The 112505-nt window shown below is 64.3% G+C and carries 104 protein-coding genes and 4 pseudogenes (2 of these 108 cut by a window edge); 70 read left to right on the top strand and 38 right to left on the bottom strand.

Going from position 1 to position 112505, the window contains the following annotated elements:
- The 4 genes from ACVIN2_RS11270 to ACVIN2_RS11255 all read left to right on the top strand — a co-directional run.
- Positions 1-848, top strand: the 3' portion of a protein-coding gene (locus ACVIN2_RS11270) for an aromatic ring-hydroxylating dioxygenase subunit alpha (RefSeq protein WP_456765675.1). 202 nt of this gene lie to the left of the window's left edge; only the last 848 of its 1050 coding nucleotides appear in the window; its start codon lies off the left edge, out of view; the stop codon is at positions 846-848.
- A gap of 6 nt (positions 849-854) precedes the next feature.
- Positions 855-1607 (top strand): GntR family transcriptional regulator, encoded by a 753-nt coding sequence (locus ACVIN2_RS11265; protein WP_007595257.1) that lies wholly within the window; start codon positions 855-857, stop codon positions 1605-1607.
- A 10-nt stretch (positions 1608-1617) separates the two neighbouring features.
- Positions 1618-2598: a PDR/VanB family oxidoreductase gene (locus tag ACVIN2_RS11260; protein WP_456765674.1), complete on the top strand. Its 981-nt coding sequence runs from the start codon at positions 1618-1620 to the stop codon at positions 2596-2598.
- 261 nt (positions 2599-2859) lie between these two features.
- On the top strand, positions 2860-3912 hold the full coding sequence (locus ACVIN2_RS11255) for a SphA family protein (protein ID WP_456765673.1): 1053 nt from the start codon (positions 2860-2862) through the stop codon (positions 3910-3912).
- Positions 3913-4003: 91 nt separating this feature from the next.
- Here ACVIN2_RS11255 and ACVIN2_RS11250 read toward each other — a convergent pair whose 3' ends face one another.
- Positions 4004-5965, bottom strand: coding sequence for a putative bifunctional diguanylate cyclase/phosphodiesterase (locus ACVIN2_RS11250; RefSeq protein WP_456765672.1), 1962 nt, complete (start codon positions 5963-5965; stop codon positions 4004-4006).
- 312 nt (positions 5966-6277) lie between these two features.
- The gene (locus ACVIN2_RS11245; RefSeq protein WP_456765671.1) at positions 6278-6643 is read right to left on the bottom strand and encodes a nuclear transport factor 2 family protein; all 366 of its coding nucleotides are present in this window, start codon (positions 6641-6643) and stop codon (positions 6278-6280) included.
- Positions 6644-6744: 101 nt separating this feature from the next.
- On the opposite strand from ACVIN2_RS11245, the gene ACVIN2_RS11240 reads away from it, so the two are divergent.
- The 3 genes from ACVIN2_RS11240 to hemC are packed head-to-tail and all read left to right on the top strand — an operon-like array spanning position 6745 to position 10020.
- Positions 6745-7335, top strand: coding sequence for a TetR/AcrR family transcriptional regulator (locus ACVIN2_RS11240; RefSeq protein ID WP_456765670.1), 591 nt, complete (start codon positions 6745-6747; stop codon positions 7333-7335).
- A 53-nt stretch (positions 7336-7388) separates the two neighbouring features.
- Complete coding sequence (locus ACVIN2_RS11235; RefSeq protein WP_456765669.1) at positions 7389-9014, top strand: GMC family oxidoreductase; 1626 nt, start codon at positions 7389-7391, stop codon at positions 9012-9014.
- A 25-nt stretch (positions 9015-9039) separates the two neighbouring features.
- Positions 9040-10020 carry a hydroxymethylbilane synthase gene (gene hemC, locus ACVIN2_RS11230; RefSeq protein WP_456765668.1) on the top strand — a complete coding sequence of 327 codons (981 nt, stop codon included), beginning with the start codon at positions 9040-9042 and terminating at the stop codon, positions 10018-10020.
- A gap of 217 nt (positions 10021-10237) precedes the next feature.
- Here the strand turns inward: hemC and hemE are convergent, their stop codons facing one another.
- On the bottom strand, positions 10238-11272 hold the full coding sequence (hemE, locus tag ACVIN2_RS11225) for a uroporphyrinogen decarboxylase (protein ID WP_456765667.1): 1035 nt from the start codon (positions 11270-11272) through the stop codon (positions 10238-10240).
- Between the two features lie 110 nt (positions 11273-11382).
- Here hemE and ACVIN2_RS11220 point away from each other — a divergent pair, with 110 nt between their 5' ends.
- Positions 11383-11598 (top strand): hypothetical protein, encoded by a 216-nt coding sequence (locus ACVIN2_RS11220; protein ID WP_007595236.1) that lies wholly within the window; start codon positions 11383-11385, stop codon positions 11596-11598.
- 171 nt (positions 11599-11769) lie between these two features.
- Entirely contained in the window at positions 11770-13674 is a 1905-nt protein-coding gene (locus ACVIN2_RS11215) for a sensor domain-containing diguanylate cyclase (RefSeq protein ID WP_456765666.1), read from the top strand.
- Positions 13675-13680: 6 nt separating this feature from the next.
- Here ACVIN2_RS11215 and ACVIN2_RS11210 read toward each other — a convergent pair whose 3' ends face one another.
- Entirely contained in the window at positions 13681-13899 is a 219-nt protein-coding gene (locus ACVIN2_RS11210) for a SlyX family protein (RefSeq protein WP_007606917.1), read from the bottom strand.
- A complete protein-coding gene (trhO, locus tag ACVIN2_RS11205; protein WP_456765665.1) occupies positions 13889-14656 on the bottom strand; it encodes an oxygen-dependent tRNA uridine(34) hydroxylase TrhO in 768 nt (255 codons plus the stop codon). The genes ACVIN2_RS11210 and trhO overlap by 11 nt, the downstream gene beginning before the upstream one ends.
- 184 nt (positions 14657-14840) lie before the next feature.
- Between trhO and ggt the strand changes: the two genes are divergently transcribed.
- From ggt to ACVIN2_RS11180, 5 genes are all read left to right on the top strand, one after another.
- Positions 14841-16427 (top strand): gamma-glutamyltransferase, encoded by a 1587-nt coding sequence (gene ggt, locus ACVIN2_RS11200; RefSeq protein ID WP_456765664.1) that lies wholly within the window; start codon positions 14841-14843, stop codon positions 16425-16427.
- 167 nt (positions 16428-16594) lie between these two features.
- A complete protein-coding gene (locus ACVIN2_RS11195) occupies positions 16595-17209 on the top strand; it encodes a (2Fe-2S)-binding protein (RefSeq protein ID WP_456765663.1) in 615 nt (204 codons plus the stop codon).
- Between the two features lie 4 nt (positions 17210-17213).
- Entirely contained in the window at positions 17214-18230 is a 1017-nt protein-coding gene (locus ACVIN2_RS11190; RefSeq protein WP_456765662.1) for an FAD binding domain-containing protein, read from the top strand.
- Positions 18231-18232: 2 nt separating this feature from the next.
- Positions 18233-20524: a xanthine dehydrogenase family protein molybdopterin-binding subunit gene (locus ACVIN2_RS11185; RefSeq protein WP_456765661.1), complete on the top strand. Its 2292-nt coding sequence runs from the start codon at positions 18233-18235 to the stop codon at positions 20522-20524.
- A 60-nt stretch (positions 20525-20584) separates the two neighbouring features.
- Positions 20585-21049, top strand: coding sequence for an FKBP-type peptidyl-prolyl cis-trans isomerase (locus ACVIN2_RS11180; protein ID WP_007606926.1), 465 nt, complete (start codon positions 20585-20587; stop codon positions 21047-21049).
- A gap of 68 nt (positions 21050-21117) precedes the next feature.
- Here the strand turns inward: ACVIN2_RS11180 and ACVIN2_RS11175 are convergent, their stop codons facing one another.
- Positions 21118-21336, bottom strand: a complete 219-nt coding sequence (locus ACVIN2_RS11175; protein ID WP_007606928.1) for a CsbD family protein — start codon at positions 21334-21336, stop codon at positions 21118-21120.
- A 127-nt stretch (positions 21337-21463) separates the two neighbouring features.
- Here ACVIN2_RS11175 and ACVIN2_RS11170 point away from each other — a divergent pair, with 127 nt between their 5' ends.
- The 3 genes from ACVIN2_RS11170 (at position 21464) to ACVIN2_RS11160 (ending at position 23067) form a co-directional block, all read left to right on the top strand.
- Positions 21464-21976, top strand: a complete 513-nt coding sequence (locus ACVIN2_RS11170; protein WP_456765660.1) for a cupin domain-containing protein — start codon at positions 21464-21466, stop codon at positions 21974-21976.
- Between the two features lie 131 nt (positions 21977-22107).
- Positions 22108-22536 carry a VOC family protein gene (locus tag ACVIN2_RS11165; RefSeq protein ID WP_456765659.1) on the top strand — a complete coding sequence of 143 codons (429 nt, stop codon included), beginning with the start codon at positions 22108-22110 and terminating at the stop codon, positions 22534-22536.
- 42 nt (positions 22537-22578) lie between these two features.
- Complete coding sequence (locus tag ACVIN2_RS11160) at positions 22579-23067, top strand: VOC family protein (protein WP_456765658.1); 489 nt, start codon at positions 22579-22581, stop codon at positions 23065-23067.
- Between the two features lie 156 nt (positions 23068-23223).
- On the opposite strand, the gene ACVIN2_RS11155 is transcribed toward ACVIN2_RS11160, so the two are convergent.
- Both ACVIN2_RS11155 and ACVIN2_RS11150 read right to left on the bottom strand, forming a co-directional pair.
- Positions 23224-24360 carry a hypothetical protein gene (locus ACVIN2_RS11155; protein WP_456765657.1) on the bottom strand — a complete coding sequence of 379 codons (1137 nt, stop codon included), beginning with the start codon at positions 24358-24360 and terminating at the stop codon, positions 23224-23226.
- A gap of 2 nt (positions 24361-24362) precedes the next feature.
- On the bottom strand, positions 24363-25064 hold the full coding sequence (locus ACVIN2_RS11150) for a FecR family protein (protein ID WP_456765656.1): 702 nt from the start codon (positions 25062-25064) through the stop codon (positions 24363-24365).
- 51 nt (positions 25065-25115) lie between these two features.
- On the opposite strand from ACVIN2_RS11150, the gene ACVIN2_RS11145 reads away from it, so the two are divergent.
- Positions 25116-26546: a phospholipid carrier-dependent glycosyltransferase gene (locus ACVIN2_RS11145; protein WP_456765655.1), complete on the top strand. Its 1431-nt coding sequence runs from the start codon at positions 25116-25118 to the stop codon at positions 26544-26546.
- A gap of 57 nt (positions 26547-26603) precedes the next feature.
- On the opposite strand, the gene ACVIN2_RS11140 is transcribed toward ACVIN2_RS11145, so the two are convergent.
- Positions 26604-27245, bottom strand: coding sequence for an OmpA family protein (locus ACVIN2_RS11140; RefSeq protein WP_456765654.1), 642 nt, complete (start codon positions 27243-27245; stop codon positions 26604-26606).
- 508 nt (positions 27246-27753) lie between these two features.
- Here ACVIN2_RS11140 and ACVIN2_RS11135 point away from each other — a divergent pair.
- From ACVIN2_RS11135 to ACVIN2_RS11125, 3 genes are all read left to right on the top strand, one after another.
- A complete protein-coding gene (locus ACVIN2_RS11135) occupies positions 27754-27999 on the top strand; it encodes a hypothetical protein (protein WP_456769694.1) in 246 nt (81 codons plus the stop codon).
- A gap of 120 nt (positions 28000-28119) precedes the next feature.
- The gene (locus ACVIN2_RS11130) at positions 28120-28374 is read left to right on the top strand and encodes a hypothetical protein (protein ID WP_456765653.1); all 255 of its coding nucleotides are present in this window, start codon (positions 28120-28122) and stop codon (positions 28372-28374) included.
- A gap of 115 nt (positions 28375-28489) precedes the next feature.
- The gene (locus ACVIN2_RS11125) at positions 28490-29653 is read left to right on the top strand and encodes a winged helix-turn-helix domain-containing protein (protein WP_456765652.1); all 1164 of its coding nucleotides are present in this window, start codon (positions 28490-28492) and stop codon (positions 29651-29653) included.
- Positions 29654-29729: 76 nt separating this feature from the next.
- Here the strand turns inward: ACVIN2_RS11125 and ACVIN2_RS11120 are convergent, their stop codons facing one another.
- On the bottom strand, positions 29730-30158 hold the full coding sequence (locus tag ACVIN2_RS11120) for a ribosomal maturation YjgA family protein (RefSeq protein ID WP_456769693.1): 429 nt from the start codon (positions 30156-30158) through the stop codon (positions 29730-29732).
- A gap of 79 nt (positions 30159-30237) precedes the next feature.
- On the opposite strand from ACVIN2_RS11120, the gene ACVIN2_RS11115 reads away from it, so the two are divergent.
- The 10 genes from ACVIN2_RS11115 to ACVIN2_RS11070 all read left to right on the top strand — a co-directional run bounded on the left by ACVIN2_RS11115 (position 30238) and on the right by ACVIN2_RS11070 (position 44356).
- A complete protein-coding gene (locus tag ACVIN2_RS11115; protein ID WP_456765651.1) occupies positions 30238-31569 on the top strand; it encodes an MFS transporter in 1332 nt (443 codons plus the stop codon).
- A gap of 220 nt (positions 31570-31789) precedes the next feature.
- Positions 31790-32896 (top strand): efflux RND transporter periplasmic adaptor subunit, encoded by a 1107-nt coding sequence (locus ACVIN2_RS11110; protein WP_456765650.1) that lies wholly within the window; start codon positions 31790-31792, stop codon positions 32894-32896.
- Positions 32897-33076: 180 nt separating this feature from the next.
- Positions 33077-36214 carry an efflux RND transporter permease subunit gene (locus ACVIN2_RS11105; RefSeq protein WP_456765649.1) on the top strand — a complete coding sequence of 1046 codons (3138 nt, stop codon included), beginning with the start codon at positions 33077-33079 and terminating at the stop codon, positions 36212-36214.
- Between the two features lie 35 nt (positions 36215-36249).
- Positions 36250-36849 carry a TetR/AcrR family transcriptional regulator gene (locus ACVIN2_RS11100; protein WP_106945200.1) on the top strand — a complete coding sequence of 200 codons (600 nt, stop codon included), beginning with the start codon at positions 36250-36252 and terminating at the stop codon, positions 36847-36849.
- A 175-nt stretch (positions 36850-37024) separates the two neighbouring features.
- Positions 37025-37648 (top strand): flavin reductase family protein, encoded by a 624-nt coding sequence (locus tag ACVIN2_RS11095; RefSeq protein WP_027516354.1) that lies wholly within the window; start codon positions 37025-37027, stop codon positions 37646-37648.
- Between the two features lie 189 nt (positions 37649-37837).
- Positions 37838-40105 carry an acyl-CoA dehydrogenase gene (locus ACVIN2_RS11090; RefSeq protein ID WP_456765648.1) on the top strand — a complete coding sequence of 756 codons (2268 nt, stop codon included), beginning with the start codon at positions 37838-37840 and terminating at the stop codon, positions 40103-40105.
- Positions 40105-41388: an acetyl-CoA C-acetyltransferase gene (locus ACVIN2_RS11085; RefSeq protein WP_456765647.1), complete on the top strand. Its 1284-nt coding sequence runs from the start codon at positions 40105-40107 to the stop codon at positions 41386-41388. The genes ACVIN2_RS11090 and ACVIN2_RS11085 overlap by 1 nt, the downstream gene beginning before the upstream one ends.
- Position 41389: 1 nt before the next feature.
- Positions 41390-43486 (top strand): 3-hydroxyacyl-CoA dehydrogenase NAD-binding domain-containing protein, encoded by a 2097-nt coding sequence (locus ACVIN2_RS11080; protein WP_456765646.1) that lies wholly within the window; start codon positions 41390-41392, stop codon positions 43484-43486.
- A gap of 51 nt (positions 43487-43537) precedes the next feature.
- The gene (locus tag ACVIN2_RS11075; RefSeq protein ID WP_456765645.1) at positions 43538-43948 is read left to right on the top strand and encodes an acyl-CoA thioesterase; all 411 of its coding nucleotides are present in this window, start codon (positions 43538-43540) and stop codon (positions 43946-43948) included.
- Positions 43949-44164: 216 nt separating this feature from the next.
- A complete protein-coding gene (locus ACVIN2_RS11070) occupies positions 44165-44356 on the top strand; it encodes a hypothetical protein (RefSeq protein ID WP_007595173.1) in 192 nt (63 codons plus the stop codon).
- Between the two features lie 228 nt (positions 44357-44584).
- Here the strand turns inward: ACVIN2_RS11070 and ACVIN2_RS11065 are convergent, their stop codons facing one another.
- Positions 44585-45061: a nuclear transport factor 2 family protein gene (locus ACVIN2_RS11065; protein ID WP_456765644.1), complete on the bottom strand. Its 477-nt coding sequence runs from the start codon at positions 45059-45061 to the stop codon at positions 44585-44587.
- A gap of 154 nt (positions 45062-45215) precedes the next feature.
- Between ACVIN2_RS11065 and ACVIN2_RS11060 the strand changes: the two genes are divergently transcribed.
- Positions 45216-45902: an HAD family hydrolase gene (locus ACVIN2_RS11060; protein WP_456765643.1), complete on the top strand. Its 687-nt coding sequence runs from the start codon at positions 45216-45218 to the stop codon at positions 45900-45902.
- A 91-nt stretch (positions 45903-45993) separates the two neighbouring features.
- On the top strand, positions 45994-46830 hold the full coding sequence (locus tag ACVIN2_RS11055; protein ID WP_456765642.1) for a DeoR/GlpR family DNA-binding transcription regulator: 837 nt from the start codon (positions 45994-45996) through the stop codon (positions 46828-46830).
- 10 nt (positions 46831-46840) lie between these two features.
- Here ACVIN2_RS11055 and ACVIN2_RS11050 read toward each other — a convergent pair whose 3' ends face one another.
- Both ACVIN2_RS11050 and ACVIN2_RS11045 read right to left on the bottom strand, forming a co-directional pair.
- Entirely contained in the window at positions 46841-47263 is a 423-nt protein-coding gene (locus ACVIN2_RS11050) for a PIN domain-containing protein (protein WP_456765641.1), read from the bottom strand.
- Positions 47263-47514, bottom strand: a complete 252-nt coding sequence (locus ACVIN2_RS11045) for a type II toxin-antitoxin system prevent-host-death family antitoxin (protein ID WP_456765640.1) — start codon at positions 47512-47514, stop codon at positions 47263-47265. The genes ACVIN2_RS11050 and ACVIN2_RS11045 overlap by 1 nt, the downstream gene beginning before the upstream one ends.
- 249 nt (positions 47515-47763) lie before the next feature.
- On the opposite strand from ACVIN2_RS11045, the gene glpD reads away from it, so the two are divergent.
- From glpD to ACVIN2_RS11010, 7 genes and pseudogenes are all read left to right on the top strand, one after another.
- A complete protein-coding gene (glpD, locus tag ACVIN2_RS11040; protein ID WP_456765639.1) occupies positions 47764-49314 on the top strand; it encodes a glycerol-3-phosphate dehydrogenase in 1551 nt (516 codons plus the stop codon).
- Positions 49311-50450 (top strand): ABC transporter ATP-binding protein, encoded by a 1140-nt coding sequence (locus tag ACVIN2_RS11035; protein ID WP_456765638.1) that lies wholly within the window; start codon positions 49311-49313, stop codon positions 50448-50450. Before glpD ends, ACVIN2_RS11035 begins: the two co-directional genes overlap by 4 nt.
- Positions 50451-50462: 12 nt before the next feature.
- A pseudogene (locus ACVIN2_RS11030) lies at positions 50463-51549 on the top strand (ABC transporter ATP-binding protein).
- The gene (locus ACVIN2_RS11025; protein ID WP_007595151.1) at positions 51549-52451 is read left to right on the top strand and encodes a carbohydrate ABC transporter permease; all 903 of its coding nucleotides are present in this window, start codon (positions 51549-51551) and stop codon (positions 52449-52451) included. Before ACVIN2_RS11030 ends, ACVIN2_RS11025 begins: the two are co-directional and overlap by 1 nt.
- Entirely contained in the window at positions 52451-53257 is an 807-nt protein-coding gene (locus ACVIN2_RS11020) for a carbohydrate ABC transporter permease (RefSeq protein ID WP_018454979.1), read from the top strand. Before ACVIN2_RS11025 ends, ACVIN2_RS11020 begins: the two co-directional genes overlap by 1 nt.
- Positions 53258-53267: 10 nt before the next feature.
- Complete coding sequence (locus ACVIN2_RS11015) at positions 53268-53597, top strand: DUF2160 domain-containing protein (protein WP_211398805.1); 330 nt, start codon at positions 53268-53270, stop codon at positions 53595-53597.
- A 127-nt stretch (positions 53598-53724) separates the two neighbouring features.
- Positions 53725-55467 (top strand): ABC transporter substrate-binding protein, encoded by a 1743-nt coding sequence (locus ACVIN2_RS11010; protein WP_035962951.1) that lies wholly within the window; start codon positions 53725-53727, stop codon positions 55465-55467.
- A gap of 186 nt (positions 55468-55653) precedes the next feature.
- Here the strand turns inward: ACVIN2_RS11010 and ACVIN2_RS11005 are convergent, their stop codons facing one another.
- The 3 genes from ACVIN2_RS11005 to ACVIN2_RS10995 all read right to left on the bottom strand — a co-directional run bounded on the left by ACVIN2_RS11005 (position 55654) and on the right by ACVIN2_RS10995 (position 58851).
- Complete coding sequence (locus tag ACVIN2_RS11005) at positions 55654-56754, bottom strand: alkene reductase (RefSeq protein WP_456765637.1); 1101 nt, start codon at positions 56752-56754, stop codon at positions 55654-55656.
- Between the two features lie 184 nt (positions 56755-56938).
- Positions 56939-57442, bottom strand: a complete 504-nt coding sequence (locus ACVIN2_RS11000) for a DUF1993 domain-containing protein (RefSeq protein ID WP_456765636.1) — start codon at positions 57440-57442, stop codon at positions 56939-56941.
- Between the two features lie 107 nt (positions 57443-57549).
- Positions 57550-58851, bottom strand: a complete 1302-nt coding sequence (locus ACVIN2_RS10995; protein WP_456765635.1) for a lytic murein transglycosylase — start codon at positions 58849-58851, stop codon at positions 57550-57552.
- A gap of 299 nt (positions 58852-59150) precedes the next feature.
- Between ACVIN2_RS10995 and htpX the strand changes: the two genes are divergently transcribed.
- A complete protein-coding gene (gene htpX / locus ACVIN2_RS10990; RefSeq protein ID WP_456765634.1) occupies positions 59151-60083 on the top strand; it encodes a zinc metalloprotease HtpX in 933 nt (310 codons plus the stop codon).
- A gap of 134 nt (positions 60084-60217) precedes the next feature.
- Complete coding sequence (locus ACVIN2_RS10985) at positions 60218-60859, top strand: tetratricopeptide repeat protein (protein WP_456765633.1); 642 nt, start codon at positions 60218-60220, stop codon at positions 60857-60859.
- Positions 60860-61053: 194 nt separating this feature from the next.
- Here the strand turns inward: ACVIN2_RS10985 and ACVIN2_RS10980 are convergent, their stop codons facing one another.
- Positions 61054-61398: a hypothetical protein gene (locus ACVIN2_RS10980; RefSeq protein WP_456765632.1), complete on the bottom strand. Its 345-nt coding sequence runs from the start codon at positions 61396-61398 to the stop codon at positions 61054-61056.
- A gap of 163 nt (positions 61399-61561) precedes the next feature.
- A complete protein-coding gene (locus ACVIN2_RS10975; RefSeq protein WP_456765631.1) occupies positions 61562-62368 on the bottom strand; it encodes a hypothetical protein in 807 nt (268 codons plus the stop codon).
- Positions 62369-62597: 229 nt separating this feature from the next.
- Here ACVIN2_RS10975 and ACVIN2_RS10970 point away from each other — a divergent pair, with 229 nt between their 5' ends.
- Positions 62598-62942, top strand: coding sequence for an antibiotic biosynthesis monooxygenase (locus ACVIN2_RS10970; RefSeq protein ID WP_456765630.1), 345 nt, complete (start codon positions 62598-62600; stop codon positions 62940-62942).
- Positions 62943-63098: 156 nt separating this feature from the next.
- On the opposite strand, the gene ACVIN2_RS10965 is transcribed toward ACVIN2_RS10970, so the two are convergent.
- Positions 63099-64544 carry a helix-turn-helix domain-containing protein gene (locus ACVIN2_RS10965; RefSeq protein WP_456765629.1) on the bottom strand — a complete coding sequence of 482 codons (1446 nt, stop codon included), beginning with the start codon at positions 64542-64544 and terminating at the stop codon, positions 63099-63101.
- 229 nt (positions 64545-64773) lie between these two features.
- Here ACVIN2_RS10965 and ACVIN2_RS10960 point away from each other — a divergent pair, with 229 nt between their 5' ends.
- The 3 genes from ACVIN2_RS10960 (at position 64774) to ACVIN2_RS10950 (ending at position 67396) form a co-directional block, all read left to right on the top strand.
- Positions 64774-66405 (top strand): isocitrate lyase, encoded by a 1632-nt coding sequence (locus ACVIN2_RS10960; RefSeq protein ID WP_456765628.1) that lies wholly within the window; start codon positions 64774-64776, stop codon positions 66403-66405.
- A 30-nt stretch (positions 66406-66435) separates the two neighbouring features.
- On the top strand, positions 66436-66642 hold the full coding sequence (locus tag ACVIN2_RS10955; RefSeq protein ID WP_007595122.1) for a DUF4170 domain-containing protein: 207 nt from the start codon (positions 66436-66438) through the stop codon (positions 66640-66642).
- Between the two features lie 199 nt (positions 66643-66841).
- Entirely contained in the window at positions 66842-67396 is a 555-nt protein-coding gene (locus ACVIN2_RS10950; protein WP_456765627.1) for a hypothetical protein, read from the top strand.
- A 125-nt stretch (positions 67397-67521) separates the two neighbouring features.
- Here the strand turns inward: ACVIN2_RS10950 and ACVIN2_RS10945 are convergent, their stop codons facing one another.
- Positions 67522-68403 carry a metallophosphoesterase family protein gene (locus tag ACVIN2_RS10945; protein WP_456765626.1) on the bottom strand — a complete coding sequence of 294 codons (882 nt, stop codon included), beginning with the start codon at positions 68401-68403 and terminating at the stop codon, positions 67522-67524.
- Between the two features lie 80 nt (positions 68404-68483).
- Between ACVIN2_RS10945 and ACVIN2_RS10940 the strand changes: the two genes are divergently transcribed.
- The 5 genes from ACVIN2_RS10940 (at position 68484) to ACVIN2_RS10920 (ending at position 72493) form a co-directional block, all read left to right on the top strand.
- Complete coding sequence (locus tag ACVIN2_RS10940) at positions 68484-68975, top strand: NUDIX domain-containing protein (RefSeq protein WP_456765625.1); 492 nt, start codon at positions 68484-68486, stop codon at positions 68973-68975.
- A 62-nt stretch (positions 68976-69037) separates the two neighbouring features.
- Positions 69038-69985: a glycosyltransferase family 2 protein gene (locus ACVIN2_RS10935; protein WP_456765624.1), complete on the top strand. Its 948-nt coding sequence runs from the start codon at positions 69038-69040 to the stop codon at positions 69983-69985.
- 67 nt (positions 69986-70052) lie between these two features.
- Positions 70053-70568 (top strand): GNAT family N-acetyltransferase, encoded by a 516-nt coding sequence (locus ACVIN2_RS10930; RefSeq protein WP_456765623.1) that lies wholly within the window; start codon positions 70053-70055, stop codon positions 70566-70568.
- 37 nt (positions 70569-70605) lie between these two features.
- Positions 70606-71307, top strand: a complete 702-nt coding sequence (locus tag ACVIN2_RS10925) for a methyltransferase domain-containing protein (RefSeq protein ID WP_456765622.1) — start codon at positions 70606-70608, stop codon at positions 71305-71307.
- A 31-nt stretch (positions 71308-71338) separates the two neighbouring features.
- The gene (locus ACVIN2_RS10920; protein ID WP_456765621.1) at positions 71339-72493 is read left to right on the top strand and encodes a hypothetical protein; all 1155 of its coding nucleotides are present in this window, start codon (positions 71339-71341) and stop codon (positions 72491-72493) included.
- A 24-nt stretch (positions 72494-72517) separates the two neighbouring features.
- Here ACVIN2_RS10920 and ACVIN2_RS10915 read toward each other — a convergent pair whose 3' ends face one another.
- The 8 genes from ACVIN2_RS10915 to ACVIN2_RS10880 form a co-directional block, all read right to left on the bottom strand.
- Complete coding sequence (locus ACVIN2_RS10915; protein WP_456765620.1) at positions 72518-74875, bottom strand: TonB-dependent receptor; 2358 nt, start codon at positions 74873-74875, stop codon at positions 72518-72520.
- Positions 74876-75017: 142 nt separating this feature from the next.
- Complete coding sequence (locus ACVIN2_RS10910; RefSeq protein ID WP_456765619.1) at positions 75018-75422, bottom strand: DUF2946 family protein; 405 nt, start codon at positions 75420-75422, stop codon at positions 75018-75020.
- A 224-nt stretch (positions 75423-75646) separates the two neighbouring features.
- Positions 75647-76660, bottom strand: a complete 1014-nt coding sequence (locus ACVIN2_RS10905; protein ID WP_456765618.1) for an alpha/beta fold hydrolase — start codon at positions 76658-76660, stop codon at positions 75647-75649.
- A gap of 281 nt (positions 76661-76941) precedes the next feature.
- Positions 76942-79005, bottom strand: coding sequence for a hypothetical protein (locus ACVIN2_RS10900; protein ID WP_456765617.1), 2064 nt, complete (start codon positions 79003-79005; stop codon positions 76942-76944).
- The gene (locus ACVIN2_RS10895; RefSeq protein ID WP_456765616.1) at positions 79002-79151 is read right to left on the bottom strand and encodes a hypothetical protein; all 150 of its coding nucleotides are present in this window, start codon (positions 79149-79151) and stop codon (positions 79002-79004) included. The genes ACVIN2_RS10900 and ACVIN2_RS10895 overlap by 4 nt, the downstream gene beginning before the upstream one ends.
- The gene (locus ACVIN2_RS10890; protein WP_456765615.1) at positions 79148-81961 is read right to left on the bottom strand and encodes a DUF4159 domain-containing protein; all 2814 of its coding nucleotides are present in this window, start codon (positions 81959-81961) and stop codon (positions 79148-79150) included. Before ACVIN2_RS10890 ends, ACVIN2_RS10895 begins: the two co-directional genes overlap by 4 nt.
- Positions 81958-82902: a DUF58 domain-containing protein gene (locus ACVIN2_RS10885; RefSeq protein ID WP_456765614.1), complete on the bottom strand. Its 945-nt coding sequence runs from the start codon at positions 82900-82902 to the stop codon at positions 81958-81960. The genes ACVIN2_RS10890 and ACVIN2_RS10885 overlap by 4 nt, the downstream gene beginning before the upstream one ends.
- Positions 82902-83900 carry an AAA family ATPase gene (locus ACVIN2_RS10880; RefSeq protein ID WP_456765613.1) on the bottom strand — a complete coding sequence of 333 codons (999 nt, stop codon included), beginning with the start codon at positions 83898-83900 and terminating at the stop codon, positions 82902-82904. The genes ACVIN2_RS10885 and ACVIN2_RS10880 overlap by 1 nt, the downstream gene beginning before the upstream one ends.
- Before the next feature lie 280 nt (positions 83901-84180).
- Here ACVIN2_RS10880 and ACVIN2_RS10875 point away from each other — a divergent pair, with 280 nt between their 5' ends.
- The 7 genes and pseudogenes from ACVIN2_RS10875 to ACVIN2_RS10845 all read left to right on the top strand — a co-directional run.
- Positions 84181-84792, top strand: coding sequence for a DUF1285 domain-containing protein (locus tag ACVIN2_RS10875; protein WP_063993497.1), 612 nt, complete (start codon positions 84181-84183; stop codon positions 84790-84792).
- The gene (locus ACVIN2_RS10870) at positions 84789-85460 is read left to right on the top strand and encodes a CoA pyrophosphatase (protein WP_027568565.1); all 672 of its coding nucleotides are present in this window, start codon (positions 84789-84791) and stop codon (positions 85458-85460) included. The genes ACVIN2_RS10875 and ACVIN2_RS10870 overlap by 4 nt, the downstream gene beginning before the upstream one ends.
- Positions 85457-85720: a DUF6111 family protein gene (locus ACVIN2_RS10865; protein WP_018454951.1), complete on the top strand. Its 264-nt coding sequence runs from the start codon at positions 85457-85459 to the stop codon at positions 85718-85720. The genes ACVIN2_RS10870 and ACVIN2_RS10865 overlap by 4 nt, the downstream gene beginning before the upstream one ends.
- Before the next feature lie 8 nt (positions 85721-85728).
- The gene (locus ACVIN2_RS10860) at positions 85729-86985 is read left to right on the top strand and encodes a CCA tRNA nucleotidyltransferase (RefSeq protein ID WP_456765612.1); all 1257 of its coding nucleotides are present in this window, start codon (positions 85729-85731) and stop codon (positions 86983-86985) included.
- Positions 86982-87752 carry a sulfite exporter TauE/SafE family protein gene (locus ACVIN2_RS10855; protein ID WP_456765611.1) on the top strand — a complete coding sequence of 257 codons (771 nt, stop codon included), beginning with the start codon at positions 86982-86984 and terminating at the stop codon, positions 87750-87752. Before ACVIN2_RS10860 ends, ACVIN2_RS10855 begins: the two co-directional genes overlap by 4 nt.
- 383 nt (positions 87753-88135) lie before the next feature.
- Complete coding sequence (locus ACVIN2_RS10850) at positions 88136-89047, top strand: hypothetical protein (protein WP_456765610.1); 912 nt, start codon at positions 88136-88138, stop codon at positions 89045-89047.
- A gap of 35 nt (positions 89048-89082) precedes the next feature.
- Positions 89083-89252: pseudogene (locus tag ACVIN2_RS10845) on the top strand (sulfite exporter TauE/SafE family protein); the annotation flags it as partial.
- A gap of 47 nt (positions 89253-89299) precedes the next feature.
- Here ACVIN2_RS10845 and ACVIN2_RS10840 read toward each other — a convergent pair.
- On the bottom strand, positions 89300-89635 hold the full coding sequence (locus ACVIN2_RS10840; protein WP_456769692.1) for a nuclear transport factor 2 family protein: 336 nt from the start codon (positions 89633-89635) through the stop codon (positions 89300-89302).
- 129 nt (positions 89636-89764) lie between these two features.
- On the opposite strand from ACVIN2_RS10840, the gene ACVIN2_RS10835 reads away from it, so the two are divergent.
- The 3 genes from ACVIN2_RS10835 to ACVIN2_RS10825 all read left to right on the top strand — a co-directional run bounded on the left by ACVIN2_RS10835 (position 89765) and on the right by ACVIN2_RS10825 (position 95807).
- On the top strand, positions 89765-93319 hold the full coding sequence (locus ACVIN2_RS10835) for a LuxR C-terminal-related transcriptional regulator (protein WP_456765609.1): 3555 nt from the start codon (positions 89765-89767) through the stop codon (positions 93317-93319).
- Positions 93320-93527: 208 nt separating this feature from the next.
- The gene (locus ACVIN2_RS10830; RefSeq protein WP_456765608.1) at positions 93528-94685 is read left to right on the top strand and encodes an L-dopachrome tautomerase-related protein; all 1158 of its coding nucleotides are present in this window, start codon (positions 93528-93530) and stop codon (positions 94683-94685) included.
- Positions 94686-94724: 39 nt separating this feature from the next.
- Positions 94725-95807, top strand: coding sequence for a two pore domain potassium channel family protein (locus ACVIN2_RS10825; RefSeq protein ID WP_456765607.1), 1083 nt, complete (start codon positions 94725-94727; stop codon positions 95805-95807).
- A 163-nt stretch (positions 95808-95970) separates the two neighbouring features.
- Here the strand turns inward: ACVIN2_RS10825 and ACVIN2_RS10820 are convergent, their stop codons facing one another.
- Positions 95971-96186, bottom strand: coding sequence for a hypothetical protein (locus ACVIN2_RS10820; RefSeq protein ID WP_007595064.1), 216 nt, complete (start codon positions 96184-96186; stop codon positions 95971-95973).
- 391 nt (positions 96187-96577) lie between these two features.
- Here ACVIN2_RS10820 and ACVIN2_RS10815 point away from each other — a divergent pair, with 391 nt between their 5' ends.
- Positions 96578-97651, top strand: a complete 1074-nt coding sequence (locus ACVIN2_RS10815; protein ID WP_456765606.1) for a TauD/TfdA family dioxygenase — start codon at positions 96578-96580, stop codon at positions 97649-97651.
- A 183-nt stretch (positions 97652-97834) separates the two neighbouring features.
- Here the strand turns inward: ACVIN2_RS10815 and ACVIN2_RS10810 are convergent, their stop codons facing one another.
- Positions 97835-98746, bottom strand: a complete 912-nt coding sequence (locus tag ACVIN2_RS10810; RefSeq protein WP_456765605.1) for a DUF1127 domain-containing protein — start codon at positions 98744-98746, stop codon at positions 97835-97837.
- A 277-nt stretch (positions 98747-99023) separates the two neighbouring features.
- Between ACVIN2_RS10810 and ACVIN2_RS10805 the strand changes: the two genes are divergently transcribed.
- The gene (locus ACVIN2_RS10805; protein WP_456765604.1) at positions 99024-100112 is read left to right on the top strand and encodes a winged helix-turn-helix domain-containing protein; all 1089 of its coding nucleotides are present in this window, start codon (positions 99024-99026) and stop codon (positions 100110-100112) included.
- 272 nt (positions 100113-100384) lie between these two features.
- On the opposite strand, the gene ACVIN2_RS10800 is transcribed toward ACVIN2_RS10805, so the two are convergent.
- The 6 genes from ACVIN2_RS10800 to ACVIN2_RS10775 all read right to left on the bottom strand — a co-directional run bounded on the left by ACVIN2_RS10800 (position 100385) and on the right by ACVIN2_RS10775 (position 104208).
- Positions 100385-100591: a YodC family protein gene (locus tag ACVIN2_RS10800; RefSeq protein WP_018454945.1), complete on the bottom strand. Its 207-nt coding sequence runs from the start codon at positions 100589-100591 to the stop codon at positions 100385-100387.
- 374 nt (positions 100592-100965) lie between these two features.
- Positions 100966-101712, bottom strand: a complete 747-nt coding sequence (locus ACVIN2_RS10795; RefSeq protein ID WP_456765603.1) for an HAD family hydrolase — start codon at positions 101710-101712, stop codon at positions 100966-100968.
- Positions 101709-102596, bottom strand: a complete 888-nt coding sequence (hemF, locus tag ACVIN2_RS10790) for an oxygen-dependent coproporphyrinogen oxidase (RefSeq protein WP_456765602.1) — start codon at positions 102594-102596, stop codon at positions 101709-101711. The genes ACVIN2_RS10795 and hemF overlap by 4 nt, the downstream gene beginning before the upstream one ends.
- A 119-nt stretch (positions 102597-102715) precedes the next feature.
- On the bottom strand, positions 102716-103081 hold the full coding sequence (locus ACVIN2_RS10785; protein ID WP_219684514.1) for a 6-pyruvoyl trahydropterin synthase family protein: 366 nt from the start codon (positions 103079-103081) through the stop codon (positions 102716-102718).
- A 17-nt stretch (positions 103082-103098) separates the two neighbouring features.
- Positions 103099-103731 (bottom strand): 7-carboxy-7-deazaguanine synthase, encoded by a 633-nt coding sequence (gene queE, locus ACVIN2_RS10780; protein ID WP_456765601.1) that lies wholly within the window; start codon positions 103729-103731, stop codon positions 103099-103101.
- Between the two features lie 18 nt (positions 103732-103749).
- Entirely contained in the window at positions 103750-104208 is a 459-nt protein-coding gene (locus ACVIN2_RS10775) for a tRNA (cytidine(34)-2'-O)-methyltransferase (protein WP_007595044.1), read from the bottom strand.
- 288 nt (positions 104209-104496) lie between these two features.
- Here ACVIN2_RS10775 and petA point away from each other — a divergent pair, with 288 nt between their 5' ends.
- From petA to ACVIN2_RS10740, 7 genes and pseudogenes are all read left to right on the top strand, one after another.
- Complete coding sequence (gene petA / locus ACVIN2_RS10770) at positions 104497-105027, top strand: ubiquinol-cytochrome c reductase iron-sulfur subunit (protein WP_026232845.1); 531 nt, start codon at positions 104497-104499, stop codon at positions 105025-105027.
- Positions 105028-105089: 62 nt separating this feature from the next.
- Complete coding sequence (gene fbcH / locus ACVIN2_RS10765; RefSeq protein WP_456765600.1) at positions 105090-107162, top strand: cytochrome b/c1; 2073 nt, start codon at positions 105090-105092, stop codon at positions 107160-107162.
- 225 nt (positions 107163-107387) lie between these two features.
- A pseudogene (locus ACVIN2_RS10760) lies at positions 107388-107976 on the top strand (dienelactone hydrolase family protein).
- Positions 107977-108071: 95 nt separating this feature from the next.
- Positions 108072-108320: pseudogene (locus ACVIN2_RS10755) on the top strand (DMP19 family protein); the annotation flags it as partial.
- Between the two features lie 22 nt (positions 108321-108342).
- Entirely contained in the window at positions 108343-109245 is a 903-nt protein-coding gene (locus tag ACVIN2_RS10750) for a DMP19 family protein (protein ID WP_456765599.1), read from the top strand.
- A 246-nt stretch (positions 109246-109491) separates the two neighbouring features.
- Positions 109492-111657: an anthranilate synthase component I gene (locus tag ACVIN2_RS10745; protein ID WP_456765598.1), complete on the top strand. Its 2166-nt coding sequence runs from the start codon at positions 109492-109494 to the stop codon at positions 111655-111657.
- A gap of 8 nt (positions 111658-111665) precedes the next feature.
- The gene (locus ACVIN2_RS10740; RefSeq protein ID WP_007595035.1) at positions 111666-112205 is read left to right on the top strand and encodes an adenine phosphoribosyltransferase; all 540 of its coding nucleotides are present in this window, start codon (positions 111666-111668) and stop codon (positions 112203-112205) included.
- A 39-nt stretch (positions 112206-112244) separates the two neighbouring features.
- Here the strand turns inward: ACVIN2_RS10740 and ACVIN2_RS10735 are convergent, their stop codons facing one another.
- Positions 112245-112505, bottom strand: the end of a protein-coding gene (locus ACVIN2_RS10735) for a hypothetical protein (RefSeq protein WP_456765597.1). 408 nt of this gene lie beyond the right edge of the window; only the last 261 of its 669 coding nucleotides appear in the window; its start codon lies beyond the right edge, outside the window; the stop codon is at positions 112245-112247.

Here is a 112505-nt window from a genome sequence, read left to right as displayed (position 1 = left end):
TCTGCGGCTATCACGGCCTGAAGTACAATGCGCAAGGGCGCTGCACCTTCATGCCGTCGCAGGAGACCATCAACCCGTCGGCCTGCGTGCGCGCCTATCCCGTGGTCGAGCGTCACCGCTACATCTGGCTCTGGATGGGCGATCCCGCGCTGGCCGATCCCGCGCTGGTGCCCGACCTGCACTGGAATCACGACCCGGCCTGGGCCGGCGACGGCAAGACCATTCACGTCAATTGCGACTACCGCCTCGTGCTCGACAATCTCATGGACCTCACCCACGAGACGTTCGTGCACGGCTCGTCCATCGGCAACGAGGCGGTCGCGGAGGCGCCGTTCGACGTCACCCATGGCGAGAAGACTGTCACGGTGACGCGCTGGATGCGCGGCATCGAGGCGCCGCCGTTCTGGGCGAAACAACTCGGCAAGTCCGGCCTCGTCGACCGCTGGCAGATCATCCGTTTCGAAGCGCCGTGCACCATTGCCATCGACGTCGGCGTGGCGCCGACCGGCACCGGCGCGCCCGAAGGCGACCGCTCGCAAGGCGTCAACGGCTTCGTGCTCAACACCATCACGCCGGAAACCGAGACGACCTGCCACTATTTCTGGGCCTTCGTGCGTAATTATCAGCTTGGCGAGCAGCGCATCACCTCCGAGATCCGCGAGGGCGTCTCCGGCATCTTCCACGAGGACGAGCTGATCCTCGAGGCGCAGCAGCGCGCGATGGACGAGAACCCGGATCGCATCTTCTACAATCTCAACATCGACGCCGGCGCGATGTGGACGCGCAAGCTGATCGACAAGATGGTGGCAAAGGAAAACCCGCCGCAGCACCTCCAGGCCGCGGAGTAAGCCGACATGGCCGAGCGTGAGGTCGACCGCTCCGTCTCGCAGACGGTGAAGGCGCAGCTCGCGCTGCGCGACCAGCTCCTGTCGGGCTCGTTGCGTCCGGGCGAGCGCATCTCCGAGCTCCAGGCGGTGGAGACGACCGGCGCCTCGCGCACCCCGGTGCGCATGGCGCTGGTGCGGCTGGAGGAGGAGGGCCTCTTGGAGGCGATTCCCTCCGGCGGCTTCATGGTGAAGGCGTTCTCCGAGCGCGACATCTCTGATTCCATCGAGCTGCGCGGCACGCTGGAAGGGCTCGCCGCGCGCTTTGCCGCCGAGCGCGGCGTGTCCGCGCGCGAGCTCGAGCCGCTGAAGGAGTGCCTGGCCGCGATCGACGAATTGCTGCGCCAGGTCCCGATCTCGGTCGATGCGTTCTCGTCCTATGTCACGCTGAACGCGCGCTTTCACGCCCTGCTCACCGAATTGTCGCGAAGCCCGCCGCTGATCCGACAGATCGACCGCGCCTCGTCGCTGCCGTTTGCATCCCCAAGCGGTTTCGTGATGGCGCAGTCCGCGCTGCCCGAAGCGCAGCAGATCCTGATCATCGGGCAGGAGCACCACCGTGTCGTGATCGACGCCATCGAGAACCGCGAAGGCGCGCGCGCCGAGGCGGTCATGCGCGAGCATGCGCGGCTCGCGGTGCGCAATTTGCGGCTTGCGCTGCGCAACCGGACCCATCTCGACCTTCTGCCGGCGCTTGCGCTGATCAAGTCCGCAACCGATTGAGGGGAGTGTCATGCGCTTCATCGAAACCTGGAGTCCGGCGACGCTCGTCTCGACGCGCGATCTCGCGCCGGGCATCCGCGAATTCCTGATCCGGCCGGACCAGTTCGATGGCGCCGCCTATCCGGTCGGCAGCCACATCAATATCAGCGTCACCATCGACGGGCAGCCGGAGACGCGGTCCTATTCGCTGGTCGGGGAAGCCTCGTCGCAGGGTTTAAGGATCGCGGTGCGCCGCGCCGAGGATTCGCGTGGCGGCTCGCGCTATATGTGGTCGTTGCAACCGGGCGCGCGGCTCGACATCACGACGCCCGCCTCGCTGCTCGCGGTCGATTGGGCACGCCAAAACTACTGGTTGATCGCCGGCGGCATCGGCATCACCCCGATCCTCGGTGCCGCGCAGGCGCTGGCGCGGCGCGGCGCCGATATCACGCTGCATTACGCGGTGCGCTCGCGCACGGAGGCCGCCTATCTCGACGATCTCGCCGCAATGCTCGGTGATCGCCTGGTCGTTCACGCCAGCGACGAGGGCAAGCGGCTCGATCTCGACGCCCTGTTCGCCTCGGTGCCCAAGGATGCGCTGGCGCTATTCTGCGGCCCGATGCGGATGCTGGATGCCGCGCGCCACGCCTGGATCGGCGCCGGCCATCCGCTTCCCGATCTGCGCTACGAGACTTTCGGTTCCAGCGGCACGCTGCCGACCGAGACATTTCGCGTGCGCCTGAAAGGCTCCGATGTCGAGCTGGAGATCCCACGCGAGCGCTCGATGCTTGATGTCCTCAACGCCAGCGGCCACGACGTCATGTACGATTGCAAGCGCGGCGAATGCGGCCTCTGCGCCATCGACGTGGTCGCCGTCGATGGCGAGATCGACCATCGCGACGTCTTCTTCAGCGATCATCAGAAGCAAAGCAACCAGAAGATCTGCGCCTGCGTCTCCCGCGCGCGGGGCACCATCACGGTTGACACACTGCTGCGAGCGGATGCGGTCTGAGGGGGGTAGGGCGTCTCCTCATACGCTTACCCCACGAAGGCAGGCCTTGTCGGCTCTGTCTTCGGGGGCCGGCACTCTTGGTCGAGCCGAGACTGCGTCGTCGCCGTAATACTAATATCCGCCGCTGTTACCATTCTGTCACGGATTTGGACGCTGCTTGTGCCCTAGTATTGGATGCCCGTCGTAACTTAAGGCTCCGCGGTTCGCGGGGCGCTTTGCAGTAGCCCGCCACTGGTTGCAAATGCCGCCCAGAGGTTTGCAATGAGATCAAACAAGCCGGGAAGCTGCGTCATCAACTATGCGACAGCGGTGGCTGCTCTCGTGCTTTGCGCTGATGTTTCGCATGCCGACCAGGGCGGTAGCTCATTCTGGTTTCCGGGTCAGTTTGCGAGTCTCGCCGCCATGCAGCAGACACCGGGCTGGGCGCTCAGCGTGATCGATTACCATTCCAGCGTCGCCGCCGCTGGGAGTGCTGCTGCAGCCAAAGAGATCCTGGCCGGCAAAATTCCCGCGAACGTCAATGTTAATTTGAATCTGAGTCTGAGCGGGCGGGCCGATCTGGTCGCCCTTACGCCATCGTATACATTCGCGACGGCGGTGCTTGGCGGTCAGTTGGTCGTAGGCATATCGGGCCAGTACGGCAGAGCTGCCACCAGTATCGCCGGAACGCTGACTGCGATAGCCGGACCGATTGTGGTGACGCGCACCGGAATGCTGGAAGGATCGCTTACCTCCTACGGCGACCTCGCACCGTTCGCGGAACTGCTATGGAACCATGGCGTCGACAATTACATGGCTTACGTCACGGGCAATGCTCCCGTCGGCGACTATGATCCGGCGCGGATTCCCAATATCGGGCTCGGGCACGGTGCGATCGACATTGGGGGCGGCTATACCTATTTCGACCCGGCGGCAGGAAACGAAATCTCGGGCGTCGCCGGCCTGACCTACAATTTCAGGAATCCCGACACCCAGTACCGGAACGGCATCGATTTCCACTTCGACTGGGGCGCATCGCACTACCTCACCAAGCAGCTTTTCGTCGGCATTGTCGGATACGCCTACCAGCAAATCACCGACGATTCCGGCCAGAACCCGATCCTCGGTGGTTTCAGGTCACGCGTTTTCGGTGTCGGTCCGCAAATCGGGTACAGCTTCCCGGTCGCAGACATGCAGGGCTTCCTTGGTCTGAGGGGATACGGCGAATTCGGTGCAGCCAACCGTCCGTCAGGATGGAATACTTGGCTGACGTTCACCATTTCCCCGTCCGCGCCTGCCGCCATAGCACCCACGAAGCATCTGGTTGTGAAATAAACCTCGTGCCAACCGGACGTCGGCTGCTATCGGCAGGTGTCAAATGGGTCAATCGCATCACTTTGGCCGTATGCCGGCCGTTTCTGCTCGCCTACGCCGCGTATGTCGCCCGCAACTTCTTCGGATCGAGCAGCGCCAGGACGCCATCCGCCGACACCGGCCGGCTGATGAGATAACCCTGCACTTCGTCGCAACCGATCTGGCGCAGATATTCGAGCTGGTCGGCGGTCTCGACGCCTTCCGCGACCACGCCGATGCGCAGGTCGCGCGCGAGCCCAATCACGGATTTCACGATCGCGGCGCAGTCCGGCTGCACCAGCATGTCGCGGATAAAGGACTGGTCGATCTTGATGCGGCTGAACGGCAGCTTGCGCAGGTAAGTCAGCGAGGAGAAGCCGGTGCCGAAATCGTCGAGCGCCACGGTGACACCGAGCTCCAGCAGCGCGTTGAGGACCGACGCGGCGGAGGCGTATTTCGACAGCAGCATCGATTCCGTGATCTCGATCTCGAGCCGGTGCGGGGCGATCTTCGCGTCCGCAAGTGCCTGCACGATGATCTGGAGCAGGCCGTTGTTGTGAAACTGCGCGGCCGAGAAATTCACGGCGACCCTGATCTCTTCGGGCCACTCGGCAACCGTCGCGCAGGCGCGGCGGACGACCCACTCGCCGATCTCGTGGATCAGCCCCGTTTCCTCGGCGATCGGAATGAACTCGCTCGGCGGCACCAGCCCGCGCTGGGGATGCTGCCAGCGCAGCAGCGCCTCGAACCCGGTGATGCGGTTGCCGCCGAGGTCGAGAAAGGGCTGAAAGACCAGGAACAGCTCGTCCCTGGCGATGGCGCCTTCCAGATCCGATTGCAGCGCCTTGCGGTCGCGTGACGAGCGGTCGTCGGCCTCCTCGAAGAAACACACCGTGCCGGGTCCGGCCTTCTTGGCGCGGTAGAGCGCGGTGTCGGCGTTCTTCATGATGTCGAGTTGCGTGCTGCCGTCACGCGGCGCCAGCACGATGCCGACGCTGGTCGCGCCGACGATCTGGCGGCCCTCGATCTGGAACGGTTCATCGAAGGCCGCGACGAAGCGCTCGGCGATCCCGAGCGCATCCTCCGGCCGCGCCAGATTGGCCATCACCAGCGCGAATTCGTCGCCGCCGATGCGTGCGACATGCTCGGCCGCGCGGGTGCAGCGTTGCAGGCGGCTTGCGATCTGGACCAGAAACTCGTCGCCGGCGGGATGGCCGAACTTGTCGTTGACCTCCTTGAAACGATCGAGATCGAGCAGAAGGACCGCGAATTCCTCGCCGGACAGAGCGAGCCGTTTCAAGGCTGCATCGAGCATTTCGTTGAACGCGACGCGATTGGGCAGATGGGTCAGCGGGTTCTGCCGCACCGTACGCTCGGCCTCGATCTGCCGCATCACGCGCCGTGCGAACGAGATCGAATTGACGAACACGCTGCGTAGCAGCACCGATCCGTAGACCACCACCAGGAAGGCGATCAGCAGAAACGCCGGATCGCCATTCCTGCCGAGGCAGATCGCGATGCCAGCGAAGATCGGGGCCGTGAATGCGATCGCCGCGATCGGGATCGTGGCGAAGGCCAGCGCGCCCCCCGCCAGCATCCCCGAACAAAGGCAGGTGATGACGAGCTGCCCGCCCGTTGAGGCATTGGCGAAGAATGCGACCGGAACGGTGCCCCAGGCGGCGCCGAGGATGAAAGCATTGCGCACCAGCCGATGCATGGCCCGGCGCGAGACGAATTGCGGTTTGGTGATGCGGCGCGCGGCATGGGATTGCAGGCCGAACGCGATCGCGGCGCCCGCCACGATGGCGGCCCAGATCAAGGCCAGCTTCAAGTCCGGCGAATGCCACAGCGCGACGACGAGCACGCCGGCGTTGCAGGCATTGGCCAGCATGATGCCGACCGAATAGCCGAGCACCAGCGACATCTGTTCGGCGCGGATATGGCCGGCGACGGCTTCGTCGGTTACGGGACCGCCAAAGGCCGACAGATCGCCGGCGAACAGCCGCGCGAAATAGCTGGTCGTTTGAGTCCGCATTCCAGAGCCTAGCAGCATGGGCCGCTTGTCCGGCCCGGTCCGGAGAATTCGCTGCAAACCTTTGACGAACTATGAATTATCTGAGCTTGCGACGATTGCTGTGACCACTTCTGCGCGTTCGTGATATTGTATCGATAACAAATCGATACAAATGCGAGGCGCGGTCGTCATCGTCGTCGCGGCAGGAGCATGCTCACTACCAACTCCGCTGTCATGCCCCGCGAAGGCGCCGCAGCCTATCAAGGAATCACTGCCGTCTCTGGAATACTGGATCGCCCGCCTTCGCGGGCGATGACAGCTGTGCTTTAGGCATCACCGCCCCATCTGCTTCGGATCGTAGTAGAACCGCTCCTCGATCAACTGATCGCCCCGCCAGGTCTGCCATGCGATCTCGTCCAACGTTCGGATGATGCCCTCGGCATTGGTGAAGCTGAATCTCCAGCGCGTGGCGACATGATCCCCTTCGATCAGGCTCGGCCCGATGCGCACCGCCTTGACCTCCCTAGAGGCTGCCAGCACGCCGCGCTCCTTGGCCGCGAGCTTGTCGCGTCCGACCAGAGGTTCGGCTTGGTTTTCATAGGTGGCGGCGTCCGGCGTGTAGTAGTCGAGGATCGCTCCGACGAAATCCCCGTCCTCTAATCGTTTGGCAAAAGCTTCGACGACATCACGGCTCGGCATGGGCGCACCTCACGAGTAAAACCGACTTATAGTCGGTAAATACCGACCGGCGGTCGAAAAGTCAACTGGCTGTCCTGGCCCGTTTCGACTACAGCAGAGCCATGGCGAAACAGGCGGAGCGGCGGGCTGCGACATCGGAGGCGATCCTGACGGCGGCGCGCCGCCTGTTCGGGACGCAAGGCTTTGCCGCGACGACGATGGACGAGATCGCCGAAGCCGCCCACGTTGCAAAGGGCGCGGTCTATCATCACTTCAAGACCAAGGAGGCGGTGTTCGAAGCGGTGTTCGACCAGGTCTCGCGCGACCTCGTCGCCGAGATCGACAGCACGGCCCGTGCCGAGAAGGACGTGCTTGCCGCGATGGTCGGAGGCACCCAGCATTATTTCGCCGCGACCGCCAAAGGCCCGACCAGTCAGATCATCCTGCGCGACGGCCCGGCCGTGCTCGGTTGGGAGCGCTGGCGCGAGATCGACACGAAACATTTCGGGGGCAAGCTGCCGCGTGCGATTGCGGCTGCGATGGAGGGCGGCCTGATCGCGCGGCAGCCGGTCGAGCCGCTGGCCCGGCTGCTGCTCGGCGCGGTCACGGAAGCGGCGGTCGCCTGCGCCGGACGCGCCGATATCGCAAGGGCGGGTGCGGAATATGCCCGTGCGTTCCGGTCGCTGGTCGAGGCGCTGCGCGTCGCTGCATGATCGTGCTAAGTGATGATTGGAAACGCCCACACCAACAAAAAGAACAGTAGCGCATGAACGCAACTTCCTCCCTGACGCCCTCCGACCCTGAGTTCGACTACATCATCGTCGGTGCCGGCTCTGCCGGCTGCGTGCTCGCCAACCGGTTGTCGGCCAACGGCAAGCACAGCGTGCTGCTGCTCGAGGCAGGCCCGAAGGATTCCAACATCTGGATCCACGTGCCGCTCGGCTACGGCAAGCTGTTCAAGGAAAAAACCGTCAACTGGATGTACCAGACCGAGCCGGAGCCCGAGCTGAAGGGCCGTCAGGTGTTCCAGCCGCGCGGCAAGACGCTGGGCGGATCGAGCTCGATCAATGGCCTGCTCTATGTCCGCGGCCAGCACGAGGATTACGACAGATGGCGTCAGCGCGGCAACGCCGGCTGGGGCTATGACGACGTGCTGCCCTATTTCAAGAAGGCCGAGAACCAGTCGCGCGGCGCCGATCAATATCACGGCAGCGGCGGCCCGCTGCCGGTGTCCAACATGGTGGTGACCGATCCGTTGTCGAAGGCCTTCATGGACGCCGCGGTCGAGAGCGGTCTGCCCTACAATCCCGATTTCAACGGCGCCACGCAGGAAGGCGTCGGCCTGTTCCAGACCACGACGCGCAACGGCCGCCGCGCCTCGACGGCGGTGGCCTATCTCGGCCCCGCCAAGGCCCGCGGCAATCTCAAGATCGAAACTGGCGCGCTCGGCCAGCGCGTGCTGTTCGAGGGCCGCCGCGCGGTCGGCGTTGAATACCGTCAGGGCGCCAATTTGCGCCGCGCCCGCGCGCGCAAGGAGATCGTGCTGTCGAGCGGCGCCTACAACTCGCCGCAGCTGCTCCAGCTCTCCGGCGTCGGACCCGCAGACCTCCTGCGCAAGCACGGCATCGATGTCGTGCTGGACGCGCCGGGCGTCGGGCACGATCTCCAGGATCACATGCAGGTCCGCATCGTGATGCGCTGCTCGCAGAAGATCACGCTCAACGACACCGTCAATCATCCGCTCCGCCGCACCATGGCCGGTGCGCGCTATGCGCTGTTCCGCAAAGGTTGGCTGACGATCGCGGCAGGCACGGCGGGCGCCTTCTTCAAGACCAGTCCGCGGCTGGCCTCGCCCGACATCCAGGTCCACTTCCTGCCGTTCTCGACCGACAAGATGGGCGAGAAACTTCATGGTTTCTCCGGCTTCACCGCGTCGGTATGCCAACTCCGTCCCGAAAGCCGCGGGTCCTTGCGCATCAAAAGCGCCGACCCGACGGTGCCGCCGGAGATCCGCATCAACTACATGTCGACCGAGACCGACCGCACCACCAACGTGGAAGGCCTGAAGATCCTGCGCAAGATATTGCATGCACCGGCGCTGAAGCCGTTCGTGGTCGACGAATACGATCCCGGAGCGAAGGTGTCCACGGATGCCGAGCTGCTGGATTATTGCCGTGAGCGGGGCAGCACCATCTACCATCCGACCTCGACCTGTCGTATGGGCAATGATGCGCTCGCGGTGGTCGATCAGCGGCTGAAGGTGAGGGGCCTCGAGGGCCTTCGTGTGGTCGACGGCTCGATCATGCCCGACCTGGTCTCGGGGAACACCAATGCGCCGATCATCATGATCGCCGAAAAGGCCTCCGACATGATATTGGAGGATGCGCGGTAAACTCGCGTCTCGAGAGGATTTGGGCTTGGCTACGCGATTCAAGATCGGCACACGCAAGAGCGCGATGGCGCTGGCACAGACGGAAGAGATCGCGCGCCGCCTGACCGCCGCCATGCCCGATCTCGACGTCGAGATCGTCAAATTCGACACCACGGGCGATCTCGACCAGACCAGCAAGCTGCTGCCCCATGGCGGCAAGGGCGGTGCTTTCGTGGCGCAGATCCGCGCCGCCGTGCTGTCGGGCGAGCTCCAGGCGGCGATGCATTCGCTGAAGGACATGCCCGGCAACGAAGACACGCCCGGTCTCGTGATCGGTGCCACGCTCTCGCGCGATCCTCCCAACGACGCGCTGGTGCTGCGTGAGGGCGTGACGCTGGAGGCATTGCGCCAATCTCGTGGCAAGGGTTTCAAGATCGGCACCAACGCCGTCCGCCGCGCCGCCTATGCGCGGCGATTGTTTCCCGACGTCGAGATCATCCATTTCCGCGGCGCGGCCGACACGCGCGTGCGAAAACTGGACAATGGCGAGAAGCAGCGCCTGCCGGATGGCGACGCGGTGGGGCCTGCGGACGCGCTGATCATGGCGCGGTCCGGCCTCGACCGCGTCGGCCTTTCCCATCGCATCGGCTACGAATTCTCCGCGGCGGAAATGCTGCCGGCAGCGGGGCAGGGCATCGTCGCGGTCGAATGCGCGGCACAGGACTGGCAGACGCGTCGCATCCTCGCATCGATCGACGATCCCGCTGCTCACGCCTGCGCCGATGCCGAGCGCGAAGTGCTGTGGGTGCTGAACGGCCATTGCAATTCGCCGGTGGCGGGCTTTTCGACCATTGCGGGCGATCAGATGTCGCTCACCGCGTCCGTGCTCGATCTCTCCGGCAACACCATCATCGAAGCCTTGCGTTCGGGTCCCGCCAATCGTCCCCGCGAACTCGGCCGTGCGGTAGGACTGGATCTGCTGGCCAGGGGCGCCGCCGAGATCATCGAGCGCAGCCGGCCGCGGTAAGCTTTCCCGCAGGTTCGCAATGACGAGGGGGACAGCGCTGCGATGATGGCATCATGCGCCTGTTTTGCCCGACGGGTCAAATGTTGGCGCGACCTGATGTGATGACGGCGCACCTGATTTCCGTCCGCCCTAAGTCATTGATCGGGCGTGGCCTCTCTACTGTGCATGGGGTTGTTTTCGCGCTTTTTGTTTTCCCGCTCCCCAGGCGCAAAATAAATCAGCCCCGCACCCGCTTCAGCATCTGCTCGACATGGGCGATCGGCGTCTCCGGCTGGATGCCGTGGCCGAGATTGAAGATGAACCGCCCTTGCGCGAAATTCGCCAGCGTGTTGTCGACCGCGCGGTCGAGCGCGGCGCCGCCTGTGATCAGCACCAGCGGATCGAGATTGCCCTGAACCGCAACCTTGCTCTGCACGCGCTCGCGGATGAAGTCCGGCTCCGCGGTCCAGTCGATGCTGACGGCGTTGACGCCGGTCGCCTCGACGAACCCGGGCAGTTGCGCACCGGCACCGCGCGGAAAGCCGATGATCTTCGCATCCGGCACCTTGGCGCGCACGCCTTCGACGATGCGCCGCGTCGGCTCGATCGACCAGCGCGCGAATTCGGCGGGTGGCAGCACGCCGGCCCAGGTGTCGAAGATCTGCAAGACGTTGGCGCCGGCCGCAAGCTGCGCCAGCAGATATTCGATCGAGTTCTCGACCAGCACGTCGATGATCTCAGCGAACGCCTCCGGATGCCGGTAGGCCATCATCCGCGCCGGCGCCTGGTCGGGCGTACCCTGGCCGGCGACCATGTAGGTCGCCACCGTCCACGGCGCGCCGCAGAAGCCGATCAGTGCGATCTTGGGATCGAGCGCCCCGCGCACGATCTTGAGGGCCTCGAACACCGGTGCGAGCTTGCCGAAATCGGCGTGCTTCGCCAGTGTCGCGACCTTGGCGGGATCATCCAGCGGTTCGAGCCGCGGACCCTCGCCGACCTCGAAGCGCACGGAACGTCCGAGCGCATAGGGGATCACCAGGATGTCGGAGAAGATGATCGCCGCATCGAAGCCGAACCTCCGGATCGGTTGCAGCGTCACCTCGGCGGCAAGCTCCGGGTTGAAGCAAAGGTCGAGGAAGCCGCCGGCCCTGGCGCGCACCTCGCGATATTCCGGCAAGTAACGGCCGGCCTGCCGCATCATCCAGACCGGCGGAATGACCTGCCGCTGGCCGGAGAGGACGTCGATGAAGGGTTTTGTGGCAGACTGGGGCACGAACGATCCTGAAGATGGTTAGGGCTCCTGATACACCGCCATGGCCCGAAGCGGAACAGGGGAACCAAGCGCAATTGGGCCGCGTTGACCAGCCAACGGAGGACGAGACCATGGCTGAGACATTCAACCCCGCGCCGCATGACAAGCACGCCGACGATCTGCACGAAGCGCTCGCCGCCGACCGCCACGCCAAGCTCGACGCCGGGCTGAAAGATACCTTCCCCGCGTCCGATCCCGTGAGCGCCGCCCAGCCGACGCCCTCGAAGGCCGATGCGGAGGCCGACAATCCGTCGCTCTGGGACAAGGTTAAGGCCATCTTCAGCTAAGGCGGGGAGCGCCGGATTCCGATAGGTTTGCTAATGCCTTGTTAGCGATGCGCCGATTCCGGCGTACGTACGACTACGGGAAACCGGCAACATCACTGCATATTTATCCCGGCGTTTCAGAGTTCAATAACAGAAGCAGCAGAAGTTCCGGAGATCGGAGATTTCTGCTGCATGAGCGCTGTGACCCAAAGAGCCGGATGGAGCCGCCTGCCGCTGCGAGCGGCTGCGTTCGTCGCGCTGACCTGCGTGGCCATCCTCGGCGTCAGCGGCTGGCGCGAATGGGCGGCGCGCGACGCGGTGCTCAAGGGTGCCGAGACCGAGATGGCGAATGTTGCTCGCTCGCTGACGCAGCATGCTGAGGACAGCCTCGATCTGCTGGATTCAGGCGTCGTCGGCGTCGTCAGCCGGCTGGAGATGGACGGCGCCGAGCCGGCCACGATCGCCAAGCTCAGAACCCTGCTGGAGGCGCGCAAGAAGGCGATGGAGCGTGTCCACAGCCTCGCCATCATCGACGAACACGGCAACTGGTTGACCTCGCCCGGCACGATCGGCTCGACCCTCAACGACGACGCGTTCTTCCGTTATCACCAGCTCTCGCCGAAACGGGAGCCCCATGTCGGCCGTCCCGTGAAGAGCCTGCTCGACGGCGAATGGGTCGTCACCCTGTCGCGCCGTTTCAACAAGCCCGACGGCAGCTTCGGCGGCGTTGTGCTCGCGACCATCAGCTCCAACTATCTCTCGCATTTCTACGAACAGTTCGAGATCGGCCGCAACAGCTCGGTGGCGTTGACGCACGGCGACGGCCTGATCATCGCGCGCAACCCGAGCAACGACAGGTTCGTCGGCCGCAGCGTTGCCGATACGCCGCTGTTTCGTGACGCCGGCCTGCAGCGGCCGGGCGGCGCCTATCATTTCAAGTCGCCACTCGACGGGGCCGAACGCGTCAGCTTCTTCAAGCGGTCTGGCCGCTATCCGCTGGTCCTGCTCGCCACCGTCGACAAGGCCGAACTGCTGGCGCCCTGGCGTGCTGCGGCGGTCTCTCGCATGCTCTACGTGCTCGCGCTGGTCATGCTGATCGCGATTATCGGTGCGGTGCTGGTGCGGCAGTTGCAACGGGGCCAGAGCATGGCGGCCGCGCTGGTCGAGAAGGAAGCACATTTCCGACTGCTTGCGGAAGGCTCCAGTGACATGGTCACCCGCATCGGGCTCGACGAGCGGCTGCGCTATGTCTCGCCGTCGTCGATTGGCGTCGTCGGCTGGCGCGCCAATCAGCTGATCGGGACCCTCGCGCTCGCCGGCGTTCACGCGGACGACCGGCCGCAGGTGCAGGCGCTCGTCGACGCCATGAAACGCGGCGAGAAGGAGGAGGTGCGCGTCACCTATCGCAACGCGCACCGGCAGAATGCCGAAGTCTGGCTCGAATCGACCATGCGGGTGACCCGCAAGGAGAATGGCCGCGTCGACGGCGTGGTCGCGATCTCGCGCGACATCACCGAGCAGAAGAAGCTCGAGACCCGGCTCGAAACGCTCGCGATCGAGGACAGCCTCACCGGGCTTGCCAATCGCCGCCGCTTCGATGAACGAGTGAAGGAGGAGTGGGCGCGTGCCTATCGCGAGCGCTCCAGCCTCTCTTTGCTGATGATCGATGTCGACCACTTCAAGTCTTACAACGACGAATACGGCCATCCCGCGGGCGATGCCTGCCTCCGGCAGGTGGCCCAGATCATCGCTGCTGAGGCGCAGCGTTCCGGCGATCTTGCGGCGCGCTACGGCGGCGAGGAGTTCGCCATGCTGCTGCCGAACACCGACGCTGCCGGCTGCGCGCTGATCGGCGACCGGATTCGACGGGCGATCCGCGATGCGGGCCTCGTCCACACCAGCAACCATGCGGCTGGCTGCGTCACCGCTTCGCTCGGCGGTGCTGCCTGCCGGCCGGCGCTGGAGCGCACGGCCGGCGTGGTCTCGCTGATCGAGGCCGCCGACCAAGCGCTCTATGCCGCCAAGGAGGCTGGGCGCAACCGGCTGATGATGTCGGGCGAGGTGAGCAACCTCCTGCTCAAGGCGTCCGGTCAGTAACCCCGCTCAATAATGCGGCGGACGCTCATTGGCGGCTCCCGGCGCATTCGCCTCGGCCTCCTGCAGCCGCTCGCCGAGCTCCGCGATCCTCCGCGTCAGCGCGTCGATCTGCTTCCACTGCGCGGTTATGGTCTGGTTCAGCGTCTCGATCGCGTCGTCCTGATAGGCGAGGCGCGTCTCCAGCGTGTCGATGCGCTCGCCGAGCGTCTTGATCTCATTTGTCACGTGCCGCGTCCTTATTTCGTTCGGGCGAGCCAAGTTGCTGCAAACCATGGCCAAGCGCGACGCGCTCGTCGAACACGAAGCATTCGCCGCGCCAGCGGCTCTCGGCCTCCGGCACCTCTTCCAGATATTTGAGAATGCCGCCCTTGAGGTGATAGACCTCGGCAAAGCCGCGCGCGAGCAGGTGCGCGCTCGCCTTCTCGCAGCGGATGCCGCCGGTGCAGAACATCGCGATTTTGCGGTGTTTGGCGGGATCGAGCTGCTCGGCCGCAAAATCTTTGAACTGGCCAAAGCTCCTGATGCCTGGGTCGAGCGCGCCGTCGAACGTCCCCATCGCCACCTCGAAGGCGTTCCTGGTGTCGAGCACCAGCGTGTCGGGCTCTTCGATGAGCGCGTTCCATTCGGCCGCATCGACATAGGTGCCGACCTGCCGCGTCGGATCGGCGGCTTCGTCACCAAGCGTGACGATCTCCTTCTTCAGCCGCACCTTGAGCCGGCCGAACGGCATTGTCTCGGCGGTCGAGAACTTCAGTTCGAGATTGTTCAACCTGCCGCTGAACATGTCGCCGTGCGCGAGCTCTTGGGCGAGGGCGTCGATCGCCTCGCCCGGGCCCGCGACCGTGCCGTTGATGCCCTCCTGCGCGAGCAGCACGCTGCCCTTCAGCGCAAGGCCGGCGCAGAACGCGCGCAGCGGCTCGCGCAACTCGCGGTAATCGGGCAGGGCGGCGAACTGGTAGAAGGCGGCGACCTTGTAAATCATGGCGCCCGTTTAGCAGGCGCAGCGCGCCCGGAAAACCCGCAGCGAGCAGCTCTATTCCCAGCGGATGGCAGCCATTTCCCTGGTATGCCAGCATTGCCCCCGCCGGCCGGAATGTGTCATGTAGGCCCGGTTTTCCGAGCCGGCGCGCCATCCGCGCCAGACGCCCAACGAGAGCAAGAATTCGATGAGAAACTTCCATTTCCCCGGCAGGTCCACGGTCCACGCCACCAACGCGATGGTGGCGACCTCGCATCCGCAGGCGTCGCTCGCCGCGATCGAGGTGCTGCGCGAGGGCGGCACGGCGGTGGACGCGGCCGTCGCGGGCTCGGCCATTCTCGGGGTGATCGAGCCGCAATCGACCGGCATCGGCGGCGACTGCTTTGCGCTGATCCAGCCGCGCGGTGAGGGTAAGATCATCGCCTATAACGGGTCCGGTCGCGCCCCGAAGGCGGCGAACGCCGACTGGTATCTCGAGCGCAAGATCAACTCCGTGCCGCTGACCTCGGCGCATGCAGTCTCGATCCCCGGCGTGATCGACGCCTTTGCGACCGTCTTGCGCGATCACGGCAAGTTCGGCTTCGACCGGCTGCTTCAGCCCGCGATCAAGGCGGCCGAGGAAGGCTACGTCGTCGCGCCCCGCATCGCTTTCGACTGGAAGAACCAGTTCGAGAAGCTGAAGGCCGGCACCAACACGGAGCGGTATCTGCTGCCGCACGGCAAGCCGCCGGTGGCCGGCGACGTCATCCGCCAGGCCGAGCTCGGCAAGACGCTGCGGGCGATCGCCAAGGACGGGCGCGACGCCTTCTACAAGGGCCCGATCGCGGAAGACATGGTGGAGACCCTGCGCGGAATCGGCGGCCTGCACACGCTCGACGATTTCGCCGCGCATACCACCGAAACGACGACGCCGATCGGCACCATGTACAAGGGCTACGACGTCTGGCAGTGCCCGCCGAACGGACCGGGCCTCACCATGCTGCTGATGTTGAACATCCTGTCGCGGTTCGACCTGACCAAATACGCGCCGCTCAGCGTCGAGCGTTTCCACCTCGAAGCCGAGGCCGCGCGCATCGCCTACATGCACCGCGAGCTGCATGTCGCCGATCCCGAGCATATGCAGGTCGAGGTCGCCAAGATCCTCGCCAAGGAATACTGCAACGAGCACATCGACAAGATCCGCATGGACGGCATGCTCGACCTGCCGAACGTCGCGCCGCCGATGAATCCCTCGACCATCTACATCACTGTCGTGGACAAGGACCGCAACGTCTGCTCGTTCATCAACTCGGTCGCGCATTCCTTCGGCTCGGCCATCGTCTCGAACAAGACCGGGGTTCTGCTCCAGAACCGCGCCGGCGGCTTCCGCATCCAGCCCGGCCATCCGAATTGCATCGCCGGCGGCAAGCGCCCGCTGCACACGATCATGCCGAGCCTGCTCACCAAGGGCGGCCGTTCCGTGATGCCGTTCGCGGTGATGGGCGGACAGTATCAGCCGGTTGGCCAGACCCATGTGGTGACCAACATTCTCGACTATGGCTGCGACGTGCAGGAGGCGATCGATATGCCTCGCGGCCTGCATTACGAGGGCCAGTACCAGCTCGAGGACAGCGTGCCGGCCGAGATCGTCGAAGGCCTGAAGAAACTCGGCCACAAGACCACCAGCGTCGTCGGTCCGCTCGGCGGCGCGCAGGCGATCTGGATTGACTGGGACAAGGGCACGCTCACCGGCGGTTCCGATCCGCGCAAGGACGGTTGCGCGCTCGGGTACTGACCGCCGCGCACAGGTTCCCGGCGCAAGATCAGGAAAAGTTGACGAAGGGGCGACGCGGCATTTGCTGCGTCGCCCTTTCTCGTTCGGAACGGAGCTCATTGCTTCAGGTTAAGGGCCGATGAGCGGTGCAGGCGTGCGCTGCTTGCCCGAAGCGGCGGAGGCCCTCCATGTCCGAAAAACCAGGTTCCGGACCATCCGGATTCGATCGGCGCGCCTTCATGGCGGGCGCTGCCGGCAGTGCGCTGGTCCCGATGACGGCGCGTGCGGCCGCGCAGGATGCGAGCGTGGCGGCCGCCCAGGATCCGGCGCTTCCGGTCGATGTCACGCTACGGGTCAATGGCAAGGACAAGCGCCTGCACATCGACTCGCGCACGACGGTGCTCGACGCGCTGCGGGAGCATCTCAAGCTCACCGGCAGCAAAAAGGGCTGCGACCACGGCCAATGTGGTGCCTGCACGGTGCTGATCGACGATCGACGCGTGGTCTCGTGCCTGACGCTCGCGCTCGCCGCCGAGGGGCAGGAGATCACGACGATAGAAGGCCTTGCCACCGACGATCATCTGCATCCGATGCAGCAGGCCTTCGTCGACAACGACGCGTTTCAATGCGGATATTGTACGCCGGGCCAGATCATGTCCGCCGTGGCCTGCGTCAAGGAGGGGCATGCGGGCAGCGAGGCCGACATCCGCGAATACATGAGCGGCAACATCTGCCGCTGCGCCGCCTATCCCAACATCGTCGCCGCCGTGAAGCAGGCCGCGCCCGAGATCATGAAAGGCTAGGCGCATGCGACCGTTTTCATATCAAAGGGCAACAGACCCCGACATGGCCGTGCAGGCGCTCAGTGCTGCCGCGGCTGCGAACAATCCGCTGACCAAGGCTACAGCGCAGCCGCTCGCGGGCGGCACCACGCTGATCGACCTGATGAAGCTCGACGTGATGCGGCCCGCCGCGATCGTCGATATCAATCCGCTTGCGCGCAGCTGGTCGGCGATCGAGCTCGGCAGTGACGGCTTGCGGCTCGGCGCGCTGGCGAAGATGTCCGACGTGGCCGCGCATGCCGAGATCCAGCGCAACTATCCGGTGATCGCGAATTCCCTGAAGCTCGCCGCCAGCGCCCAGCTGCGCAACATGGCGACGCTCGGCGGCAACGTGATGCAGCGAACGCGTTGCAGCTATTTCCGTGATGTCTCCTATGAGAATTGCAACAAACGCAATCCTGGCTCGGGCTGTGCCGCGATGGATGGCGTCAATCGCATGCATGCGGTGCTCGGCACGTCCGATCAGTGCATCGCGACCTATCCCGGCGATTTTGCGCAGGCCCTGATCGCGCTCGATGCGATGGTCGAGATCACCGGCAGGTCCGGCACGCGCAACCTGCCCTTCGCAGGCTTGCACAAGGCACCCGGCAAGACGCCGGACATCGAGACCACGCTTCGGCCCGGTGAGCTGATCTCTGCGTTCTCCATTCCCGGCCGCTGGCCGCGCTCGGTGTATCTCAAGGCGCGCGACCGTCAGTCCTACGAGTTCGCGCTGTCGTCGGCTGCGGTCGCGCTCGACGTGCAGGATGGCGCGATCAGGGACGCGCGTGTCGCGCTCGGCGGCGTCGCCACCGTGCCGTGGCGGGCGCGCGAGGCGGAGGCGCTGCTGAAGGGACAGACATTCGACGACGGTCTGGCGCAGCGTGTGGCCGATGCCGCGTTTGCCGACGCCAGGAGCCGCCGGCACAACGGCTTCAAGATCGCGCTCGGCAGGCGCGTGGTGGCGCGCGCGCTCCAGCAGGCCGTAACGATGGAGATCTGATCATGACCGCTGCAGCTCCCGAGCCGAAAGCAAACATGGGCCGTCCCGTGCCGCGCTATGACGCGGCCGCAAAGGTCACGGGCCGGGCGACTTATGCGTCCGACATGCCGCTCGACAATCCAGCCTACGCAGTCCTGGTCACGAGCGCCATCGCCAAGGGCCGCATCGACAGTTTCGATCTCGACGATGCCAGGCGGGTCCGCGGCGTGATCGACATCGTCACGCACGACAACGCTCCGAAGCTGAAGGAATCGAAACTGTTCAGCAATGGCGGCTATGCCGGCACAACGATCCAGCCGCTGAAATCGGCGGACATCGCCCATGACGGCCAGATCATCGCCGTCGTCATCGCCGAGAGTTACGAGGCGGCGCGCGAAGCCGCCAATCGCGTCAAGGTCAGCTACACGGCCGTAGCGCCGAGTGCGAGCTTCGAGTCGCCAGGGACCACCACGGCAGCGGCAAAGGGACAGAACGCACAGTTCAAGGAAGACCCGGAGGTCGGCGATTTCGCAAAGGCGTTCGACGCGGCCGAGGTCAAGCTCACCGCCTCCTATGAAACGCCGACCCAGCACCACAACCCGATGGAGCTGTTTACGACGAGCTGCGCCTGGATGGGCGACGAGCTCGTCATCTACGAGGGCAGCCAGTATGTGTACGGCCTGAAGAACGGCGTCGCCGAGCAGCTCGGCATCGACGCCGACAAGGTCCGCGTCGTCAATCCCTATGTCGGCGGCGGCTTTGGGTCGCGCGGCTCGATGACGCCCCGCACCGCCATCATCGCAGGCATTGCCAAACGCCTGAACCGGCCGATCAAGCTGGTGCCGACCCGTGACCAGGGGTTCACCATCGCCACCTACCGCGCCGAGACGCGCCATGAGATCAGGCTTGGTGCGGGTCGGGACGGCAAGCTGGTGGCCTTGAGGCACGACGGCGCGGAGGTTTCGTCGCGCCCGGATCCCTATTGCGTCGGCGGCACCAAGACCACGACGCGGCTCTATGCCTGCCCGAACGTCGCCAGTCTGGTGTCGATCGTGCGCGCCGACCGCAATACGCCCGGCTTCATGCGCTCCCCGCCGGAGGTTCCGTATCTCTTCGCGCTGGAGAGCGCGATGGACGAGCTCGCGGTGAAGCTGAACATGGACCCCGTCGAGCTCCGCCGCATCAACGACACCACCATGGAGCCGATCGGCGGCAAGCCCTATACGTCGCGGTCATTGATGGCGTGCTTCGACGAGGCCGCCAGGGCGTTCGGCTGGTCGCAGCGCTCGCCGCAGCCGAAATCGATGTCGGACGGCGACTGGCTGGTCGGCTATGGCTGTGCCGCCACCTGCTATCCGACGCAGATGGCGCCCTCTGCCGCGCGCGTTCGCCTCCAGCGCGACGGCCGTACCCGGGTCGAGATCGCCGGTCACGAGATCGGCACCGGTGCGTATACCGTCATCGCCCAGACCGCGGCCGAGCGGCTCGGCGTGCCCCTGGAGAAGGTCGCGGTCTTCCTGGGTGACAGCGATCTGCCGCCGGCGCCTGTTGCCGGCGGTTCGAACTCGACTGCCAGCACCTGCTCGGCGGTAATGATGGTGTGCGACCGGATTCGTCAAAGGCTGTTCAAGGCCGTAATGCCGAGCGACAGCCTCACCGATAAGGCCAAGGAGACTGTCGGCATCAGCCAGGCGCCGAGCACGCAGGCGGCGCAGAGCGATCGTCCTCTCGATCTTGAGAAGGCCTTCGACGCGCTCGGCGTCGGTATCGTCGAGGAATACGGCGAGTGGAAGCCCGAAGGCGCGCCGCTGGATTCCTTCACGGCGATGCACAGCGGGCACGCGCGGCTCGTCGGTGGCCATCAGATGAAGGACAAGATCGCCTACGCCTTCGGCGCCGAGTTCGTCGAAGTCCGCGTCAATCGCTTTACCCATGAAATTCGCTGCCCCCGGCTGGTGGGAGCGTTCGCGGCGGGCCGCATCATGAACCCGCGCACGGCGCGCAGCCAGCTCATGGGCGGCCTGATCTGGGGCATGTCCTCGGCGCTGCTGGAGGCCACCGAGATCGACGAGCGCAATGCACGCTACGTCAACGACAATCTTGCCGACTATCTCGTGCCCGTGAATGCCGACGTGCTCGGCGTCGAGGTGATCCTGCTTTCCGAGCAGGACGATCACATCAACCCGGCAGGCGTGAAGGGCCTCGGCGAGCTCGCCAATGTCGGCACCAATGCGGCGATCTGCAATGCGATCTATCACGCCACGGGCCGGCGCATCCGCAAGCTGCCCGTGCGGCTCGAAAATATCGAGGTGTGAGGGGTGGAAACGGCGTCGGCGTTGCGCTAGACACCTTGCGCCTCAAACGGAAGGTCTCTTATGCAGCGTTTACAGCGCGTGCTCCTCGCCATCATGTCGGCACTCGCGATCACCGTGATCGCCGGCGTGTCCGATTTCGTTTCCACCACGGCCTCGGCCCAGACCGCAGGGAAGACCATGACCACAGCTTCAGGTTTGCAGATCACCGACAGCGTCGCCGGCACCGGCGCTTCGCCCAAGCCCGGCCAGATCTGCGTGATGCACTACACCGGCTGGCTCTACGAGAACGGCCAGAAGGGCAAGAAATTCGATTCGTCGGTCGACCGCAACGAGCCGTTCGAATTCCCGATCGGCAAGGGCCGCGTCATCGCCGGCTGGGACGAGGGTGTTGCCTCCATGAAGGTCGGCGGCAAGCGTACGCTGATCATTCCACCGCAGCTCGGCTATGGCGCCCGCGGCGCAGGCGGCGTGATCCCGCCAAACGCGACGCTGATGTTCGACGTGGAATTGCTCGGGGTGAAGTAAGCCCGCAAACAAAAAGACCGGCCCCTCGGCCGGTCTTTTCGCTTTCAGTGCGACGGTGTTATCTCGTCTTATTCCGTCGCGCGCTTGGCCGCAGCGGCTGCGCGATCGACCGCATCCTTCGCGGCATCCTTGGCGTCGCCCATGGCCTGCTGGCCCTTGCCCTTCACTTCCTGGACTGCACCTTCACCCTTCAGGCGCTCGGACCCGGTGGCTTCACCGACGCCCTGCTTGGCCTTGCCCATTGCCTCGTTTGCGGTGCCCTTGATCTTGTCGGTCGTGCTACCCATGAAACTCTCCTTGCGTTTTGCTCGCTAGGACAACGTTCGACGGCTATGAGGGTTCCGATTTTGTTGTGGCTCGATGTCGCGGCTTTGGGTTAGTTTGCCGCGCACGGAACCAACAGAAAGCAATCCCATGACCGGCCATGACCATTCGCATTCCCACCATGACCACGATCACGACGATCGGTGGAAACATGACGGCGTGCGCGTCATTCCCGGCAACCAGCTCGATACCAACGTGCCGTCGACGGCGGGCATGGACCGCGCGGCCGCGATCAATTTCGCGCACGTCGGTGCGCAGAAATTGTGGGCGGGCACCGTCAGCATCAAGCCCGACGCCAAGACCGGTGCGCACCACCACGGCCATCTCGAAAGCGTCATCTACGTGGTGAAGGGCAAGGCGCGGATGCGCTGGGGCGAGAGCCTGCAATTCACCGCGGAAGCCGGCCCCGGCGACTTCATTTTCGTCCCGCCCTATGTGCCGCATCAGGAGATCAACGCCAGCGCGGACGAGGTGCTGGAATGCGTCCTGGTGCGCAGCGACGGCGAGGCGGTCGCGGTCAACCTCGACATCGAGCCGATCGAGAAGCCCGAGACCGTGCTGTGGGTCGATCCCATTCACCGCGATCCGAACGAGAAGAAGTGAGAAGCGCCTGAAAGCCAGCGGGTTCTGTGCGACAGAACCTCGCAGGCAAGGTCCAAAAAAAGATCCGGAAGCCGTGTCGGATCGCCGCCTGGCCGTCCGTCCTTGGGCAGAACCCCGCCCAAGGAGCTCCGATGCCCAGGATGATTTTCCTCAATCTGCCCGTGACCGACCTCAAGCGCGCCACTGCCTTTTACGAGGCGGTCGGTGCGACCAGGAACCCGCAATTCAGCGACGAAACAGCGAGCTGCATGGTCTTTTCCGAGACCATCTACGCGATGCTGACGACCCACGAGAAATTCCGTCAGTTCACGCCGAAGCCGATCTCGGATGCGAAGACCTCAAACCAGGCGCTGTTCTGCCTGTCCGCCGATAGCCGGACCGAGGTCGACGATATCGTCAGCAGGGCCGCGGCTGCAGGCGGGGCGGCCGATCCCAGCCCGAAGGACGAATACAGTTTCATGTACGGCCGCAGCTTCGAGGATCCGGACGGCCACATGTGGGGCGTGAACTGGATGGACATGGCAGCCTTCGCGGCGCAGTCCGACATGGCGAACGCCTGATCTGAGCCCACGATAGCAAGAAACCGAAGAGGAGCATTCACGATGTCCAAGCTCGTGCCCTGCATGTGGTTCAACGGCGATGCCGAGGAAGCCGCGAAGTTCTACGTCTCGCTCGTGCCGAATTCGGCGATCACGCACGTTCAGCGCAACGTTTCAGATGGCCCGTCCGGCAAGGAAGGCTCCGTGCTCGTCGTCGAGTTCTCAGTGGCGGGACAGCCTTTGGTCGCGCTCAACGGCGGCATGAAAATGGAATACACCCACGCGATCTCGCTGATGATCCATTGCGACGATCAGGCCCAGGTCGACAGCGTCTGGAATGCCTTTCTGGCCCATGGTGGCAAGGCAGAGCAGTGCGGCTGGCTCAGGGATCGCTGGGGCGTGGCCTGGCAGGTCGTGCCGAAGGTGATGTTCGAATTCCTCTCGAGCCCCGACAAGGCGGCTGCCGCACGCGCGATGCAGGCCATGATGAAGATGGTCAAGCTGGACGTGGAAACCGTGCGCCGCGCGTTCGAAGGCAAGTCGGCGGCGTGAAGGGCGTGCCCTTGCCACATACTCACTGTCATCGCCCGGCTTGACCGGGCGATCCAGTACGCCGAGACGGTCGTTGGTCAATCGATAGGCCGCGGCGTACTGGATGCCCCGGTCGAGCCGGGGCATGACAGCGGAATTTGAGGCGAAGGCCCGCCGCTAATAATTGATCCGCAGCCCCACGCCGCCATGGATGGTGTTGCCCACCGGCTGCGGGCCGAGCGTGCCGTTGGCGAACAGGTCGACGATCCAGCCCTTCTGCACGCGGAAGCCTAGCCGGCCGCCATATTCGAACCAGCCCTGGTTGCCCATGGTCGGCACCACCGTGCCGTCGCCGGTCACGCTAGCGACGATGCCGCTATGGCCAGCGAATGACTGCACCCAGCCGCCGTTGATGTTGGCCTCGATATTGCTGCCGTAGAGATGCGTCCACTGCGCGCCGATCTTGACCAGGCTGGTGCGGTCGGTGCCGGTCGCGATGCTGGCGTCGAACGGATTGAACGCCACTGCGCTGTCGGTGTAGCCCGAGACGCGCTGCCAGAGCTGCCAGACCTCGATCGAGGCGGCGACCTCGTCGCGGGGCGACACGCGACTTATCCAGCCGGCGCGACCGTAGACGGCGTAGTTCGCGGCGTTGGTCGAACTCGTGACGCTCACCGGGCCGAGGCTGGTGTTGTAGCTGCGGGTGTAGCGCGCCTTCTCCCACGGCGTCAGGATCGTGCCGACGTCGAAGAATGGACGCGACGAGCCCCAGTCGGTGAAGTCATAGCGTAGCGCGAATGCGCCGATCGGCGCGCTGGTGATGTTGTAGCCGCCTTCGCTGTATTGCGTGTAGGCGATGCCGGCGAGCAGCGACAGATTGTTGGTCAGCTCCTTGCGGCCGTGGATGCCGGCCGAGAACGAGCCGGCGGAGCCGAACGCGCTGACGCAGTTGCTGCAATTGACCTGCTCGTTGACGCCGAGCAGCACCGTGCCGAGCACCCGGTTGGTGATCATCTGGTTGAAGCGCTGATTGGCAAGGCCGCCGATCGAGCCGCCGCTGGAATCCGCGCCGGTTGGCGTCGGCGTCGGGCTCGGCGAGGAGGACGGAAAAGGGCTCGGCGACGATGACGGGTAGGGGCTGGGCGAGGGCGAGGGGCTGTAGGTCGACGTCGGCGAGGGGGAATAGCTCGGCGCCGGGGTTGGCGTCGGCTCTGCTGCCGCCGGACGGGCATCGAACGCGACAAACGCAAACGCAGCCACGGCGGTCAGCGCGCTCGCGAGCGTGAAGCGCATGACATTAGTGGATTTCGCCATCTTCAGCGTCCGCACAGCATGCCGTCGTCATGGACGGCGGGCGTGATGGTCGGCGATGCGTCCGCATATTGGTTGACCGCGCACAGTCCCGCGCTCGCGGCACAGGTCGCGGCAAAGGTCCAGGGCGGCGTATTGGTTTTACTGATAGAGACCTTGCCGCCGGTCGAGGTGATGATTGCGGTGTCGCCGGGCTGGGTGAGCTGCACGCATTGTTGGCTCGTCGTGCAGACACTGGCGGCGCCGTCCTGCAGCACGACGACCGAGCGGCCGCGCTGGGACAGGATATCGAGCGTGGTTCCGCGCACGCCGATGGTCGCGAGCGGGGTCGTGATCTTGTAGGCGGTCTTCTCGGAATGTCCGGTGACGAAACGGAATGCGCCGGTCGTCATGCGGATTGCGACGTCGCGATAGCTGTGCTCGTCGTTGAAGACGGTGCGGTCGAGTTTGAGCGTCGCGCTCGGACCGAGCGACAGATTGGTGCTGTCGGCCATCACGAAGCGCGCCGCGCTGCCGGCGCCGGTGCGCACGGTCTCGTCCCGCAGCATGCTGTCGCCGACGCTGATCGGCGTCGTTGTCGTGGCGACGCGAACGACTTCATTCTGAATCACGACGGCTTCACCGACGCGCGTCTGCGCCTGCGCGCAAGGGGCCACGCAAAAGGCGGTCGAGAAGAGCGTGGAGAAAAGCCAGAAACGCAAATTCATTTCGCAACCGATCGATGTGTCCCTGATCGTACCGGATCAGGCGCGCTTGCGATGTGGCGGAATTATCACAAGCAGCGCGAGACCTGCGTTATGCTTAGTGACAGTTGCGGCAGAATGCGTTCAATGAAAACTGCGATCTCTATTATTCTCCGCGGTGACGCAAATTTGCCACGCAAAACATCCCCACAAATGCGCCTCGACTTGCCGGCGGTTCCGAAGGTGTCGCGGAGCGCAGTGATTGCTGTCGCGATTTTCCTGGTCGCGCATCTCGCATTGCTGGTCGGCCTCTCGACGCCGGAGAAGTTCGTCTTCGACGAAGTGCACTACGTGCCAGCGGCGCGGCAGATGCTGGCACCATCGATGTCGCAGCCGATGCTCAATCCGATGCATCCGCCATTGGCGAAAGAGCTGATCGCGCTATCGATCGCGGTCTTCGGCGACACCGCGCTGGGCTGGCGCTATCCCGCGGCGTTGTTTGGCGCCCTCGCGATCGTCGCGATCTATCTGTGCGGCCTCGCACTGTTCGCCGCGCAAGGGCCTGCGATCGCCGCTGCGCTGATCGCCGGCTGCAACCAGATGCTGTACGTGCAGGCGCGCGTCGCGATGCTCGACATTTTTGCGCTCGGCTTCGGCCTGCTCGCAATTGCCGCCTTCATGCACGGTTTTCGAAAGGACCGGCCTCACGCAATGTTCGCGGCTGCCGGCAGCCTGTTCGGCTGTGCTGCGGCCTGCAAATGGAGCGGCCTGTTTCCGCTCGGAATCTGCATCGTCATCGTCGCGGTGATCCGCCTGATGCAGGGCTGGCACACTATGTTTGCCGACGCGAAGCCGGGGGATTGGTACCGGCCCGATCTCTGGCCCGACTTCAGACTACATCACGTCGTGCTCTGCTTCGTCGTCCTGCCCGTGGCGACATATCTTGCGGCCTTCGTCCCGCTCTACGGCGTGTCGCTGCCGGATCTGGTCGAGGCGCAGCGCCGGATCTTCGCCGACAACACCACCACTGCCATCGCCGGCCACACCTATATGAGCGCGTGGCCGTCATGGCCGCTGCTCGCGCGCCCGGTGTGGTTCCTGTTCGACAAGGGCGCGGACGACAATGTCTCCGCGGTCGTCTTCCTCGGTAACCCCCTGGTGCTGTGGCCGGCGCTGCTCGCGCTCGCCGTCGTGCTGCGCGACTTCGTCGTCGCGCGCCGCCGGGATGCGTTCCTGATCGTGGCCTTCTATTTCGGATCCTGGCTCGCCTGGGCGTTGCTGCCGCGCACGCTCGCCTTCATCTATTACTATCTGCCGGCCGCGACCGTGGCGTCGCTTGCACTGGTCTACGTGCTGCGCCGGGACGGTCTGCCACGCTGGCTGTTGTGGGCCTATGTCGCGGTCGCGGCAGCAGGCTTTGCCGCCATGCTGCCGATCTCGGCGGCCTTCGTCGGCACATCGATGCAGACCTTCAACCGGCTGATGCTCTTCCAAAGCTGGATATGACATCGCCGCCTGCCGGGGGAACGGCAGGCGGCGCCTTTATGGGCGATGACCTGGGAATTACTTCGACGCGGTCTTGGTGTCCATGTTCACGACCTGAACGCGGCGGTTGATCGGGTCGGCGCCGTTGGCGGTGTCCTTCAGCTTGGTCTTGCCGTAGCCGACGGTGACGAGATCGGTGCCGGTGAGGCCGTAATTCTGCACCAAATATTTCTTGATGGTGTCAGCCCTCCGCTCGGAGAGCCCCTGATTGTATCCCTCGGTGCCGACCGCATCGGTGTGGCCGGCGACCACGAAGGTCGAGCCCTTCAGCGAGGGGTCGGACAGCGCCTTGCCGAGCGCCTGCACCGACGGCACTGACGTCTGGGCGATGTCGGCCGAGTTGTAGTCGAACTGGATCTCCAGATCGATCTTCGGCTTGGTCGCGGCGAGCTCGGCAATCTGCTCGCGCTCGCCCGTCGACAGCGACCGCGTCGAGCGGTTGCGCACGGTGTTCAGGAACGTCGATTCCTTGGCCTGCACGGCCGGATCGACCTGCGGACCTGCGGACAGGCCGCGGGTCGTCGACTTCGGCTTCAATGCATCCAGGATCTGGTTGGTCGAGACATTGCCGTCGCCGGCCATAGCCAAGCCGGCCGTCATCGACAGAAGTGCCGAGAGGGTCATCGCCTTCAGTGCAAAAGACTTATTGAAACGGGTCATTGTCGTATCCTCGTTGTGACGCCTGATGGCTATTTGATGCTGCAAGCATAGGGCAGGTTCAAAAGCCCTGGTGTGATCTTGGTCACGGTGGAAACGGGGCCCTCCGGGGCCATGGCAGCGAATTTCGAGCGGTTTCGGGTTTCGTGGAGGGCCGCCCCGCGGTCCACTCCGAGGACGGACGCTGGCGCGTGAAGAGAGTGGTCGCACGCTGCCCGGCGAGCGTTCGAGCCGTCGCAGTCCTGTCGTGATCCGCATCACTGAGGACCGCGCGCCCAGGTGCCGCTCGGGGGCCGGGGCCCGGTTCACTCAGGGAAACCTGTGCTGACCGATTGTCGCAAAGCCGTCGCGTGATGGCCTGTCTGCGGACAATTTTTCGGCCAGATGGACGCCTAGGGCGGAGCCTCCGACAAGCGCAACGAAGGGAGCCGAGTTCCATCCAGTGCCGAGGCCGAGTGATTACCAGTTCTATCGCAGTGGTCCGCCGGATCGGTCCGTGTCCCTGAGCTCCATGCCCATCTACGTCGGCGCGGCGATGATCGCGGTGGCGATCCTGCTGTCGACCCTGATCACGGGGCTGACCTCCCGCTATGTCGGGCTTCAAGCGCCGACCGACGAGAATATGTGGCTGGTCGATCGTCTCACCGGCAGTGTCTATCGCTGCCAGGCGGAGGAGCGCGGCAAGGCCTCGTGTGAACCCGATGTCGCAACAGGCAGCGTTGGCGACCGGTCCAAAGCCCCGAAAGCTGGCCGCTGAGCCCTCCGCCTTCGCAGCGCAGCAAGAAAAATTGTCTTCTCCCCGAAACGTCTTCGCCGGAGAATACGTATTGCGAAGGCCGGCATGACGCCGGTTTCGTTTTACGGAGGAGACTTTTCGATGAAGATCTTGCTCACAGCCGCCGCTTTTGTCGCGTTCACGCTTTCCCTTTCACCGGCATCCGCCGCCATGATGGCGTGCACCGGCGATAACATGATGAAATCGACAGCCATGATGATGGGCACGGCCGATACCCCGGCCAAGGTCGCGGCCAACAAGGAAATGGCCATGGCCAATACCGATATGAGCAATGGCAAGATGAAGGGCGGCTGCATGCATTACATGAAGGCGCAGAAAGCCATGATGATGAAATAGGGCCTCGGCCACGCCAAGCGGCCGCGCTGTCAGCAGATGGCAGCGCGGCTTTTCTTTTGCTGAATCCGGTCCGCTTCTTTCTCCCGGCGCGAATTCCGCTACATTCCCTCCTGCAATGTCCCGCGCGCCCAAACCGATTCCAATCACCACGAAACAGGCCCGGCAAATCTGGCTTCATGCCCAGCGGCTGGACGAGCGCGCGCCGTTCGGTGACGGCGCGCAAGCCGTCTCAGATGCGGTCGCCCATCTCGGCTATGTGCAGATCGACACCATCAACGTGATCGAGCGCTGCCATCACCACATCCTGTTCAGCCGGATCCCGTCCTACCGCCGCGCCGACCTGCGCCACGCCCAGAGCGTCGACAAGAGCGTGTTTGAATATTGGACGCATGCGTTGTCCTATGTGCCGGCCGGCGACTTCCGCTTCTTCCTGCCGGCGATGCGCGAGCACCGCCGCGAGGGGCACAAATGGTTCGCCTCGGTGAAGCCGGCCGACATGCGCAAGGTGATGCGGCTGGTGCGCGCCGGTCCGCTGACGATCCGCGACATCGAGGACGACGTGCTCACCGAGAAGGAGCATCTCTGGCAAAGCCGAAAGCCCTCGAAGCGGGCATTGCAGCTCGCCTTCTATACCGGTGCCGTGACCGTCAGCGAGCGACAGGGCATGCTCAAGACCTATGAGCTGATGACGCGCCATTTCGGCTGGGACAAGCTGCCGAAGCCGGCATCGGCAAAGGACATTACGGCCTATCTGCTCGATCGCGCGCTGCGATCGCAAGGTGTCGTGAGCCTCGATTCGGTCTGCCATCTCGACGCGCCGCGCAAGCCGGCGGTGGCTGCCCTGATCGCCTCGCGCGTCCGCCGTGGCGAGCTCGTGCCTGTCGCCATCGACGGTGCCGGCAAGCAGGAGCACTGGGCACTGCCTTCTGCGCTTGAGCCGGGCGAGCGCGCGCCGCCGGATCTCGTCCATATCCTCTCGCCGTTCGATCCGCTGATCATCCAGCGCAAGCGCACCAATCTCATCTTCGGCTACAACCATTTGTTCGAGGCCTATGTGCCGAAGGCCAAACGCAAGCTCGGCTATTTCGCGCTCCCCGTGCTGGTCGGGGACGAGATCGTCGCCGCGCTCGATCTGAAGACCGACCGGCAGGCAAAGAAGCTGCTGATGCAGAAATGGACCTGGGTCGGCGAGGGGAAGAAGACCGCGGGGCGCAAGGAGCTCAAACGGAAGATCGAGGAGGAGCTCGATCGGTTCGAGCGGTTTCAACTGGCCGACTGATCGTAGGGTGGATTAGCGAAGCGTAATCCACCACAGTCTGTTTTCGCAGACGCAGAGGTTGGTGGGTTACGCTGCGCTAACCCACCCTACGCATCGCCGCCAATCGATCAATCCAAACGCCGAACGCAATCCCGACCGCGTAAGCCAGCAAATTCCACGGCGAGAAGATGCGCCCAAGCAGCAACGCTCCGGCCGTGGTCAGCCGGAACGCGTCGAGCCATGGCGTATGCACCAGCCGGGAAAACTCCACCACGACTGCGATCGCCATTGCGATGGCTGCGATCTGCGCCCGTGACAGCCTTGGCAGCAAAACGCCGACCAGCAGAAACACCATCGTTGCCCATAGCAGCGAGCCGCCGTACTTCACCACGAAGGCGGAAAGGCCGAGCGGAAAGCCGTACCAGCGCAATGACAATCCGCATGCGATCACGGCCAGCGCCAGACCGGCGCGGATCAGCGATGTCCGTAGCGGCGCAATGGGTTTGACCGGTTGCGCCTGATGCATTGCTTGCTCCATTGACTCTTTTGCGGCGATGCTCAAAACCCCGGATCAGCCCATAAAAGCAACAACCCCGGGGGAAGCCATGAGCCAGACCACGACCTATGCCGGTTCGACCGGCGCAGCCAAGTCGGAAATCGAGACCTCGACGATCCGCGCCATCTCCTGGCGCCTGATCCCGTTCCTGGTGCTGGCCTACTTCTTCTCCTATCTCGACCGCGTCAATCTCGGTTTCGCTGCGCTGACCATGAATGCCGAGCTGAAATTCACGCCGCTGATCTTCTCCTGGGGCGCCGGCATCTTCTTCATCGGCTATTTCATCTTCGAGGTGCCGAGCAATCTGGCGCTGGAGAAGTTCGGCGCCAGCCGTTGGATCGCCCGCATCATGGTGACCTGGGGCATCATCTCGGCGCTGATGGCGCTCACGAGCGGCGTCACGAGCTTCTACGTGCTGCGCTTTCTGCTCGGCGTCGCCGAAGCCGGCTTCTTCCCGGGCATCATCCTCTATCTCACCTATTGGTATCCGGCCGAATATCGCGCCCGCTTCCTTGCGGCCTTCGCCATCGCCGTGCCGGTCTCTACTGTGATCGGCGCCCCGGTCTCCGGCCTGCTGCTCGGGCTGGACGGCGCGATGGGCCTGAAGGGGTGGCAGTGGCTGTTCATCATCGAGGGCATTCCTTCCGTGCTGCTCGGCATCGTCACCTGGTTCTATCTCACCGACAGGCCGGAGAAGGCGGATTGGCTCACGGCCGAGCAGAAAGCCTGGCTCAAGACCAAGCTCGACGCCGAGATCGCGGCCAAGCAGGCGGTGAAGCATTTGTCGCTCAGTGAGGCGCTGACCTCACCGAAGGTGATCATGCTCGCCCTGGTCTATTTCGGCTTCGTCGGCGCGCTCTATGGCATGCAGTTCTGGCTGCCGCAGATCGTCAAGGCGTTCGGCCTCACCAACGCCCAGACCGGCTTCGTCACCGCGATCCCGTATCTGTTCGGCACCATCGCGATGATCCTGTGGGCGAGGCACTCGGACGCAACGCGCGAGCGCGTGATGCATGTCGGCGCGCCGTTGCTGCTCACCGCCATCGCGCTCGGCGTCTCCAGCTATCTCACCGATCCCACCCTGACCATGATCGTGCTGACGGTCGCCGCGATCGGCGTGTTCTGCTGCTTCGGCGTGTTCTGGACCCTGCCGACCGCCTGGCTCTCCGGCACGGCGGCGGCCGGCGCCATCGCCCTGATCAACTCGATCGGCAATCTCGCCGGCTTCGGCGGGCCCTATCTGATCGGCTGGGTCAAGGAAGCCACCGGCCAGACCTCGAGCGGACTGTTCGTGCTCGCGGTGCTGCCGCTGATCGCCGGCATCCTGGTCTTCATCGGCGGCCACGACAGCAAGCACGAGTTCGCCGAACAGGGGCGGTAGCCTCGAAAATCGCCCTGGCGAAAGCCAGGGCCCATTTCCGCCTGGCCCTCCGGAGGGCCCGCGGCGCGACGCTTTCTTCTAACAGCCCAGACTTCCGCCAAGGGCAACCGCGGAGGTTACCACCTCTTAACGATCACGCTTTCCTGATGACTGACGAATATTGACTTTCATCAGTGATTAGTTGACATTCCTCTCATTGCAGCCGAGGGAGTGTCCTCCGATGTTCGTCCGATCCGTTTTATCCAGCTATTCGAGGCTCTTGGCTGGTGTTTCGCTGGCGTTGATGGCTGCCGCCCTCGCGGGGTGCAATGACACCGTCGCTGAAAAGGCCGAGCCGCCGCGGCCGGTTCTTGTCGCCACTGCGCACTACGATGCCGAAAAGCCCGAGCGCAGCTTCGTCGGCACCATCAGGCCGCGGATCGAGAGCGATCTGGGCTTTCGGGTCGCCGGCAAGGTCGCCAAGCGTCTGGTCGAAGTCGGCCAGACCGTCGAAATCGGCCAGCCGCTCGCGGTCCTCGATGAGGTCGATCTGAAGCTCCAGGCCGAGCAAGCCGTGGCCGAGCAGACCGCTGCGACCGGCGTGCTGGCCCAGGCCGCCGCCGCCGAGCAGCGCGCCAAGGATTTGAAGGCCAAGGGCTGGACTACCGACGCGCAGCTGGATTCGAGCCGCGCCGCCGCCGATGAGGCCCGCGCCCGCCTGAACCGGGCCGAGCGCTCGGTCGAGCTGACGAACAATTCCCTTTCCTACGCGACGCTCAACGCCGACGCCCGTGGCGTCGTCACTGCAACGCTGATCGAGCCTGGCCAGGTGGTTGCCGCAGGCCAGACCTCGATCCGTGTCGCCCGCTTTGCCGAAAAGGAAGCGGTCGTCGCGATCCCTGAGACGCTGGTCGGACGTGCCAAATCGGGCGCCGCCAGCGTCACTCTTTGGTCGGAGCCGGGCAAGAAATATACGGCCAAGCTGCGCGAGATCGCGCCCACCGCGGATCCCGCTACGCGCACCTATCTCGCCAAATTTTCGCTGCCCGAGGCCGACGACAAGGTTTCGCTCGGCATGACCGCGACGCTGACGCTGTCCGACGCTGCGACCGAGCGCGTCGCGCGGCTGCCGCTGTCGGCACTGTTCAACGAAGGCGGCAAACCGTCTTTCTACGTCGTCGACGACAACGGCGGGGTCACGCTGAAGCCGGTGACGGTGAAGTCCTACGAGAGCAACGACGTCGTCGTCACCGGCGGTGTCGAAGAGGGCGCCAAGATCGTCGCCCTCGGTGTGCAGAAGCTCGATCCGGCCCAGAGGGTGCGGATCGTGTCGTCACTGTCCTTTTAAGTCTCGCTTACGAGTTACGTCGTGTGAGGTGAGTTTCGGCCCGAGCGCAAATGCTTTGGCTGAAGCGGCGAAGCGATCCAGAACCTGCCCAGCCCCCTGGATTGCTTCGCTGCCTCGCGACGACGCGTTGAACAGGGTGGCTGTCTTTTTTTTGCAACCGGATCATCTTTGGAGAGTGCGATGAAGCGCTTCAATCTTTCGGCCTGGGCCGTCAGCCATCCGACGCTGATCCTGTTCCTGATGCTCATACTCGGCGTCGCCGGGTTCTTCTCCTATCAGAAGCTCGGCCGGGCCGAGGATCCGTTCTTCACGGTCAAGGTGGTCAACGTCTCCGTGCTCTGGCCGGGCGCGACCGCGCAGGAAATGCAGGCGCAGGTCGCCGATCCCATCGAGAAGAAGATCCAGGAGCTGCCCTACTTCGAGAAGGTGCAGACTTATTCCAAGCCCGGCTTCACCGCGCTCCAGGTCACCTTCCGCGATTCCACGCCGCCGAAAGACGTGCCGTATCTCTTTTATCTGCTGCGCAAGAAGCTGGCCGACGTGCAGGGCCAGCTGCCCGCGGGGATTCTCGGGCCCGTCGTCAACGACGAATTCTCCGACGTGGATTCCATCCTCTACATGATGACCGGCGACGGCGCCGACTACGCCCAGCTCAAGAAGGTCTCGGAGGGTTTCCGTCAGCGCCTCCTGAAGGTGCCGGGCGTGACCAAGGTCGACGTCTACGGCAACCAGGATGAGCGCATCTTCGTCGAGTTCAGCCATGCCAAGCTCGCCACCCTTGGCATCACGCCGCAGGCGCTGTTCGATTCGCTGGCAAAGCAGAACAACGTGACGCCGGCCGGCACGGTCGAGACCTCCTCTCAACGCGTGCCGCTGCGCGTCACCGGTGCGCTCGACGGCGCCAAGGCCGTCGCCGAAACTCCGGTCGAGAGCAATGGCCGCGTGTTCCGCCTCGGCGACATCGCCACTGTCACCCATGGCTACGTCGACCCGCCGAGCTTCATCGTGCGCCAGGAAGGCAAGGCCGCGATCGGCATCGGCGTCGTCACCGCCAAGGGCGCCAACATCCTCGATCTCGGCAAGGAGGTCGAGAAGGCGACGGCTGAATTCATGAAGGCGGTGCCGCAGGGCGTCGACATCAAGCTGATCGCCGACCAGCCCAAGGTGGTCGAGCACGCCGTCAGCGAATTCGTGCACTCCTTCATGGAAGCCCTCGTCATCGTGCTGTTCGTGTCGTTCCTGGCGCTCGGCTGGCGCACCGGCATCGTGGTCGCGCTGTCGGTGCCCCTGGTGCTCGGCATCGTCTTCGTCGTCATGAACACCATGTCGCTCGACCTGCACCGCATTACGCTCGGTGCGCTGATCATCGCGCTCGGCCTCTTGGTGGATGACGCCATCATCGCTGTCGAGATGATGGTGGTGAAGATGGAGCAGGGCTGGGACCGCATGCGTGCGGCGTCCTTTGCCTGGGAGTCCACTGCGTTTCCGATGCTCACGGGAACGCTGGTCACGGCCGCTGGCTTCCTCCCCATCGGCTTTGCCAATTCCGCGGTCGGCGAATATGCCGGCAGCATCTTCTGGATCGTGGCGATCGCGCTGGTCGCGTCCTGGTTCGTGGCGGTGATCTTCACGCCCTATATCGGCGTCATGCTGCTGCCCAACATCAAGGTGCATCACAATCACGATCCGCACGCGGTCTACGAGACCCGCATGTATCGTGGCCTGCGCGCCATCGTGCAGTGGTGCGTCAATCACCGCATCACCGTGGTCGCTGCGACCGTCGGCGTCTTCATCGCCTCGATCGTCGGCTTCGGCCACGTCCAGCAGCAGTTCTTCCCGCTGTCCGAGCGGCCCGAGCTGTTCCTGCAGCTTCGTCTGCCCGAGGGCACCGCCTTCAACGTCACGGAAAAGGCGGTGAAGAAGGCCGAGACCATGCTCAAGGACGACAAGGACATCGAGACCTACACGGCCTATGTCGGGCAGGGCTCGCCGCGCTTCTGGCTCGGCCTCAATCCGCAGCTTCCGAACGAGGCTTTCGCCGAAATCGTCATCGTCGCAAAGGGCGTCGAGGCGCGCGAGCGCATCAAGGCCAAGCTTGAAAGCGCTGTTGCCGACGGCGCGCTCAACGAGGCCCGCGTGCGCGTCGACCGCTTCAATTTCGGTCCCCCCGTTGGTTTTCCCGTGCAGTTTCGCGTCATCGGCCCCGACGCCAACAAGGTGCGCGAGATCGCCTACCAGGTTCGCGACGTCATGCGGCAGAACAAGAGCGTCAAGGACGTCCAGCTCGACTGGAACGAGCAGTCGCCTTACCTCAAGCTCGTCGTCGACCAGGATCGCGCCCGCGCCATGGGCCTGACCCCGCAGGACGTGTCGCAGGCGCTGTCGATGCTGATCTCGGGCTCGCAGGTGACGACCGTGCGCGACGGCATCGAAAAGGTCGGCGTGGTCGCGCGCGCCGTCTCGTCCGAACGGCTCGACCTCGGCGCAGTCGGCGATCTCACCATCACCTCGCGCAACGGCGTGGCCGTGCCGCTGCAGCAGATCGCCAAGATCGAGTATGCCCACGAGGAGCCGATCATGTGGCGGCGTAACCGCGACATGGCAATCACCGTGCGCTCCGACGTCGTCGACGGCGTGCAGGCGCCCGACGTCACCGGCCAGATCGCGCCGAAGCTGAAGGCGATCAAGGACAATCTCGAGCCGGCCTACCGCATCGAAGCGGGCGGCGCGTTCGAGGAATCGGCCAAGGGTAACGCCTCGATCTTCATTCTCTTCCCGCTGATGGTCATGGTGATGCTGACGCTGCTGATGTTCCAGCTGCAGAGCTTCTCGCGCCTGATCCTGGTGTTCCTGACCGCGCCGCTCGGCATCGTCGGCGCCTCCTTCGGGCTCAACATCGCCAACGCCCCGTTCGGCTTCGTGGCGCTGCTCGGCCTGATCGCGCTCGCCGGCATGATCATGCGCAACGCCGTCATCCTCGTGGATCAGATCGAGACCGACGTTTCGCATGGCCTGACCCGCCGCGAAGCGATCGTCGAGGCCACCGTCCGCCGCGCCCGTCCGGTGGTGCTGACGGCGCTTGCCGCCATCCTCGCCATGATCCCGCTGTCGCGCTCGGCGTTCTGGGGCCCGATGGCGATCACCATCATGGGCGGATTGTTCGTCGCGACCTTCCTGACGCTGCTGTACCTGCCGGGCCTCTATGCCCTCTGGTTCCGCAAGAGCCTGGATGAGGCAGGTACGCCCGAGCAGCCTGCCGCGCCGCAGCATGGGAGCGATGACCAGAACGCAATTCCGCTTGCTGAGGCGGCTGAATAAGTGAAGATGAACTGCTGATTGACGAGTCCTGACAGATGACACTGGTTTCGGAACATATCGAAGGGGACACCCGGGATCGTATTCTTGAGGTGGCCGAGCGGCTGTTCCGCCAGATCGGTTATCTCAAGACCACGGTCGGGGACATCGCCAAGGAGCTCAAGATGAGCCCCGCCAACGTCTATCGCTTCTTCGAATCGAAGAAGGCGATTCATCAGGCGGTGGCCCGTTCGCTGATGGGCGAGGTCGAGCTGGAAGCGCAGCGGATCGTGGCGAGGCCCGGTCCGGTACTGCCGCGCTTCCGCGAACTGCTCACCACCATCAATCGTATGAACACCGAGCGCTATGTCGGCGACAATAAGCTGCACGAGATGGTCGAGATCGCGATGCAGGAGGACTGGGACGTCTGCGTCAACCACATGGAGTGCATTGCCGGGGTCATCGGCCAGATGATCGCGCAAGGCGCGGCCTCCGGCGAGTTCGAGGCGCCGGACCTGCAACTGGCCGCGCTGTGCGCCTGCACCGCGATGATGCGCTTTTTCCACCCCCAGATGATCGCCCAGTGCGCCACTAAGCCGGGCCCGACCATCGACCAGATGATCGATTTCGTCATCGCGGGATTGTCCCCGCGGCACTGACGCGGCGTCGGATTTCCTCCTATAAGCAGGCTGCCCTCGGATTTATCGGCCGGGACGGCCCAGGACGGATCCACACACTCCGTCATTGCGAGCGCAGCGAAGCAATCCAGACTGTCTCCGCACAGGGATTCTGGATCGCTTCGCTGCGCTCGCAATGACGAGAAGGAAAAAGCGCGTGACCGACAAAGACCTACACTTCTACGAGCCCGCCAAGGGCCACGGCCTCAAGCACGATCCCTTCAACGCCATCGTCGCGCCGCGGCCGATCGGCTGGATCTCGTCGCGCGACACCAAAGGCCATGTCAACCTCGCGCCCTACAGCTTCTTCAACGCGTTCTGCTATGTCCCCCCGATCATCGGTTTCTCCTCCACAAACTGGAAGGACACGGTCGAGAACATCCAGCAGACCGGCGAGTTCGTCTGGAATCTCGCCACCATGGACCTGGCCAGGCACATGAACGCGACCGCGGCGCATGTTGGCCCTGAGGTCGACGAGTTCGAGGTCGCCGGCCTCACCGCCGTGCCCGGCAGGCTCGTCAACGTGCCGCGCGTGGGCGAGAGTCCGGTCGCCTTCGAATGCAAGGTGTCCGATATCGTCCGGCTCAAGGGCGCCGACGGCAAGGAAGCCAATGCCTGGTTGACGCTCGGCGAGGTTGTCGCCGTCCACATCGACAAGGCCATGATCAAGGATGGCGTCTACCAGACCGCCGCCGCCCGCCCGATTGTCCGCGCCGGCCGCAGCGGTGATTATTTCGAGATCAAGCCGGAAAACATGTTCGAGATGGTCCGGCCGGACTGATCTGGTCGCTCTCGGCTCCCGCTTTTCGCCGCGCTCCTCTCCCGGAACTGCCACTACGCCTCGGCCGTTATGGCCCTGGGCGGCTGCCCGGCCGCGTCAATTCGCGTCTTTTCGCAGGCGAAGTGTTCACCGCCGCCGGCCACTTTCCGCTAAAATGCCCGATCACCGCGCCGATGCATGAGGTCCGCCATGAGCTTCCGCCGCGACACCCTGACCAAGCCGATTTTCTCCTGGGCGCGCGGCGTGCTGCCGGCGATGTCGGACACCGAGCGCGAGGCACTGGAGGCCGGCGACGTCTGGTGGGACGCCGATCTCTTCACCGGCAACCCTGATTGGTCGAAGCTGCTGAAGGTCCCGCAGGCAACGCTGACTGACGAGGAGCAGGCCTTCCTCAACGGCCCCGTCGACGAGCTCTGCGCCATGCTCGATGAATGGAAGATCTTTTGGGAATGGCGCGACCTGCCGCCCGATGTCTGGCACTTCATCAAGCGCGAAAAATTCTTCGGCATGATCATTCCGAAGGAGTTCGGCGGCCTCGGCTTCTCGCCCTATGCGCATTCGGAAGTGGTGCGCAAGATCTCGACCCGCTCGATTGCCGCCGCGGTGACGGTGATGGTGCCGAACTCGTTGGGCCCCGGCGAGCTCCTGATGCACTTCGGCACCAAGGAGCAGCAGCAGCGCTGGCTGCCGCGTCTTGCCGACGGCCGCGACATTCCCTGCTTCGGCCTCACCAGCCCCGAGGCCGGCTCCGATGCCGCCTCGATGGTCGACACCGGCATCATCTGCAAGGGCAGCTTCGAGGGCCAGGAGGTGCTGGGCCTGAAGCTCAACTGGCACAAGCGCTACATCACGCTCGGTCCCGTCGCGACGCTGCTTGGCCTCGCCTTCAAGGCCTATGACCCGGATCATCTCGTCGGCGATCGGGAGGAGCTCGGCATCAGCGTGGCGCTGATCCCGACCAACCTTCCCGGCGTCGAAATCGGCAAACGCCATCTGCCGTCGATGCAGGTGTTCCAGAACGGCCCGAATTGGGGCCGCGATGTTTTCATTCCGCTCGACTACGTCATCGGCGGCCAGGCGCGGCTGGGGCAGGGCTGGAAGATGCTGATGACGGCGCTCGCCGCCGGCCGCGGCATCTCGTTGCCGTCGCTCTCCGCCGCCGGCGCCGCCTATGCCGCCCGCACCACCGGCGCCTATGCCCGGATCCGCGAGCAGTTCGGCATCTCCATCTCCAAATTCGAAGGCGTCGAGGAGCCGCTCGCGCGCATCGTCGCGACCGCCTATCAGCTCGATGCTGCGCGACGGCTGACCTGCGCCGCGCTGAATGCCGGCATCCATCCCGCTGTCATCTCGGGCATCATGAAGCTGCACGCGACCGAGCGGATGCGCACCGCGGTCGACGACGCCATGGACATCCATGGCGGCAAGGCCGTGATCGACGGTCCGCAAAACTATCTCGGCAATCTCCACCGTGCCGTCCCCGTCGGCATCACCGTCGAGGGCGCCAATATCCTCACCCGCAATCTCATCGTGTTCGGGCAGGGCGCCATCCGCGCCCATCCTTATTTGCTCGACGAGATGAATGCGCTTGCCGATGCCGATCGCGAGCGCGGGCTCGCCGCCTTCGACAAGGCGTTCTGGAAGCATGTCGGCCACAGCTTCGAGACATTATTGCGCGCCTTCGGCCGGAGCTGGAGCTTTGGTGTCTTCGCGCTTGCACCCGATGCGGGTGACGCCAGGCCATTCTATCGTCAGCTCTCGCGCTACTCCGCGGCGTTCGCCCTCTGCGCCGATATGGCGCTGCTCACGCTCGGCGGCGCGCTCAAGCGCAAGGAGATGCTGTCGGCACGCTTCGGCGACATCCTGTCCGAGCTGTATCTGCTCTCGGCCGCGCTCAAACGCTGGCAGGACGAGGGCCGGCAGAAGGAGGATTTTGCCGCGCTCGAATGGTGCATGGCGACGGGCTTTCGGACCATCGAGAATCGGCTTGCGGAGATTTTGGCCAATCTGCCGAACCGCTTCGTCGCAGGCGTCCTCAAATTCGTGGTCCAGCCCTTCGGTGCCCGCGTGCTGGGTCCCTCCGACCGGGTTGTGCATCAATGCGCAAGCCTCGTGCTGGAGCCGTCGGCCGCGCGCGACCGCCTCACGCCTGATCTGGCTTATGTCGATGACGATGGCGGCTTCGCCCGGCTGGAGCGCGCTTTCAACCTGGTCGCAGGCACGGACGCCATCGCCTGGCGCATGCGCGCGGCGCACATGAGCGACTGGAAGGATGCGGTGGCCAAGGGCGTGATCACGCAGGCCGAGGGCGAGCAGCTGGCCGCGGCCCGCGAAGCCGTTACAAAGGTGATTGAGGTCGACGATTTTGCGCCGGAGGCGCTGTCGCCGATTTACAAGAAAACCGGCGACGTGCATCAGTTCTTCCAGGAACTCGGTGAACAGAGGGCGGCGAGCTGATGGCACGACCGGTTTTCATCGTCGACGGCAGCCGGACGCCGTTTTTGAAGGCGCGTTCGGGGCCCGGTCCGTTCACGCCGGTCGATCTCGCCGTGCAATGCGGTCGGCCGCTGCTGGCGCGCCAGCCGTTTGCGCCTGATGCCTTCGACCAGGTCATCCTCGGCTGCGTCAACGTGATCGCGGACGAGATGAACCCTGCTCGCGTGGCCGCGCTTCGGCTGGGCATGGGCGAAGACATGGTCGCCTTCACCGTGCAGATCAATTGCGGCTCGGGCATGCAGTCGATCGACACCGCCTACCGCTACATTCGCGAGGGCCATGCCGACATGATCCTCGCCGGCGGCACCGAAGCCTTGAGCCACGCGCCGCTGGTCTGGCCCAATTCCGGCGTGCGCTGGTTTGCCGGCCTTGCCACCGCCAAGGGCATGGCGGCGAAGCTTGCCGCAGCCTTCAAGCTGCGGCCGCGCTATCTCAAGCCGATCATCGGGTTGGAGCGCGGGCTGACCGATCCCATTACCGACCTGAACATGGGCCAGACGGCCGAAGTCGTCGGCCATCTCTTCGGCATCACCCGCGCGCAGTCCGATGCCTATGCCGCCGAGAGCCATCGCCGGCTCGCGCATGCGCAGGCGGAAGGTTTTCTCAAGGGCGAAGTCGAAACCGCGTTCTCCCGCGACGGAAAATTCTTCGACCATGATGATGGCGTGCGTCCGGACTCGACGGCCGAGACGCTCGCTAAACTGAGACCGGTGTTCGAGCGTCCCTGGGGCCAGGTCACGGCCGGCAATTCCTCGCAGATCACCGACGGCGCGTCCTGGGTGATCCTGGCGTCCGACGAAGCGGTCGCCAAGCACAAGCTGACGCCGAAGGCCGTCATCGTCGACAGCAACTGGGCCGCACTTGACCCAAGCATCATGGGTCTCGGTCCCGTGATGTCGGCGACGCCGCTGCTGAAGCGCAACGATCTCACCATCCAGGACGTCCAGACTTGGGAGCTCAACGAGGCGTTCGCTACCCAAGTGCTCGGCTGCCTCGCCGCCTGGAATGACGACAAGTTCTGCCGCGAGATTTTGGGGCTGGACGGCGCTGCCGGCGAGATCGACCGCGAAAAACTCAATGTCGATGGCGGCGCAATCTCGCTCGGGCATCCCGTCGGCACCTCCGGCAATCGCATCGTACTGCATCTCGTCAACACCATGAAGCGGCTCGGCACGCGGCGCGGCGTTGCGACCGAATGCATCGGCGGCGGGCTCGGCGGCGCCATGCTGATCGAGGCGGTGTGACATGGATTCCAGGATCATGACCGCGCTCGGCGACCGCGTGATGGAGCTCGGGCCCAAGCCCGCTGCCGATAGTCCCTACAAGCACTTCAAGCTGACGCGCGACGCCGACGGCGTCGCCTGGCTCCTGTTCGACCGCACTGACGCCAGCGCCAACACGCTGTCCTCGGACGTGATGGAGGAGTTCGACGCCGTGCTGGCGGCGATCGAGACCGAGCGTCCTGCCGGCCTCGTGATCCGCTCCGCAAAGCCGTCCGGCTTCATCGCCGGCGCCGACGTCAACGAATTCCGTGGCGCCAGCGATGCCGGGATGGTGGAGACGCGGATCCGCGCGGCCCATGCGGTGGTCGACCATCTGGAAGCGCTGAAGCTGCCGACGGTCGCGGTGATCCACGGCTTCTGCCTCGGCGGCGGGCTCGAAGTCGCGCTGGCCTGCCAATCGCGCATCGCCATCGACGGCGCGCGCTTCGGCTTCCCTGAGGTGATGCTGGGCCTGCATCCCGGTCTCGGCGGCACCGCGCGTTTCACCGCGCTGGTCAATCCGACCCGATCGATGGCTTTGATGCTGACCGGCCGCACCATCGATGCCCGCCGCGCCAGATCGCTCGGCCTCATCGACACCGTGACGCAGGAGCGCCACGTTCGCAACGCGGTGAAGGACGCACTGTTCGGCCGGCTCAAGCGGGCGCGGCCGGGCTTTCTGACGCGTGCGGCGAATTTCGGCCCGGTGCGCGGGCTGTTGGCCAGGCGGATGCGATCGGAGGCGGCGAAGGCCGCGTCCCGCGAGCATTATCCAGCACCCTATGCTTTGATCGATCTCTGGGAGGCCCATGGTGGCAGCAAGGCCGCGATGCTCAGGGCAGAGCAGGCCTCGTTCGCCAAGTTGATGGTGACGCCGACCGCGCAGAATTTAATCCGCGTGTTCTTCCTGCGCGAGCAGATGAAGAAGGCGGCAGGCTCCGGCAACATGATCAGGCATGTCCACGTCATTGGCGCCGGCGCCATGGGCGGCGACATCGCGGCCTGGTGCGCGGGGCAGGGGCTGCGCGTCTCGCTCGCCGACATGAAGGCGGAGCCGATCGCGGGCGCGGTCAAGCGCGCCGCCGAGCTCTACGGCAAGATCATCCGCAAGCCGACCGAGGTGCGCGACGCGCTCGATCGCCTGATCCCCGACATGGACGGGGAGGGCGTCCGCAACGCCGATCTCATCATCGAGGCGGTCCCGGAGAAGCTCGAGCTCAAGCAGAAGGTCTATGCCGGGCTCGAGCCGCGAATGAAGCCGGGCGCGATTCTCGCGACCAACACCTCGAGCATTCCGCTCCAGGATTTGCGCACCACGCTGGCGCGGCCGGAGCGGCTGGTCGGCCTTCACTTCTTCAACCCGGTGTCGCGGTTGCAATTGGTCGAAGTCGTCAGCCATGACGGTAACGATACGCAGGTGCTGAAGGAGGCACTCGCTTTCGTCGGCGCGATCGATCGGCTGCCGTTGCCGGTGAAGAGCTCGCCGGGCTTCCTCGTCAACCGCGCGCTGACGCCTTACATGCTGGAAGCGATGGTGATGCTGGACGAGAAGATCGATCAGCGCCTGATCGATGCCGCCGCGGAGCAGTTCGGCATGCCGATGGGGCCGATCGAACTGGCTGACCAGGTCGGGCTCGACATCTGTCTCGACGTCGGCGACATGTTGCGCACCAAGTTCGGCGATCTGCTGCCGCCGACACCGCCCTGGCTGCGCGAGAAAGTCGCCAAGGGCGAACTTGGCCGCAAGACCGGCAAGGGCTTTTACGTCTGGCGCGACGGCAAGGCCGAAAAGGCGCCGTTGCCCGAGACCGGTCCGCGCGTCACCGACCAGATGATCGACCGCCTGGTGCTGCCGATGTCCAATGTCTGCGTCGCCGCGCTTCGCGAAGGTATCGTCGATGATGCCGACATGGTCGACGGCGCCATGATCTTCGGCACCGGTTATGCACCGTTCCGTGGCGGTCCGTTGAACTATGCGCGCACGCGTGGCGTGGATCATGTCGTATCCACCTTGCGCGCGCTGGCCGGAAGATTCGGCGAGCGCTTTGCGCCGGATCCGGGCTGGGATAATTTCAAGTGAGCAATTTCAAGCGAGCAATCCTCAAGTGAGCAATCTTCAAGTGAGAGCGGCATGAACGAGCAAGCCAATGCCGGGCCGGGCGGCGATCTCTGCATTCGCACGCTGGCAATGCCTGCCGACACCAACGCAAACGGCGACATCTTCGGCGGCTGGCTGCTCAGCCAGATGGACGTCGGCGGCGGCGTGTTTGCGTCAAAGGTCGCAAAGTCGCGCACGGTGACCGTCGCCATCGAGGCGATGAATTTCCGCAAGGCCGTCTATGTCGGCGATCTCGTTTCGGTTCACGCCCACCTCGTCCGCATCGGGCGCACGTCTGTCACCGTGCATCTGGAAGCATGGGCGCTGCGCCGCGGCGAGCAGCAACCGTTCCTCGTCACCGACGGCAACTTCACCTACGTGTCGATCGACGAGCACGGCCGCCCGCAGCCGGTTCGCCCGGCCGACACCACCATCGCGACGTAATCGCGCGCGGCGTTGCGCCTCATCTCAGGTGCGACGCCGCCAAACGCGGCGCGACTGAGTCACGGCGCCGCGGCTTTGCCAAGAACCAGTCATAAAACGGATGAGGTCCCGGCGTACTCCATCGCGTGTCGATCCGGGGTGGAAACGGCGTCAAAATGCCCAGGAACCTTTGGGCAGAACTGCCGTTATTTGCCCGCACTGAGGAATCCACGGACCATGCCGGACAGCTACATCATCGAAGTCGATTCGCAGACCGCAGGTATCGTCGTTCGTTCCCAGGGAGGCTACTGCTTTTTCGCCTCATCCAACCGCTTCAACCGTCTCGAAGGCCAGCTCTTCCGCAACGCCCGCGAAGCCGAGCGCGCCGCGCGCAAGCTGGTTAACGGTGATGTGAAGGAAGCGGCGTAGTCGTCCCGCTAGTCATTCCGCGCCGCGCGTAGCGCGAGAGGTGGGAATCTTTTGCCGCGAACTCTTCTTCTCTTCTCCCCTTGTGGGAGAAGGTGGCGCGTAGCGCCGGATGAGGGTCGCCTCCGCAAATTCCACTGCGAGGGGTTCGTTCTCGGAGAGAAACTCCTCACCCGACTTCGCTTCGCGAAGCCACCCTCTCCCGCAAGGGGAGAGGGGAAGAGCCGTTGTTCACAACTTCGTCGCCGCCCGCGAGAGCAGCTTCCAGTCGTCGCCCTGCTTCTGCCAGTTCATCAGGATGTGAAGATTGGTCGGCACTTTTTTCCCATCGGCCGCCATCTCCTGTTCCGCCACCCAGTGGAAACGCACGATCGCAGCGGGGCCGACGACCTTGATAGTCGGGTCCTTGTACTCGATCGACAGGAATTTGGATTTGCCGTCGGTGGCGTTGGCGACGAAGGTCGCCTTGTCCTCGACCTTGCCGCTGGAATGGCTGTAGCTCACCTCCTCGGCGCAGAGCGCGCCGAGCGCCTTGGGATCGGCCGCGATCTGGGCGAGACGGAACGCCTCGACCTTCTTCGCCACGGCTTCCTCGTCCGCCGAGGCCGCCAGCACCGGTGTCGTGAGCGCTGAAACTGCAAGCGTGGAGACGGCAAGAGCTGGGACGGCAAGAGTCGAGAGAGCCAGATCGCGTCGGTTGATCGTCATCGTTTCCTCCTTTTTGATCTTGCACGGAGTGTTGCAGCCGCGCGCGACTTTGTCGAGTGTCGCGTCGTGGTCATGCACGTGCGTCATTGCGCGATTGGCGCTGTATTGATACGGCTTTCGTATTGATGCGTCATCTATTCGGGAAAGTACGGACATGATCGAGGCTATCGGCAGGGAGACGGGAAGGGCGTTGCTGTTCGATATCGACGGTACGCTCGCCAACACCGATCCGCTGCACCTGAAGGCGTTCAACCAGGTGCTCGGCCCTCGCGGCCATGTCTTCGATCACGCGCGCTTCTCCAGGGAGCTGCAAGGCTTCGCGAATATAGCGATCGGCGAGCGCTTTCTGCCCGATGAGGCGCCGGAACGGCGTGCCTCGATCCTCGATGAGAAGGAGGAAGTCTTCCGCGAACTCGTCGCCGGGCAGATCGAGCCGCTGCCGGGCCTGATGGCGCTGCTCGACAGGGCGGATGCGGCCGGTATTTCCATGGTTGCCGTGACCAACGCCCCGCGACTCAATGCGGAGCTGCTGCTGTCCGGCCTCGGCATCACGCACCGCTTCAAGGCGCTGGTGATCGGCGCCGAGCTGTCGCACGGCAAGCCGCATCCGCTGCCTTATCAGGAAGGGTTGCGCTTTGCCGGTGCCAGCGCCATGGCCTCGATCGCGTTCGAGGACTCCCGCACCGGCGTGCAGTCGGCCGTAGCGGCCGGCATTCCGACCATCGGCATCCGGACCAGCCTCAGCCACGCTGATCTCGTCGCCGCCGGGGCTATCGCCTCCGCCAGCGCCTTCGACGATCCCACGCTGCTGGCGCGCCTCGCCGCCGCAATGGCGTGGTGAGGACCTTCGTCCGTTAACCGTGATCGGCGCGCGCATTGACCGAACGCGGGAACCGCCGCACCATGCAACTTCCTGACTTGAGGCCATCGCCGTGACCGGACTGACCCATCGCCAAGCCGAAATCCTCAACATCGCACGCGCCTCGGGCCGCGTCATGGTCGAGGAGCTGGCGCGCCGGTTCGAGGTTTCGGCGCAGACCATCCGCAAGGATCTCAACGATCTCTGCGAGCGCCGCTCGCTGACCCGCATCCATGGCGGCGCCATCATCGCCTCCGGCGTCGAAAATCTCGCCTATGAGGCGCGGCGCTTCGTCGCCGCGGACGAGAAGAAGGCGATTGGAGCCGCGGCCGCCTCCCTGATCCCGAACGGCTGCTCGCTCTTCATCAACATCGGCACCACGACCGAGGAGGTCGCGAGCGCGCTGACCTCCCACGAGGACCTCCTCGTCATCACCAACAATCTGAACGTCGCCATGCTGCTCTACCGCCATCCCCGCATCGAAGTGGTGGTCGCCGGCGGCACGGTACGACGCGCCGACGGTGCGGTGGTCGGCTCGACCGCGACGCAGCTGATCGGCCAGTTCAAGGTCGACTACGCCATCATCGGGGCGTCCGCGATCGACGAGGAGGGCGCGCTGCTCGACTTCGACTATCGCGAGGTGCAGGTGGCGCAAGCCATCATCGCCAACGCCCGCAGCGTCATGCTGGTCGCGGACTCGACCAAGCTCCGCCGCAGCGCGCCGGTGCGCATCGCACATATCAGCCAGATCCAGACCTTCGTCACCGACCAGGAATTGCCCGAGCGCCTCGCCACCATCTGCCACGGCAAGGGCATCGAGGTGATGGCGGCGATGCCGAAGGGGGCGGACATGGATGATGCGGCAGCGGACCCGCCGCAGGAAGCGGCACCCGTCGTGCGCCTGCGATAACGGCGGGTTCTTAGCAGGCTGCCTGTTCCCACGGGTTTATCAGCGGCACGCCGGTCGGTTGGAAGTCGCCCACATTGCGCGTAACGATCGTCAAGCCGTGAACAAGGGCGGTTGCTGCAATGAGAGCATCGCGTTCGGCCCGTGGGTTGGGAACGTGAAGTTGCGCGCAGCGCAGCGCGACGGCGGTATCAACGGCCAGGATTCGATTTTCAAAGCGAGCCAGAATGTGATTGTCGATCCAAGCTCGCAGGACTGCACCTCGCGCAGCGTCTTTGCGCTCGATCAGGCGTGCTCCGAGTTCGATTTCTAATATCGAGATGGCGGAAATGAAGAAGTCCGCCGCCGGACTTGCATTGGCCCATGCTGCGACATTGCGATGAGCTTTATCTGGCCGCCTCAGTTCGGAAATTACATTGGTGTCCAGCAGAAACATCAGTCGAGATCAGCGGGCTTGAAAATTCGGCCGGCAACGCGGGGCGGATCGAAATCGAAGTCCGTCTCTGCCTGCCCCAATGCTTCGGCAAGGCTCATGTGCCCGCCAGTCAGACGCAAATAGTCTTCGATCGTCAGCAGGACATGGGCGGGCCGACCGCGGTCAGTAATAAAGACCGGTCCCCGCGAAGCTGCTTTTTTTGCGCCGCTGGTATCGTGATTGAACTCTCGGCTGGTGAGACTGGTCACCATTGTTTGCGCCTCCCGATCGGCCGTTATTCCCTGATGGATCATATGTAGGCACGTAACTACATTCAAGCCTTTTGGAGCGTCGCTCGTCCGCGGCTCTGGCCGAGGCGGTGCTGTTTTTTCGCTCGCGCTGCCCACTTAAAAGTTCCGCTTTCACTTCCTTCCTCCTCTCTTTCATCTTGCTTTCGTTTTCTGGTGTGATCTAATCAAAAGCGAAAGTAGCCGCTCGATTGAACGGGCGGTCGCCGGGGGATGCGTCTGTTGGAGCGTATTTTCGACCTCGCCATTATCGGAGGCGGTGTTAACGGCTGCGGCATCGCGCGCGACGCGGTGGGCCGTGGCAACACGGTTTTCCTGTGCGAAATGAACGATCTGGCGAGCGGGACGTCGTCCTGGTCGACCAAGCTGGTGCATGGCGGCCTGCGCTATCTCGAATATTACGAGTTTCGGCTGGTCCGCGAGGCGCTGATCGAGCGCGAGATTCTCTGGGGCATCGCGCCCCACATCATTCGCCCCCTGCGTTTCGTTTTGCCGCACCATGCGGGCCTGCGGCCGGCCTGGCTGCTGCGCCTCGGCCTCTTCCTCTATGACCACATCGGCGGCCGTCATCTGTTGCCGGCGACGCGCTCGGTCGACCTTGGGCGCGACGAGGTCGGCCGCCCGCTGATCCCCAACCGCTACGGCCGCGCGTTCGAATATTCCGACTGCTTCGTCGACGACGCCCGTCTCGTCGTGCTCAACGCGCGCGATGCCGCCGACAAGGGCGCCGAGATCCGCACCCGCACGCGCGCGACGGATATCAAACAGTCAGACGGCATCTGGACCGTCAGCATGATCGACACGCTGACCGGCGCGCGTTCGTCGATCCAGGCTCGTGCGCTGGTCAATGCCGGCGGTCCCTGGGTCGAGGATGTGCTCGGCCGCGGCGCCGGCGTCAACGCCAAAGCCAAGGTGCGCCTGGTGCAAGGCTCGCACATCGTGGTCAAGAAGCTCTACGACCACGACCGCGCCTACATGTTCCAGAATGCCGACGGCCGCATCATCTTCGTCATTCCCTATCAGGACGATTTTACGCTGATCGGCACCACCGACCGCGACTATGAAGGCGATCCCGCCAAGGTGAAGGCGACGGCCGAGGAGATCCAGTATCTCTGCACGGCGGCAAGTGAATATCTGGCCAAGCCTGTCACGCCCGATGACGTGGTCTGGACCTATTCCGGCGTGCGTCCGCTCTACGACGACGGCGCCAGCGAAGCCAAGGCCGCGACGCGCGACTATGTGTTCGAGCTCGACACGCCCGGCGGCGTGCCGCTGCTGTCGATCTATGGCGGCAAGATCACGACCTACCGCCGTCTTGCCGAGGAGGCGCTGGAGCGGCTCGCGCCCTATCTTCGCAGTGCGAAAGCGCGCGAAGGCTGGACCGGCAAATGGCCGCTGCCCGGCGGCGACATGGGCGTGTCCGATGTCGACGGCCTGATCGCCGAGCTTCAGCGCGGCTATCCCTTCCTCAGCCACGAGCATGCGCGGCGCCTCGCGCGCGCCTATGGCACGAGGGCGATCAAGCTGCTTGGGGATGCGAAATCGGCGGCCGATCTCGGCCAGGCCTTCGGCGCGACGCTGACCGAGCGCGAAGTCCGCTATCTCATGGCCAACGAATGGGCCGTTACCGCCGACGACGTCGTCTGGCGCCGTTCCAAGCTCGGCCTGCGACTAAGTGCCGACGAAATCGCGGCGCTTGACGACTGGATCAGGACCCACGCCGTGCAGCAAAGTCCCCTGCTGGAAGCCGGAGGACGCTCATGACAGTGACACTCGACCACGTGACCCGGACTGTCGATGGTATCCCACATATCCGCGACGTCTCGCTAACGCTCGAGAGCGGCACGCTCAACGTGCTGCTCGGGCCGACGCTGTCGGGCAAGACCTCGATCATGCGGCTGCTCGCAGGCCTGGACAAGCCGACATCGGGCAAGCTGCTGGTCAATGGCAAGGACGTCACCGGTGTCGACGTGCGCCAGCGCTCGGTCGCCATGGTCTATCAGCAGTTCATCAACTACCCCTCGCTGTCGGTCTACGAGAACATCGCTTCGCCCTTGCGCGTGCAGGGCAAGCCGCGCGCCGAGATCGAGGCGCGCGTCGCGGAAGCCGCCCGGCTGCTCAGGCTCGAGCCGTTCCTGAAGCGCACGCCGCTCCAGCTTTCCGGCGGCCAGCAGCAGCGAACTGCGATGGCGCGCGCGCTGGTGAAGGGCGCCGACCTCGTGCTGCTCGACGAGCCGCTCGCCAATCTCGACTACAAGCTGCGCGAGGAGCTGCGCACCGAGCTGCCGCGCATCTTCGAGGCATCCGGCGCGATCTTCGTCTATGCCACCACCGAGCCGACCGAGGCTCTTCTCCTCGGCGGCAATACGGTGTGCATGTGGGAGGGGAAAGCGCTTCAGATCGGCGAGACGCCGAACGTCTACCGTCATCCGCAGACCTTGCGCGTCGCGCAAGTGTTCTCCGATCCGCCGCTCAATCTCGTCGGCATCGAGAAGAAGAATGGCTCCGTGCAATATGCGGGTGGTATTGCCGCGCCGGCGTCCGGTCTCTATTCCTCGCTTGCGGACGGCGCCTATCGCGTCGGATTTCGCGCCCATCAGCTCGCGCTTGCCAATGGCGAGACCGACCGCCACGCCTTCCATGCCACGGTCACGGTGACCGAGATCACCGGTTCGGAGAGTTTCGTGCATCTGACCCGCGACGGATCGAACTGGGTGGCGGTGCTGCACGGCGTGCACGAGTTCGAGCCCGGCCAGACGCTCGATGCCGTGCTCGATCCCAACGACGTCTTCGTTTTCGATGCGGCAGATCGTTTGGTCGCCGCTCCTGGTCCCATAGCGTTTTCAAGCGAAGTGCCGAGCGGTTCGCGTGAAGAAAACGCGTCAAAGAAAAAAGCCTGAGGGGGATGCGACATGGCCCGCATTGACCTCGTCGATCTCGCGCACTCCTACGGCGGCAATGATGCGCCGCAGGACAGATTTTGCGCTGAAGCCCGTCACCATGACCTGGCGGCAGGGCGGCGCCTACGCGCTGCTCGGGCCGTCCGGCTGCGGCAAGACCACGCTGCTCAACGTCATCTCCGGCATCATCACGCCGTCGCGGGGGAAAATCCTGTTCGACGGCGAGGACATCACACCGCTGTCAACCCAGAAGCGCAACATCGCCCAGGTGTTCCAGTTTCCGGTGATCTACGACACCATGACGGTGGGGCAGAACTTGGCGTTCCCTCTGAAGAACCGCGGCGTGCCGAAGGCCGAGATCGACAAGCGCGTCGCCGAAATCGGCCGCCTGCTCGACCTCGAGCCCTATCTGAACCGCAAGGCGACGCGGCTCACGGCCGATGCCAAGCAGAAGATCTCGCTCGGCCGCGGCCTGGTCCGCTCCGACGTCGCCGCCGTGCTGTTCGACGAGCCGCTCACCGTGATCGACCCCGAGCTGAAATGGCAGCTCCGCTCCAAGCTGAAGGCGCTGCATCGCGAGCTCGACCTGACGATGATCTACGTCACCCATGACCAGACCGAGGCGCTGACCTTCGCCGACACCGTGGTGGTCATGCATGACGGCCGGGTGGTGCAGAGCGGCACGCCGGCCGAGCTGTTCGACAAGCCGGCGCACACCTTCGTCGGCTATTTCATCGGCTCGCCCGGCATGAACATCATTCCGGCCGAGGTGAGGGGCCGTGAGGCCAGGATCGGCGGTCATGTGATCGCGCTCAACCGCAGCTACGACAAGCTGCCCGATGGCGCGAAGATCGAGATCGGCGTCCGTCCGGAATTCGTTGAGGCCGTCGCGCCTGCGCCCGGCCTGCTCAGTGCGAAGATCGAACGCGTCGACGACCTCGGCCGTATCCGCTTCGCGCGTGCGCGGCTCGGTGATGCAAAGCTCGCGGCCCGCGCGCCGGCTGGCTTCACCAGCCCGGACGGCACGGCCGGCTTGAAATTCGACCCGTCACACGTCCACGTCTATGCCGACAGCCTTCTGGTGGAGGGAGCCGCCTGATGGACAAGACCGTCAACCAAAAAGCCTGGTTCCTGGTGCTGCCGGTGTTCCTGGTCGTCGCCTTCTCGGCAGTGCTGCCGCTGATGACGGTGGTGAACTATTCGATGCAGGACACCTTCGGCAACAACCAGTTCTTCTGGAACGGTGTCGGCTGGTTCAAGGAGCTGCTCGACCCCTCGACCGATCTCGGCGGCCGCTTCCTGGCCTCGCTTGGCCGCAATCTGTTCTTCTCCCTGGTGATCCTCGCGATCGAGGTGCCGCTCGGCATCGTCGTCGCGCTGTCGATGCCGCGCCAGGGCTGGACGGTCGCAGCCTGCCTCGTCATCCTGGCGCTGCCCTTGCTGATCCCGTGGAACGTGGTCGGCACGATCTGGCAGATCTTCGGCCGGCCCGACATCGGCCTGCTCGGCTATGTCCTCAATGCCATCGGCATCGATTACAATTACGTCTCCAACGACATCGACGCCTGGGTCACCGTCATCGTGATGGACGTCTGGCACTGGACCAGCCTGGTCGCGCTGCTCTGCTACGCCGGCCTGAAGTCGATTCCCGAAGCCTATTACCAGGCGGCGCAGATCGACGGCGCCTCGCGCTGGGCCGTGTTCAAGGCGATCCAGCTGCCCAAGATGAATCGCGTGCTGCTGATCGCGGTGCTGCTGCGCTTCATGGACAGTTTCATGATCTACACCGAGCCGTTCGTGGTGACGGGCGGCGGCCCCGGCAATTCGACGACCTTCGTGTCGATCGAGCTGGTCAAGATCGCGCTCGGCCAGTTCGACCTCGGCAAGGCCGCCGCGCTGTCGCTGGTCTACAACCTCATCATCCTGATCGTCTGCTGGATCTTCTACACCGTCATGACCAATGCCGGCGCCGACCGGAAATCGCATGAAGGAGCCGTGTGATGCATTCGATCCCCGGCCGTCGCCTCATCATGGCGCTGTTTTTGATCTTCCTGCTGTTGCCGATTTACTGGCTCGTCAACATGAGCTTCAAGACCAACGCCGAGATCGTCTCGACGATGACGCTGTGGCCGCACGCCCCGACGCTGCAGCACTACAAGCGCATCTTCACCGACGAGAGCTGGTATTCCGGCTATATCAACTCGCTGGAATATGTCGTCCTCAACACCATCATCTCGATCTCGGTGGCGCTGCCGGCAGCCTACGCGTTCTCGCGCTACCGCTTCCTCGGCGACAAGCATCTGTTCTTCTGGCTGCTGTCGAACCGCATGGCGCCGGCCGCGGTCTATGCCCTGCCGTTCTTCAACCTCTATTCGGCGATCGGGCTGTTCGATACGCCCTGGGCGGTCGCGCTCGCGCACTGCATCTTCAACGTCCCGCTGGCGGTGTGGATCCTGGAAGGCTTCGTCTCCGGCGTGCCGCGCGAGATCGACGAGACCGCCTTCCTCGACGGCTATTCCTTCCCGCGCTTCTTCATCAAGATCCTGGTGCCGCTGATTGCGAGCGGCATCGGCGTCGCCGCCTTCTTCTGCTTCATGTTCTCCTGGGTCGAGCTGCTGCTCGCGCGCACGCTGACCTCGGTCTCGGCCAAGCCGATCGCGGCGATCATGACGCGCACGGTGTCGGCTGCGGGCATGGACTGGGGCCTGCTGGCTGCGGCCGGCGTGCTGACGATCATCCCGGGCGCGCTCGTGATCTGGTTCGTCCGCAATTACATCGCGAGCGGTTTTGCGCTCGGTCGGGTCTAGGGAGGCGTCAATGGAGTCGATTGCATGGATGGCCTGGACGCCGCCGACGGCGATCTTCTTTGTCGCGCTGGCGTGCACGCTGGCTGTGATGACCTGGCTTGGGGTGGCCTATCCAGAAGCAGAGCGCGTCGGCGTGCTGCGCATCCCGACGACACGCGGCGACCGCCTGTTCATCTCCCTGATCACGGCGGCGGTCATCCACCTGCTCTGGATCGCCTTCGCCGGCACCGACGCACTCGCCACGCTGCCGATCGGCGAGGACGGACTTGAAATTTCGCGCCTTTGGATCGCATCAGGAATTTCGCTGGCCACGGCCGTACTCATTTTCCGCACGGTCTAGCCCGCGAAGGAACGGCCAGATCCGGGACCAACCCGGGCCTGTAAAAAGTTTGTCGCTGCAACGGAGGAATAACATGCGGCAGTTTAGGAGAAGGGAACGTCCATTGACCAAGAATAGCTTTCTGATGATGTCCAGCGTCGCCGCCATCGTCGCGGTGTCGCTGGCCGTCTCGGCGCCGGTGCGCGCCGCCGACGACGCCGCGATCCAGAAGTGGATCGCGGAATTCCAGCCCTCGACGCTGTCGAAGGAAGACCAGAAGAAGGAGCTGGAGTGGTTCGCCAAGGCCGCCGAGCCCTTCAAGGGCATGGAGATCAACGTGGTCTCCGAAACCATCACGACCCACGAATACGAGTCGCAGACGCTGGCCAAGGCGTTCTCCGAGCTCACCGGCATCAAGCTCAAGCACGACATCATCCAGGAAGGTGACGTCGTCGAGAAGCTGCAGACCCAGATGCAGTCCGGCAAGAACGTGTACGACGGCTGGATCAACGATTCCGACCTGATCGGCACGCATTTCCGCTACGGCCAGACCATCGCGCTGTCGGACTACATGACCGGCGAGGGCAAGGATGTCACCGACCCCATGCTCGACGTCAACGACTTCATCGGCAAGTCGTTCGGCACGGCGCCGGACGGCAAGCTCTATCAGCTGCCCGACCAGCAGTTCGCGAACCTCTATTGGTTCCGCTACGACTGGTTCACCAACGCCGACTACAAGGCCAAGTTCAAGGCCAAGTATGGCTACGAGCTCGGCGTGCCCGTGAACTGGTCGGCCTATGAAGACATCGCCGAGTTCTTCACCAACGACATCAAGGAGATCAACGGCGTCAAGGTCTATGGCCATATGGACTATGGCAAGAAGGACCCGTCGCTCGGCTGGCGTTTCACCGACGCCTGGCTGTCGATGGCCGGTAACGGCGACAAGGGCATCCCGAACGGTCTGCCGGTCGACGAATGGGGCATCCGCATGGAAGGCTGCCGTCCGGTCGGCTCCTCGGTCGAGCGTGGTGGCGACACCAACGGTCCGGCCGCGGTCTACTCGATCACCAAGTACCTCGAGTGGATGAAGAAGTATGCTCCGCCGCAGGCTCAGGGCATGACCTTCTCCGAGTCGGGTCCGGTGCCGGCGCAGGGCAACATCGCCCAGCAGATGTTCTGGTACACCGCCTTCACCGCCGACATGGTGAAGCCGGGCATCGCCGTGATGAACGCGGACGGTACGCCGAAATGGCGTATGGCTCCGTCGCCGCACGGTTCGTACTGGAAGGAAGGCATGAAGCTCGGCTACCAGGACGCCGGCTCCGTGACGCTTCTGAAGTCGACCCCGGCGGATCGCCGCAAGGCAGCCTGGCTCTATCTCCAGTTCATCGTCTCCAAGACGGTGTCGCTGAAGAAGAGCCATGTCGGTCTCACGTTCATTCGTGAATCCGACATCTGGGACAAGTCGTTCACGGAGCGTGCGCCGAAGCTCGGCGGCCTGATCGAGTTCTACCGCTCGCCCGCGCGCGTGCAGTGGACCCCGACCGGCAACAACGTGCCCGACTATCCGAAGCTGGCGCAGCTGTGGTGGCAGAACATCGGCGATGCGTCGTCTGGTGCGAAGACGCCGCAAGCCGCGATGGACTCGCTCGCCGCTGCGCAGGACTCCGTGATGGAGCGTCTGGAGAAGTCCGGCGTGCAGGGCGCCTGCGGTCCGAAGCTGCACAAGAAGGAGACGGCCGAGTACTGGTTCGCCAAGGCCCAGAAGGACGGCACGATTGCTCCCCAGCGCAAGCTCGCCAACGAGAAGCCGAAGGGCGAGACGGTCGACTACGACACCCTGATCAAGTCGTGGCCGGCCCAGCCCCCGAAGCGCGCTTCGCTGCAGTAAGGCACGTCAACATAACGACGAAAGGCCGGGAGCAATCCCGGCCTTTTTTTCTTTTTATTGTCGTGGATTTTGCTTCCACCGTCATTGCGAGCGAAGCGAAGCAATCCAGAGTCTTTCCACGGACGTAGTCTAGATTGCTTCGTCGCTTCGCTCTCGCAATGACGGAGGATGGAGCGACGACGACGCTTACTCCGCCGGTTCAGCCGCCAGCGCCGGGTAATCCGTGTATCCCTTCGCGCCACCGCCGTAGAACGTGTTCTTGTCCCAATCGTTCAGCGTCGCGCCCGTCTTCAGCCGCTCGACGAGATCGGGGTTGGAGATGAACGGCTTGCCGAAGGCGATGAGATCGGCCGCGTTCGCGTCCAGCACCTTGCTGGCGAGATCGAAATCATAGCCGTTGTTGGCGATATAGGCGCCGGGGAAGCGCTTGCGCAGGCCCGCATAGTCGAACGGCGCGATGTCGCGCGGACCGCCGGTGGCGCCTTCGACGACGTGGAGATAGACGAGCTTCAGCGCGGCGAGACCGTCGACGATATGGTCGTAGAGGGATTGCGGGTTCGACTCCGAGATATCGTTGGCCGGTGTCACCGGGGAGATGCGGATGCCGGTACGCTCGGCGCCGGCCTCGGCGACGACGGCCCTGGAGACTTCCAGCATCAGCCGCGCGCGGTTCTCGATCGAGCCGCCATAGGCGTCGGTCCGCTTGTTGGTGCCGTCCTTGGCGAACTGCTCGAGCAGATAGCCGTTGGCGCCGTGGATCTCGACGCCGTCGAAGCCGGCCTCGAGCGCGTTCTTCGTGGCGCGCTTGAAATCGTCGATGATGCCTGGAATTTCGGAGAGCTCGAGCGCCCGGGGCTCGGAGACGTCGGCGAAGCCGCCGTTGACGAAGGTCTTGCCCTTGGCGCGGATTGCGCTCGGCGCCACCGGGGCTGCGCCATTGGCCTGAAGGTCGACGTGCGAGATGCGGCCGACATGCCAGAGCTGGATGAAGATCTTGCCGCCGCGCTGGTGCACCTGATCGGTGACCTTGCGCCAGCCGGCAACCTGCTCCTTGGAGTAGATGCCGGGGGTGTCCTGGTAGCCTTGGCCCTGCTGCGAGACCTGGCTCGCTTCGGTGATCAGAAGGCCTGCGGAAGCGCGCTGGGCGTAATAGTCGGCGGCGAGGGCGCCGGGTACGAAGGTGCCGGGAATGGCCCGGTTGCGCGTCAGCGGCGCCATCACGAAACGGTTCGCAAGCGTGATCGGGCCGAGCTTGTAGGTCTCAAACAATTTGGTCGAACGGCTCATGAGAATGCTTCCAGGCGATGAGAGGTCTGGAACATTTGTGCATCGCGGCAATCAACACAAGGGAAGGAGCCATACAGAAACTGCAGGCGAGATGCGCAGCGGAGGCGCGCAGCATAAATCATATGCAATTTCAGCCGCGGCAGCAGATTCGATCTCCCGCCGCGGCCGTCTGAATCATCGCGTTTTAGTTCGCGCCGAGGAAATCGCGCTTGCCGACCTCGACGCCAGCGTGGCGCAGAAGGCCGTGGGCGGTCGCGGCGTGGAAATAGAAGTTCGGCAGCGAGTACGCACTCAGGAATTGCTGGCCCCTCATGGTGAGGGACTTGTCGGGACCGGCCGGGAAGGTGACGTCCCTGGTGTCGGCGCCCTCGAACTGATCGGGCTTGAACGATTTCACATAGTCGATGGTCTTCGCCAGGCGCTGCTTCAACTCCGCAAAGCTGGTCTCGGTGTCCGGTGTGGACGGCACGTCGCTATGGGTCAGCCGGGCGCAACCTTTGGCTGCGAAATCGGTGACCAGCTGGATCTGCTTCGACAGCGGCAGCATGTCCGGAAACAGGCGGGAGCCCAGCAGGACGCTCGGGTCGACCTTCTTGGCCGCACAATGCGCCTCGGCTTTCGTGAGCAGGCCGGTGAGGCTGTTCAGCATTTGCAAATAGGCGGGAACGACGGCGTCGTGGAAGGACATGTGATGCTCGCTCTGTGGTGGGAAATCTCAGGAGAAACCTGAGCCACTCACATGGGAACCTCATGGAAAAATACAATCGCAGCAGCGGCTTGTGCAGTGCGAAAATTCTATCGGATCGTCGCCGCCGGCTGTGCCTGCGCCGTGCCACCGCGCATCCGGGCCAAAAGCTCGGCGGTGGGCCAGGAATCGGCCGGCAGACCGTATTTGATCTGCATCGCCTTCACGGCGGCGCGGCTCTGCTGGCCCAGCACGCCGTCGACCTTGCCGACGTTGAAACCGGCCTGGACCAGAAGCTGCTGCAATTGCTTGAGCTCGTTGAACGGCAGTTGCGCGACCGGTGTGGATGGCTTTCGCATCGGGGCCGCGCCCGCAATGCGGGTGGCGAGATAACCTGCGGTGGTCGAATAGATCAGCGAGTTATTCCACTCGGTATAGGCCGCGAAATTCGGGTACGCCATGAAGGCCGGCCCGTTCCGACCCATCGGCAGCAGCACCGACGCGGCAAGATTGTCGTTCGGCAGCGGCCTCCCGTCGGGATAGGTCACCCCCAGCTGCGCCCATTTCGAGCGCGGCAGCTGCACCGTGAGGTCGGTCTGATCCCACGGCAGGTTTTGCGGCACCTTGATCTCCTCCAGCCACGGCTCACCGCGCCGCCACTTCGATCCGTTGGCGATGTAGTTCGCGGTCGAGCCGATCACGTCGTCCTCGCTGCGGAGGAGATCGCGACGTCCGTCGCCGTCGTAGTCGACGGCATAGTTGACGTAATGCACGGGCAGGAACTGGGTCTGTCCGAGCTCGCCGGCCCACGAGCCGACCATCTCGTCGGGATGCAAATCGCCGCGGTCGATGATCTTCAGCGCGGCGATGGTCTCGTTCACGAACATCTCCGAGCGGCGGCAATCATAGGCCAGCGACACCAGCGACTTCAGCGTCGGCAAATTGCCCATGTTGACGCCGAAGTCGCTCTCCAGTCCCCAGAACGCGGCGATCACCGCCGGCGGCACGCCGTATTCTTTCTCCGCGCGCGCGAACGCGGCCGCATGCTGCTTGATGTGCTGCTGGCCGTTCTGCATGCGGTAGGGCGCGGCCATGCGGCCGGCAAATTCGGTGAAGAGCTGGCCGAACACGCGCTGGCCGCGGTCGCGATTGACGATGCCCTGGTCGTAGACGAGGTAAGGCGAGGCCGCCGCGATCGTCCGCTGCGACACGCCGGCGGCAACGGCCTGCTGCTTCACGTCGGCCAGGAAGCGATCGAAGTTCGCGCCATTGTGGCACGACGCCGCGCGCGGCGAGGGCGCGGTGGCCTTGGGAGCCGCGGGCTTTGCGGGCGGCGGCGCGAACTGGGCAGAGGCGGTTGCAGACAGCGCGACAAGAGTGACGGCCGCGATCGCAAATCGGGTCTGGAGCATGAGGTTTCCGGGGGGAGGGCGCGTGGGGAATCTTGCCAAAGCTTAAGGGAATTGAGCGCCTCAAACCATCCCTTCGTCATGGCCGGGCTTGTCCCGGCCATCCACGCCTTTCGGCCTTGCGTGGAGGGAGACCGTGGATGCCCGGGACAAGCCCGGGCATGACGGAAAAGCAATGTTGGTCAAGTGCCGCGGCTCCGCGACGCACCTTGAAACCTTGCGGGCGGGCCGGGGTCATCCCTACCTCATGCTTGCCGGCCCGCAATCCCTCCAGCGGCCACGGCCGGCCTCGGGAGACGGCCATGAACTATCTTCGTACCGCAATGCTGCTCGCAGGCCTCACCGCTCTGTTCATGGGTGTTGGCTATCTGATCGGCGGTGCCGGCGGCGCCATGATTGCGCTCGTCATTGCCGCGGCGACCAATCTCTTCACCTACTGGAACTCCGACCGGATGGTGCTGTCCATGTATGGCGCCCATGAGGTCGACCGCAGCAGCGCGCCGGAGCTGGTCGGGCTCGTGGCCGAGCTTGCGGGCCGCGCCCGCTTGCCGATGCCGCGCGTGTTCCTGATGGACGAGCCGCAGCCCAACGCGTTTGCCACCGGGCGCAATCCGGAGAATGCCGCGGTCGCGGTCACCACCGGGTTGATGCGCCAGCTCAGCCGCGAGGAGCTCGCCGGCGTGATCGCGCACGAGCTCGCTCATATCAAGCACCACGACACGCTGCTGATGACTGTGACCGCGACCATTGCGGGTGCGATCTCGATGCTGGCGCAGTTCGGCATGTTCTTCGGAGGCAACCGCGACAACAATGGCCCCGGCATCGTCGGTTCGATCCTGATGATGATCCTCGCCCCGATCGGCGCCATGCTGGTGCAGATGGCGATCAGTCGTACGCGCGAATACGCCGCGGACAATCTCGGCGCACGCATCGCCGGTCAGCCGATGTGGCTGGCCTCGGCGCTGGTGAAGATCGAAGGCGCGGCGCATCAGGTCCCGAATGTCGAGGCGGAACGAAATCCCGCCACCGCGCACATGTTCATCATCAATCCGCTGTCGGGCCACGGCGTGGACAATCTGTTCGCCACTCATCCCTCGACGCAGAATCGCATCGCGGCGCTTCAGCAGCTCGCAGCCGAGCTTGGCGCGCAGGCGTCGCCGTCGGTCGGCGCCAATGAGAACTATCCGCCGCGGAGCCCATGGGGTCGCTCGTCCTCGCGCGGGCCCTGGGGCTGACGCAGCAGCGGCTCTAATTTGCGCGCTTTGTGACCTGTCGCACACAGGACGGTCCCGGCCGGTGTTAACACCCTGCCGTGACAGTTCCTGCGAAAGGGGATGCGTGGCCGGCCCTCTGCCCGCCACCGTCGAAGATGACCAAAGCTGCAGTACCATTGTTGATCGCCCTGGGCGTGCTGATTGGCCTGTCCACGCACACCGTCGTCAATTGCGGCGACGAGGACGAGCCCGACATCTGTTCGGCGGTGATCGGCTTCTCGCCGCTGCGCGGCTCGCTGATCGCTTTCGCCTATGAGGGGCGCGGACGGATCGCGCTGCGCCACGGCGACTGGCGGCGGGCGATCGCGGATTTCGACGAGGCCATCCACCTCAATCCCAACCGCGCCTCGCTCTATCGCGATCGGGCGCTGGCGCGCCGGCAGAATGGCGATCTCGAACTTGCCATCGAGGATTACGACGAGGCGATCGCGCATGATCCCAGGCACGCCGCGCCCTATCACCAGCGCGGTCTCGCGCTCGCGGCCGCCGGCGATCTCGATCGCGCGATTCTGAGCTACAACACCGCGGTCCGCCTCGACCCCTCGGATGCGCAGCCTCGGCTCGACCGCGGCCTCGCCTTCCTCGCCCGCGGCCAACCGAATGAGGCGCGCGCCGATTTCGAGGCCGCGCTGGCGCTGCCCGCCGGCAAGGATGCCCACACCCGCGATGCAGCGCGCGCAAAACTCGCTGAACTCGCGAGCGCCGAGCCAACCCGGCTCGCCGCTCCCGCAAGGTAGAGATATCTAGAGCTGCGTGCGCCGCTGCAACCCTCTCCCCCTGCGGGAGAGGGTGGCTCGCTGCGAAGCGGCGAGACGGGTGAGGGGTATCTCTCCGCGCGTGAGCCTGCTGCAGTTGAATTCGCGGAAACAACCCCTCATCCGGCGCTTCGCGCCACCTTCTCCCGCAAGGGGAGAAGGAAGAAGGTGAGCGCCTACTTCTTGGCTTTGGCCTTCTTGGCTTTGGCCTTCTTCACCGGCTTTTCCTTGGGCGCCTTCTCCACCTTCACCGCGACCGGTGTGCTGGCGGCGATCCGCATCGACCGCGCGTAGCTGTCGGCGACGTTGTCGGCGGACATCTGCAGGCGCTTGGCGGCGGCAATGGCCTGCTCCATGGTGGCCTTGGCCATCATCTTGAAGCGGTCGCCGGTCTCCTTGCCCTTGGCCTTGGCCGCAAGGCCGTTGAATCGGTCCCGCCGCTCCTTGGCGCGGGTCATCAGGCCCGTATGCAGCTGTCTGGCCAGTTGCCGGATCACGACATCCAGGTCGGCGTCCGCCATGTTGTTCTATCCTCTTCGAAAACAGTATCGATGCGGGCGGACTATGCAGATCGGGCCCCGCCTTGGCAATTCCCGGCCACGCGTCATCCGCAGCTTCCGGTGATCAAAACAAAAAAGCCGCGCTGCGCGCGCGGCTCTCTGCCTTGGTTTTGCGCTTTCTGTCTTACTTCAGGGAGGCGACCGGGCCGCTCGACGCTGCCGGATCGGGGTCGAAGCCGAACACGCCGACCAGATATTTGTAATAGTCCGGCAACTTCTCCTTGAGCGCCTCGCGCGACTTCGGGTCGTGGAATTCGCTCTTGCCAGCCAGGAAGATGCTGGCGGTCACCGCAAAGAATTCCATGTGATTCTTCAGCGCGTAGGATTCCTTGGGCAGGAGATCCTTGGACTTGGCGTAGGCGTAATAGCCGATCACGCCCTTGTTGGCGTAGCCGTCCGGCAACAGCCGCGCGTGGTAGGCGTGCAGGAGTTCGTGCAGCAGCACGGCTTCCTTTTCGTAACGCATCATGTCCGGCCGCAGCATGATCACGCCGAGGCCGGAATCGACCGCGAGGTCGACGGCATTGGGATTGGTCCAGCGCTGGGTGGCATGGTCCCAAACAGTGAGCGTCCGCGGCACGTGGCGCTCGACGTTCGGAGCGACCCGGCCGTAGCACGCGGTGGCGGCGCCTTCGTCGAGGCAGGCCAGCTCGCTGGCGATGATCGGGACGGTGCGGAAGAAGCGCAGCACGCGCGGCGAGAGGCCGGCAGCCTCGACCACGTCGATCTGGCTCTTCACATTGTCGGTGAGCTTGTCGACATCCTTGCGGTCGGAATTCTCCGACAGGTCGAACATGTAGCCGCGGTAGCTCTGGAAGCCCGGCGGTAACGCCTGCGCTGCGCCGGCGGACGCATCCAGCGGTCCGGCATGGGACGGATTGGCAAAGAGCGCGCCGACAATGGTCGCGGTCAGCAGCAACGCAATGCGCATGATGAACCCCCTGATGTCACTTCACGCGGCAGGATAGGCCGCCGTTGTTTGCGAAAAGTGAGTGGGGCGAGACTAAGGCAGCGATGTTGAGGCGTGCTTAATCGATGGTTGCGGATCGCGGAACTGAATTAGCGCCGGGTTAACCAAGCGTGGATTGCCCGCGCGCTTCGGCGTAGCATGCGGTCCGGGCACCAAGCCCTCGAACCAGATAGCCGGAAGGGAGGATGCCATGTATGCCGCCATCCGTCAGGCCAAGGCAAAAAGCGGGAGCGCCGAAGAGCTGGCGCGCCGTATCAAGGAAGGCGCCGTTCCGATCATCAGCGACGTCGACGGCTTCCGCGCCTATTACGTCGTCTATGCCGGCGACGACACGGTCACGGCGATTTCGATCTTCGACAAGTTTCGAGCAGGCGGAGGAGGCGAACAGGCGTGCGATCGCCTGGATCGAGAAGGATCTCGGCGCGCTGCTTGCAGGCGACGCCCGCGCCGCCGCGGGTCCGGTGATCGTGCATACGCTGGCGTAGGGATTGGGCGGATCGCTTCTTCCCCGCCGTCGTCCTGGCGAAAGCCATGACCCATTACCCCAGGGGGTAGTTGTGGCACGAGATCGTCGTTACCAATCTTCGCCAAACTCGCTTCTGAGGTAATGGGTCCTGGATCTGCGCTTCGCTTGTCCAGGACGACAGCGGAGTGAGTGGCGTGCGCTTGCCACTCAGCGCGCAGTCGCCCCTCACAACTCCCGTGCATTCGAGAACGCAAAGCTCGACACCCGCCGCGTCGTCTCGTCCAAAATCAGCGTGCGCGTGATCGGCGGCTCGGCGCGCTGGGCGCAGTTTTCGCGCTCGCAGAGACGGCAGTTGACGCCGATCGGCGTGCCCTCCGTTTTCTCCAGATCGATGCCGGCAGCGTAGACGAGGCGAGCGGCGTGACGGATCTCGCAGCCGAGGCCGATGGCGAAGCGCGGCTGCGGCAGCGGGTGGGGCGCGACGGGGCGGCGCACCATCTGCGCGATCGAGAAATAGCGCGTGCCGTCGGAGAGCTCGATCACCTGCTTCAGCAGGCGATCAGGCGTGTCGAAGGTCGAGTGCACGTTCCACAACGGACAAGTGCCGCCGAATTTCGAGAACGGGAACGTGCCCGATGAAAATCGCTTCGAGACGTTGCCGGCATTGTCGACACGAAGCAGGAAGAACGGGATGCCGCGCGCGTTCGGCCGCTGCAGGGTGGTGAGCCGATGGCAGACCTGCTCGAAGCCGGAATTGAAGCGCTGCGCCAGCAGGTGGATGTCGTAATTCAGCGCTTCCGCCGCGGCTAGGAAAGCCGGGTAGGGCATCATCACGGCGGCTGCAAAATAGTTGCCGAGCGTGATGCGGAACAGGCGGCGCGGTGTGTCGTCGAGCGGGCCGGCGCGGCCGATGATGGTCTCCAGATGCTGCGTGCATTCAACGAGGCCAAGCTGGAAGGCGAGCTGGAACGCGCGGCCGGGCGGGTCGACCAGCTCGGAGATCAGGAGCTGGCGCCGGTGGCGGTCGAAGCGCCTCAGCGTCTCGCGCATCACGTCCACAGGCATGATGCGGGTCTGGATCGAATGCTTTTCGCGCAGCCGCGCCGCGAGCGCCGCATAAAGCTCTTCAGCCGGCACGTTGAGCTCGTCGCGCAGCGTCTCCGCGGCCTGCTCGAGTTCCGGAAAGTAGTTGCGGTTGGCCTCGATCAGCTCGCGGACGCGCTCGACGGGATTGGCCTCATAGCGGGTGCCGACGTCGCGGTCGGCCATTTGTGCCGCGGCCAGCGTCTCGCCCTGGCGGGCCTCGGTATAGGCGGCATAGAGCCGTTGCAGCGCATGGGTGACGCCGGGGCAAAGCTCGGCGAGATCGCGCAGTTCCTGCTTGGGAACGTCGATCTGGCGGAACAGTGGGTCGGAGAAGATCTCGTTGAGCTCGGCGAAGAAGCGGTCCTCGTCGGCGGTCGCGAGGTCGCGCAGGTCGAGGTCGTAGGTTTCGGCCAGCCGCAGCAGGATCTGGGCGGTCACCGGACGCTGGTTACGCTCGATCAAATTGACATAGCTCGGCGAGATCCCGAGCCCCTCGGCGATCTGGGTCTGCGACAGCCCCAATTGCTGCCGGATCCGCCGGAAGCGCGGGCCGACGAAGAGCTTCTTGCTGGAACCGGCGGGCATTCTCAGGTCTCCGGAGGGGGCATCAAGGGCAGGCTTGCTGACCTAATTAATTTACAAGATTTACAAAGTGACATATATTACAAGTACCGATGTTACATGACATCACCATTCAAATACAAGCCTACTGTACGAGCTGAGCTTTCTCGCGTTTAGCTTCTGACACGCATCTCGCAATGCATTGTCAAGAATGTCGATGGCTGGTGCCATCGTCGGTGAAAGGATCAGGCACATGAATTACCAGCCCCGTGGCATCAGCACCCTCCAGGCCCCCGCCTCGTACCAGAGTGAGGTCGAGGCGGCCCGGTCGCTTCTGGAGACCCAGCCGACCTGGAACGGGGTGTCGGCCGAGGCCGTCGCCCGCATGCGCCTGCAGAATCGCTTCAAGACCGGCCTCGACGTCGCCCGCTACACCGCGGCGCTGATGCGGGCCGACATGGCCGCTTATGACGGCGATCCCACCAAGTACACGCAGTCGCTGGGCTGCTGGCACGGCTTCATCGCCCAGCAGAAGCTGATCTCGGTCAAGAAGCACTTTGGCAAGACCGATCGCACCTATTTGTACCTGTCCGGCTGGATGATCGCGGCGCTGCGCTCCGAGTTCGGCCCGCTGCCGGACCAGTCGATGCACGAGAAGACCTCGGTGCCGGCGCTGATCGAAGAGCTCTACACCTTCCTGCGTCAGGCCGACTCGCGCGAGCTGAACGATATCTTCCGCAACCTCGATAAGGCCCGCAAGGAAGGCGACAAGACCCGAGAGAAGGAGTTGATCGAGAAGATCGACAACTTCCAGACCCATGTCGTGCCTGTCATCGCCGACATCGACGCCGGCTTCGGCAATGCGGAGGCGACCTATCTGCTCGCCAAGAAGATGATCGAGGCGGGTGCCTGCGCGCTCCAGATCGAGAACCAGGTCTCGGACGAGAAGCAGTGCGGCCACCAGGACGGCAAGGTCACCGTGCCGCACGAGGTGTTCCTGGCCAAGATCCGGGCCTGCCGCCACGCCTTCCTCGAACTCGGCGTCGAAGACGGCATCGTGGTGACCCGCACCGACTCGCTCGGTGCCGGCCTGACCCAGCAGATCGCGGTCAGCCACAAGCCCGGCGATCTCGGCGACCAGTACAACAGCTTCCTGGATTGCGAGGAAGTGACGGCGGAGAATGCCCGCAACGGCGACGTCATCATCAACCGCAACGGCAAGATGATGCGTCCGAAGCGGCTGCCCTCCAATCTGTATCAGTTCCGCCCGGGCACCGGCGAAGACCGCTGCGTGCTGGACTGCATCACCTCGCTGCAGAACGGCGCCGACCTGCTCTGGATCGAAACCGAGAAGCCGCATATCGAGCAGATCGCCAAGATGGTCGACCGGATCCGCAAGGTGGTTCCGAATGCGAAGCTGGCCTACAACAACTCGCCCTCGTTCAACTGGACCCTCAACTTCCGTTGGCAGGTCTACGACGCGATGAAGGAAGCGGGTAAGGACGTCAGCAAGTACAATCGCGCCGAGCTGATGAAGGTGGAATACGACGATACGCCGCTGGCGAAGGAAGCCGACGAGCGCATCCGTACCTTCCAGGCGGATTCGGCCAAGCGTGCCGGCATCTTCCACCACCTGATCACGTTGCCGACCTACCACACGGCGGCGCTCTCGACCGACAATCTGGCGAAGGAATATTTCGGCGACCAGGGCATGCTCGGCTACGTCAAGAACGTCCAGCGCGCCGAGATCCGTCAGGGTATCGCCTGCGCCAAGCATCAGAACATGGCCGGCTCCGACATCGGTGACGACCACAAGGAGTACTTCGCCGGCGAGGCTGCCCTGAAGGCGGGCGGCGCCCACAACACGATGAACCAGTTCGGCTAACGCATCACGCTAATCGACAGGAGACTGACAATGACCAATAGCAATTTCTGGGTGATCGGCGGCGAGTTCGGTTCGATGAACTTCCACAAGCTCGTGGAAGGCTCGGCCCAGGTGCAGGGTCCGTTCAAGACCCGCAAGGAGGCCGAGGACGCCTGGCGCTCGGTCTCGGAAGAGAACCGTCACAAGGCGGGCGTCCGCTTCTCGATCGTGGAAGAGCCGTCGCGGGTCTCGGCCTGACAATCTGAACTGACATGACAATCTGAATAAGAAGACGTCCAAGGACGGAGGGTCCCATCCGGCGCAAGCCGGGTGGGATCGTCTGTTTTTGGCACAGGTGAACGACCTGTGGGCACCGTAAGTAACTGGAATTGTAGGGCCTTTGCGGACACTTTGGTTGCTGATAGGTTAATCCGGCCAAGTGAGGACGAGGCCGCCAATGTCAGAGCCCGAGACCAGCGGGATCCATCCCAGCCAGCCGCGCCCGGTGCGGCTGCGCGATGCGCTGTTGCAGGCGCGAATCGAGGCCGCCGACCGGACCGGCGTCGTCGTCGATTTGCGCGATGCCGAGGTGGCGCGGCTCGAGATCCTCAACGATTCGCTCGATCCCCTGTTCGCGCAGGTGCCTGACAAGATCGACCTGTTCGACCGCGGCATCAGCCAGGGCGATACGCCCAGGCTCTGGATCGACGTCGTCGCGCACATCTTGATGGGGCGCGACAAGCGGATGTACCGCTTCGTGCAGGACACCCGCTTCGGCCGCATCGTGCTCGCCGAATCGCACGACACGTCTGTTATCGTCGAGGCCGTGACCGATTACGTCGCGCGCCGCATGATCGAGCGAGAGCATGCGATGGTGGTCCCGCCCGAGCCGAAGCCCGAGGCCGCGCCGCCGCGGCGCCGCTCGCGCCTCTGGCCGTTCGTGTTCGGATTTGTGCTCGGCGCCGCCGCGCTGTTCGGCGTTGCCGTGCTCGCGGCCCTGCGGAGCTGGTGAGGCGTCTCTCGTAGCCCGGATGCAGCGAAGCGCAATCCGGGAAACTTATCGCTACAGATGCACCGCCCCGGATTACGCTGCGCTCCATCCGGGCTACGGATCATTCCGCAATGACGGCGACGACCTCAGATCAATCTGACAAGCTTGATCTGCCCGATCTGAAATCCAGCCCCCAGGCTCCGCACCGTCTGCTCGCAACGCCAGCCGGTGTTGTCCTTCTCGATCGTGAACAGATTGTAGGCCGCAGCCGGGGTGCGTCCGTGCGCGAGCGCGGAGGCCGAGGGCACGCCGATTGCGGGAATGTTGCCGTTGGGTCCCTCGAACCACATCGTCGAATGAATGTGGTCGTGCCCGTGCAGTATCAGCTCGACGCCGTGGCGTTTCAAAAGCGTCAGCAGCCCGGCGGAGTCAGTCATCCGCTTGTGGCGCGCGCCGGACTTCAGTGGATGGTGCACCAACAGCACGCGAAAGACGTCCTCGGCTGCGAGCCGCTCGAGCACCTCTTCGAGCGACGCGAGTTGATCGCCTCCGAGCGTGCCTGTCGCCATCAACGGCAAGGTGGGCACCGCAGTGGACAGGCTGATCAGCGCGAGCGGCCCGCGCCGGCGCAGGCTCGGAAAGCCGATACGGCCGTCGTCGCCCGCAAGATAGGGCGCGAAGGTTTCGCCGAAGCGATGAGAGGTGGCGCGGACATAGGCGTCGTGATTGCCGGGAATGGTGGTGACGCGGTCGGGCGGACCGACGCCGTCGAGCCAGGCGCGCGCCGGCGCGAACTCCGCCTCCAGCGCCAGATTGACGAGATCGCCGGTGACCGCGATGTGGTCGGGACCTTGCGCCTTCACGTCGGCGACGAGTGCGTCGAGCACCTCGCGGCGCTGATACTTGTGACGGTTGCGCGTCCAGTTGACATAGCCGAGCGCGCGCTTGCCGGCGAGCTCGATCAACCGCGGCTTCGGCAGCGGCGGCAGATGCGGGTCGGACAGATGGGCGAGCGTGAAGGGGGCCATGGGGGGCGATTGCCTCGCTATTCGCCCGCTGTAATGGCAAGGTCGCAGGCCAGGTGCAAGCGGGGCATCGAGGGAGCCCGATGGGAGAACGTCTGAACAGCGTCCGACGGAGATTCGAGCCGCTGCTGCGGCGAATCTTCCACGCCTATTTCCTGCTGGTCCGCGGCATGACGCTCGGCGTCCGCGCCGTGGTGCTGGATGCCGACACCCGGGTGTTCCTGGTCAGGCACAGCTACGTCACCGGCTGGTATCTGCCGGGAGGCGGCGTCGATCTCGGCGAGACCATGGAGCAGGCGCTGCGGCGCGAGCTCAAGGAGGAGGGCGATATCGATCTGACCGGCGAGGCCGTGCTGCACGGCATCTTTCTCAACAGCCACGTCTCCCGCCGCGACCACGTCGCGGTCTACGTCGTCAGGCAGTTCAAGCAGGATCGTCTGCCCGCGCCCAACCGCGAGATCGCCGAGTGCGGATTCTTCGCGGTCACCGCGCTGCCCGAGGGGACCACGCCGGGCACGCGGCTGCGGATCGCGGAAGTCCTGCACGACAGGCCGCGGATTGCGACGTGGCGATGATGGCTGCCTGTGCTAGTAAATCGCCGGACCTGCGGTGTCGGCGCATGGACGAGGGATGAAGGTTGTCTGAATCGACGAGGTCATGGCCGTTTCGGGTCGCCGTGCTGGTGCCCTGCTACAATGAGGAAGCCGCCGTCGCGACGGTCGTCGCCGATTTCCGCAAGGCACTGCCTGCGGCCGAGGTCTACGTCTACGACAACAATTCGACCGACCGCACCGCGGCGGTCGCGCGCGAGGCCGGAGCGATCGTGCGCAGCGAACGGCGCCAGGGCAAAGGCCACGTCGTGCGCCGCATGTTCGCCGACATCGAGGCCGACATCTACGTGCTCGTCGATGGCGACGCGACCTACGACGCGCTGAGCGCCTCGCGCATGATCGACCAGCTCCTCGATGAGCATCTGGATATGGTTGTCGGTCTGCGCGTCGATCAATCGCAAGCGGCCTACCGGCGCGGTCATCGCATCGGCAACCGGCTGTTCACCGGTTTCCTGGCATCGACCTTCGGCCACGCCTTCAAGGACATCCTGTCCGGGTACCGCGTGTTCTCGCGCCGCTTCGTCAAATCCTTCCCGGTCCTGTCCGGCGGTTTCGAGATCGAGACCGAGTTTGCGGTCTATGCGCTGGAATTGTCGCTGCCGGTCGCCGAGGTCGAGACGCCCTATTACGCGCGCCCGGAAGGCTCCTTCTCCAAGCTCAACACCTGGCAGGACGGCTTGCGCATCTTCAACACGATGTTGAAGCTCAACCGGTCGGAGCGGCCGCTGCGCTTCTTTTCGGCGATCGGCATCGTCCTCGCGCTGCTGTCGATCGCTTTCGGATTGCCCGTGGTGATCACCTTCCTCGAGACCGGCCTCGTCCCGCGCCTGCCGACCGCCGTGCTCTCCATGGGGCTGATGATCATGGCGCTGCTTTCGGCTTCGTCGGGGCTCGTGCTCGACACCGTGACGCGCGGCCGGCGGGAAATGAAGATGCTCGCCTACCTGTCCCAGCCGCCGCTCGGGAGGCCCTGAAATTGCCCCCGGGGCCGGGCGCAATCCCATGGACCGCTGCCCTCCAAGGTGATATTCCGCCGACGCGATGAACGATCTCTCCCTCACCATCCGGTCGGAAGCCGCCGGCGATGCTCAGGCAATCGAGCGGCTGCACGAACGTACCTTCGGACCCGGCCGTTTCGTGCTCAGCGCGTACCGCATCCGCGAGCACGTGGATCATGTGCTCGATCTCTCCTTCACCGCCCACGTCGGTACGTTGCTGATCGGATCCGTCCGGCAATTGCCGATCTGCGTCGGCGACACGCCGGCACTGCTGCTCGGGCCCCTGACGGTCGAGCCTCCGTTCCGCAGCCGCGGCGTCGGCCGGCTGCTGCTCGAGCGCGCGCTGAAGGATGCCAAGGCGCAGGGCCACGCCATCGTGCTGCTGGTCGGCGACGAGCCCTATTACAGCCGCGTCGGCTTCAAGCAGGTCGCCAAGGGACGCGTCACCATGCCGGGCCCGGTCGATTACAGCCGGCTCCTCGTCATCGAGCTGGTCGAGGGCGCGTTCGAAGGCGTATCGGGTCCGGTCAGCCCCGACTGGAGCATGACGCGAACCTGACGCGCCATCGCTTCGAAGCTCACATGAAGGTAGGGCAGTGCCGGTCGATCAGCAATATTACCGGGAAGTGGCGTCCGGGAGCACGGCGGAAAAGCTGCTGATCGCGGCGCGCGACCGCATCTTCCAGGATTTCATCGCCCAGATGCAGCCGTCCGCGGCGGACGAGATCCTGGATGTCGGCGTGTCCGACGTGATCAACGATGGCGCCAACGTGCTGGAGCGAAGCTACCCGCATCAGCACAAGATCACGGCCTGCGGCCTCGGCGAAGGATTAGGGTTCAAGGCGGCTTTTCCACTTTGCCGTTACGTGCAGATCGAACCGAATAAACGGCTACCGTTCGACGACAATGCGTTCGATGTCGCGACATCCAATGCCGTGCTCGAACATGCCGGAAGCCATGAAAATCAGGTGCTGCTGGTCGCGGAGCTTTGCCGCGTCGCGCGGCGGGTGTTCATCACGGTCCCCAACAGGTTCTTTCCGGTCGAGCACCACACGGCCATCCCGCTGGCGCATTATCTCGACGGCACCTTCAGGATCGTCTGCAGGATCGCCGGCAAGTCGGAATGGACCGACGAGCAAAACCTGATTCTGATGACGCGAAAACGGCTGCTGGAGCTCGCCGCGCTGGTTGCCAAATCTGCGAGTGCCAAGTCCTCCACCCCTAAGTCCGCGGCTGTGGGCTACACCGGTTTGTCGCTCGGCCCGCTATCGTCCAATCTCTATCTCGCATTCCGCTAAAGCAGCCGCCTCCCGCCGCAGCATGATCCCGATGAACAAAATCCACACCAGCAAAGTCGTCTTCGCCGTGTTGTTTCTCGCGGTGCTGGTCGGCCATTTCTGGACCATGATGCGATGGAGCGAGGCGCGCGGCGTCTATGACGACATCTGCTACCTCAGGCAGGCGCATCTGTTCCAGAGGTTCGGGTTGGTGGAGGGATTCGACACCAACCTCGCCCGCGAGGACGATGGCTATCAGAGAGCAAAGCTGAAAGAGATCGGCTACCCCGACTGGAACGATACGACCGCTGCGCCCTGTCACAATCTGATGCCGGCCACCGGGAAGGTCGTCATTCAATACCCGCCGGGTGTCGGCCTCGTATTGGCGTTGTTCCCGCCGGGTCACCAGGTCGTGCCCATGTACATGCTGGCGACCATTGTCGTCCTCGGCCTTGCGCTGTTTGCGCTGTCTCTCGCGCGCAGCATGAGGTCGGTCCTGATGGCCGGGGCGTTCGGCTGTCTTGCGATCTACCTGATGGTCAATCCGGTCAAGGCGAGCTATTCGATGGCCCCGACCGTCGTCGTGTGTGCCCTCGCAGGATGTCTCACGGCGCGATGGCTGGCGGGCCCGCGATCTCAACCTAATATCTGGCTGCTGGCGCCCATCGGTTTCTTGCTCGGGTTAACCGTCGATTTTCGATTGGCCAACCTCTTCCTGGCGTCCGGCTATGGCGTGTTTCTCCTCGTCGCCTTCCTGGCGGATCGGAAATTGTCCCGGTTCTTGCAGGGGGCCTTGTTCGGCGTCGCGTTGCTGGCCGGCGTGATCCCGACCATCATCTCTTACGCCGTCAACGCCGGCAGTCCTTTTGCGTCGACCTACGGCAACAACCCCGATGTCAGGCCGCTGGATTTCTCGTTTGCGGTCGTCCGGGATTACCTCGCCGACCCGCTCCAGACGTTGCTGATCGTCACCGGAATTGCAGGCTCGATCTGGCTGTTGCGGCAGGCGAACGGCATTCGCCGCGTCGCGCTGCTCACGATCGCCAATCTGGCGCTCAACCTCGCCTTCTTCTTCACCTATCCGATCGCGACGCCATACTACACGATCCCCATTTCTCTCCTGACATTGTGGACCCTGCTTTTCGCCGTGCTGTTTCAGGAGGCGACAGAGGACGCCCCTGAAACAGCCGCTTTAGCCAAAGCGTGATGAAGTCGGCTAGCTATCGCGCTTTCAGAACTTGAAGTTCGCGAACGCCCGCACGCCGATGCCGGGCATCAGCACCTCGTCCTTGGTGTAGGACACCGAGTTGCGGATGTTCTCGTTCAACAGATTGTTGCCGACGAGACCGAGCAGCATCTCGCGCGCGCCGAATGCATTCGGGTTGAGCTTGGTCTTGTAGCTGACCTCGGCCTTCAGCAAATTGTAGCCCGGCGTCGGCGTCTCCGCGATCACCGCGACGTTGTTCTGCGCGAAGGCGTGCAACAGATTGACGCGCATCAGCCAGTTGTCGTCGCGCCAGAACACGCCGCCGCCCAGTCTCACCGGCGGAATGCGCGGCACGTTGGTGCCGTCGGTGAAGGTGGCGCGGACCACGTCGAACTGATTCTCGATGCCCCAGATGCCGCCCTGGAATGCACCGACGTCGAGTTGCGACTGGAATTCGCCGCCGCGGAAGTTCCCGTCGCGCTGCGAATAGACCGCCTGGTTCACCTCGGCGCCGGGTGTGCCGCACGAGGCAAAGTCGTCGTCGCACATCACGCCGGTGAGACGGCGATAGATGAAGTTGTTGAAGTGCGTGTAGTAGACGGTCGCTTCGAACCGGAACGGCCCCGTCGCCTTGCGCAGGCCGGCCTCCACGGACTTCGCGGTCTCGATGCCGAGATTGGGGTTGCCGATGTCGAAGGTCGCGGTCGCATCATGCGCGCCGCGCGAGAACAGCTCGGCCGCCTTCGGCGCGCGCTCGACATATTGCGCGGTGATGCTGCCGACCATGCCGCCCGGCAGGTCCTGCAACAGGCCGATGCTGCCGCTCTTCGGCGTGAAGGACGGATTGCGGCCGATACCCGCCTGCGGCGTGCCGTCGGGCAGGAAGTCCGCGGGAAAATCCGGCGTCGTGCCGTGCAGCTCGACATGCTCGATCCGGCCGGCGATCTGCGCCCGCGTCGCGTCCGTGAACTTGAACTCGTTGAAGGCGTAACCGGCAACGCGCGTGCTGTTGTTCGGGTCCCACAGGCCGTTGAACAGCGTGCCCGGATTGTCCGGGCTCGGCGCGCTCAATTCCTGATGACCGGCCTGGAAGCCCAGCGCCGTCGTCACCTCGGCGAAGCGCGCGTTGAACGGCATCAGCTGCACCTCGGTGCGGATCTCCTGCTCCTTGTTGGTGAAAGTCTGCCGCACGCCGTCGGTGTTGGGATCGGCGGGGTCGGCCAGCCCGATCTCGTTGTGCCGATAGTCGGTCGCACCGGCCCAGAAGCGAACGACATCGATCGCCGTAGCGTCGGGATGGTACTCGCCCTTGACGTTGATCTTGGTCTGATGGCCGTCGATGCGCGTGTTGTGGTCGGCGCCGTCGATCCCGGGGATGTGGTAGAGCGCGTCGTTCTGGGTGATCGCCGCACCGATATAGCCGCCCTGGAAGAAGTAGGAGCCGCCGATCGAGGCGCCGTCCGAGCGCGTCGCCGAGTTGGGCTGGCGTCCGTTGGCGACGGACCGGGTCTGGTCGGTGAGATACGGGTAGCTCGGAATGCTGTAGTCGGTGGTGTTGCGCCCGTAGACGTCGGCATGGAAGGCAAAATTGCCGCCGCCAGTGTCGAGCAGCACGCCGCTCTCGACGCCGCGGTCGACCGAGCTGAACGCGCTGCGCGTCTCGGCGGTGACGCAAGGCGACGTCGCGGCGCTCGCGAGCGGCGCCTTGGTGGACATGCCGTAGGTCTGGAACGACGGAGCGCAGTTCGGCAGCGCATCCGGAATCCGGTTGTTGGTGGCGCTGACGACGCCGCCGATCGAGGTCGAGCCATAGCGCAGCGCAGCCGGTCCGCGCACCACCTCGACCTGGTTGGTCGCGAGCGGATCGATCGGGACGAAGTGGTCCTCGCCGAGATCGGAGGCGCCGCCGGCATTGGTGCCGTTCTCGACGATGCCGACGCGGTTGACGTCGAGTCCCCGGATGATCGGCCGGCTGGAGGCGCCGGGCGCGAAGCTCGAGCCGGTGATGCCGGGTTTCGAGAACAGGAGATCGCCGAGCTGTCCGCCGCCCTCGCGGCGGATCTCCTCGTTCGGCACCACCGTGACGGTCGCGAACTGGTTGGTCACGATGGGCAGCACGCCCTGCTGAGGTGCGGCCGGCGTGGAGGTTGCCGGCGTGGCGTCCGCCGTGCGTTCGTGGCTGCGTGCCCGCGCGGTTCGCGTGGGGCGGCCCGGGTTGCGGGTCGGCACCACCGCCCTGCGCACGATCGGGCTAGGGGCCGTCACGGTGACGGCGGGGATCTCGGTCGATGATTTATCCTCGGCCAGCGCCGAGGTGGCCGCGCCGAGCAGGAGCAGGCTTGCTCCGCCAAGGCGCTTCGCGCGCCGCAATTTGAATGACATGGTCCTGATTCCAGTCAGGCGCCGTCCGCATGATGGTCTGCTGATCGGAGGCGGCCTGCCGTCGCTGGGCGACGGAATTCGACTTCAACTTCTCCCGGGCATGCGCCTGAAAGCGGCGAGTCCGGGCGTGATCAAGCTGGAGTCAGGACGCGGGAGGGGCGCGCGGCTGGAACGCCGTGCCGGCCGATTTCAAATGGACGAATTCGGCGTCGGTGGTGCGGAAGAGCAGGTCGATCGCCTGCGGCAGCAACAACACAGGCGGCGCCGCGAACATGACGGTGCCAGCCATCGCGACCAATGCGCAGATCGCGCAATTGTCCTCGCCCGGGTGCTCCCGGTCGGGAGCCAACGGCGATTGCCTTTCGACCGCAGCGCGGTCGATCGCAGCGAGACCTTGGTTGCTGTCGGTCTGCTGCAGCGAGGGCTGGGCGAGGGGAGCGGCCTGGGCAAACCAATGGCTGTGGCCGAACGTCAGCGCGAACTGCACCAGCATCGCGAAGATCGCGAGCCGGGCGCCGTGCCTGATATTCGACCGGAACCACTTCATCTGGAAACGTCACCCCACATCGCGAGGTATTATCCCCTGATCCCGCGATGTTATAATGTAACATCGCCTGATCGGTCAGTGGATGTCAACCGCTGTCGAGCCGACCCGAGCGGGCCGGCTCCTCGCCGTGTCGTGCGGGCAACTGAAAGATCTAGGCTGAGGACCTATCGAATGACTACGGGGACGGCGATTGATTGACTCTGTGCCGGCGCGAGGAGGCGGCATCAGAGCTTTTTGCTCTGGAGCCAGGTGCGGATGGCCTCGATGTGTTCTGCCTTGCGCTCCAGCGGCAGCCAGTGCCCAGCGGGCATGCTTGTCACGGTCAGGTCCGGGCAGGCGGCGCGCATCGGGTCACCTTGGCGATTTCCGGTGATGCTGCAGATCTGATCAAAGTCGCCGTTGACGAACAGCACCGGCTGCGACAGGCGGCCACCATTGGGTGCTTTGCGCGCATAGACGATGTTGGCGTCGTCGTTCAGGTACCAAGCGCAGCACGGGCGGAATCCATGAGCCTTGAACGACTGCACCAGCACGTCGAAGTCCGCCGGCGGCCAGAGAGCGGGATCGGGCTCAGTCGGCGGAGCGCGGTGCGCGGCGCCAAAGCGCCCTCCATTGCGCGTGACCATCGCATTCGGCGAAACCTTGCCGATGCCGGCGGGGTCGCCTGGCCGAAAGATCGACGCCAACGATGCGGCCAAGTCTGCATCGAGGTCGGCGACTGCCGCCTCGAAGTGCGTGGTGTAGTAACGGTAGTAATCCCATTGGCCGTCGGGATATTGGTCAATCGGATAGATCGTCCGGTCGACCAGCGGGACGACTGTGCGCAGGGCGTGCCCGTCGGGTTGATATGCCAGCGAGGTCAGCACGACTCCGCGGCTGCGCTTTGGCTGATGCGCGACCAACTCACCGACCACAACACAGCCCCAGTCGTGGCCAACCCAGATCGCAGGCTTGCCGCCCAGGTGATCATGGAGTTCGGCCATGTCCGTCACGATTTCCTCGATGGTATAGGCGTCGTTGGCTGCGGGCGTCGAAGAGCCGCCGTAGCCGCGCAGATCGGGAGCGACGCAGTGCCAACCGTCGGCGGCAAACGCGTCCATCTGAGCGCGCCACATCAAACTGATGCTCGGCCAGCCATGGACGAAGATCATCAACGGTCCGTCGGTCGGCCCGCACTCGATATAGCGCGTTGTCTGACGAGGCGAGCTGAACGTGCGCTGGTGAAGTGGATCTGTCATGGTCGAGTAACTCCGCTTCTCATCGAACGCTCGCACTGTTTGAGTGCTGCGAAGGCTGCGTTCAGAACTGCTCTTGTCCGCTGCGGGCGATGCCTGGACAGGGACACGCCTGCCCAGGGTCGAGGAAGAACCGCCTCCAGATTTCACAACGCGCTACATTCGACCGGGTTCGGGGGCGAAGGCGCTCTGGAGCTTCCGGCGAAGAAGGGACGATGGGGTTTATCCGACTAACGGAAGCGAAGTGAGGCGGGTGAGCTCGGCCATGCTGGCCCGTAAGCCGCCTAGCGCCCTTCACGGACCCACGTCGCAGCAAACGCGCCGAGCAGCAGCAACAGCCCGATCAGGCCGGCAAAGATCGGCAGCACGCCGACGCCCTTCACGACGCTGGCGTCGCGCATCCGCACGCCCATCCAGCCGTCGCCATGGAAGACGCTCGCCGAGCGGACCGGCAGGATGCGCGGCAGCTCGACGCTGGCGCCGTCGACCACCCGCACGGCGTCACCGCCGGTCGCCTGGGTCAGGGGCTTCAACGTTTCGGTGGTGGAGGTGACTTCCGAAAATTCCTTCGGATTGGTCGGGCCGACATTGATCAGCGCCTTCAGCGTGCCGTCGGTGGCTTGCCACAGGCCGAGCTCGCTCGCCGGCAGGCTGGCGCGCCATTCGCCGGGATCGCCGGCTGCAAGCGTCAGGTCGCGCGAGACGCCCGACGGCGAGGTCACGCTCACCGGCTGAACGCTGTCGGCCATGGTCTGGCGCACCACCACGAGATTCTTGCCCTGCACCTGCAGGCGCAACGCTTCCTCGTCCAGATCAGGCTGCTTCATCAGCCAGTGCGACATCCGCCGCAACAGATCGAGATGCGGACCACCGCCTTCATAGCCGCGCGCCCACAGCCAGATGTGGTCGGAGAGCAGCAGCGCCACGCGGCCCTCGCCGAAACGCGAGAGAAACAGCAGCGGCTTGCCGTCGACGCCCGTCATGACGGGCGGGTTGACCGCGTTGCGGGTGTCGACGGTGCGGAAGAACCGGCTCCAGCGCGGCGGCTCGGAGGCCGAGCCCTCGAGGCCGCGCGTGACGGGATGGCGTTTGCCGACGTCGGACAGATGCGCGTAGAACGGCTTTTCCGTCACCCCGACCGGTTCGGCCGGCAGCACCGAATCCAGCGGCGTGCGCCAGATGCTGGTGTTGGACGCGTAATCGGGGCCGGCCGAGACCAGCACCGCGCCGCCGGACCGCACATAGCGGGCGATGTTGTCGAAATAGGCGATCGGCAGCACACCCTGACGGGCATAGCGGTCGAAGATGATCAGCTGGAATTCGTTGATCTTCTGCTGGAACAGCTCGCGGGTCGGAAACGCGATCAGCGACAATTCGTTGATCGGCGTGCCGTCCTGCTTCTCCGGCGGCCGCAGAATGGTGAAGTGGACGAGATCGACGCTGGCATCGGACTTGAGCAGGTTGCGCCAGGTGCGCTCGCCGGAATGCGGCTCGCCCGAGACCAGCAGCACGCGCAGCTTGTCGCGCACACCGTCGATGGCGACGACGGCGCGGTTGTTCACCGGCGTCAATTCCCGCTCGAGCGGCGAGGCCTCGATCTCGACGATGTTCGGTCCGGAATGCTTGATGTCGACCTCGACGCTTGCCGCCTGGCCGCTCGAAAGCGTGCGCTCGTTGATGACCTCGCCGTCTCTGCGGACCGTGACCTTGGCGCGCTCGCCGCTGACGCCCTGGTCGTCGAGGCGGTAGGTGATGGTCTGGGGCTGCCCGACGATGCCGAAGCGCGGCGCGGCGATGACGGCGATACGGCGGTCGCGCTCGTCCTTCTGCCCGGTGATCAGCGCGTGCACCGGGGCCTGGAAGCCGAGCCCGGCGGCGTTGGCCGGAATGTCGTGGACGCGGCCGTCGGTGATCAGGAACGCACCGGCGACGCGATCGACCGGCACGTCGGACAAGGCCGAGGCCAGCGCGCCGAACAGCTTGGTGCCGTCGGTCTCGCCGTCAGCCTGTCCGGCATCGACGACGCGGACCTCGAGCCCCTTGATCTTCTTCAGGCTGTCCACCAGCGCTTCCTGCGCCGTCGCTGCCTCACGATTGCGATTGCCGAAATTCTGGCTCGGGCTCTTGTCGACCACGATTGCGGCGACCGAGGTGAGGGGATCGCGGTCCTCGCGGGTGAAGGAGGGGTTGGCGAGCGCCAGCAGGAACAGCGCCAGCGCGGCCACGCGCACGGCAGCGCCGCGCGCGCGCGTCAGCAGCAGCACCAGCGCGATGACGACGATCGCGGCCAGCGCGAGCCACAGGACGATCGCGGGAACCAGCGGCGTGAATGCGATGCCGTAATTCATGGCGTCATTCTCTCGGCATCGTCATGCCCGGGCTTGTCCCGGGCATCCACGTTCTTCATGCCGTGCGGCAAGGCGTGGATGGCCGGGACAAGCCCGGCCATGACGGCTTCATTTTGGCGGGCATTCAGCTTCAAAGCCCGCATCATTGCCCCAGCCGTTCGATCAACGCCGGTGCGTGCACCTGGTCGGCCTTGTAGTTGCCGGTCAGCGTGTACATCACGATGTTGGCGCCGGCGCGGTAAGCGAATTCGCGCTGGCGGGGGTCGCCGCCGGTCACCGGCAGCATGGACTGGCCGTCGGGCCGCACGGCCCAGGCGCCGGCAAGGTCGTTCGAGGTGATGATGATCGGCGAGACGCCGTCGCCGCCGCGTGCCGGCCGCTGCGCGCCGTCCTCGTCGTCTTCGCGCGGCAAGGTCTCGACCCAGGTCTGGCCGGTCGTGAAGCGGCCGGGAAAGTCGCGCAGGAGAAAGAAGGTCTTGGTCAGCACGTGCTCGCGCGGCACTGGCTCCAGCTCGGGCACATCGAGCGAGGACAGGATCTCGCGGAGCGTCTGCATGGCGGGGGTCTGTGCCGCGCCGTTCGCGCCGGGCGGCGCTTCGACCGCATCGCGGGTATCGAACAGCACGGTGCCGCCCTGCTTCATGTAGGCGTCGATCTTGTTGATGGCGTCCCGCGACGGCTTGGGCGCGCCCGGTACGATCGGCCAGTAGATCAGCGGGAAGAAGGCGAGCTCGTCGCGCGCCGGATCGATGCCGACGGGATCGCCGGCTTCCAGCGCGGTGCGCTGCGCCAGAAACAGCGTCAGTCCCGATAGCCCGGCCCTGACGATGGAATCAACGTCGGCATTGCCGGTCACGACATAGGCGAGGCGGGTCTGCGACACCGCCTTCATCGCGAACTCGTCGGACGCGCTGTCCGCGTGCGACGGCGTCGGCACGAACGCGGCGAGGCCTGCGAGCACCAGCCCGACGACGATCATCGCGGGCGCGGCGCGGCGGCGCAGCAGCGCGGCAAGGCCGCCACCGAGCACCGCGACGATAACGGCGTCGATCAGGAACAGCGCGAGCGCCGTCGACAGCAGCCAGCCGCGCAAGTCCTGCGGCTCGGCATTGGTGTAGGTGGCGCGCCGGGCGCGCAGGCTCGCGGTGTTCAGGGCTGCGATACGGTCGGCGCTGGCAAGCGTGTTCACGGCGAGCGGTCCTTCTGCCGGACCATAAAAGCCCGGCGGATGATCGGGTGTGGCGCGGTCGCGATAATCCGCGGGCAGCGGCTTGGCGGCGGCCGGCGGCGGGCCGAACGCGCCGAAGCCGTCGAGGATGTGCAGCGGCGCCACCGTCTCGGCGGTCCCTTCAGTGGCAACGCCTGCGCCCGGCTTGGCGGTATAGCCGGACATGTCGACGACGCGCCGCAGGATTTCGACGAAGGTGCCCGACATCGGCAGATCCGACCAGCGCATGTCGGCGCTGACGTGGAACAGGCTGACGACGCCCTTGCCGCGATGCTCGCCTGTTACCAGCGGCGTGCCGTCTTCCAGCGACGCCCAGCTCTTGGTGGCGAGCACGGCGTCGGGCTCGGCCAGCACCTGCCGGCTGATGGTGACGTCCTTGGGGACCACGACGCCGGCAAACGGACCGTCGGCGGCAAAGGAGGCCAGATGTTGCGGCTTTTCCCAGGTCAGGCTGCCGCCGAGCGTCCGGCCGCCCTTGCGCAGCTTGACCGGAACGAGATCGTCCTCGGCCTGCGCCAGCCGCGGGCCGGCGAACCGCACCAGCACGCCGCCCTGGTCGATCCAGGCATTGAGGCGCTCGCGGATCTCAGGGGCGATGGTGCCGACATCGGCGAGAATGATCATCGGCAGCTTCTGGTCGAGGAACTGCGTGATGCCCTGCTGCGGCGAGCCCTTGTCCGCAAGCCGCACGTCGGCGAACGGCGCCAGCGCCCGGGTGAGATAGAAGGTCGGCGCCAGCAGCGGCTGCGCGGTCTCGCTGGTCGAGCCCGAGACGATGCCGATGGCGCGGCGGCGCCAGCGCTTGTCGAGCAGCTGCACTGCGCCTGCGGAGCGCTCACCGGCAATTTCCAGCCGCGTGATGTCGTTGCGCAGCTCGACCGGCAGATCGAACGACGCTTCGGCTTCCTTGTCCTGCGGGCCGAACGAATACCGCGCTTCGCCGATCGGCGAGGCCTTCTGGTCCAGCGCGCGCACGGTGCCGATGGCGATGCCGCTGTCGGTGCGCAGCACCTTCACCGTCATCCTGGCTGCGGCATTCTCGGCCGCGACCAGGGCCAGCGGCGACGAGGTGCCGCCTTCGAACACGGTCAGGCTGCGATCGCCGATGGTCTTGCCGAGGCCCGCCACGAACTCCTCGCCGCGACCGGTGTCGACGCTGTCGGAGAGCCAGGCGATCTCGCAGTCACCGGTCGCTTTCAGGAAGCGATCGATTGCGGTCAAAGTCTCGACGCGCTCGATCGAATACGGCTTTGGCGTCAGCTGCCGCAGCGCGACGCGCGCGGCGCCCGCCGGCATCAGGGTGATATCGCGGTTCGGCTCGGACAGCGGCACCAGCGCAATCGCACGGCGATCGTTCTCGGCACTGGCGATCAACTCGTCCGCGGCCCTGATCCGGATGTCCCAGTTCGAGGCCGCGCTCCAGCCGTCGTCGAACATGATCATCAGCGGCGCCTTGCTCGTGGCCGCGCCCGTTTGCGGATTCCAGATCGGGCCGGCGGCGGCGAAAATGACCAGCGCCGCAGCCAGCAGCCGCAATGCGGTCAGCCACCACGGCGTTCGCGATGGGGTCTCTTCGCGCGGTGCGATGTCGAACAGCAGGCGCGTCGGCGGAAATTCGATGCGGCGCGGCCGCGGCGGCATCACCCGCAACAGCCACCACAGCACCGGCAGGCTGACGAGGCCGATCAGGAGCAGCGGTTCGGTGAAGGCGAGCGGCAGTCCCATCATGCGGCCGGCCCCGCCTTGATCGTGGTGGTGCGCGCGCTCGACTTGCTCACCTGCATGCCGGCATGCAGGAACAGCAGCAGTTCGGCGGCCGAGCGGTCGGTGGCATGCGTCGTGAACAGCCAGTCGAGCTTGTTGGTCTCGGCGCGGATTTGGTCGCGGTGCAGCGCGAGCCGCGCGGTGTAATCCTGGGCCCAGCTCTCGGCGCGGCCGGCGGTGATCACGCCGAACCCTTCCGGCTCGACGAACTCGACGCGGCCGGAATACGGGAATGATTCCTCGGCGGGATCGACGACCTGCACCAACGTGCCATGCGCACCGGAGCCGGACAGGCCGGCGAGCGTGGTTCTGATCTCGGAGATCGGCGACCAGAAGTCCGACAGCACGATCGTCTCGGCCAGCGCCGCGGGCACGAAGGACGGCGGCAGGCTCAAGCGGTCGGCATCGTCATGCAGCATCGCCTGCGCCATCTTGTCGATGACGCTGCGGCTCGCGGTCGGTGCCATCAGCCCGGGAATGCCGACGCGTTCGCCGCCGGAGACCAGCAGCTCGGCCAGCGCGAAGGCGACGATCAGCGTCCGCTCGAGCTTGGATTCACGCGCCTGTTTTGAAGCGAAGGCCATCGACGGCGAGCGATCGGGCCAGATCCAAACCGTGTGCGAAGCTTCCCATTCGAGCTCGCGGACGTAGAGAAGATCGTCGCGCGCCGAGCGCCGCCAGTCGACGTTCTGCGACGGCTCGCCGGAGACGAAGCGGCGGTACTGCCAGAAATTTTCGCCGGAGCCGGCGCGACGGCGGCCGTGCAGGCCGTGAATGACGTTGGCGGCGATACGGCGGGCCTCGAGCACCAGGCGCGGCAAGGAAGCTGCGAGCGTGCGGCTTTCGCCATCGGCTCGTCGGATCGCGATGATCTCCTTTGCTGCGTGCCCGTTCTCCGCCGCCATCAACCGATCCGTGTCTTCAATTGCCGGATCACGTCCGGAATCGTGCGGCCCTCGGCGCGCGCCTGGAACGTCAGCGCCATGCGGTGCTTCAGCACGGGCTCGGCGAGGTCGAGCACGTCGTCGATCGAGGGCGCGAGGCGGCCGTCGATCAGCGCGCGTGCGCGCACCGCGAGCATCAGCGATTGGCTGGCGCGCGGGCCCGGGCCCCAGGCGATGAACTTGCTGGTGTCACCGCCGTCCGGACCCGGACGGGCCGAGCGCACCAGCGACAGGATCGCCTCGACCACGGAATCGCCGACCGGCAGGCGCCGGATCAGCCGCTGCGCGGTGATCAGTGCATCAGGTGTCATCGCGCCCTTCGCCAGGGTCTCGTCGGCGCCGGTGGTTTCGAACAGGATGCGGCGCTCGGCGTCGCGATCGGGATAGTCGACGTCGATCTCCATCAGGAAACGGTCGAGCTGGGCTTCAGGCAGCGGATAGGTGCCTTCCTGCTCCAGCGGGTTTTGCGTGGCGAGCACGTGGAACGGCTTCGGCAGGTCGTGACGCGCGCCGGCAACGGTGATGTGCTGCTCCTGCATCGCCTGCAGCAGCGCAGATTGTGTGCGCGGGCTGGCGCGGTTGATCTCGTCGGCCATCAGCAGTTGTGCGAACACAGGGCCGGAGATGAAGCGGAAGGCACGCTTGCCAGAGGTGCTCTCGTCGAGCACTTCGGCGCCGAGAATATCGGACGGCATCAAATCGGGGGTGAACTGGATGCGCTTGGCATCGAGGCCGAGCGTGATGCCGAGCGTCTCGACCAGCTTGGTCTTGGCGAGGCCGGGGACGCCGATCAACAACGCATGGCCGCCCGAGAGGATGGTGACCAGCGTGTTCTCGATCACGCGATCCTGGCCGAAGATGACGGACGCGATCGCATCCTTTGCCGCGCGAATCTGGCTCGACACCTGCTCGGCCGAACGCACTATTCCGTCTTCGAGCTTCTCGACACTCTCCGCCATCCGTTAGCTCCTTCAGCCTGCCATGCGGCTCGCTTGCGTCGTCATGTCGTCACGTCCTCAACTCAAGACGTGGGCCCTATGCTAGACTTGCAGGAAGGCCATGTATTCGTTGAATTAACCTATCCCCACCTTATCGGCTTAGGGATATGTAGGGCATCACGAAGTGGCGACCTCCACACCGGATGAATGCGGGGTGGAACCGAGCACCCGGATACAACGTAAACCTGCACCAATCGTGCCAAATGACCGATCGTGCCAAATGACAAAGTCAGGGCAAACCATGGCGAACCAAGGGCAGAGCGCCGATCGCGGACTCGAGGGGCTGACTGCCGCTGCCAAAACTGCTGCCGATGCCGAAGGCGCCAAAAAGGGCCTGCCTCCGGTGCATTTGTGGAATCCGCCGTTTTGCGGCGATCTCGACATGCGAATCGCGTCCGATGGTACTTGGTTCTATTTGGGGACGCCAATCGGCCGTCATGCTTTGGTTCGCCTGTTCTCGACCATCCTCAAGCGCGAAGGCGACAAGCATTTCCTTGTCACGCCGGTGGAGAAGGTCGGCATTCGCGTGGATGACGCGCCGTTCATGGCGGTCGAGATGCAGAAGGACGGCGAGGACAACCACCGCGTGCTCCGCTTCCGCACCAATGTCGACGACTGGGTCACCTGCGATGCGGCGCACCGGCTGCGCTTCGAGCAGGCCAAGGACGGCGGGCTGACGCCCTATCTTCATGTCCGCGCCGAGCTCTGGGCCAAGGTCACCCGCGCGCTCTATTACGATCTGGTTGACATGGGTGAGGAGCGGATGGTCGATGGCCAGCCGATGTTCGGTGTCGAATCGGCCGGCGAGTTCTTCGCCATGGCCGATGCGGAGCAGGTGAGGGCCGCGCTTTGAACAAGCCTATCTCCAGGAACGATCCCGCCGTGATCGGTGCGGCCGATTTCTTCGCCCGCTCCGCCGCGCGGCTCGGCTTCGACGTTCCGCCCGGCCTCTACGATCCCAACATCATTCCGGCCTCGGGCGATCCCGGCACCGACAAGATGCTCGAGATCATCGCGCGCGAGCAGCCGGTGCGGCCGGCGGCGGTGTTGATCGCGGTGGTCGATCATCCCGAGCCGACCATCCTGCTGACGCAGCGCTCGGCGCATCTGAACGACCATGCCGGCCAGATCGCCTTTCCCGGCGGCAAGATCGATGCGACCGACCGCTCGCCGCTCGACGCGGCGCTGCGCGAGGCCGAGGAGGAGGTCGGGCTGTCCAGAGACTTCGTCGAGCCGATCGGCTATCTCGATCTCTATGGCACCGGCTTCGGCTTCCGCATCTTGCCGACGGTTGCCAGGGTGCGCCCGGGTTTTGAGCTGACGATCAACCATTCCGAGGTTGATGACGCGTTCGAAGTGCCGCTATCCTTCCTGATGAACCCGGCCAACCACCAGGTGCACAGCAAGGAATTCCGCGGCATGGAGCGGTCCTACTACGCGATGCCGTTTGCCGAACGCTACATCTGGGGCGCGACGGCCGGCATGCTGCGCGTGCTCTACGAGCGGATCTATTCATCATGATCCGGCCGATCCTGACCGAGATCGGAATCTTCCTCGTTCCCTTTGCCGTCTATGCGCTGTTCCTGGCCGCCACGCGCTCCGGCCTGTTCGTGCAATCGTCCTGGCCGATCACCATCGTCGCGCGTCTCATGCTGGCGGCCCTCGTGCTGGTGATCGCGGGGCTGATCGGGTTTGCGCATTTCTCCGGCGCCGCGCCGGATTCGACCTATGTCCCCGCCCATGTCGAGAACGGCAAGCTCGTGCCGGGCGTGGAAAGATAGGGCGGCCGATGAGCGCGGTGCCCATGCTCGCCGATGCGCCCTGGCTGATTTCGGGCGGGACCGCGCGCGTCCTGCAATTGCTCAACGCGGATGGCGAGGAGGCGCGGGTTGTCGGCGGCGCCGTGCGCAACGCGCTGCTCGGCCTCGTGCCCGGTGACATCGACATCGCGACCACGGCGCTCCCGCATGAGGTGATGCGGCGCGCCAAGAGCGCCGGCATCAAGGCCGTGCCGACCGGCATCGACCACGGCACCGTCACCCTCGTCATCGACAGCCAGCCCTACGAAGTCACGACGCTGCGCGAGGATACCGAGACGTTCGGCCGCAAAGCCAAGGTCGCGTTCGGCCGCGACTGGGTGAAGGACGCCGAGCGCCGCGACTTCACGATGAACGGGCTCTCGGTCGATGCTGACGGCGTCGTTCACGATTACGTCGGCGGCATCGCCGATGCGGCGGCGCGGCGCGTGCGCTTCATCGGTGATCCCGGCCAGCGTATCGCCGAGGATTTCCTGCGCATCCTGCGCTTCTTCCGCATCCACGCCGCCTTCGGCGCCGGCGATCCCGACCGCGACGGCTATCTCGCCTGCATCCGGGGACGCGCCGGCCTTGCGAGCCTGTCGGCCGAGCGGCTGCGCATGGAGATGCTGAAGCTGCTGGTCGCTCCCGGCGCCTTTGCCGCCGCGCTCGCCATGGCGGATGGCGGATTGCTGCAAGCGCTGACCGGCGGCGTGGTCTATACCGGGCCGCTCTCGGCGATGATCGCGATCGAGCGCGAGCTTGGCCTCACCGCAAGCAGCACGCGCCGGCTCGCCGCGCTGACGGTCGCCGTGACCGAAGACGCCAAGCGCGTCGCCACGCGGTTGAGGCTCTCCAATGCGGAAACCAAGGCGCTGGATTCGATGGGGCACCGCTGGTGGCGCCTGGCCACCAAGGGCGAAGCCGATGCGCGGCGATTGCTCTACCGTCTCGGTGCGGAGCGCTATCACGATCGCGTGTTGCTGGGCTGGGCGAGAGCCGGCGATGACGTCGGCGTGTCGCGATGGCGTGCGCTCGCCGAGCTGCCGCAGCGCTGGAACGCGCCGAAATTTCCGCTTCGCGCCGCCGACTTCATCGCGCGCGGCATGGCGGAAGGACCCGCCCTCGGACATGTCTTGACGCTCGCCGAGGACGCTTGGCTTGCGGCGGATTTTCCCCTAGAGGAAGCCGCACTCGCTTCCATCGCCGATCAAGCTGCGGCACGTATCAGCCGCGACGAGAGAACGTGACCATCGTCTCAGGCTTCGCCGACATCTCGATCTTTCAGCTCCTGCTGGTCGCGTTGATGGCGTTGTTTGCTTCGATCATCGGTGGTCTCGCCGGCTACGGCACCGGCGCCTTGATGCCGCTGGTGCTGGTCCCTCTCGTCGGCGCCGAGCCCGTGGTGCCGATCATCGCGATCTCCGCGATCTTCACCAATTCCAGCCGCGCGATCGCCTATCTCCGCTATGCCGATCGCCGCCGCGCGCTGATCGTGCTGGCCTGTGCGGCGCTGACGACGGCGCTCGGCGCCTACGGCTATACGCGCCTCACCAATGCCGGCGCGGCGCTGGTGATCGGCTCCATGCTGATTCTGAGCGTGCCGCTGCGCCGTGTGCTCCGCCGCCGCCAGGTCAGGATCGGCGACACCGGGCTTGCGGCCGGCTCGGTCGGCTATGGCGTGCTGGTCGGCGGCACCTCCGGCTCCGGCGTGATCCTGCTGTCGCTGCTGATGGCCGCGGGCCTCGAGGGCGCCGCCGTGATCGCGACCGATGCCATGATCTCGCTCGGCACCGGACTCATCAAGATCTCGGTGTTCGGACTGGCCGGCGCCGTGACCGCGCAGGTGCTCGCCTTTGCATTGCTGATCGGAGCAATCGCGATCCCCGGCGCGTTCCTGGCCAAAGCCTTCGTCGAGCGGATGCCAGTGCACATCCACACCGCGATCCTCGACGTCGCCGTGATCACCGGTGGACTGGTGATGATCTCGGCTGCGGCGAGGCAGCTGATCGGGTAGATGGCCCCGGCCCCAATCACCGCGAGCTTGACTTCGTCTGACATTTGATCATTTTTCAATCACAAGCTGTGGGGCGGGTAATGATCGGATCACGACTGACACGCCTTCTCATGCTCGTCGTCGCGATGGCCGTTGGGACCGATGCCCAAAACCAAACCGCTGACGTTCAGGGGGAATTGCGGTGCTGCGGGTGACAACGCTGGTTGCTGAAGGACGCCTGCCGGCAGGCGGGTTTGAAGGGAATCGACTTCGCCGATGTGAGTAAGAAATAAGAAATTCAACGCTTATCGAATGGAATTGCAGTGATGGCGCGGTGCGGCCTTTCGTTGCAAGACCATCCGCCCCTGATGTCGCGAGCGCGTGCCTTTCCTGGAGAGTTGGGAATGTCGACCGATCAACTTGTTCTTCTCAAGTCGCGCAACCAGCGTCTCGCAGAAATGCTTATCTTTCCGCTCGTAGCCCTCCTGGCTGGGCCGATCTTGCGTGCGCTGCTCGGCAACAGCTATGTCATATTCTACGGGCTCGCCGCGATTGTGCTCATTGGCATGGTCATGACGCGCGTGAGCAGCGAATGGGGCGCCCGGCATGGGGGCGAATGGGTCACCAAGGCCGAACGCCTCGAGCGGCTCATGGCCGAAACCACGCACACACCTTGGCTGAATGCACTGGCGACAACAGCCATGCTGGCGATGACACTGCTTGGCCTGCTGCTCGTCATCGATCCGCTTGACCGTCTCGGCGAAAGCTACGGCGGACCGATCGCCACGGCTGTTGCGGTCGCGGCGGTGTCGATACTGGCCGGAGCCAGGGCCTTGTTCGCCGGACTCTCGAAGAAGCAGCCGGTTATCGTCGACGAGGCGCCGCCGCAGGGGCATTTCTGGTCCGAACTTCGCTCCGCACTACCGCTGGTCTACGCAGCCTATGCGCTAGCGTCGGCTGCTGCCCTTCTTGTCGCGATGCAACTGAAGGAGTCGATGCAAACCACGGCCTTTATCGTCGTCTTCATCGCCGTGTCGCAGTTGATCCTGCCCCTTCGCCGGCGGGCAGGACGGCGAATTTACCCGCGGTCGTTCGATGCCAATTTGGGCCGGCAAGTCGTGGCCGGCGTTCTAGTGTGGGGCATTCCCATGGGCATGATGTTCAGCGCCGGCATGGTTCTCGACGCGATGGGGCGTCCCGCCCAAATGGCACTGATGATCGCTGCGGTGCTGGGTATCAGCCTGATCGGCGGGGCAGCGTTCGGTGTTCTGATCTACGTCATGCTGCGCGTTGCGGAAGCCCGAAGGGCGCAGTAGCGTTTCCATCCCTAGCAAACCTTCGGGCACGCTTGCAGGTGCTCGCCTTTGCTTCTGATCGGCGCGATCACTCTTCCCCTGGCGCGTTCCTGGCCAAGGCCTTCGTCGAGCGGATGCCGGTACACATCCACACCGCGATCCTCGACGTCGCGGTCATCACCGGCGGGCGGTGATGATCTCGGCGGCGGCGAGGCAGCTCATCTAATCAAATCGGATGTGGCACCGCCCCCGCTGCGGGGTTTGGATCACACCTCAGGCCTGGTGTGAGGGACTGCAGTCCAGTTCCTTGATCCTGCCGGCGGCGTCAAACGCCAAAAGTGCACTCATGACGCCAGCATTGGTGATGTACGAGATAATCGTCCCGTCGTTCTTCCAGGGATTGAGATCATCCAACGAGCCTGCCGGATACTTTCGGAGGTGATCGACCCAATAGGCACGAAGTGCCTCGCGGCCGGTGATGGTTTGGCCCCCGGCGCAGCCGCAGTGGACCACGGCGTCCTCGGCATGGAGTTCCAAAATCGCGTCGATATCGCCCGCGCGATAGGCATCAAGCCAGTCGACCGCAACGGCCATGGGATCAAAGGACATATTTTTCACTCACATGCGTCCAAATCTGGTTCAGGCCGGGGAACCACCAAGCCTCCTATGATTTTAATATTCCACCCGGCCACGGCCATATGCCGAAGGACATAGAGGACCGGGCCGAGGGCAAGATCGATGTTGGACGCGTCCGCGAGGCAGGGGATACTCAAGCCCATCCGGCTTTTGCTCGTCGATCCACAGCCGATCGTTTTGCAGGGATTGAGGTCGGTCCTCGGGACGCAGCCGGATTTCGACGTTGTCGCAGCGTCCAGCGATCGGACAAGCTGCCTCCAAGCAATTCGGAAGCTGACACCCGACGTCGCGCTTCTCGCCGACAAGGTGCCGGATCTCACGGTCTCCGAGATCCTCGCGATCGTGAAGGCTGAGAAGCTCTCCACGCGCCTGGTGTTCTTCACCGAGTCCGACACCGACCACGATCTGGCTTCCGCCATCGCAGCCGGCGCCTGCAGCGCAATTTCGAAATATGCCTCTCCCGCGACGATGCTGCGATCGCTGCGGCTGATGACGAAGAGCGGTGTGGCACTGGCGAAGTCCGATCTCTCGGCAGCCGGCAAGGAAGCGGAGGGCGACGGCAAAGTCGAAAAGATGCTGGAGCTGTTGACGCAACGGGAACGTCAAATCGCACGACTCGTGGCGGAAGGACTGTCGAACAAGGAGATCGCGCGCCAGCTCAAGGTTTCCGACGGGACGGTCAAAGTCCACCTGTACAATATTTTCCAGAAGCTTGAGATCACCAACAGGACTGTGCTCGCGACCATTGCGTTGCTGCAACGCCCCTCCGGCCTGGCCGCGCTCTCCCTGGCATTTCTGGCGTTCGCCATTGCGGACGAACTCAAGGCGTCGGAAGCGAACGGCATCTTTCCGGATGACAACGGCGTCGGCCACGCGGACGAGCACGCCGCGTACGAGCCCTGGAAAAAAGGAATTCTCCGGCACCTCGTCGTTTGGGAATCCGGCGAGACGCCGACGCAAGTCCAGAGAGATCTGTTCGCCAAGGCGGTCCAAATCACGAACCCGGCGGCGGCAATGGAAGCGCTGCGCGCGGCCGAGCACTCCGGAGGCTCGAAACCGTGGACACACCACGCTCCTGCTGGATCGGGCGCGCCCGATCTTCCGCGCTTACTGCGAGAAGCCATCGACATACAGACCGGTGACGACCCGGCCCCGGAACATCAATTCCCACGGCTTCTTTCCAATGCCACGTCGATGCATGGAGGGTATGGCAACTTTGCTATCCTCACCGGTGCGTTGATCTACGCACTGCAGGACCCTCATCTCGCCGTCCACGCGCATGACCTCCGTGACGCCTCGATCGACAGCATCCTGGCCGTCACCCAAGAGAGTGCGACCACAAAGCTGGCTGCGATCACTCATGCTGCCGCCAATCCTGACGACCATTCAGCCCCAAGTTTCCTTTCGCACGATGTCCACCTGTCTTCCGCCGTAGTGACCGCTGGACACGACAACGCCGCTCAAGAAGGCGCTCTGGGTCCAAATGGGCCGGGCGATGCGGGTGACAACCTCCATAAACCTGTTGGCGCGGACCCTGGTCACGATGCCAGCATCGGCGTAGACGGCAACGTTGAAAAAATTGTTTATCGCTCCCCGATTGACTCCGAGTCGACCGCTTCCGATACCGTGTTCGATTTCGCATCGGGGCCGGGCAGGATCAATCTTGCGGCTTTCGGAGCGCTTGCCTGGCTGCATATGACGGCGGCAACCAAGTCTATACCGCCACATACACTCGCCTGGGTCTACGACTCCGCAAGCAACGAAACGATCGTCTATGTGAATGCGACCGATCGTGTCCTTGATGTCGGCGATCGCGGCCTGCTGGAAATTCATCTGGAGGGGATTGTATCCATTGCGGAGGCGGATGCCGCCTCCGCGCCGGATAGCGCGGCTGTCGTGGCTACCCTTGAGCAGCTCGAAGCAGTGCTGATATCGGCGACCGAAACCGATGATGCTGTTTTGAGCAAGGACCATGTCCAAACCAGTATCGAGGGGAGCGAGAGCACGCTCGGGACGTCTGGAGCCTGGGCCCTTCTGGCCAACAACGGCTCGGGTTTCCATTTCGGGCAGACCCGGACCGGCTTAGGAACGTCGACAAGGCTCGGAAGCTCCACCGACGCGTCGGCGGATGCAACGGAAGAGAGTGATGGCGCGTCTGCCGTCTCGGCTCACGGATCATCCAACGAACTTGCTCATAGCGCGACGGCTCCGGCAGCCGCAAATGTCACATCGAACAATGGTCCGGCCAATACGGGCAACGGCGTTTCGTCGACTGCACCGAACGAGATCGGCCAACCCAATATCGTAACCGCCGACAACGCGGGGCACGGCAACTCGCAGCACGCTTCGGACCCGTCGACTGAAGCAGACTCCAAGCCGGGCAACGGCGTCGGCAATGGCGCCGAGCATCACGATAAGGATCCGGAGGCTCCGGGAGGGCAAGCGAAGAAAGCAGAACCAGACGGCGCGGCACACGGCAAAGCCGGGCACTCAAACGCTGCAAAAGCGCCGGACGCAGCTGAGACCGATCCGGACGTCGCAACGGCCGCTAACGCGGGTCATGGCAACTCAAAGCACGCTTCGGAGCCGGGGTCTGCAAAGGCGGCAGCCGGCGAACCGACTGAAGCTGGCTCCAAACCGGGCCACGGCGTCGGCAATGGCGCCGAGCATCATGCTTCGGTTTCGGAAGCTCCGGAAGGGCCAGCGAAGAAGGCCGACGCAGGGGGCGGGGAACACGGCAAATCCGGGCACTCCGCCGCCCCAAATGCACCAGATGCAGGCGAGATCGATCCGGGCGCAGCGATAGCCGCCAGCGCAGGCCACGGCAACTCGCAGCACGCTTCGGAGCCGGGGTCTGCAAAGGCGGCAGCCGGCGAACCGACTGAAGCTGGCTCCAAACCGGGCAACGGCGGCGAGCATCACGCTTCGGCTTCTGACGCGGCGCTCGGACCAGCGAAGACGGCAGAACCAGGGGCTGCGGAACACGGCAAATCCGGGCACTCATCCGCTGCAAACGCACCGGACGCAGCTGAGACCGATCCGGGCGTCGCAATGGCCGCCAGCACAAGCCACGGCAACTCGCAGCACGCTTCAGAGTCAGGCTCTGCAAAGGCGGCAAGCACGGAATCGACTGAAGCTGGGGGCAAACCGGGCGATGGCACGGGCGATAGCGGCGAGCATCACGCTTCGGCTTCGCACGCTGCGGGGGCAGTGAAGACGACAGAACCAACCACCGTGGACCACGGCAACTCGGAGGACGAGTTACACTCAACCTCTGCCAACGCATCGCAAGCAGCCGATATCGGAGAGCCGAGCGTCGCAGCCGGCGGTAACGCTGGACGCGGCAACTCGCAGCACGCTGCGCAACCTGCTGCAACTGCATCAGAAGACGCACACCCCGCCAAAGCTGCGTTGGAGACCGGCGGCCTGGACCAAGGACCGGTGTTCCGCTTCGATAGCGGACCAACTCCTTCGACTCTCGTTGCGGTCGTTGAGCCGAAACAGCTCAATAATCTGCTCGATCCGCACGTTCCGCCTGGTCAAGCGGAGGACCTCGTCAAACTCGTCCCTCATGCGCTGAACGGACACGCGGACGATCACGGCAATAACGGCGCGCATCAAGCCATTGTACCTGCGCATCATGATTTGCTGATCTGAACGGTGATCGCGACGGCGTCGACGATTCGTTCGCTCCGTCATATGCCTCGGCAAGGATCATTGCTGGACCGCTTGACGGAACTAGCCATCAAGCGCGTTGGCAGACGTGGAATCGCTAGGAACGATCGAAGCAAAGCCGGATTGGGCCCTAAACTTTTTGAAAGGGCCTCTCATGCGTCTAATCGCGTTCAGCTCCTGCTTGGCAGTCGTGCTATCCATTTCGTCCGCGGTTCACGCGCAATCCGCAACAGAGGATATCAAGTCCAAGGCGCAGCGGCTTGTCGCGCCTCTTGTCGAAAGTCGCGACAGCCGGCTGCAATCGGTCGCGACGTTTGAGCATCAGGTAACCGGCGTCACGGTCGCCCCGGACGGCCGTATCTTCGTGAACTTCCCGCGCTGGACGGAGGATACGCCGGTTTCGGTGGCCGAACTCATGCCGGACGGCTCGACCAGGCCATATCCCAATGAGGAATGGAACGGCTGGCGCAACGCGCGAATGTCCGAGGTATCGCCCAAGGATCACTTCGTCTGCGTTCAAAGTGTTGTTGCGGACCGGCGCGGATCGCTTTGGGTCGTCGATCCCGCGGCTCCCAATGCCGAGAAGACCGTGAAGGGTGGACCCAAGATCGTCGAGGTCGATCTGAAGTCGAACACTGTGAAGCGGACCTTTCCGATCGGGCCCGACGTCGCGGGTCCGGCCAGCTACCTCAACGACATCCGTATCGCCCCCGACGGAAAATTCGCGTATCTGACCGATTCCGGTTCGCCCGGCGGCCTGGTTGTTCTCAACATTGAGTCCGGGCAGGCTTGGCGTGTGCTGAGCGAGGATCCTTCGACCCAGTTCGATCCGAGCGTCACCGTAATGACAGATGGCCAGCCCTTGCGGCGGCCGGACGGACGGCAGCCCTTGTTCAATGCCGATAGTCTGGCGCTCTCGAAAGACGGCAACACCCTCTATTGGCAGGCCCTGACCGGAAAGACGCTCTACCGGATTGCGACGTCCAGTATCCAGAGTGCGGACGCGGCGGCTCACGCTCGCCCGGAAACAGTGGCAACGACGGAGCCCGTCGATGGGCTCTGGACCGGCGACCATGACGAAATCTATCTGAGCTCGATCGCCGACAATGCCGTCAAGGTCCTCAACCCCAGCGATGGGACCGTGCGACAGCTGTTGACGGATTCGCGCCTGCGCTGGCCGGACACCTTCTCGCAAGGTCCTGATGGCGCAATCTATGTCACCGCGTCGCATATCCAGGATTCGCCCTGGTTCCACATGGCCTGGACTGACAAGAACTTCACGCTGTTCAAGTTCATGCCCGGCGACGCGAACACCGTCGGGTCAAGTCGCGAGCCGAACCGGCAGTAAGCGCAAGGCTCCGGAAACGCCGCAGGGCGAGGAGGACAGATGGCCCATTGGGTTGAGCCTATAGCCGGCACGCTGCTGATGGCACTGATCCTTGCCGACGTATTCCTCACGGTTCTCTACGCACGCGCCGGCACCGGAATTATCAGCGACCGCCTGGCCAGACTGGTTTGGCTCGCGCTGCGCCGGCTTTCCTCGGCCGGCAACGGCAACCATCTGCTTTCATTCTGCGGCCCGTTGATCCTGGTCGCCTTGCTGTTCACCTGGTCTATTCTGCTCGCGCTTGGGGCTGCACTGATTGTGCACCCTCAGCTCGGGACCAGCATTACCAGCAGCAACCAGGAGACCCCAACTGACTTCGTGACCGCGCTTTATGTCGCCGGAAGCAGCCTGTCGATCGTAGGCGGCAGCAACTTTGGTCCGCAGAGTGCCGGAGCGAAGCTGTTGTTTGTTCTGAATTCGGTGATCGGGACCTCAGTCATATCGCTCACGATCACCTACCTGATGCAGATCTACGGCGCACTCAGGAGCAGGAACACGCTCTGCCTCAAGATTCACGCGCTTTGCGGTGAGACCGGCGATGCCGCGGATCTGCTCGGGCATCTGTTCGCAAATAACCAGCTGAGTGCGGGTTATAACAATTTGTCCGAGTTGGCCGCAGAGGTTACAGGCACCAAAGAAGCTCACCACTTCTATCCCGTCCTGTTCTACTTCCGCTTCCCTGAACCGTTCTACTCCGTCTCGCGGTCGTCACTGATCGTCCTCGATGCAGTCTCGCTGATCAGAAGTGCATTGCCGAAGGACGCCGATTGGCTCAAGCAATCCGGCGCAGTCACCCAACTATGGTCCTCCGCGCTGCTGCTTCTTTCGACCCTCAACAATGTTTTCCTGCATGAAAAAGCATCGGATGAAGCCGACGACGGAGATCGGCAAGTCTGGCGGGTCCGGTTCGACAATGCGCGACGGCGGCTGCGGCAAGCTGGCATCAGTGTAACCGACGACCTTCCGCATTCGTGCGAATCCTACATGGAACAACGAAGAAGGTGGGACTCTCTCGTTTGCGTGCTTGGCAATTCGATGGCTTACCGGCCTTCGGACATCGATCCGGCGATACAAAGGGCGTAAACCCCTGGCGGACTCTCGCAGGTCAAGTTCGCTTTGCTTGGCGGGCTCCGATTTTGGCGCGAGACTTCCCACAACCGAACCTCTCGGTGAGCGCACCTGGCCTGGTCGCGCGTCTCAGAAGCGCGACACCTTCGGCGGATCAGCCTCGTTGGGCAGAACTGTTTCAGGGTTGCAGCCGTGAGAGCAGACGTTGCCGATCCTGATCGCGACGTCGCTGCTCCATGCGCATCCGTTCGAGTTCGCCTTCCGCTTTGGCTGTGTCCTCGTTCTGGCGCTTCATTTCAATGATCAGCGCCTCCTGCTCAGCGAGCCGCCGTTCTCCCTCGACGACGTCGCGCTCGATCTGCCTCAACTCATCGTATATCGCCGTCGTGTACATCGCGATCCTCGCGCGGCCGTGCTGCAGAAGGCACGCCGCAAAGTAGCTTTCGCCTCTTGCCGGGCGTTATCGGGGCCGCGCAGTGCGGCCACGACCGCGGCACGAGGCGCATGACTTTCAACTCAACCAGCTTCGCGAACGTTCCGGCTGATGCCATTTTTTCCCGAGCTTTGATCGGTTGAACGAGCGGCCGTGTTGTAATCATTTTGGCGGAAGCGGCTCACCCAACACGCGACTGCTTGGAACGGATCTCGTCACGGGGACAATGCGCTCGGCTCACGGCGGCGCTTCAGCCAAGTTGCAAACAAGCGGTCGGCACAATATCGTCGATCATCCGCGCCCATGTCTTCCGCGCCGATGCCTGACGTCCAATCTCCCAGGAGCCAACACGATGAATGTGGTCTCAGTGCCCGGCGGGATCCATCGCCCTCCAGGGAAGGTCGATATCCCGTCCGCCTGGCGGGGCGCTGAGATGAAAGCCAATCCCGATCGATGGTTGATATCGCTTGCTGCCGGCGAGATCGCGGAACTTGAGGGCGCGGCTGAAACTTATCTTGGCAGAAACAAGAAAATCGCCGAGATCACGAAGGAAAGCTTTCCGCTTCCCCGCTTCGGCGCGCATCTGGAAGAGCTTAAGACAACGCTCCTGGCTGGTCTTGGCTTTGAAGTCATCCGCGGCCTGCCGGTGGCAAACTATAGCCAGGAGTTCGCCGCTACGATCTTTTGCGGAGTAGGCGCGCACCTCGGATCGGCGCGATCTCAGAATGCAGCGGGGCACATTCTCGGTCACGTCCGTGACACCGGCGCCAATGCGAAGGATCCGAACACCCGCATTTATCAAACTTCGGAACGGCAAACATTCCATACGGATTCGTCCGACGTGGTTGGATTGTTATGCATTCGCGAGGCGATGGAGGGAGGGGATTCCCTCCTTGTCAGTACGACGACAATCTACAACGAGATGTTTGACAGACGTCCCGACCTTGCCGCTCTCTTGTTTGATCCGATCGCGACAGACCGGCGAGGCGAGGTGCCGGAGAACGAAAAGCCATATCTTGAAATCCCCGTGCTGAATTGGCATGCGGGGTTCCTGACCGGGTTCTATCAGCGCCAGTATATCGATAGTGCGCAGCGCTTTCCCGATGCGCCGAGACTGACGCCGGCTCACGTCGAGGCGCTCGATCTCTTCGACACGCTCGCAAATGATCCCACTCTGCATTTCGGCATGCGGCTTCAGCCGGGTGACATGCAGTTCGTTTACAATCATGCCTTGCTGCATGACCGGACCGGATTCCGCGATTGGCCCGATGCAGGCCAGAAGCGTCATCTGTTGCGCCTTTGGCTCAGCATGGAAGGCGACCGGCCGCTGCCCGATTGTTTCAAACAGCGCTATGGCTCGATTGAGATTGGCAACCGTGGCGGCATCATCACCAAAGGTACCAGTTTGAACGTTCCGTTGGATTGACGTTCCGGGTGGTTTGAACCGGAAGCCTGGACCCAACCTGGCCTCGCAAGCTCAAGCCGCAAGATCAGGCCGGCCCCCCTTCCAGAGCGCCAGGCTGAAACTATCGACGTGGTTCGATGTGACCGGGGCGAGTACCCAAAAATGCCGCATCTCGGCGTAGAGCGGACATACGCATGACCCGAGCTACTTGAATGCTGCCGTCTCGGCCGGGGCGGGTGTACTTGGCCGCACGAATACAATGGTGGAGTTCACTGGAATTTCCGCGTTCTCGCGGGTGCCCTGGCCGATGAGAATGAGGCCTGCTCCACCATTGGCTACCGTCAGGATGACCGGTTCACCCGCCCATGTCCTGATCGGCTCCATCCCGATGATGAGAAACTCACCGATTGGCTGGTCCAAGTACTGAAGTCTCAGCTGCGGAGCAATTTCTGCGGGCGCAAGCCCGAAGCCCAGCCGTTGCGCGCGCGCATGGATTTCGGTCAACGACGCTGTCTCGCCCTCGAAGCCGAGCTCAGCGGCCGAGATAGGGACGAGCTCCACGTCCGTTTTCTTGCCACTCAGAGTAAAAGCCGGCCGCGCAAGGACTTCAGCAGCGGCGCTTCCGACGTCGCAGCCCATTGCACTCATCGCCTTGCGAAGGGCGCGCATGTCCCTGAACGTCCCTATCGCAATCGTCTTCCACAGCCGAACATCGGCGGCCGAACTGACGGGAGTCTGCGATCGCGGCACCGGAGGAGCGGTCTTGAGGTCCAGGTGATTGCGCAGAACGTCCTGCGCGGTGCATTGAGCTTTGGCCTCGCTTGCGAAAGCGAGGATAAGCGCGCCACAGAGCAGCAGGGCAATGACGCCGCTGTCCCGGTCTGTCGAACGATTCGGCCTCGCGATGTTTCGGTGCGAGGCGATGTAGTCGATCTCGCCACGCGTCGTGCCGATGTCCATGAGTTCCCTGTCGCTGAGGCAGCACAGGGTTGCTTGTGCACTCCGGCGTCTGCGGCGCTCCCGCCATGTGCTCAAGAATTGCCGGACCAGGCTGACAACGCGCTGCGTTGATCCGAAGGGCCGTCGCATCCCCGCGGCGCCATAGATCGCGCTCATCGCAATCTCCTTTGGCTTGCTTCTCACCGAGGGCTAAGGTGCCAATGCTTGGTCCGGCACGCTTGACGAGGGGCTTACATTTTTCTTACCGGCGGCTTATTCTTTGCGTCCAGCCGGTGCGGGGGCGTTTCCGTGCGGCTGACGTCGGCCGATCCCGCGACGCTGGGCAAGGCACACTTGATATTCGGCTTACATTTTTCCGTTCGAAGGCCTATCCTCCGCCGGACAATCGCTGCGGCGCTCTCGGCAGTAGAGGGCAAGCCTGGGGAATGGTGCCATGCGCTATTTCTTCGAGGACTGTATGCTGGATACCGACCGGCGCGAGTTGCGGCGCGGGGCTGATGCCGTGCCTACGACGCCACAGGTACTTGATCTGCTCGGCTATTTGATCCGCAGCAGGGATCGCGTCGTCAGCAAGGATGATCTCATAAACGCGATTTGGAATGGTCGGATCGTGTCCGATGCGGCCCTGACGACCCGATTGAACGCGGTCCGACGCGCGATCGGTGACTCAGGCGTGCAACAACGTCTTATCAAGACATTTCCACGAAAGGGCTTTCGTTTCGTGGGCGCTGTCCACGATGACGAGCGATGTCCCGAAACTGCGGTGACATCAGGCGCCCTCGCAGAACCGTCGAATCTTGCGCGCGCAGCCGCGGAGGCAGCGGTTTTGGTCCCGGAGTTCTCCGAAAAAGTAGCTTTCAAATGGCGGCCCAAGAACTGGGTGCGTCACATCAGAGGCCCTCTGAAGTTCGTCGGCGGGACGCTGGCGTCGGTGGCTGCCATCGGTGCAATTGCCGGCGGCCTTGTCGGTTATTGGAATGTCTGGAAGACGCTCCGTACCGACGCGGTTCAGGAAGCTCGAGAGCTTCACGGACAGCCGAAAGTCAGGCCCGAGATCGCGCATCGTCTCTCTCTCATCGTGTTGCCCTTCGCCAACCTCACCAACGATCCAGAGCAGGATCACCTTGCCGATGCCATCACGACAGATTTGACGACCGATCTTGCGCGAGCGCCCGCCACTTTCGTCATCGGACGCGAGGCCGCCCGCACCTACAAGAATAAGTCGATCGATCTGAAGCAGCTTGGAACGGATATCGGCACCCGCTGGGCGGTGCGCGGCGCGGTGAAGCGCAGCGGAGATCAGGTGCGGATCAGCGTATCGCTGACTGATCTTCAGACTGCGCACGACGTATGGTCCGACCGGTTCGACGGCGATCGGACAGATCTAGCCATCTTGCAGAAGAATATCACGGTGCGGCTCCTCTGTGTTGCGCACCTGCAGCTCCGCCAATACGAAGAAGCCATCGAACCGTGTAGCCGATCGCTAAATATCGGCGCGGGCCTTCAGGCTTACACAAGCTAATCTCGGCCTACGGCCGACGGGACAAATGGGAATTGCCGTGACAGTGCTGGCTGCACCACTTACGTGAGACACGATGATCCTGAAAGTATCCGCCGAGGAATCCCGTCAGCAAGGTAACGGATGCTGACAAGAGGACGAATCCGGACAACGTCCTCGTCGGCCGTTCTGCCATGCAGCGATGTCCGCTATCGCGCCATTGTTGGCGAAGAAGCGGACATCATGCGCGCCGGAGCTGTGCGCTCCGATCAAACTAGATGCGGCTTCAGCCGCGCTTACTCCTCGTCTTCGTCGTCTTCATCCTCGTCTTCGTCGTCGAGCTCTTCCAGGTGCTCGAGCACCGCAAGCGGGAGCGTCTCGCGAAACAGATCGCCTTCCGCGCCCATCCAGAGACAGATCACGTCGTCGCCTTTCACGTCCGCGACGGTGAGCGGCTGCCCGCCGGATTTCAGCATGACGATATCGCCGGCTTTTAGTTCCATGGATGGTCCTTTCGGGTTGATTGACGGTGAAGCTAGCAAACCGGCATGATGACATGCCAATCACGGGCTACTCGGTCGGTTTATGTGTTGCGGTAGCGCGCATCCGCCGGCCGGACTGCTGAAACGTCGATCAGAGAGCTTTAGGCCGGAGCGATCCCATCACGAGAGGCAATGGCGCCTGTTCGATGGATGGCGCAAGGGCTCTTCCGTCCCGTGCGTCGCGACCATGACACCATGCGCCTGTTTTGCCCGACGGAGCAAACGATTTTGTCAGATCCGCAGTTTACGCTTGCCGCAAGTCCTTGATTTTGCTGCGGCCGTCTACTGTGCATGGGGTTGTTTTCGATGTTTTTGTTTGCGCACCCTGATTGCAGTCAGCCCGGCACCAGTTCTGTCAGCGAGCGGATGATGCGGTCGGGCTTGACGATCGAGCCTTCGGGCAGGCCGTCGCCATGCACGTCGATCCAGATCGAGTAGATGCCGAGACGCTGCGGAGTCACCACTTCCCATTCCAGATTGTCGCCGATCATCCAGGTATCCTCGGCGGTGACGCCGAGCGCGTCCATCGCGTGCAGATAGGCGCGCTCCTCGGGCTTGCCGAAGCCGTGCTCGCCCTCGATCTGGATGTGATGGAAGCGATGCGCCAGCTCGAAGCGCTCCACCTTGGCGCGCTGAGTGTCGGCGGCGCCGTTGGTCACCAGCGCGAGCTTGATGCCGAGCGCCTTGAGCCTGTCGATGGCGTCATGTGCGCCCGGGAAGACGAACATCTCCTCCTCGCGATAGGCGGTGAAACGGTCGGCGAGACGAATGGCGAGGTCGTCGGGCAGGGCACGATGACCGGCGGCCGCGAGCGCGGCGAAGCCGCCCTTGACGGTGAGATGGCGGGCCTCGGCGAGCTTCATCCGCCAGGAGGCGTCCGCATTGGCCCAGAAGTTTTTCGCGAACGATAGGACGGTGCTTGCGACCAGTTGCGGCGGCAGCGGCGCGAGCTCCTCCGCGAACTCCGCTGTGATCGTGTTCCAGGCGATCTCGGGCCGCGCATAGGCCGACAGGATGGTGTCGTCCATGTCGATCAGCATGGCGCGCGGCAGCGGCCTCATTGCGGGCTTCATCGTCGTCATGGCCACTTCACCTCCGGCGGCAGCGACGACAGGATCGAATCCACATTGCCGCCGGTCTTGAGACCGAAGATGGTGCCGCGGTCGTAGAGCAGGTTGAACTCGACATAGCGGCCGCGCCGGATCAATTGCTCTTCGCGATCCTCCGCGGTCCAGCTGGTCTCGAAATTGCGCCGCACGATGTTGGGATAGATCTTCAGGAAAGCGCGGCCGACATCGCGGGTGAAGGCGAGGTCGGCGTCCCAGTCGCCGCTATCGTGCCAGTCGTAGAAGATGCCGCCGATGCCGCGCGCCTCTTTGCGGTGCGGCAGGTGGAAATACTCGTCGCACCACTTCTTGTACTTGTCGTAATCGGCGACGCCGTTCGGCTGCGTGCAGGCCTGTTTCATTGCGGCGTGGAAGGCGATGCTGTCGGCATCGTCCTGCGTGCGCCGGCGGTCGAGCACCGGTGTGAGATCGGCGCCGCCGCCGAACCAGGCTTTCGTGGTGACGACGAAGCGCGTGTTCATGTGCACCGCGGGCACGTGCGGATTGCGCAGATGCGCGATCAGCGAGATGCCGGAGGCCCAGAACTTCGGGTCGTCCGCCGCACCTGGAATCTGCGCGCGAAACTCGGGCGCGAATTCGCCGTGCACGGTGGAGCAGTGCACGCCGACCTTCTCGAACAGACGGCCGGACATCATCGACATCACGCCGCCGCCCCCGGCCGCGCCGGTATGATCGGTACGCTGCCACGGCGTGCGTTTGAAGCGGCCCGGCTCGCCCGGATAAAGGCTTTGCGGGGCATCGTCCTCCAGCCGCTCGAAGCTCGCGCAGATGTCGTCGCGCAGGGCTTCGAACCAGGCGCGTGCGCGCGTCTTGCGGTCTTCGATCGTAGAAACGTCCATATGCAAATCCCAACGAACCGGCTCGTAGGGTGGGCAAAGGCGCGCTTGCGCCGTGCCCACCATCGATCACCGTTTATCTTGAATGGTGGGCACGCTGCGCTTTGCCCACCCTACGAATTCTAGCCTTGCGGGCCGTAATAGGTACAGCTCTCGTTGCAACTGTCGCGGTGGATGCTGACGCGGGTGAGCTTGCCGATAGGGGCGAGCCGCTCCCAGACGAAGCGCGAGAGGTTTTCCAGCGTCGGCGTGCCCAGCGCCTCGATCTTGTTGAGGTACTTGTGGTCCAGAATCATGCGCACGTCCTCGATGGCGCGCTGGACCAGGCCGAGATCGACCACCATGCCGGTTTTGGGATCGGGCGTGCCGCGCAGCGTCACCTCGGCGCGGAAGGAGTGGCCGTGGATCTCTTCGCTATCAGCGCCGAACGTCGTTCCCGACAATGAGTGCGCCGCCTCGAAGCGAAACGATTTCGTCAATTCCCACATCTGTTCGAAAACCAATCCTATCTGATACCGAGCGACTTATGCGTCTGCACGCTGAGCCGCCATTGCGGATGATTGAGGCAATAGTCGATTGCGCCCGCGGTGTTTTGGGCGACCTCGGGCCCGTCCATCGGCTGCAGCGAGAAGCGCTCGAAGGCGAGATCCGCGAAGGCCTCGGGCATGGCGAGCGGCTGCGGATAGACCAGCTTCAGCTCGTGGCCGCGCCGGATCACCAGATCGCTGCCGCCCTTCGGGCTGACGCAGATCCAGTCGAGCCTCTCGGGCGGGGCGATGGTGCCGTTGGTCTCGACCCCGATCTCGAAGCCGCGGGCATGGAGCGCGTCGACCAGCGCGGCATCGACCTGGAGCAGCGGCTCGCCGCCGGTGAGCACCACGTAACGGTTGTCGGCCGACGCCGTCCATTGCGCCGCGATGGTGCCGGCGAGTTCCGCGGCCGAGGCATAGCGCCCGCCGAGCGTGCCGTCGGTGCCGACGAAATCGGTGTCGCAGAATTTGCAGGTGGCCTCGCTGCGGTCGGCCTCGCGCCCGCTCCAGAGATTGCAGCCGGCAAAACGGCAAAACACGGACGCGCGCCCGGCATGGGCGCCTTCGCCTTGCAGGGTCAGGAAGATTTCCTTGACCGCGTAACTCAACCGTCTCTCCTCAACATCTCAAACTTGCGGGTTCCGGAGCTGCCGCAGCGCTTCGCCTGCGGCCATCGCCGCGGTCATGGCGACATTGAGCGACCGCAGCCCCGGAGCGATCGGGATCACCAGCCGCGCGTCCGCCGCCTCGACCACCGCCTCGGTGACGCCGGCGCTCTCGCGCCCGAATAGCAGGATGTCCGCCGTCTGGTAACGGAAATCGCGGTAGTCGGTCGCCCCTTTGGTGGTGAACAGCAGCAGGCGGGCGCCCTGCGCCGCGCGCCATTGCTCGAATTTCGACCAGGAGTCGTGCCTGACGATGCTGACCTGATCGAGGTAGTCCATTCCCGCCCGGCGGAAATGCCGGTCGGAGACGGGGAAGCCCGCCGGCTCGATGATATGGGCGGCCACGCCCAGACAGGCGCAGAGCCTGAGAATCGTGCCGGTGTTCTGGGGGATGTCAGGTTGGAAAAGCGCTATCTGCATGGGCTCTGCATGGGCTGTATCGGTTCGGTGCGGGCCGGAAATGTCTCAATAAAACATCGCTGGCCGCGGAATTCGTGCATTGCACGCTCCCGCGCCGATAGCGGGCTTGCGCTCGCCCGGCAAGGGTGCCAATAGAACGATTCTGGACTGCTGTTTTCGCCTTGTTTTGGTGGGGGCACGCGAAGTTCTGCCGCCGCGGGGGGCCGCGGGCGCCGGCAGGCTGTTCTGGGGACCTTGGGGGCTCCTGGAGCGGTTCCGCCGGCTGCATAAGAAGAAAGGGTTGGAATCGTGACGACAGCGTCTTCGGCGGACCATCCGACACGCCGTGATTTCTTATTCGTTGCAACGGGGGCAGCTGCAGCAGTAGGGGGCGCAGCCGCGCTCTGGCCCTTCATTTCCCAAATGAATCCTGATGCGTCGACCATCGCCGCCGGTGCGCCGATCGAGGTCGATCTCAGCCCGGTCGCCGAGGGGCAGGACATCAAGGTGTTCTGGCGCGGCAAACCGATCTATATCAGCCACCGCACCAAGAAGCAGATCGACGAGGCGCGCGCCGTCAACGTGGCGAGCCTGCCCGATCCGCAGTCCGACGAGGCCCGGGTCAAGTCCGGCCACGAGCAGTGGCTGGTCGTGATCGGCATCTGCACCCATCTCGGCTGCATCCCGATCGCACATGAAGGCAATTACGACGGGTTCTTCTGCCCCTGCCATGGTTCGCAGTACGATTCGTCCGGCCGCATCCGCCAGGGGCCCGCGCCCGCGAACCTGCCGGTGCCGCCGTACCAGTTCGTTTCCGACACCAAAATCCAGATCGGCTGAGCCTCGGGCCCTCGTCCGAAGCTTCGCGCCGTCTCGTCGTACTATTTCCTCAGGATCGCATCATGAGCGGACCATCCGACTACCAGCCGAGCAATCCGGCCCTGCAATGGATCGAGCGACGTCTGCCGATCCTCGGCCTCATGCACTCCTCTTTCGTGGTCTATCCCACCCCGCGCAACCTGAACTATTGGTGGACCTTCGGCGCCATCCTCTCCTTCATGCTGGGGATCCAGATCCTGACCGGCGTGATCCTGGCGATGCACTACACGCCGCACGCCGACCTCGCCTTCAAGTCGGTCGAGCTGCTGGTCCGTGACGTCAATTACGGTTGGCTGCTGCGCAACATGCACGCCGTCGGCGCCTCGATGTTCTTCGTCGCCGTCTACGTCCACATGCTGCGCGGCCTCTATTACGGCTCCTACAAGGAGCCGCGCGAAGTGCTCTGGATCCTCGGCGTCATCATCTACCTGCTGATGATGGCGACGGGCTTCATGGGCTACGTGCTCCCCTGGGGCCAGATGAGCTTCTGGGGCGCCACCGTCATCACCAATCTGTTCTCCGCCATCCCCTATGTCGGCGAGAGCATCGTGACGCTCTTGTGGGGCGGCTATTCGGTCGGCAACCCGACGCTGAACCGCTTCTTCTCGCTGCACTATCTGCTGCCGTTCTTGATCGCGGGCGTCGTCGTGCTCCACGTCTGGGCGCTGCATGTCTCCGGCCAGAACAACCCTGATGGCGTCGAGCCCAAGACGGAGAAGGACACGGTTCCGTTCACGCCGCATGCGACCATCAAGGACATGTTTGGCGTGTCCTGCTTCATGCTGCTCTACGCCTGGTTCATCTTCTACATGCCGAACTACCTCGGTGACGCCGACAATTACATTCCCGCGAACCCGGGCGTGACGCCGCCGCACATCGTGCCAGAATGGTATTATCTGCCGTTCTACGCAATCCTGCGCTCGATCCCGAACAAGCTCGCGGGCGTGATCGGGATGTTCTCGGCGATCATCATCCTGTGCTTCCTGCCCTGGCTTGATGCTGCCAAGACCAAATCGTCGAAGTACCGTCCGCTGGCCAAGCAGTTCTTCTGGATCTTCGTCGCGGTCTGCATCCTGCTCGGCTATCTCGGCGCGCAGCCGCCGGAAGGCATCTACGTGATCGCCGGCCGGGTCCTGACGTTCTGCTACTTCGCCTACTTCCTGATCGTGCTGCCGCTGCTCTCGCGCATCGAGAAGCCGCGGCCGGTGCCGAACTCGATCTCGGATGCCGTCCTGGCCAAAACCGGAAGCAGGTCGACGCCGATGGTGTCGAGCGCGATCGTGCTTGCGCTGGCGGGCGCTTTGTTTGCGGGCTCCGCCGACAACGCGCGTGCCTCCGAAGGCAGCGACAAGCCGCCGGGCAACAAATGGTCGTTCGCCGGTCCGTTCGGCAAGTACGACCGCGGCGCGTTGCAGCGCGGCCTGAAGGTCTACAAGGAAGTCTGCGCCAACTGCCACGGCCTGTCCTACGTCGCCTTCCGCAACCTCGCGGAAGCTGGTGGTCCCGGCTATTCGGTCGCGCAGGCTGCGGCCTTCGCCTCCGACTACAAGGTCAAGGACGGCCCGAACGACGCGGGTGACATGTTCGAACGCCCGGGCCGACCGGCGGATTATTTCCCCTCGCCATTCCCGAACGAGCAGGCCGCGCGTGCGGCGAACGGCGGCGCGGCGCCGCCTGATCTGTCGCTGATCACCAAGGCGCGCTCCTACGGCCGCGGCTTCCCCTGGTTCATCGTCGACTTCTTCACTCAGTATCAGGAGCAGGGCCCGGACTACGTCTCGGCGGTGCTCCAGGGCTTTGAGGACAAGGCGCCCGAAGGCGTGACCATCCCGGAGGGCTCCTACTACAACAAGTATTTCCCGGGCCACGCCATCAAGATGCCGAAGCCGCTCAGCGATGGCCAGGTCACCTATGACGACGGCTCGCCGACCACGATCGCGCAATATTCCAAGGACGTCACCACGTTCCTGATGTGGACCGCCGAACCCCACATGGAAGCGCGCAAGCGCCTCGGTTTCCAGGTCTTCATCTTCCTGATCATCTTCGCCGGCCTGATGTACTTCACCAAGAAGAAGGTCTGGGCCGACTCGCACTGAGCGGCCCGAGGCGAGAATGAAGAGGCCCCCGCGAGGGGGCTTTTTTGTTGGGCACGAGAGTGTGTTGTCAGGCGCGATTGCCTATCGCGCGCTCAAACGCCAAAATGCCGCGAACTCAAAAACTCGTCGGAGGACACCATGGGAACCGCCATCACCTTCAAGCGCCCGGACGGCAAGGACGCATCGGGGTATCTCGCCAATGCCGCGCGCGGCAACGCGCCGGGCGTGGTCGTCATCCAGGAATGGTGGGGCCTGTCGGACCAGATCAAGGGTCTCTGCGACCGCTTCGCGCTGGCCGGTTTCGATGCGCTCGCGCCTGATCTCTACAAAGGCAAGGTGGTGCCGTATCACGACACCGACGCGGCGCGGCAAAGAGATGAACTCGCTCGACTTCATGGACGCCACCACGCAGACCGTGCGCGGCGCCACGCAATATCTGTCGCGCAACGGCGCCAAGGTCGGGCTAACCGGCTTCTGCCTCGGCGGCGCCGTCACCATCATCGGCGCGGTGCACGTGCCGGAGCTCGCGGCCGGCGTGGTGTTCTACGGCATTCCGCCGGAGCAGGCGGCGAAGCCCGCCGACGTCAAGATCCCGCTCCAGGCCCATTTCGCCAACAAGGACGATTGGTGCACGCCGGAGCTGGTCAACGGCTTCGAAAAGGCCATGAAGGCCGCCGGCAAGTCGCTGGAGCTGTTCCGCTATGACGCCGAGCACGCCTTCGTCAACGAGCAGCGCCAGGCGGTCCACGACCGCGAAGCCGCCGAGCTCGCCTGGGGCAGGGCGACGGAATTTTTCCGAAAGCATCTGGGGTAGGCCGGGCGGCGGCGCGCCGCGATATGCGCTAGCGCCGCATCGCGTTTGAAAATCGATCACTGCAATCATAGAGTGCAGTCGCAGGGGTTTCCACCATGCCACTGCAGGAGAGCACGATGATTGTGGAAGGCCGCTTGACCAAGGTTGTGGTGTCCCGCGAAGCGCTGGAGGCGGCTCGGGACCCCCAGAAGGCCCATTATCTCACTGGCGCTGTGGTCGACTATGTCAGCCGAATTCAGCATTTCGGCGTCTACACGAGAGGTGAACTCCCGGCCGTGGCCATACAGGCCTATCATGCCGACTTCTATCTCGCTCAGGTCTGCAACGGCGGTCACAGCCAGTTCATCGGCAACACAGGGGCTCGCGATGCTCCCAACGACGTCCGGCGATGCACTCGCTGGATTGGAGGCGATGGGAGCGAGCGCGCAACACCAGATCTTGCAGGAGATGATCGCCTGGGTAGAGGCACATCCCGACGAGGCTGCGCTGCAGACCGGATTCGAAAACCGCGCCGCGGCGCTCAGCGCGCTTGATGAGCGCTTCTATGCGGTAGAACGAGAGCAGCCAATGATACCACTCGCGGCCCGATGGATCGCGAGCTGGCCCGAATTGCACGCCGTCGCGCAGGAGCAGTATGCTTCTGAAATCGAGCGGCTTGCGCAGCTTAACCCACATCTGTCCCACCGCCGGATCTGGCAAAGCGTTCGCCACATCAGCTTCCAGATGACTGACGATTTGCAGATCACGATCGCGGCGGCCTGTGGGGCGGTGAGGCCTGACCCGGAGCTCAAGGTCATGGTGCTTCCAGGATTCGACACGGATGTGGAGGGGCAGCAATGCACGGCGTTCGTCGTAAGGACCAACAAGGGCTCGCGGCTATGCGCCTTTGACGAGGCGGGTGGACGATTTTATGAACTTGCGAAGCCCCCTACGATAGTGGGCGCGCGGCTGTCGACTGTGGGGACTGACACGATCCAGAATTTCTCGAGAATTGCCGAGCAAAACTTTGCGGCCGAAGCGATCGACCTGCTGTTGCGGAAGTTAAGTCTGGGTCCCACGGCGGTGATCACGGCCTTGAGCGTCAGCGACGATCGAGCCAGTTGGTGTGCGGTCACAGGAGAGACCAGCGTTTTGGTCGAAACATTTGGCGACCGCGCCCAGGTCATCGGATCTGACGGTGAACTCGTGCTCACGGTCATGCGAGACGAAATCGAGCGTCATGCCGCAGACGCGGCCGTTGGGCGCGACAGCCTGCAAGACCGGCCATAACCCTCGCGATTTGCGCCATTTTGCGGTTGAGGCGACCGAGCCACCCTTGACGCCGTCCCCGGGCCATGGTGAGTATCCGCCCCATGAGCACCGCCGTCCGCCCATCCCGTCTTTGGTGGCGCACCTCCTAAGAGGTGGCCGGTGCGATTTATTCTCCCAAAATCGTCTGAGGTCGCCCACGCAGTGCGGCGGCCTGATCGTTTGTCCTGTGTGGCGTTCCCTCGACAAGTTTCGTAAGAGGACCCCATGAACAGGACCGTCTTTGCCCTTCCGGCTCGAAGCGACTATGTGACCCGCGCGGGGCTTGCGATCACGCGCGTGGCGGAACAGTTTTCCGGCGGCGCCAACCGGCTCGACGATCTCGTCAGCCTGCTCGACCGCCGCCGCGGCGTGGTGCTGTCGTCGGGTACGACCGTGCCCGGCCGCTACGAGAGTTTTGACCTCGGCTTCTCCGACCCGCCGCTCAAGCTCGAGACCACCGGCGTCAATTTCAAGCTGGAAGCGCTGAACGCGCGCGGGGAGGTGCCGATCGCCTTCCTCGCCGACGTCTTGCGCGAACCCTGCGTCGTGATCTCCGAGACGACGCCCACGCGCCTTGCCGGTCATATCATTCGCGGCGAAGCCCCGATCGACGAAGACCAGCGCACGCGGCGCGCCAGCGTGATGTCGCTGGTGCGCGATCTCGTCGCCGCGTTCTCCGCCAACGACGACGGCGTGCTCGGCCTGTTCGGCGCCTTCGCCTACGACCTCGTGTTCCAGATCGAGGACCTCGTGCAGAAGCGCGCGCGCGAGAGCGACCAGCGCGACGTCGTGCTCTACGTGCCCGACCGCCTGCTCGCCTATGACCGCGCCACCGGCCGCGGCGTCGTGCTCACTTACGATTTCGTGTGGAAGGGCAAGTCCACCGCGGGCCTGCCGCATGAGACCGCCGAGAGCCCATACCTCAAGACACCGCGCCAGGGCTTTGCCGATCACGCGCCCGGCGAATATCAGGCTACGGTCGAGACCGCGCGCGCTGCCTTTGCGCGTGGCGATCTGTTCGAGGCGGTGCCAGGGCAACTCTTCGCCGAGCCCTGCGATCGCTCGCCGGCGGAAGTGTTCCAGCGGCTCTGCGTCATCAACCCGTCGCCGTACGGCGCCCTGATGAATCTTGGCGAGGGCGAATTTCTCGTCTCGGCCTCACCGGAAATGTTCGTGCGCTCGGACGGACGCCGGGTCGAGACCTGCCCGATCTCGGGTACGATCGCGCGCGGTACCGATGCGATCGGCGATGCCGAGCAGATCCGCCAGCTCCTGAACTCCGAGAAGGACGAGTTCGAGCTCAACATGTGCACCGACGTCGACCGCAACGACAAGGCGCGCGTCTGCGTTCCCGGCACCATCAAGGTGCTGGCGCGTCGGCAGATCGAGACCTATTCAAAACTCTTCCACACCGTCGACCATGTCGAAGGCATGCTGCGTCCCGGCTTCGATGCGCTCGATGCGTTCCTCACCCATGCCTGGGCGGTCACCGTCACCGGCGCGCCAAAACTCTGGGCGATGCAGTTCGTCGAGGATCACGAGCGCTCGCCGCGCCGCTGGTATGCCGGCGCGATCGGGGCGGTGAATTTCGACGGCAGCATCAATACCGGTCTCACCATCCGTACCATCCGGATGAAGGAAGGCCTTGCGGAAGTGCGCGTCGGCGCCACCTGTTTGTTCGACTCCGATCCCGCCGCCGAGGACCGCGAATGCCAGGTCAAGGCCGCAGCCCTGTTCCAGGCGCTGCGCGGCGATCCGCCGAAGCCGCTGTCGGCCTTTGCGCCCGATGCCACCGGAAGCGGCAAGCGGGTGCTGCTGATCGACCATGACGACAGCTTTGTGCATATGCTGGCCGATTACTTCCGTCAGGTCGGCGCCGACGTCACCGTGGTCCGCCATGTGCATGCGCTCGACATGCTCAAGCAGAAGCGGTGGGATTTGCTGGTGCTGTCGCCCGGGCCCGGCAGGCCTGAGGATTTCGGGATCAAGAAGACCATCGACGCGGCACTGGAGAACAAGCTGCCGGTGTTCGGCGTCTGCCTCGGCGTCCAGGCGATCGGCGAGTATTTCGGCGGCGAGCTCGGGCAGCTCACGCATCCCGCCCACGGCCGGCCCTCGCGGGTTCAGGTGCGCGGCGGGCGGCTGATGCGCAATCTGCCGAACGAGATCGTGATCGGCCGCTATCACTCGCTCTATGTCGAGCGCGACAGCATGCCGGAGGTGCTATCCGTCACCGCCAGCACCGAGGACGGCGTCGCCATGGCGCTCGAGCACAAGACCCTGCCGGTCGCCGGCGTGCAATTCCATCCGGAATCGCTGATGTCGCTCAGCGGCGAGGTGGGCTTACGAATTGTCGAGAACGCGTTCCGTTTGGACGCGCGCGCTGATTGAGAGGCACCATGACTTTTGACCACGATCTGAAGGCGAGCGTCCGCACCATCCCGGACTACCCGAAACCCGGGATCTTGTTCCGCGACATCACCACGCTGCTCGCGGATGCGCGTGCGTTCCGCCGCGCGGTCGACGAGCTCGTCAATCCCTGGGCCGGCAACAAGATCGACAAGGTCGCCGGCATGGAAGCGCGCGGCTTCATCATCGGCGGCGCGGTGGCGCACCAGGTGTCGGCCGGCTTCGTGCCGATCCGGAAAAAGGGCAAGCTGCCGCACACCACCGTGCGGATCGCTTACTCTCTCGAATACGGCATCGACGAGATGGAGATGCATGTCGACGCCATCCAGCCCGGCGAGCGCGTGATCCTGGTCGACGACCTCATCGCCACCGGCGGCACCGCGGAAGGCGCGGTGAAATTGCTGCGCCAGATCGGCGCCAATGTGGTCGCCGCCTGCTTCATCATCGACCTGCCCGATCTCGGCGGCGCCGCCAAGCTGCGCGCGATGGACGTGCCGGTGCGCACGCTGATGACGTTCGAGGGGCACTGAGCCAGGACGCCGAGGAATATCGCCCGGGTAAATTCTCGCCTAGGACCGTTGCAGGATCAGGCTGAGCTCGAGCTCGCGGAAGGCGAGATAATTGCGCCGGGTCCACTGGTGCAGCTCGGTCGAGGCATCCTTCTCCTGGCGCAGATAGCCGGTAAAGGAGAAGTTCAGGCGGCCGATATAGGTCTTCAGGAAGCCGGGCAGCGCCGGCAGGCGCAACAGCCGGCCGCCGGCCATCGCTGCCGGCAGCTCGCCGCGCACGATGTGCTCGTTGTCCACCGTGATCAGATTGATCCGCGGGAT

It is taken from the genome of Bradyrhizobium sp. USDA 3650 (assembly GCF_054057395.1).
This window is presented reverse-complemented; position numbering and strand designations above follow the sequence as displayed.

Excerpts from the sequence above, each read along its gene's own strand:
- ACVIN2_RS11265 (WP_007595257.1), top strand. The coding sequence starts at position 855 with ATGGCCGAGCGTGAGGTCGACCGCTCCGTCTCGCAGACGGTGAAGGCG.
- ACVIN2_RS11260 (WP_456765674.1), top strand. The coding sequence starts at position 1,618 with ATGCGCTTCATCGAAACCTGGAGTCCGGCGACGCTCGTCTCGACGCGC.
- ACVIN2_RS11255 (WP_456765673.1), top strand. The coding sequence starts at position 2,860 with ATGAGATCAAACAAGCCGGGAAGCTGCGTCATCAACTATGCGACAGCG.
- ACVIN2_RS11250 (WP_456765672.1), bottom strand. The coding sequence starts at position 5,965 with ATGCGGACTCAAACGACCAGCTATTTCGCGCGGCTGTTCGCCGGCGAT.
- ACVIN2_RS11245 (WP_456765671.1), bottom strand. The coding sequence starts at position 6,643 with ATGCCGAGCCGTGATGTCGTCGAAGCTTTTGCCAAACGATTAGAGGAC.
- ACVIN2_RS11240 (WP_456765670.1), top strand. The coding sequence starts at position 6,745 with ATGGCGAAACAGGCGGAGCGGCGGGCTGCGACATCGGAGGCGATCCTG.
- ACVIN2_RS11235 (WP_456765669.1), top strand. The coding sequence starts at position 7,389 with ATGAACGCAACTTCCTCCCTGACGCCCTCCGACCCTGAGTTCGACTAC.
- ACVIN2_RS11220 (WP_007595236.1), top strand. The coding sequence starts at position 11,383 with ATGGCTGAGACATTCAACCCCGCGCCGCATGACAAGCACGCCGACGAT.
- ACVIN2_RS11215 (WP_456765666.1), top strand. The coding sequence starts at position 11,770 with ATGAGCGCTGTGACCCAAAGAGCCGGATGGAGCCGCCTGCCGCTGCGA.
- trhO (WP_456765665.1), bottom strand. The coding sequence starts at position 14,656 with ATGATTTACAAGGTCGCCGCCTTCTACCAGTTCGCCGCCCTGCCCGAT.
- ggt (WP_456765664.1), top strand. The coding sequence starts at position 14,841 with ATGAGAAACTTCCATTTCCCCGGCAGGTCCACGGTCCACGCCACCAAC.
- ACVIN2_RS11195 (WP_456765663.1), top strand. The coding sequence starts at position 16,595 with ATGTCCGAAAAACCAGGTTCCGGACCATCCGGATTCGATCGGCGCGCC.
- ACVIN2_RS11190 (WP_456765662.1), top strand. The coding sequence starts at position 17,214 with ATGCGACCGTTTTCATATCAAAGGGCAACAGACCCCGACATGGCCGTG.
- ACVIN2_RS11185 (WP_456765661.1), top strand. The coding sequence starts at position 18,233 with ATGACCGCTGCAGCTCCCGAGCCGAAAGCAAACATGGGCCGTCCCGTG.
- ACVIN2_RS11180 (WP_007606926.1), top strand. The coding sequence starts at position 20,585 with ATGCAGCGTTTACAGCGCGTGCTCCTCGCCATCATGTCGGCACTCGCG.
- ACVIN2_RS11175 (WP_007606928.1), bottom strand. The coding sequence starts at position 21,336 with ATGGGTAGCACGACCGACAAGATCAAGGGCACCGCAAACGAGGCAATG.
- ACVIN2_RS11170 (WP_456765660.1), top strand. The coding sequence starts at position 21,464 with ATGACCGGCCATGACCATTCGCATTCCCACCATGACCACGATCACGAC.
- ACVIN2_RS11165 (WP_456765659.1), top strand. The coding sequence starts at position 22,108 with ATGCCCAGGATGATTTTCCTCAATCTGCCCGTGACCGACCTCAAGCGC.
- ACVIN2_RS11160 (WP_456765658.1), top strand. The coding sequence starts at position 22,579 with ATGTCCAAGCTCGTGCCCTGCATGTGGTTCAACGGCGATGCCGAGGAA.
- ACVIN2_RS11155 (WP_456765657.1), bottom strand. The coding sequence starts at position 24,360 with ATGGCGAAATCCACTAATGTCATGCGCTTCACGCTCGCGAGCGCGCTG.
- ACVIN2_RS11150 (WP_456765656.1), bottom strand. The coding sequence starts at position 25,064 with ATGAATTTGCGTTTCTGGCTTTTCTCCACGCTCTTCTCGACCGCCTTT.
- ACVIN2_RS11145 (WP_456765655.1), top strand. The coding sequence starts at position 25,116 with ATGTGGCGGAATTATCACAAGCAGCGCGAGACCTGCGTTATGCTTAGT.
- ACVIN2_RS11140 (WP_456765654.1), bottom strand. The coding sequence starts at position 27,245 with ATGACCCGTTTCAATAAGTCTTTTGCACTGAAGGCGATGACCCTCTCG.
- ACVIN2_RS11135 (WP_456769694.1), top strand. The coding sequence starts at position 27,754 with ATGCCCATCTACGTCGGCGCGGCGATGATCGCGGTGGCGATCCTGCTG.
- ACVIN2_RS11130 (WP_456765653.1), top strand. The coding sequence starts at position 28,120 with ATGAAGATCTTGCTCACAGCCGCCGCTTTTGTCGCGTTCACGCTTTCC.
- ACVIN2_RS11125 (WP_456765652.1), top strand. The coding sequence starts at position 28,490 with ATGTCCCGCGCGCCCAAACCGATTCCAATCACCACGAAACAGGCCCGG.
- ACVIN2_RS11120 (WP_456769693.1), bottom strand. The coding sequence starts at position 30,158 with ATGCATCAGGCGCAACCGGTCAAACCCATTGCGCCGCTACGGACATCG.
- ACVIN2_RS11115 (WP_456765651.1), top strand. The coding sequence starts at position 30,238 with ATGAGCCAGACCACGACCTATGCCGGTTCGACCGGCGCAGCCAAGTCG.
- ACVIN2_RS11110 (WP_456765650.1), top strand. The coding sequence starts at position 31,790 with ATGTTCGTCCGATCCGTTTTATCCAGCTATTCGAGGCTCTTGGCTGGT.
- ACVIN2_RS11105 (WP_456765649.1), top strand. The coding sequence starts at position 33,077 with ATGAAGCGCTTCAATCTTTCGGCCTGGGCCGTCAGCCATCCGACGCTG.
- ACVIN2_RS11100 (WP_106945200.1), top strand. The coding sequence starts at position 36,250 with ATGACACTGGTTTCGGAACATATCGAAGGGGACACCCGGGATCGTATT.
- ACVIN2_RS11090 (WP_456765648.1), top strand. The coding sequence starts at position 37,838 with ATGAGCTTCCGCCGCGACACCCTGACCAAGCCGATTTTCTCCTGGGCG.
- ACVIN2_RS11085 (WP_456765647.1), top strand. The coding sequence starts at position 40,105 with ATGGCACGACCGGTTTTCATCGTCGACGGCAGCCGGACGCCGTTTTTG.
- ACVIN2_RS11080 (WP_456765646.1), top strand. The coding sequence starts at position 41,390 with ATGGATTCCAGGATCATGACCGCGCTCGGCGACCGCGTGATGGAGCTC.
- ACVIN2_RS11075 (WP_456765645.1), top strand. The coding sequence starts at position 43,538 with ATGAACGAGCAAGCCAATGCCGGGCCGGGCGGCGATCTCTGCATTCGC.
- ACVIN2_RS11070 (WP_007595173.1), top strand. The coding sequence starts at position 44,165 with ATGCCGGACAGCTACATCATCGAAGTCGATTCGCAGACCGCAGGTATC.
- ACVIN2_RS11065 (WP_456765644.1), bottom strand. The coding sequence starts at position 45,061 with ATGACGATCAACCGACGCGATCTGGCTCTCTCGACTCTTGCCGTCCCA.
- ACVIN2_RS11060 (WP_456765643.1), top strand. The coding sequence starts at position 45,216 with ATGATCGAGGCTATCGGCAGGGAGACGGGAAGGGCGTTGCTGTTCGAT.
- ACVIN2_RS11050 (WP_456765641.1), bottom strand. The coding sequence starts at position 47,263 with ATGTTTCTGCTGGACACCAATGTAATTTCCGAACTGAGGCGGCCAGAT.
- ACVIN2_RS11045 (WP_456765640.1), bottom strand. The coding sequence starts at position 47,514 with ATGGTGACCAGTCTCACCAGCCGAGAGTTCAATCACGATACCAGCGGC.
- glpD (WP_456765639.1), top strand. The coding sequence starts at position 47,764 with ATGCGTCTGTTGGAGCGTATTTTCGACCTCGCCATTATCGGAGGCGGT.
- ACVIN2_RS11035 (WP_456765638.1), top strand. The coding sequence starts at position 49,311 with ATGACAGTGACACTCGACCACGTGACCCGGACTGTCGATGGTATCCCA.
- ACVIN2_RS11025 (WP_007595151.1), top strand. The coding sequence starts at position 51,549 with ATGGACAAGACCGTCAACCAAAAAGCCTGGTTCCTGGTGCTGCCGGTG.
- ACVIN2_RS11020 (WP_018454979.1), top strand. The coding sequence starts at position 52,451 with ATGCATTCGATCCCCGGCCGTCGCCTCATCATGGCGCTGTTTTTGATC.
- ACVIN2_RS11015 (WP_211398805.1), top strand. The coding sequence starts at position 53,268 with ATGGAGTCGATTGCATGGATGGCCTGGACGCCGCCGACGGCGATCTTC.
- ACVIN2_RS11010 (WP_035962951.1), top strand. The coding sequence starts at position 53,725 with ATGTCCAGCGTCGCCGCCATCGTCGCGGTGTCGCTGGCCGTCTCGGCG.
- ACVIN2_RS11005 (WP_456765637.1), bottom strand. The coding sequence starts at position 56,754 with ATGAGCCGTTCGACCAAATTGTTTGAGACCTACAAGCTCGGCCCGATC.
- ACVIN2_RS11000 (WP_456765636.1), bottom strand. The coding sequence starts at position 57,442 with ATGTCCTTCCACGACGCCGTCGTTCCCGCCTATTTGCAAATGCTGAAC.
- ACVIN2_RS10995 (WP_456765635.1), bottom strand. The coding sequence starts at position 58,851 with ATGCTCCAGACCCGATTTGCGATCGCGGCCGTCACTCTTGTCGCGCTG.
- htpX (WP_456765634.1), top strand. The coding sequence starts at position 59,151 with ATGAACTATCTTCGTACCGCAATGCTGCTCGCAGGCCTCACCGCTCTG.
- ACVIN2_RS10985 (WP_456765633.1), top strand. The coding sequence starts at position 60,218 with ATGACCAAAGCTGCAGTACCATTGTTGATCGCCCTGGGCGTGCTGATT.
- ACVIN2_RS10980 (WP_456765632.1), bottom strand. The coding sequence starts at position 61,398 with ATGGCGGACGCCGACCTGGATGTCGTGATCCGGCAACTGGCCAGACAG.
- ACVIN2_RS10975 (WP_456765631.1), bottom strand. The coding sequence starts at position 62,368 with ATGCGCATTGCGTTGCTGCTGACCGCGACCATTGTCGGCGCGCTCTTT.
- ACVIN2_RS10970 (WP_456765630.1), top strand. The coding sequence starts at position 62,598 with ATGTATGCCGCCATCCGTCAGGCCAAGGCAAAAAGCGGGAGCGCCGAA.
- ACVIN2_RS10965 (WP_456765629.1), bottom strand. The coding sequence starts at position 64,544 with ATGCCCGCCGGTTCCAGCAAGAAGCTCTTCGTCGGCCCGCGCTTCCGG.
- ACVIN2_RS10960 (WP_456765628.1), top strand. The coding sequence starts at position 64,774 with ATGAATTACCAGCCCCGTGGCATCAGCACCCTCCAGGCCCCCGCCTCG.
- ACVIN2_RS10955 (WP_007595122.1), top strand. The coding sequence starts at position 66,436 with ATGACCAATAGCAATTTCTGGGTGATCGGCGGCGAGTTCGGTTCGATG.
- ACVIN2_RS10950 (WP_456765627.1), top strand. The coding sequence starts at position 66,842 with ATGTCAGAGCCCGAGACCAGCGGGATCCATCCCAGCCAGCCGCGCCCG.
- ACVIN2_RS10945 (WP_456765626.1), bottom strand. The coding sequence starts at position 68,403 with ATGGCCCCCTTCACGCTCGCCCATCTGTCCGACCCGCATCTGCCGCCG.
- ACVIN2_RS10940 (WP_456765625.1), top strand. The coding sequence starts at position 68,484 with ATGGGAGAACGTCTGAACAGCGTCCGACGGAGATTCGAGCCGCTGCTG.
- ACVIN2_RS10930 (WP_456765623.1), top strand. The coding sequence starts at position 70,053 with ATGAACGATCTCTCCCTCACCATCCGGTCGGAAGCCGCCGGCGATGCT.
- ACVIN2_RS10920 (WP_456765621.1), top strand. The coding sequence starts at position 71,339 with ATGAACAAAATCCACACCAGCAAAGTCGTCTTCGCCGTGTTGTTTCTC.
- ACVIN2_RS10915 (WP_456765620.1), bottom strand. The coding sequence starts at position 74,875 with ATGTCATTCAAATTGCGGCGCGCGAAGCGCCTTGGCGGAGCAAGCCTG.
- ACVIN2_RS10910 (WP_456765619.1), bottom strand. The coding sequence starts at position 75,422 with ATGAAGTGGTTCCGGTCGAATATCAGGCACGGCGCCCGGCTCGCGATC.
- ACVIN2_RS10905 (WP_456765618.1), bottom strand. The coding sequence starts at position 76,660 with ATGACAGATCCACTTCACCAGCGCACGTTCAGCTCGCCTCGTCAGACA.
- ACVIN2_RS10900 (WP_456765617.1), bottom strand. The coding sequence starts at position 79,005 with ATGAATTACGGCATCGCATTCACGCCGCTGGTTCCCGCGATCGTCCTG.
- ACVIN2_RS10895 (WP_456765616.1), bottom strand. The coding sequence starts at position 79,151 with ATGATGCGGGCTTTGAAGCTGAATGCCCGCCAAAATGAAGCCGTCATG.
- ACVIN2_RS10890 (WP_456765615.1), bottom strand. The coding sequence starts at position 81,961 with ATGATGGGACTGCCGCTCGCCTTCACCGAACCGCTGCTCCTGATCGGC.
- ACVIN2_RS10885 (WP_456765614.1), bottom strand. The coding sequence starts at position 82,902 with ATGGCGGCGGAGAACGGGCACGCAGCAAAGGAGATCATCGCGATCCGA.
- ACVIN2_RS10880 (WP_456765613.1), bottom strand. The coding sequence starts at position 83,900 with ATGGCGGAGAGTGTCGAGAAGCTCGAAGACGGAATAGTGCGTTCGGCC.
- ACVIN2_RS10875 (WP_063993497.1), top strand. The coding sequence starts at position 84,181 with ATGGCGAACCAAGGGCAGAGCGCCGATCGCGGACTCGAGGGGCTGACT.
- ACVIN2_RS10865 (WP_018454951.1), top strand. The coding sequence starts at position 85,457 with ATGATCCGGCCGATCCTGACCGAGATCGGAATCTTCCTCGTTCCCTTT.
- ACVIN2_RS10860 (WP_456765612.1), top strand. The coding sequence starts at position 85,729 with ATGAGCGCGGTGCCCATGCTCGCCGATGCGCCCTGGCTGATTTCGGGC.
- ACVIN2_RS10850 (WP_456765610.1), top strand. The coding sequence starts at position 88,136 with ATGTCGACCGATCAACTTGTTCTTCTCAAGTCGCGCAACCAGCGTCTC.
- ACVIN2_RS10840 (WP_456769692.1), bottom strand. The coding sequence starts at position 89,635 with ATGTCCTTTGATCCCATGGCCGTTGCGGTCGACTGGCTTGATGCCTAT.
- ACVIN2_RS10835 (WP_456765609.1), top strand. The coding sequence starts at position 89,765 with ATGTTGGACGCGTCCGCGAGGCAGGGGATACTCAAGCCCATCCGGCTT.
- ACVIN2_RS10825 (WP_456765607.1), top strand. The coding sequence starts at position 94,725 with ATGGCCCATTGGGTTGAGCCTATAGCCGGCACGCTGCTGATGGCACTG.
- ACVIN2_RS10820 (WP_007595064.1), bottom strand. The coding sequence starts at position 96,186 with ATGTACACGACGGCGATATACGATGAGTTGAGGCAGATCGAGCGCGAC.
- ACVIN2_RS10815 (WP_456765606.1), top strand. The coding sequence starts at position 96,578 with ATGAATGTGGTCTCAGTGCCCGGCGGGATCCATCGCCCTCCAGGGAAG.
- ACVIN2_RS10810 (WP_456765605.1), bottom strand. The coding sequence starts at position 98,746 with ATGAGCGCGATCTATGGCGCCGCGGGGATGCGACGGCCCTTCGGATCA.
- ACVIN2_RS10805 (WP_456765604.1), top strand. The coding sequence starts at position 99,024 with ATGCGCTATTTCTTCGAGGACTGTATGCTGGATACCGACCGGCGCGAG.
- ACVIN2_RS10800 (WP_018454945.1), bottom strand. The coding sequence starts at position 100,591 with ATGGAACTAAAAGCCGGCGATATCGTCATGCTGAAATCCGGCGGGCAG.
- ACVIN2_RS10795 (WP_456765603.1), bottom strand. The coding sequence starts at position 101,712 with ATGACGACGATGAAGCCCGCAATGAGGCCGCTGCCGCGCGCCATGCTG.
- hemF (WP_456765602.1), bottom strand. The coding sequence starts at position 102,596 with ATGGACGTTTCTACGATCGAAGACCGCAAGACGCGCGCACGCGCCTGG.
- ACVIN2_RS10785 (WP_219684514.1), bottom strand. The coding sequence starts at position 103,081 with ATGTGGGAATTGACGAAATCGTTTCGCTTCGAGGCGGCGCACTCATTG.
- ACVIN2_RS10775 (WP_007595044.1), bottom strand. The coding sequence starts at position 104,208 with ATGCAGATAGCGCTTTTCCAACCTGACATCCCCCAGAACACCGGCACG.
- fbcH (WP_456765600.1), top strand. The coding sequence starts at position 105,090 with ATGAGCGGACCATCCGACTACCAGCCGAGCAATCCGGCCCTGCAATGG.
- ACVIN2_RS10750 (WP_456765599.1), top strand. The coding sequence starts at position 108,343 with ATGCTCCCAACGACGTCCGGCGATGCACTCGCTGGATTGGAGGCGATG.
- ACVIN2_RS10745 (WP_456765598.1), top strand. The coding sequence starts at position 109,492 with ATGAACAGGACCGTCTTTGCCCTTCCGGCTCGAAGCGACTATGTGACC.
- ACVIN2_RS10740 (WP_007595035.1), top strand. The coding sequence starts at position 111,666 with ATGACTTTTGACCACGATCTGAAGGCGAGCGTCCGCACCATCCCGGAC.